Annotated in this window: 95 protein-coding genes and 1 tRNA gene (1 of these 96 cut by a window edge); 28 read left to right on the top strand and 68 right to left on the bottom strand. The window is 71.1% G+C overall.

From position 1 onward, the window contains the following. Positions 1-852, bottom strand: partial view of a lysine--tRNA ligase gene (gene lysS, locus QQX10_RS08335; protein ID WP_301118923.1) — the 5' portion only. Its footprint begins 612 nt before the window's first position; the window shows 852 of its 1464 coding nt (coding positions 1-852); it begins with the start codon at positions 850-852; its stop codon lies beyond the left edge, outside the window. A gap of 314 nt (positions 853-1166) precedes the next feature. After that, on the bottom strand, positions 1167-2081 hold the full coding sequence (nadC, locus tag QQX10_RS08340; protein ID WP_301118717.1) for a carboxylating nicotinate-nucleotide diphosphorylase: 915 nt from the start codon (positions 2079-2081) through the stop codon (positions 1167-1169). Positions 2082-2177: 96 nt separating this feature from the next. On the opposite strand from nadC, the gene QQX10_RS08345 reads away from it, so the two are divergent. Both QQX10_RS08345 and QQX10_RS08350 read left to right on the top strand, forming a co-directional pair. Next, positions 2178-2438, top strand: coding sequence for a metal-sensitive transcriptional regulator (locus QQX10_RS08345; protein WP_301118922.1), 261 nt, complete (start codon positions 2178-2180; stop codon positions 2436-2438). Between the two features lie 115 nt (positions 2439-2553). Continuing rightward, positions 2554-4236 (top strand): FAD-dependent oxidoreductase, encoded by a 1683-nt coding sequence (locus tag QQX10_RS08350; protein WP_301118716.1) that lies wholly within the window; start codon positions 2554-2556, stop codon positions 4234-4236. Between the two features lie 69 nt (positions 4237-4305). Here QQX10_RS08350 and QQX10_RS08355 read toward each other — a convergent pair whose 3' ends face one another. The 14 genes from QQX10_RS08355 to dacB form a co-directional block, all read right to left on the bottom strand. Continuing rightward, a complete protein-coding gene (locus QQX10_RS08355) occupies positions 4306-6000 on the bottom strand; it encodes an L-aspartate oxidase (RefSeq protein WP_301118715.1) in 1695 nt (564 codons plus the stop codon). A 157-nt stretch (positions 6001-6157) separates the two neighbouring features. Beyond that, on the bottom strand, positions 6158-7048 hold the full coding sequence (panC, locus tag QQX10_RS08360; protein WP_301118714.1) for a pantoate--beta-alanine ligase: 891 nt from the start codon (positions 7046-7048) through the stop codon (positions 6158-6160). Beyond that, complete coding sequence (locus QQX10_RS08365) at positions 7048-7956, bottom strand: Rossmann-like and DUF2520 domain-containing protein (protein ID WP_301118713.1); 909 nt, start codon at positions 7954-7956, stop codon at positions 7048-7050. Before QQX10_RS08365 ends, panC begins: the two co-directional genes overlap by 1 nt. Then, positions 7953-9545: a PH domain-containing protein gene (locus QQX10_RS08370; protein WP_301118712.1), complete on the bottom strand. Its 1593-nt coding sequence runs from the start codon at positions 9543-9545 to the stop codon at positions 7953-7955. Before QQX10_RS08370 ends, QQX10_RS08365 begins: the two co-directional genes overlap by 4 nt. Positions 9546-9558: 13 nt before the next feature. Beyond that, positions 9559-10041: a PH domain-containing protein gene (locus QQX10_RS08375; RefSeq protein ID WP_301118711.1), complete on the bottom strand. Its 483-nt coding sequence runs from the start codon at positions 10039-10041 to the stop codon at positions 9559-9561. Between the two features lie 134 nt (positions 10042-10175). After that, a complete protein-coding gene (locus QQX10_RS08380; protein ID WP_301118710.1) occupies positions 10176-10652 on the bottom strand; it encodes a DUF3180 domain-containing protein in 477 nt (158 codons plus the stop codon). A 4-nt stretch (positions 10653-10656) separates the two neighbouring features. Further along, positions 10657-11700, bottom strand: coding sequence for a 2-amino-4-hydroxy-6-hydroxymethyldihydropteridine diphosphokinase (gene folK, locus QQX10_RS08385; RefSeq protein WP_301118709.1), 1044 nt, complete (start codon positions 11698-11700; stop codon positions 10657-10659). Positions 11701-11705: 5 nt separating this feature from the next. Continuing rightward, entirely contained in the window at positions 11706-12524 is an 819-nt protein-coding gene (gene folP, locus QQX10_RS08390) for a dihydropteroate synthase (RefSeq protein WP_301118708.1), read from the bottom strand. Between the two features lie 6 nt (positions 12525-12530). After that, positions 12531-13097 (bottom strand): GTP cyclohydrolase I FolE, encoded by a 567-nt coding sequence (gene folE, locus QQX10_RS08395; RefSeq protein WP_301118707.1) that lies wholly within the window; start codon positions 13095-13097, stop codon positions 12531-12533. Positions 13098-13101: 4 nt separating this feature from the next. Further along, positions 13102-15162: an ATP-dependent zinc metalloprotease FtsH gene (ftsH, locus tag QQX10_RS08400; protein WP_301118706.1), complete on the bottom strand. Its 2061-nt coding sequence runs from the start codon at positions 15160-15162 to the stop codon at positions 13102-13104. A gap of 217 nt (positions 15163-15379) precedes the next feature. After that, complete coding sequence (locus QQX10_RS08405; protein WP_301118705.1) at positions 15380-16213, bottom strand: type IV toxin-antitoxin system AbiEi family antitoxin domain-containing protein; 834 nt, start codon at positions 16211-16213, stop codon at positions 15380-15382. Positions 16214-16521: 308 nt separating this feature from the next. Next, positions 16522-17070 (bottom strand): hypoxanthine phosphoribosyltransferase, encoded by a 549-nt coding sequence (hpt, locus tag QQX10_RS08410; RefSeq protein ID WP_301118921.1) that lies wholly within the window; start codon positions 17068-17070, stop codon positions 16522-16524. 2 nt (positions 17071-17072) lie between these two features. Then, entirely contained in the window at positions 17073-18077 is a 1005-nt protein-coding gene (tilS, locus tag QQX10_RS08415; protein WP_301144537.1) for a tRNA lysidine(34) synthetase TilS, read from the bottom strand. Between the two features lie 7 nt (positions 18078-18084). Beyond that, the gene (gene dacB, locus QQX10_RS08420; protein ID WP_301118703.1) at positions 18085-19530 is read right to left on the bottom strand and encodes a D-alanyl-D-alanine carboxypeptidase/D-alanyl-D-alanine endopeptidase; all 1446 of its coding nucleotides are present in this window, start codon (positions 19528-19530) and stop codon (positions 18085-18087) included. Positions 19531-19609: 79 nt separating this feature from the next. On the opposite strand from dacB, the gene QQX10_RS08425 reads away from it, so the two are divergent. Beyond that, on the top strand, positions 19610-20131 hold the full coding sequence (locus QQX10_RS08425; protein ID WP_301118702.1) for an inorganic diphosphatase: 522 nt from the start codon (positions 19610-19612) through the stop codon (positions 20129-20131). A 223-nt stretch (positions 20132-20354) separates the two neighbouring features. Here QQX10_RS08425 and QQX10_RS08430 read toward each other — a convergent pair whose 3' ends face one another. Further along, the gene (locus tag QQX10_RS08430) at positions 20355-21761 is read right to left on the bottom strand and encodes a C40 family peptidase (RefSeq protein ID WP_301118701.1); all 1407 of its coding nucleotides are present in this window, start codon (positions 21759-21761) and stop codon (positions 20355-20357) included. 235 nt (positions 21762-21996) lie between these two features. Between QQX10_RS08430 and metX (QQX10_RS08435) the strand changes: the two genes are divergently transcribed. Further along, positions 21997-23193 carry a homoserine O-acetyltransferase MetX gene (metX, locus tag QQX10_RS08435; protein ID WP_301118700.1) on the top strand — a complete coding sequence of 399 codons (1197 nt, stop codon included), beginning with the start codon at positions 21997-21999 and terminating at the stop codon, positions 23191-23193. A 336-nt stretch (positions 23194-23529) separates the two neighbouring features. Then, positions 23530-24774 (top strand): glycoside hydrolase family 32 protein, encoded by a 1245-nt coding sequence (locus QQX10_RS08440; protein ID WP_301118699.1) that lies wholly within the window; start codon positions 23530-23532, stop codon positions 24772-24774. Between the two features lie 22 nt (positions 24775-24796). Here the strand turns inward: QQX10_RS08440 and QQX10_RS08445 are convergent, their stop codons facing one another. Then, positions 24797-26080, bottom strand: coding sequence for an S-layer homology domain-containing protein (locus QQX10_RS08445; protein ID WP_301118698.1), 1284 nt, complete (start codon positions 26078-26080; stop codon positions 24797-24799). Positions 26081-26512: 432 nt separating this feature from the next. Here QQX10_RS08445 and QQX10_RS08450 point away from each other — a divergent pair, with 432 nt between their 5' ends. Continuing rightward, complete coding sequence (locus QQX10_RS08450) at positions 26513-27871, top strand: bifunctional o-acetylhomoserine/o-acetylserine sulfhydrylase (RefSeq protein ID WP_301118697.1); 1359 nt, start codon at positions 26513-26515, stop codon at positions 27869-27871. After that, the gene (gene metX, locus QQX10_RS08455) at positions 27868-29070 is read left to right on the top strand and encodes a homoserine O-acetyltransferase MetX (protein WP_301118696.1); all 1203 of its coding nucleotides are present in this window, start codon (positions 27868-27870) and stop codon (positions 29068-29070) included. The genes QQX10_RS08450 and metX (QQX10_RS08455) overlap by 4 nt, the downstream gene beginning before the upstream one ends. On the opposite strand, the gene QQX10_RS08460 is transcribed toward metX (QQX10_RS08455), so the two are convergent. The 8 genes from QQX10_RS08460 to QQX10_RS08495 form a co-directional block, all read right to left on the bottom strand. Next, a complete protein-coding gene (locus QQX10_RS08460) occupies positions 29067-29411 on the bottom strand; it encodes a PqqD family protein (RefSeq protein ID WP_301118695.1) in 345 nt (114 codons plus the stop codon). The two genes, metX (QQX10_RS08455) and QQX10_RS08460, sit on opposite strands and share 4 nt — an antisense overlap. 35 nt (positions 29412-29446) lie before the next feature. Further along, positions 29447-29974, bottom strand: coding sequence for a hypothetical protein (locus tag QQX10_RS08465; protein WP_301118694.1), 528 nt, complete (start codon positions 29972-29974; stop codon positions 29447-29449). 236 nt (positions 29975-30210) lie between these two features. Beyond that, positions 30211-30783: a hypothetical protein gene (locus tag QQX10_RS08470; protein ID WP_301118693.1), complete on the bottom strand. Its 573-nt coding sequence runs from the start codon at positions 30781-30783 to the stop codon at positions 30211-30213. Positions 30784-31242: 459 nt separating this feature from the next. Continuing rightward, positions 31243-31707, bottom strand: coding sequence for a hypothetical protein (locus QQX10_RS08475; RefSeq protein WP_301144539.1), 465 nt, complete (start codon positions 31705-31707; stop codon positions 31243-31245). Positions 31708-31813: 106 nt separating this feature from the next. Next, a complete protein-coding gene (locus QQX10_RS08480) occupies positions 31814-32089 on the bottom strand; it encodes a PqqD family peptide modification chaperone (protein WP_301118691.1) in 276 nt (91 codons plus the stop codon). Then, entirely contained in the window at positions 32086-33489 is a 1404-nt protein-coding gene (locus QQX10_RS08485; protein WP_301118690.1) for an arsenate reductase/protein-tyrosine-phosphatase family protein, read from the bottom strand. Before QQX10_RS08485 ends, QQX10_RS08480 begins: the two co-directional genes overlap by 4 nt. A gap of 1 nt (position 33490) precedes the next feature. Then, positions 33491-34981 (bottom strand): tyrosine-protein kinase domain-containing protein, encoded by a 1491-nt coding sequence (locus tag QQX10_RS08490; RefSeq protein ID WP_301118689.1) that lies wholly within the window; start codon positions 34979-34981, stop codon positions 33491-33493. Positions 34982-35179: 198 nt separating this feature from the next. After that, positions 35180-36109 carry a nucleotidyltransferase family protein gene (locus QQX10_RS08495; RefSeq protein WP_301118688.1) on the bottom strand — a complete coding sequence of 310 codons (930 nt, stop codon included), beginning with the start codon at positions 36107-36109 and terminating at the stop codon, positions 35180-35182. 335 nt (positions 36110-36444) lie between these two features. Between QQX10_RS08495 and QQX10_RS08500 the strand changes: the two genes are divergently transcribed. Together QQX10_RS08500 and QQX10_RS08505 are read left to right on the top strand one after the other, a co-directional pair. Beyond that, entirely contained in the window at positions 36445-37329 is an 885-nt protein-coding gene (locus tag QQX10_RS08500; RefSeq protein ID WP_301118687.1) for a glycosyltransferase family 2 protein, read from the top strand. After that, on the top strand, positions 37317-37811 hold the full coding sequence (locus QQX10_RS08505) for an LbetaH domain-containing protein (protein WP_301118686.1): 495 nt from the start codon (positions 37317-37319) through the stop codon (positions 37809-37811). The genes QQX10_RS08500 and QQX10_RS08505 overlap by 13 nt, the downstream gene beginning before the upstream one ends. 953 nt (positions 37812-38764) lie before the next feature. On the opposite strand, the gene QQX10_RS08510 is transcribed toward QQX10_RS08505, so the two are convergent. From QQX10_RS08510 to QQX10_RS08530, 6 genes are all read right to left on the bottom strand, one after another. Further along, positions 38765-40345, bottom strand: a complete 1581-nt coding sequence (locus QQX10_RS08510) for a hypothetical protein (RefSeq protein WP_301118685.1) — start codon at positions 40343-40345, stop codon at positions 38765-38767. A 30-nt stretch (positions 40346-40375) separates the two neighbouring features. Next, positions 40376-40888: an acyltransferase gene (locus tag QQX10_RS13640; RefSeq protein ID WP_367281267.1), complete on the bottom strand. Its 513-nt coding sequence runs from the start codon at positions 40886-40888 to the stop codon at positions 40376-40378. Continuing rightward, positions 40885-42012 (bottom strand): glycosyltransferase, encoded by a 1128-nt coding sequence (locus QQX10_RS08515; RefSeq protein WP_367281269.1) that lies wholly within the window; start codon positions 42010-42012, stop codon positions 40885-40887. Before QQX10_RS08515 ends, QQX10_RS13640 begins: the two co-directional genes overlap by 4 nt. Positions 42013-42126: 114 nt before the next feature. Then, positions 42127-43095 carry an NAD-dependent epimerase/dehydratase family protein gene (locus tag QQX10_RS08520; RefSeq protein WP_301118684.1) on the bottom strand — a complete coding sequence of 323 codons (969 nt, stop codon included), beginning with the start codon at positions 43093-43095 and terminating at the stop codon, positions 42127-42129. Positions 43096-43199: 104 nt separating this feature from the next. Next, the gene (locus QQX10_RS08525; RefSeq protein WP_301118683.1) at positions 43200-44060 is read right to left on the bottom strand and encodes a glycosyltransferase family 2 protein; all 861 of its coding nucleotides are present in this window, start codon (positions 44058-44060) and stop codon (positions 43200-43202) included. Then, positions 44057-44650 carry an LbetaH domain-containing protein gene (locus tag QQX10_RS08530; protein ID WP_301118682.1) on the bottom strand — a complete coding sequence of 198 codons (594 nt, stop codon included), beginning with the start codon at positions 44648-44650 and terminating at the stop codon, positions 44057-44059. The genes QQX10_RS08525 and QQX10_RS08530 overlap by 4 nt, the downstream gene beginning before the upstream one ends. 59 nt (positions 44651-44709) lie before the next feature. On the opposite strand from QQX10_RS08530, the gene QQX10_RS08535 reads away from it, so the two are divergent. The 3 genes from QQX10_RS08535 to QQX10_RS08545 are packed head-to-tail and all read left to right on the top strand — an operon-like array spanning position 44710 to position 47989. Further along, on the top strand, positions 44710-45936 hold the full coding sequence (locus QQX10_RS08535; RefSeq protein WP_301144540.1) for a glycosyltransferase family 4 protein: 1227 nt from the start codon (positions 44710-44712) through the stop codon (positions 45934-45936). Positions 45937-45980: 44 nt separating this feature from the next. Beyond that, entirely contained in the window at positions 45981-47009 is a 1029-nt protein-coding gene (gmd, locus tag QQX10_RS08540) for a GDP-mannose 4,6-dehydratase (protein ID WP_301118680.1), read from the top strand. Then, positions 47009-47989, top strand: a complete 981-nt coding sequence (locus tag QQX10_RS08545) for a GDP-L-fucose synthase family protein (protein WP_301118679.1) — start codon at positions 47009-47011, stop codon at positions 47987-47989. The genes gmd and QQX10_RS08545 overlap by 1 nt, the downstream gene beginning before the upstream one ends. Positions 47990-48063: 74 nt before the next feature. Here the strand turns inward: QQX10_RS08545 and QQX10_RS08550 are convergent, their stop codons facing one another. From QQX10_RS08550 to QQX10_RS08560, 3 genes are read right to left on the bottom strand one after another with little or no spacing between them, the layout of a single operon-like run. After that, positions 48064-48564, bottom strand: coding sequence for a hypothetical protein (locus tag QQX10_RS08550; protein WP_301118678.1), 501 nt, complete (start codon positions 48562-48564; stop codon positions 48064-48066). 59 nt (positions 48565-48623) lie between these two features. Beyond that, on the bottom strand, positions 48624-50402 hold the full coding sequence (locus QQX10_RS08555) for a DUF4012 domain-containing protein (RefSeq protein WP_301118677.1): 1779 nt from the start codon (positions 50400-50402) through the stop codon (positions 48624-48626). A 25-nt stretch (positions 50403-50427) separates the two neighbouring features. Beyond that, positions 50428-51912 (bottom strand): sugar transferase, encoded by a 1485-nt coding sequence (locus QQX10_RS08560; RefSeq protein WP_301118676.1) that lies wholly within the window; start codon positions 51910-51912, stop codon positions 50428-50430. A gap of 134 nt (positions 51913-52046) precedes the next feature. On the opposite strand from QQX10_RS08560, the gene QQX10_RS08565 reads away from it, so the two are divergent. Continuing rightward, complete coding sequence (locus QQX10_RS08565) at positions 52047-53432, top strand: tyrosine-protein kinase domain-containing protein (RefSeq protein WP_301118675.1); 1386 nt, start codon at positions 52047-52049, stop codon at positions 53430-53432. Positions 53433-53504: 72 nt separating this feature from the next. Continuing rightward, entirely contained in the window at positions 53505-54929 is a 1425-nt protein-coding gene (locus QQX10_RS08570) for an HNH endonuclease (RefSeq protein ID WP_301118674.1), read from the top strand. Between the two features lie 48 nt (positions 54930-54977). Here the strand turns inward: QQX10_RS08570 and QQX10_RS08575 are convergent, their stop codons facing one another. Next, positions 54978-56804, bottom strand: coding sequence for a DUF4012 domain-containing protein (locus tag QQX10_RS08575; protein ID WP_301118673.1), 1827 nt, complete (start codon positions 56802-56804; stop codon positions 54978-54980). A 100-nt stretch (positions 56805-56904) separates the two neighbouring features. On the opposite strand from QQX10_RS08575, the gene QQX10_RS08580 reads away from it, so the two are divergent. Further along, complete coding sequence (locus tag QQX10_RS08580) at positions 56905-57444, top strand: arsenate-mycothiol transferase ArsC (protein WP_301118672.1); 540 nt, start codon at positions 56905-56907, stop codon at positions 57442-57444. Between the two features lie 191 nt (positions 57445-57635). Then, a complete protein-coding gene (locus QQX10_RS08585; protein ID WP_301118671.1) occupies positions 57636-58388 on the top strand; it encodes a WecB/TagA/CpsF family glycosyltransferase in 753 nt (250 codons plus the stop codon). A 75-nt stretch (positions 58389-58463) separates the two neighbouring features. Here QQX10_RS08585 and QQX10_RS08590 read toward each other — a convergent pair whose 3' ends face one another. The 13 genes from QQX10_RS08590 to QQX10_RS08650 all read right to left on the bottom strand — a co-directional run bounded on the left by QQX10_RS08590 (position 58464) and on the right by QQX10_RS08650 (position 75226). Beyond that, the gene (locus QQX10_RS08590; protein WP_301118670.1) at positions 58464-59408 is read right to left on the bottom strand and encodes a UDP-glucuronic acid decarboxylase family protein; all 945 of its coding nucleotides are present in this window, start codon (positions 59406-59408) and stop codon (positions 58464-58466) included. 113 nt (positions 59409-59521) lie between these two features. Then, positions 59522-61318 (bottom strand): tyrosine-protein kinase domain-containing protein, encoded by a 1797-nt coding sequence (locus QQX10_RS08595; RefSeq protein WP_301144541.1) that lies wholly within the window; start codon positions 61316-61318, stop codon positions 59522-59524. A gap of 97 nt (positions 61319-61415) precedes the next feature. Continuing rightward, the gene (locus QQX10_RS08600) at positions 61416-62309 is read right to left on the bottom strand and encodes a glycosyltransferase family 2 protein (RefSeq protein ID WP_301118668.1); all 894 of its coding nucleotides are present in this window, start codon (positions 62307-62309) and stop codon (positions 61416-61418) included. 101 nt (positions 62310-62410) lie between these two features. Continuing rightward, positions 62411-63589 (bottom strand): glycosyltransferase, encoded by a 1179-nt coding sequence (locus tag QQX10_RS08605; RefSeq protein WP_301118667.1) that lies wholly within the window; start codon positions 63587-63589, stop codon positions 62411-62413. Then, the gene (locus tag QQX10_RS08610) at positions 63586-64761 is read right to left on the bottom strand and encodes a glycosyltransferase (RefSeq protein ID WP_301118666.1); all 1176 of its coding nucleotides are present in this window, start codon (positions 64759-64761) and stop codon (positions 63586-63588) included. Before QQX10_RS08610 ends, QQX10_RS08605 begins: the two co-directional genes overlap by 4 nt. Beyond that, on the bottom strand, positions 64758-66341 hold the full coding sequence (locus QQX10_RS08615) for an O-antigen ligase family protein (RefSeq protein ID WP_301118665.1): 1584 nt from the start codon (positions 66339-66341) through the stop codon (positions 64758-64760). The genes QQX10_RS08610 and QQX10_RS08615 overlap by 4 nt, the downstream gene beginning before the upstream one ends. Continuing rightward, the gene (locus QQX10_RS08620) at positions 66338-67585 is read right to left on the bottom strand and encodes an MATE family efflux transporter (RefSeq protein ID WP_301118664.1); all 1248 of its coding nucleotides are present in this window, start codon (positions 67583-67585) and stop codon (positions 66338-66340) included. Before QQX10_RS08620 ends, QQX10_RS08615 begins: the two co-directional genes overlap by 4 nt. Before the next feature lie 211 nt (positions 67586-67796). After that, entirely contained in the window at positions 67797-69257 is a 1461-nt protein-coding gene (locus QQX10_RS08625; protein WP_301118663.1) for a sugar transferase, read from the bottom strand. A gap of 82 nt (positions 69258-69339) precedes the next feature. Further along, positions 69340-69681, bottom strand: a complete 342-nt coding sequence (locus QQX10_RS08630; protein ID WP_301118662.1) for a hypothetical protein — start codon at positions 69679-69681, stop codon at positions 69340-69342. Between the two features lie 225 nt (positions 69682-69906). Further along, complete coding sequence (locus QQX10_RS08635; protein ID WP_301118661.1) at positions 69907-70452, bottom strand: YdcF family protein; 546 nt, start codon at positions 70450-70452, stop codon at positions 69907-69909. 36 nt (positions 70453-70488) lie between these two features. Next, complete coding sequence (locus tag QQX10_RS08640) at positions 70489-71127, bottom strand: SGNH/GDSL hydrolase family protein (RefSeq protein WP_301118919.1); 639 nt, start codon at positions 71125-71127, stop codon at positions 70489-70491. Further along, positions 71124-72245 carry a Gfo/Idh/MocA family protein gene (locus QQX10_RS08645; RefSeq protein WP_301118660.1) on the bottom strand — a complete coding sequence of 374 codons (1122 nt, stop codon included), beginning with the start codon at positions 72243-72245 and terminating at the stop codon, positions 71124-71126. Before QQX10_RS08645 ends, QQX10_RS08640 begins: the two co-directional genes overlap by 4 nt. Before the next feature lie 119 nt (positions 72246-72364). Then, on the bottom strand, positions 72365-75226 hold the full coding sequence (locus tag QQX10_RS08650; protein ID WP_301118659.1) for an FAD-binding and (Fe-S)-binding domain-containing protein: 2862 nt from the start codon (positions 75224-75226) through the stop codon (positions 72365-72367). 116 nt (positions 75227-75342) lie between these two features. Between QQX10_RS08650 and QQX10_RS08655 the strand changes: the two genes are divergently transcribed. Then, positions 75343-75966: a hypothetical protein gene (locus QQX10_RS08655; protein WP_301118658.1), complete on the top strand. Its 624-nt coding sequence runs from the start codon at positions 75343-75345 to the stop codon at positions 75964-75966. Positions 75967-76073: 107 nt separating this feature from the next. Next, complete coding sequence (locus QQX10_RS08660) at positions 76074-76790, top strand: hypothetical protein (RefSeq protein WP_301118657.1); 717 nt, start codon at positions 76074-76076, stop codon at positions 76788-76790. Positions 76791-76845: 55 nt separating this feature from the next. Here QQX10_RS08660 and QQX10_RS08665 read toward each other — a convergent pair whose 3' ends face one another. Together QQX10_RS08665 and QQX10_RS08670 are read right to left on the bottom strand one after the other, a co-directional pair. Further along, positions 76846-77256, bottom strand: coding sequence for an arsenate reductase ArsC (locus QQX10_RS08665; protein ID WP_301118656.1), 411 nt, complete (start codon positions 77254-77256; stop codon positions 76846-76848). A gap of 14 nt (positions 77257-77270) precedes the next feature. Next, a complete protein-coding gene (locus QQX10_RS08670) occupies positions 77271-77960 on the bottom strand; it encodes an arsenate reductase/protein-tyrosine-phosphatase family protein (protein ID WP_301118655.1) in 690 nt (229 codons plus the stop codon). A 275-nt stretch (positions 77961-78235) separates the two neighbouring features. Between QQX10_RS08670 and QQX10_RS08675 the strand changes: the two genes are divergently transcribed. Then, the gene (locus tag QQX10_RS08675; RefSeq protein WP_301118654.1) at positions 78236-79519 is read left to right on the top strand and encodes a hypothetical protein; all 1284 of its coding nucleotides are present in this window, start codon (positions 78236-78238) and stop codon (positions 79517-79519) included. A gap of 81 nt (positions 79520-79600) precedes the next feature. On the opposite strand, the gene QQX10_RS08680 is transcribed toward QQX10_RS08675, so the two are convergent. Then, positions 79601-80374, bottom strand: a complete 774-nt coding sequence (locus QQX10_RS08680; protein WP_301118653.1) for a L,D-transpeptidase — start codon at positions 80372-80374, stop codon at positions 79601-79603. Positions 80375-80532: 158 nt separating this feature from the next. Between QQX10_RS08680 and QQX10_RS08685 the strand changes: the two genes are divergently transcribed. Continuing rightward, positions 80533-82215, top strand: coding sequence for a DUF389 domain-containing protein (locus tag QQX10_RS08685; protein WP_301118652.1), 1683 nt, complete (start codon positions 80533-80535; stop codon positions 82213-82215). 223 nt (positions 82216-82438) lie between these two features. Here the strand turns inward: QQX10_RS08685 and QQX10_RS08690 are convergent, their stop codons facing one another. Further along, a complete protein-coding gene (locus QQX10_RS08690; RefSeq protein ID WP_301118651.1) occupies positions 82439-88564 on the bottom strand; it encodes a prealbumin-like fold domain-containing protein in 6126 nt (2041 codons plus the stop codon). 466 nt (positions 88565-89030) lie between these two features. Here QQX10_RS08690 and QQX10_RS08695 point away from each other — a divergent pair, with 466 nt between their 5' ends. Beyond that, positions 89031-89975: an endonuclease domain-containing protein gene (locus QQX10_RS08695; protein WP_301144542.1), complete on the top strand. Its 945-nt coding sequence runs from the start codon at positions 89031-89033 to the stop codon at positions 89973-89975. Positions 89976-90227: 252 nt separating this feature from the next. Here QQX10_RS08695 and QQX10_RS08700 read toward each other — a convergent pair whose 3' ends face one another. Both QQX10_RS08700 and QQX10_RS08705 read right to left on the bottom strand, forming a co-directional pair. Beyond that, on the bottom strand, positions 90228-91253 hold the full coding sequence (locus QQX10_RS08700; RefSeq protein WP_301118649.1) for a glycoside hydrolase family 43 protein: 1026 nt from the start codon (positions 91251-91253) through the stop codon (positions 90228-90230). 189 nt (positions 91254-91442) lie between these two features. Continuing rightward, a complete protein-coding gene (locus QQX10_RS08705; protein WP_301118648.1) occupies positions 91443-92792 on the bottom strand; it encodes an oligosaccharide MFS transporter in 1350 nt (449 codons plus the stop codon). Positions 92793-92955: 163 nt separating this feature from the next. Between QQX10_RS08705 and QQX10_RS08710 the strand changes: the two genes are divergently transcribed. After that, positions 92956-93600: an AMIN-like domain-containing (lipo)protein gene (locus QQX10_RS08710; protein ID WP_301118647.1), complete on the top strand. Its 645-nt coding sequence runs from the start codon at positions 92956-92958 to the stop codon at positions 93598-93600. Between the two features lie 9 nt (positions 93601-93609). Here QQX10_RS08710 and QQX10_RS08715 read toward each other — a convergent pair whose 3' ends face one another. Then, on the bottom strand, positions 93610-95073 hold the full coding sequence (locus QQX10_RS08715; protein ID WP_301118646.1) for a copper resistance CopC/CopD family protein: 1464 nt from the start codon (positions 95071-95073) through the stop codon (positions 93610-93612). A gap of 126 nt (positions 95074-95199) precedes the next feature. Here QQX10_RS08715 and QQX10_RS08720 point away from each other — a divergent pair, with 126 nt between their 5' ends. Further along, positions 95200-96138: an alpha/beta hydrolase gene (locus tag QQX10_RS08720; RefSeq protein WP_301118645.1), complete on the top strand. Its 939-nt coding sequence runs from the start codon at positions 95200-95202 to the stop codon at positions 96136-96138. Positions 96139-96197: 59 nt separating this feature from the next. After that, positions 96198-97046, top strand: a complete 849-nt coding sequence (locus tag QQX10_RS08725) for an oxygenase MpaB family protein (RefSeq protein ID WP_301118644.1) — start codon at positions 96198-96200, stop codon at positions 97044-97046. 116 nt (positions 97047-97162) lie between these two features. Here the strand turns inward: QQX10_RS08725 and QQX10_RS08730 are convergent, their stop codons facing one another. From QQX10_RS08730 to QQX10_RS08750, 5 genes are read right to left on the bottom strand one after another with little or no spacing between them, the layout of a single operon-like run. Next, a complete protein-coding gene (locus QQX10_RS08730) occupies positions 97163-97870 on the bottom strand; it encodes a substrate-binding domain-containing protein (protein ID WP_301118643.1) in 708 nt (235 codons plus the stop codon). Then, positions 97867-98841 (bottom strand): aldo/keto reductase, encoded by a 975-nt coding sequence (locus tag QQX10_RS08735; RefSeq protein ID WP_301118642.1) that lies wholly within the window; start codon positions 98839-98841, stop codon positions 97867-97869. Before QQX10_RS08735 ends, QQX10_RS08730 begins: the two co-directional genes overlap by 4 nt. Further along, complete coding sequence (locus tag QQX10_RS08740) at positions 98838-99794, bottom strand: Gfo/Idh/MocA family oxidoreductase (RefSeq protein ID WP_301118641.1); 957 nt, start codon at positions 99792-99794, stop codon at positions 98838-98840. The genes QQX10_RS08735 and QQX10_RS08740 overlap by 4 nt, the downstream gene beginning before the upstream one ends. Next, the gene (locus QQX10_RS08745) at positions 99791-101158 is read right to left on the bottom strand and encodes a protocatechuate 4,5-dioxygenase subunit alpha/beta (RefSeq protein WP_301118640.1); all 1368 of its coding nucleotides are present in this window, start codon (positions 101156-101158) and stop codon (positions 99791-99793) included. The genes QQX10_RS08740 and QQX10_RS08745 overlap by 4 nt, the downstream gene beginning before the upstream one ends. Before the next feature lies 1 nt (position 101159). Beyond that, a complete protein-coding gene (locus QQX10_RS08750; protein WP_301118639.1) occupies positions 101160-102113 on the bottom strand; it encodes an amidohydrolase family protein in 954 nt (317 codons plus the stop codon). 225 nt (positions 102114-102338) lie between these two features. Between QQX10_RS08750 and QQX10_RS08755 the strand changes: the two genes are divergently transcribed. Then, positions 102339-103256, top strand: coding sequence for a LysR family transcriptional regulator (locus QQX10_RS08755; protein ID WP_301118638.1), 918 nt, complete (start codon positions 102339-102341; stop codon positions 103254-103256). Here the strand turns inward: QQX10_RS08755 and QQX10_RS08760 are convergent. Further along, positions 103247-103894: a nucleotidyltransferase domain-containing protein gene (locus QQX10_RS08760; RefSeq protein WP_301118637.1), complete on the bottom strand. Its 648-nt coding sequence runs from the start codon at positions 103892-103894 to the stop codon at positions 103247-103249. The two genes, QQX10_RS08755 and QQX10_RS08760, sit on opposite strands and share 10 nt — an antisense overlap. A gap of 40 nt (positions 103895-103934) precedes the next feature. Here QQX10_RS08760 and QQX10_RS08765 point away from each other — a divergent pair, with 40 nt between their 5' ends. Then, positions 103935-104687, top strand: a complete 753-nt coding sequence (locus QQX10_RS08765) for an IclR family transcriptional regulator (RefSeq protein WP_301118636.1) — start codon at positions 103935-103937, stop codon at positions 104685-104687. 88 nt (positions 104688-104775) lie between these two features. Further along, positions 104776-105948 carry a 4-hydroxybenzoate 3-monooxygenase gene (locus tag QQX10_RS08770; protein WP_301118635.1) on the top strand — a complete coding sequence of 391 codons (1173 nt, stop codon included), beginning with the start codon at positions 104776-104778 and terminating at the stop codon, positions 105946-105948. A 25-nt stretch (positions 105949-105973) separates the two neighbouring features. Here the strand turns inward: QQX10_RS08770 and QQX10_RS08775 are convergent, their stop codons facing one another. Continuing rightward, a complete protein-coding gene (locus QQX10_RS08775; protein ID WP_301118634.1) occupies positions 105974-106321 on the bottom strand; it encodes a hypothetical protein in 348 nt (115 codons plus the stop codon). A 149-nt stretch (positions 106322-106470) separates the two neighbouring features. On the opposite strand from QQX10_RS08775, the gene QQX10_RS08780 reads away from it, so the two are divergent. Then, the gene (locus tag QQX10_RS08780; RefSeq protein WP_301118633.1) at positions 106471-106698 is read left to right on the top strand and encodes an RNA-binding S4 domain-containing protein; all 228 of its coding nucleotides are present in this window, start codon (positions 106471-106473) and stop codon (positions 106696-106698) included. A gap of 144 nt (positions 106699-106842) precedes the next feature. Here QQX10_RS08780 and QQX10_RS08785 read toward each other — a convergent pair. The 5 genes from QQX10_RS08785 to QQX10_RS08805 all read right to left on the bottom strand — a co-directional run. Continuing rightward, positions 106843-106918 (bottom strand) — tRNA-Thr (locus tag QQX10_RS08785). Positions 106919-106958: 40 nt separating this feature from the next. Then, positions 106959-108497, bottom strand: coding sequence for an alpha/beta hydrolase (locus tag QQX10_RS08790; protein WP_301118632.1), 1539 nt, complete (start codon positions 108495-108497; stop codon positions 106959-106961). Between the two features lie 9 nt (positions 108498-108506). Next, positions 108507-109655 carry a DNA polymerase III subunit delta' gene (locus tag QQX10_RS08795; protein WP_301144543.1) on the bottom strand — a complete coding sequence of 383 codons (1149 nt, stop codon included), beginning with the start codon at positions 109653-109655 and terminating at the stop codon, positions 108507-108509. Further along, positions 109652-110326, bottom strand: coding sequence for a dTMP kinase (gene tmk / locus QQX10_RS08800; protein ID WP_301118630.1), 675 nt, complete (start codon positions 110324-110326; stop codon positions 109652-109654). The genes QQX10_RS08795 and tmk overlap by 4 nt, the downstream gene beginning before the upstream one ends. 52 nt (positions 110327-110378) lie before the next feature. After that, positions 110379-111861 (bottom strand): hypothetical protein (locus QQX10_RS08805; RefSeq protein WP_301118629.1); only part of this gene is annotated, 1483 nt, incomplete at its 5' end.

Genomic DNA, 111861 nt, shown 5'->3' on the forward strand with positions numbered 1-111861 from the left:
CTGCGCCGCACCCTGGACCAGGTCCTGCGTGAGCCGGCCGATGGTGGAGTAGTCGCCGTACGCCTCGTACGCCTCGAGCATCGAGAACTCGGGCGAGTGCGAGGAGTCCGCGCCCTCGTTGCGGAAGTTGCGGTTGATCTCGAAGACCTTCTCGATGCCGCCGACCGCCGCGCGCTTGAGGAACAGCTCGGGCGCGATGCGCATGTAGAGGTCGATGTCGTAGGCGTTCATGTGGGTGATGAACGGGCGGGCCGCGGCGCCGCCGGGCTGGGTCTGCAGCATCGGCGTCTCGACCTCGATGAAGCCGCGGGAGTGCAGGCTGTCGCGCAGGCTGCGCACCATGGTCGCGCGGTGGCGGACCGTGTCGCGCGCGAGCGGGCGGGCGATCAGGTCGACGTAGCGCTGGCGGACGCGCGACTCCTCGGACAGCTCCTTGTGCAGCACCGGCAGCGGGCGCAGCGCCTTGGAGGCGATGGCCCACTCGGTGGCGAACACCGAGACCTCGCCGCGGCGCGACTTGATCGCGCGGCCCTTGGCGAACAGGTGGTCGCCCAGGTCGACGTCGGCCTTGAAGGCCGCGAGGGAGTCCTCGCCCACCTCGGCGAGGCTCAGCATGATCTGCAGGCGCTCGCCGGTGCCGTCCTGGATGGACGCGAAGCAGAGCTTGCCGGTGTTGCGGATGAACACCACGCGACCGGCGACGCCGACCACGTCCTGGGTCTCCTCGCCGTCCTCGAGACCCGTGTAGGCCGCCTTGACGTCCGCGATCTCGTGGGTGCGGTCGACGGAGACGGGGTACGCCTCGCCGCCGTCCGCGATGATGCGGTCGCGCTTCTCGCGGCGCACGCGCATCTGCTCGGGAACGTCGGACTCGTGGATCTCGGGGGTCTCGCTCACGCGGAGAAGTCTAACGGCGCTCGTACGGGACCGGCCCCTCGCCCCCACCACCCCCGCCGGGACACTCAGTCCTCATTCTGCAGACACAACCTGGCTGCCGGGCCAGTCAGTCCTCTTCGGGCGCCGCGGCCTTCCCGACGCGGCCGAGCGCGCGATGAGGACTCAGCGTCCCGGGAGAGCCAGATCAGCCCAGAAATGAGGACTGAGTGTCCCGACAGGCGGGGTGGGGGCGGCGGCTGAGGTGGGGGGCGGGGCGACGATGCGCGGGGTCAGCCCAGATCGAGACCCAGGTCCACGATCGGGCTCGAGTGGGTCAGCGCCCCGACCGACATGAAGTCCACGCCCGTCGCGGCCACGTCGCGCACGTTCGCGAGGGTCAGGCCCCCGGTCGCCTCGAGCCACACCTTGCCCGTGCCGCCCGGGCCGTTCTCGCCGGCACGCACGGACGCGACCAGCGCCGCCATCCCCGCGGGCGGCATGTTGTCGATCATGAGGAACCGCGCACCGGCCCCGATCGCCTCGGCCGCCTGCGCGGCGGTCTCCACCTCGACCTGGATGGGAACCTCCGGATAGGCGGCCCGGATCCGCGCGATCGCGCCCGCAACCGAGCCCGCCGCCACGATGTGGTTGTCCTTCACCATCGCGCAGTCGTACAGGCCCATGCGCTTGTTGACGCCGCCGCCCATCCGCACCGCGTACTTCTCGAGCTCCCGCAGCCCGGGCGTGGTCTTGCGGGTGTCGAGCACCCGCGCGCCCGTGCCGGACAGCGCGTCGACCCAGCGGCGGGTGTGGGTCGCCACGCCGGAGGCGCGCGACATGATGTTGAGCAGGGTCCGCTCGGCGATCAGCACCACGTGTCCGGGTCCGGACAGCCGGGCGATCACGGCGCCGGCCGCGAGCCGGTCCCCGTCCGCGGCCTCGAGGGCGACCTCGGGTGACGGCAACCCCAAGCGCGAGGCCACCTGGCGCATCGTCTCCCCCACCGCGTCGATACCAGCGAGGACGCAGCCCTCCCGGGCGGCGACCACCCCGGCGACCTGCGCATCGTCCGGGATCGTGGCCTGGGTGGTGACGTCGCGGCCGGGGAACGGTCCGAGGTCCTCGTCGAGAGAGATGCGGACGACTCGGGCCAGCGCCTCGGGGTCGAGCGGCGCGTCCTGCGGGAGCTCCTCGGGATGGGTCATGGGCCCATTGTGGCAACACGTCCTGTGCCACATATACCCGGGAGGGGTATCCTGAGCACAACGTCACGCCGTACGAAGGAGCCCCCGATGGCAGAGATCCACCTCTCCGCAGAGGACATGGACCCCGTGGTGAAGCGCCTGCGCCGCGCGCACGGCCAGCTCGCCGGGGTCATGAAGATGATCGAGGAGGGTCGCGAGTGCGCCGATGTGGTGACGCAGCTCGCCGCCGTCTCGAAGGCCATCGACCGCGCCGGCTTCACCATGATCGCCGCCGGGCTCGAGCAGTGCGTGCGCTCGGACGAGGACGCCGACGACGCCAAGGAGCGCCTGCAGCGGATGTTCATGTCGCTCGCCTGAGCGGCCTGGGCTAGCCTCGGAAGAGTCCCCGTCGGAATGGTCAGGACCTAGGTCGGAATATACCCCCGGGGGTATCTGTTACTGTGGGTCCATACCTTGATGGAAGGACCCTCACATGCGCATCCTCGTGATCGGTGGAGTCGCCGGCGGCATGAGCGCCGCGGCCCGTGCCCGCAGGCTCGATGAGCACGCGGAGATCATCGTCTTCGAGAAGGGGAAGTACGTCTCCTTCGCCAACTGCGGCCTCCCGTACCACGTGGGCGGCGAGATCGAGCAGGACTCCTACCTGCTGCTGCACACCCCCGACTCGCTGAAGGCGGAGCTGGACCTCGACGTCCGCACCGAGCACGAGGTCATCTCGATCGACCGGGACGCGCAGTCCGTGCTGGTCGCCACCCCGGAGGGCACCGAGACCTTCGAGTACGACGCGCTGGTGCTCTCCCCCGGCGCCGACGCGATCGTGCCCCCGATCGAGGGCATGGACCTGCCCGAGGTCACCCACCTGCGCACCGTCGACCAGGCGCGCTCCCTCGCGGTCCGCGCCGCCGACGCCCGCCGCGCCGTGGTCATGGGCGCCGGCTTCATCGGCCTGGAGACCGCCGAGGCGCTGCGGCACCGCGGCCTCGAGGTGACCGTGGTCGAGCTTGCGCCGCAGGTGCTGCCGCCGCTCGCCCCCGAGATGTCCTCCCTGGTGGAGAAGGAGCTGCGCGCCCACGGCGTGGACGTGCGCACCGGCGTGGCCGCCGTTGGCGTGGTGAAGGACCCCGCCCACGAGGGTGTGACCGTGAACCTGGACGACGGCGGCGCGATCGGCGCCGACATCGTCGTGGTGTCGGTCGGCGTGCGCCCGTCGTCCGCCCTCGCGAGCGAGGCCGGCCTCGAGGTCGACGGGCGCGGCGCGATCGTGGTCGACGACCAGCAGCGCACCACCGACCCGCACATCTGGGCCGCCGGCGATGCGATCGCCGTCCGCCACGGCGTCACCGGCCAGGTGGGTCCCGTCCCGCTCGCGGGCCCCGCGAACCGCCAGGGCCGTCGCGCCGCGGACTCGATCATGGGCCGCATCGACAAGGCGCAGCCGGTGCTCGGCACCGCGATCGTCCGCGTGTTCGGCGAGACCGCCGCGATGACCGGCGCCTCCCCGCGCATGCTCGACATGGCGGGCATCGACTACTTCGTGGTCCACACCCACCCGGCGAACCACGCCGGCTACTACCCCGGCTCGCAGGTGCTGCACCTCATGGGCGTCTTCTCGCCCGAGGGCAAGCTCCTGGGTGCGCAGGCCGTGGGCCCGGACGGCGCCGACAAGCGCATCGACGTTCTCGCCACCGCCCTGCGCGCGGGCATGGACGCCGACGACATCGCCGAGCTCGAGCTCGCCTACGCCCCGCCGTTCGGCTCCGCGAAGGACCCGGTCAATATGCTCGGCTTCCTCGCGCAGAACGTGGTCAACGGCACCACCCGCACGTGGTCGGCGAAGGACCTGGAGTGGGCCCGCGACAGCGCGCTGATCCTCGACGTCCGCTCGGAGCGCGAGTACGCCATGGGCCACCTGCCCGAGGCGCTCAACCTTCCGCACACCCACATCCGTGAGTACATCGAGGGCGTCAAGCAGATCGCGGCGGGCCGCCCGGTCCGCGTGCTGTGCGCCTCCGGCGTGCGCTCCTACTACGCGCACCGCGTGCTGGCGCAGCACGGCCTGGACTCCGCGACGCTCGACGGCGGCATGTTCACGCTGGTCGAGTCGGTGCCCGGCCTCGAGCTGGTGCACGGCACGGCGCAGCCGGCGAACGCCTGAGGCGTTCGACCGCACGGCCCCCGCATCGTCCCGCTGAGGGGACGATGCGGGGGTCGCCTGCGTCCGGGACTAGCCGCCGATCTCCAGCGGCGCCCGCATGAACTCCATCCGCCCGTCCGGGTCGAGCCGCGCCGCGAGGCGCACCGCCCACTCGGGATCGGTCTGCGGGTAGTCGGACCGCTGGTGGCCGCCGCGCGACTCCTCGCGCAGCAGCGCCGCCTCGCAGAGCACGGACGCCGTGGCGACGATGTTGGTCGTCTCCCACTCGGCCGTCTGCGGGACCACGGTCGACACGGGGTCCGTGTGGAAGCGCTGCCGGATGCGCGCGAGGCGCGCCACCGCATCGTCCAACCCGTCGCCGTCGCGCATGGGCCCCGCGCCCTCGTGGGCGATGGCCTGCACCCGCGTCCGCATGGTCGCCGGGACCAGCGCGGAGTCGCCGCGGCGCTCCTCGGGCTCGAGCTGGCGCAGGACGCCGTCGGCGATGAGGGACGATGCGTCGCGCGCCGCGCGGCGTCCGAAGACCGTGCCCTCGAGCAGGGAGTTCGAGGCGAGCCGGTTCGCGCCGTGGACGCCCGTGCAGGCCGCCTCGCCGATCGCGTACAGCCCGCGCTGCGTCGAGCGCCCGTGCAGGTCCGCCATGATGCCGCCCGAGTGGAAGTGCTGCGCGGGGGCGACCGGGATGAGGTCGTGCGCCATGTCGATGCCGTGCTCGGCCAGCGAGGCCCAGATGCTGGGGAAGCGCTGCTCGAGGAACGCGGCGTCGAGGTGGCGGCAGTCGAGGAAGACCGAGTCGGACTCCTCCTCGCGCATCACCTCGACGATGGTCCGGCTCACCACGTCGCGGGGTGCCAGCTCCGCCATCTCGTGCCGTCCGACCATGAAGCGCTCGCCCGCGCCGTTGAGCAGGTAGGCGCCCTCGCCGCGGACGGCCTCGGAGATCAGGGGCAGCTGGCCGCGCGCGTTCGCCCCCTGCCACAGCACGGTCGGGTGGAACTGGACGTACTCGACGTCGGCGACCGCGGCCCCGGCACGCAGCCCGACCGCGAGCCCGTCGCCCGTCGCCGACGCGGGGTTGGTCGAGGAGCGGAACACCTGGCCGATCCCGCCCGTCGCGATGATGACCGCCTTCGCGAGCGCCGCGCCGACGCCGTCGCGCTGCCCCTCGCCGATGATGTGCAGGGTCGCGCCGCAGACCGGGCCGGGCCGCCCCTCCGCGTCGGGCGCGCCGGTCAGCAGGTCGACCACCATGGCGTGCTCGATGACCTCGATGCCCGGGTCGTTGCGGATCGCGTCGAGCTGCTCGATGAGCGCGCGCGAGATCTCGGCGCCGGTCGCGTCGCCGCCGGCGTGGGCGATCCGGTCCCGGTGGTGGCCGCCCTCGCGGGTGAGGGTGAGGTCGCCGTCGGGCCCGAGGTCGAACTGCGTGCCGCGGCGGACCAGCTTGCGGACCGAATGCGGCCCCTCCGTCACCAGCACCCGGACGGCCTCCTCGGAGCACAGGCCGGCGCCGGCGACCAGGGTGTCCTCGAGGTGCTCGTCGGGGGTGTCCTCGGGGTCCATCGCGGCCGCGATGCCGCCCTGGGCCCACACCGTGCTGCCGGAGCTCAGGACGCCTTTGGTGACCAGCAGGACGCGGTCGACCTTCTCCCTCAGGTCCAGCACCGTGGTGAGCCCGGCGATGCCGGAGCCGACCACGATCACGTCGGTCTCGATGGTCCAGCCGGGCTGGGGCGCGGCGAGCTGCCGCACGAACGCAGTCATGAGGTCAGGCTACCCGCGGCGGCTCCTCCAGATTGCTGCGCACGGATTCGCCGGCGACACCCCGACCATGAGGGACGATGCGGGGGTCGCCGCCGGCGTGTCGCAATCAGATCCGTGCGGAGCAACGTAGCGAGGAAGGCGGCGGGCCGCCAGGCGCTCAGGCCTCCGCCGGGGCCTCCGGCAGCACCGGCCCGATCCGCGTCACCACGTTGTCGATCAGCCGGGTCGCGCCCACCTGCGCGGCGACGGCCACCACGGCCTCGCCCACGTACCCGGGCTCGAGCTCCGCCGCCGTCACGGGGTCGAGCGCGGCCAGGTAGTCGACCTCGACCTGAGGCACCTCGGACAGCGTGTGCCGGCCCGCGGCGAGCACGGCCTCGAGCGGCCGCCCGGCTCGCGCGGCACCGTCGGCGGCCTGCAGCGCCCGGTGCAGCACCAGGGCGCGGGTGCGCTCGACGGGCGACAGGAACACGTTGCGCGAGGACAGCGCGAGGCCGTCCGCGTCGCGCACGGTCGGGACGGGCACGATCCGGGTGGCGATCGACAGGTCCCTCACCAGCGCGCGCACCGCGATCACCTGCTGCGCGTCCTTCTGCCCGAAGAACGCCAGGTCCGGCTGCGTGAGGTTGAGCAGCTTGGTCACCACGGTGAGCACGCCGTCGAAGTGGCCGGGACGATGCGCGCCCTCGAGCACGTCGCCGATCGCGCCCGCGTGGACGGTCACCACGGGCGGCCCGCCGGGGTAGACCTCGTCGAGGGACGGGGCGAACACCACGTCGACGCCCAGCGGCTCGAGCAGCGCGCAGTCGGCCTCGAGCGTGCGCGGGTAGCGCTCCAGGTCCTCGTCGTCCTCGAACTGGAGGGGGTTGACGAAGATGGTGACGACCACCTCGTCGGCCGCCTCGCGGGCGGCGCGCACCAGCGCGAGGTGGCCCTCGTGAAGCGCGCCCATGGTCATGACGACCGCGCGCGACGCCCGGTCGCCCGAGCGCCGGCTCGGCCGGCTCGCGAGGCCGCGCAGCTCGCGCGCGGTGTGGACGATTCGCATCAGGGCTCTCCCAGGGTGGCGATGAGGTCGGCGTACACGGCGGGCCCGATGCGCCCGCCGCGCAGCGCCAGGTCAGCGGTCGCGCGGGCCATCGCCCGGTACGCGAAGAGGGCTTCTGGCTGGTCCGCGAGCGCCTCGAGGTGCGAGGCCACGGTACCGGCATCACCACGCACCACGGGACCGGTGAGCGAGGCCACGGCGCCGGGGGCGTCCCGGAGCGCGCCGTCGACGGAGGCGTGCGTGAGCGGCGCGAGCACCCGGGACGGGTCCTCGATGCCGATCCTCGCGAGCATCGCGCTCGCCTGCGTCACGGCGGTCACCACGTGGTTCGCGCCGTGGACCAGCGCCGCGTGGTAGACCGGCCGGTCCCACTCCTCGATCACCACGGGCTCGCCGCCCATCTCGACCACGAGGGCCTGGGCGATCGGCAGCATCCCGGGCGGCGCGGTCACGGCGAACACCGCGTCGGTGAGGCGAGCGAGGTCCAGCGATGTGCCGGAGAACGTCATGGCCGGGTGGATCGCGAGCGGGACGATGCTGTGGCCGGCCGCCTCGGTCAGCACGGCGATGCCGTGGCGGCCCGCGGTGTGGACCACGAGCTGGCCGGGGCGCCAAGCCCCCACCTTGGCGAGGCCCGCCGCGACGGGGGCGATCGCATCGTCCGGCACCGTGAGCAGCACCAGCTCGGCGGCCTTGACCGCCTCGTCCGGCGGCACGATCGCGACGCCCGGCAGCATCGCCTCGATGCGCGAGACGGACGCGTCCGAGACGCCGGTCGCGGCGACCACGTCGTGCCCCGCCTGGCGCAGTGCCGCCGCGAGCACGGCGCCGACGCGACCCGCGCCGACCACCGCGATGCGGAGACGCCCCGGACGCCGCGATGCGCCCGTGATGTCGGGTCCGTTCACAGCCCTACCGCCTCCCGCCACTGCTCAGGGGTCTGTCGCCGCCGACCCTCGCGGGCGCGCGCGGCCTGGGCGTCGAGCAGGGCCATCGCATCGTCCACGTCGAGGTGGGCGGCGACGGGCTTGACGGGCCCGGACGTGGAGTGGACGTCGACGTTCGCGAGGCTGAGCCCGCGCAGGAGCGGGCCCTGGCTGAGCCCGAGCGACTGGGTGCGCTCGTGGGGCACGACGTAGAGCTCGCGCTCCCAGCGGCCGCGGCGGATCAGCAGGGCGCGCTCGGTCGCGCGGACGCCGCGGAAGCGCCACTGCAGCGGGTCGACGCGCCGGGCCCGGTCGGGGCTGGTGAGGAAGCCGCCCTCGCCGCCGCGGCCGCTCATCGCGAGGCCCAGGGTGCCGGCGGGGTCGGGGTCGCCCAGGTCGGGCAGGATCAGCCACACCGCGGTCAGCGCCTCCTGTCGGGTCGCGACGGGGTGGAGGATCGAGACGGACTCCTGGTCGTCGCCGTAGCCCGCGACGTTGATGGAGATGCGCCACCAGTCCTTCGCGCGCCAGAACAGCGGCTGGTGCAGGCGGATCGCCTGGACACGGCCCGGCGGGACGGTCTGGCGCCGCGTCTCGGTGAGGCCGTGGCGCAACCGCAGACCGTCGTCGCTCACGCCGGCCGTGAAGTGGAAGCCGCCGTTGATCCGGGTCCAGAAGAAGCCGAGCAGACCGAACAGCGCACCCACCGTGGCGAACAGCGAACCGCCGAGCGCCGCCAGCAGGGTGCCGACGAGGTCGTAGTCGAAGAAGAGCCAGGCGGTGAGGCCCAGGACGAGCACGATCGCCATGAACGCCGCGGGCCCCGACAGGATCGTCGAGAGCACCAGCCGGCCGATCGGCACCGTGTAGACGGGGCGTTCCTCGCTCGCCGCCACCGCCGTGCGTGGAGCCTCGGTGCCCAGCAGGACCGCCTCGGGGTCGTTGAGCGCCTGCGCCCGGCCCGCGAGGTGGGAGGTGAGGTCGCGCAGGCGGGGCGAGCCGTCGGGGGCGGCCCCCGCCTCGTCCGGCGAGCCGTCCTCAGCCGCCGCAACGTCCCGCTCCGCGACGCCGGCCGCGAGGGCGAGGATCTCGTTGCGCAGCGCCTCGGCGTCCCCCAGGCGGAGGTAGCGCAGCTCGACGCCGGACTTGGTGCCGCCCGCGACCTGGACGTTGATCGCGGCGAAGCCGAAGACGCGTGCGAGCAGCGGCTGCACCACGTCGACGGCCTGGAGCCGGTCGAGGCGCGCCTGACGCTGCTGCTGGGTGATGATGCCCTGGCGGAGGTAGACCGCGTCGTCGCCGATCCGGTATTCGGTGCGCCGCCACTGCCAGATGCTCACGAGCATCGTGAGCGCGAAGCCCAGGATGGCCGCGACCAGGATCCAGACGAACGGGAAGCGGTCGGCCAGCGCGAACGCGTCGTCGAAACCGGTGCCGGCGATCAGGTCGGGCAGCCGCTGGTGGATGAAGTAGGCGAGCAGGATGCCGATCACCGCCCAGCCGCCCAGCAGGGGCGACACGGGGTGGACGCGGGTCCACTCGCGCGGGGCGCGGAAGGTCTGCTCGGTCACGTCGCCTGCCCGATCAGAGTCCCGCGAGGCGGGCCTCGCCCTTGGTGGTGAGGCGGTCGCGCAGGCGGGCGGCCTCCTCCGCGGGGACGCCCGAGATCGAGGCGTCGGACGCCGGCGACGCGGTGTGGAGCTGGAGGGTCGCGATGCCGAACGCGCGGTCGATGGGCCCGGCCTTCACGTCGACGAACTGCATGCGGCCGTAGGGCACCACCGTGACCCTGCGGAACATGCGGCCCTTCTTGACCATGAGGTCCTCGCTGCCCTCGGCCCACGCGTGCGCCGTGACCTGGCGGCGGATCACCACGGTGCCCCACGCCCCGAGGGCGAGCGCGACGACCGGGATCGCGAGCAGCGCGGCGAGGCCGCTGGCGAGGGCCGCGACCGCGCCGCCCACCGTGACCAGGCCGATGAAGATCCAGAACGGGATCAGGCGGGCGGGGATGAGGCGCGGGGACACGTAGGTCCACGGAACCTCGGCGTTCTCGTACCAGCTCATGGGGTCAAGTCTGCCAGGGCTCGCGCCCTTGGGTCGCTGAGCTCCCCGCAGGAGTCGACGATGCGCGGGGAAGGGCGGTGAGCTCCCCGTGGCGAGCGTGGGCGGGGACGATGCGGGGCGGGACGATGCGGCGGCTACGCCGGGCTGACGTCCGGGGGCGCGGCGTCGTCCTCGTCGTCGCCGCCGATCTTGCACCAGTGCTCGGCGACCCGGCCGGCGCCCGCCATCGCGATCGCGCCGAGCATGGCGACCAGCGCCGAGATGGCGACCTCGCGGCGCGGCGCATGCCCCCACTCGAGGCCGACCGCGAGCGCGTAGCCGCCGAATCCGCCCGCCATGATCGCGCCGGTGTACGCGACGGCCTGTGCGAGCACCGCCGTGCGAGCGGCGCGCAGCGCGCTCAGGCCCGGGTGAGAGCCCGCGCGGTACTGGCGGACGGTCCAGCCGAGCCACAGGATCATGACCGCCACCGCCGCGCTCACCAGCAGCGACACCCATGACACGGCGGTCGGGGTGTGGCCGCCGTCGATGAGGAAGCGCGAGACCACGAACGCGACCGCGCCCATGATGGCGGCGGTGATCCCCAGCCGGGACGTGCTCAGCGGAGACATCTGCTCAGGCGGGGGCGGGAGGGGCGTCGGCCTGCGCCTCGGGCGCCGGCCACTGCGCGGCGACCATGCTGACGCCCTCGGCGCCCACGGCAGCGGCCAGCTCGCGCACGGTTCCCGCGCCCGGGATCACCAGGTCGGGTGCGAGCGTCGCCCACGGCTGCAGCACGAACGCGCGCTGCGCGGCCCGCGGGTGCGGCACCATCACGTCCTCGGCCTCGATGGTGCGGCCGTCGTACCAGAGGATGTCGACGTCCAGCGTGCGCGGGCCGTTCTCCACCAGCCGCTCGCGGCCGTGCAGCACCTCGACGCCCTGGCAGGCGGCGAGCAGCTCGCGCGGGGCGAGGGCGGTCTGGACCTCGATGACCACGTTGAGGTAGTCGTCCTGCGGCGGACCGCCCACGGGCGCGGTCCGGAACAGGGACGATGCGCGCTGCACCGCGATGCCCGGGATCCGGTGCAGCTCCCAGAGGGCCTCGCGGAAGGCGGCGTCGACGTCGCCCACATTGCCGCCGAGCGCGAGGTACGCGGTGACGGGCTGGGCGGGCTGCTCGTCGGCGGGGTCGTCGATGGGCCGGCGGCCCGTGAGGAGGTCCGCCGAGCGGCCGGCCGACGAGCCGATGCGCTTGTCCGCCCACAGCGCCCCGGACTTGAGGTCGCGGCGGATCTTCACCATGACGTCGCGGAACTCGACGTGCAGCGGGGCCTGCGGCTTGTGGACGGTGACGTCGACGCAGTGCACGCCGTCGAACTCGAGGATCGCGCGGGCGATGTGCTCGGCGACCGTCTCGAGGAGGTCGGCGGAGTCGCCGCCCAGGACGTCCGCGGCGCGGTCGGCGATGTCGGAGTAGTTGACGGTGCGGTCGAGGTCGTCGCGGGAGGCCGCGCCGTGGGTGGACACGTGCGCGACCACGTCGGCGAGGAACAGCTGTCCCGTCTCCTTCTCTGCGGCGTAGACCCCGTGGTGCCCGGTGACCCGGATCCCCTGGACCCAGATCTGGTCCAGCTCGATCCCGTCCTTCACGTACGGCGTGACAGTCGGCGTCGTCATGTCCCTCATCCTTCCCGGCGCGCGGCGTTATTCCAAGCGGACACGACCCGGACCGCGTCGGCGGCGGCGGTCGCGTCGTGGACCCTGACCGCCCAGGCGCCGGCGCGGGCGGCGAGGGCGGTGACGGCGGTGGTGGCGTGCTCGCGGACGGCGGGGTCGGCGGCGTCGACGCCGTCGCGGGCGATCGCTGCGCCCAGGAACCGCTTGCGGCTCGCGCCGATCAGCACGCGGTGACCGCGCGACCAGTCGTCGACGCGGGCGAGCAGGGGCCAGTTCGAGTCGGTCACCTTGCTGAAGCCCAGGCCCGGGTCCAGGACGATGCGCTGCTCGCCGACGCCGGCGGCCACCAGGGCGTCGACGCGGGCGGCGAGCTCGTCGCGGACCTCCGCGACCACGTCGTCGTAGCGGTCGAGCGCGTCCATGTCCGGCGAGTGCGCGCGCCAGTGCATGCAGATGAAGTCGACCTCGAGATCCGCGACGGTGGCCGCCATCGCGGCGTCCGCGAGGCCGCCGGAGACGTCGTTGACGAGGCTGGCGCCCGCCTCGACCGCCGCGCGGGCCGTCGCCGCGTGCATGGTGTCGATGCTGGTGACGATCCCGCGGTCCGCGAGCTCGCGGATCACCGGGATCACGCGGGCGCGCTCCTCCTCCGGCGTCACCGGGGCAGCGCCGGGGCGCGTGGACTCGCCGCCCACGTCGACCAGGTCGGCACCGCCGGCGACCAGGGCGACGCCCTGGGCCACCGCATCGTCCACCCGGGCGAAGCGGCCGCCGTCGCTGAAGCTGTCGGGCGTGACGTTGAGGATGCCCATCACCAGGGTCATCGCGGCCTACCTGCCGAGGATGAGGCTCATCGCCTCGGCGCGGGTGGCGCCGTCGCGCATGACGCCGCGCACGGCGGAGGTGACGGTGCGGGAGCCGGGCTTGCGGATGCCGCGCATCGACATGCACAGGTGCTCGGCCTCGACCACGACGATCACGCCGCGCGCGCCCAGATCGTCGACCAGCGCGTCCGCGACCTGCGTGGTGAGCCGCTCCTGGACCTGCGGGCGCTTGGCGAACACGTCAACCAAGCGAGCCAACTTGCTCAGTCCGGTGATGCGGCCGTCGGCGCCGGGGATGTAGCCCACGTGGGCGACGCCGTGGAAGGGCACCAGGTGGTGCTCGCACATCGAGTACAGCTCGATGTCCTTGACCAGGATCATCTCCTCGTGGCCCAGCTCGAAGACGGCGTTGAGCACGTCGGCGGGGTCCTGGTGGAGGCCGGCGAAGAACTCCTCGTACGCGCGCGCCACGCGGGCGGGGGTGTCCGCCAGCCCGTCGCGGTCGGGGTCCTCCCCCACCGCGCTCAGGATCTCGCGGACGGCGGCCTCGATGCGCGCCTTGTCGACGGCCATCGCGCTACTCGTCCTTGGGCTCGACCAGCGCCGGGGCGGTGTGGGACTCCTCCTCGGCGCCCTCGGCGGGGGCCGGGGCATCGCCCTGCCCCGCATCGTCCCGCGGCTCGACCGAGGCGCTCGGGGGCGTCTCGACCGCGGGGCGTCGGGCGTCCTCGCCCACCGTGTCGATCCAGGTGCCGGAGATCCAGTCCTGACGCGGCGCGATGCGGTCGACGTCCGCGAAGATCGCGGCCAGCTCCTCCTCGCCGAGCGTCTCCTTCTCGAGCAGCTCGACCGCGAGGCGGTCCAGGATGTGCCGGTTGGTCGCGAGCGCCAGCGTCGCCTCGGCCATCGCGTTGTCCATCAGCGCGCGGACCTCCTGGTCCACGGTGGACGCGACGGTCTCGGAGAAGTCGCGGCCATGGCCCATGTCGCGGCCGAGGAACACCTCGCCGGAGCTGCCCGCGAGGCGGACCGAGCCGATCCGCGTCGACATGCCGAACTCGGTGACCATCTGCTTGGCGATCTCGGTCGCCTTCTGGATGTCGTTGGAGGCGCCCGTCGACGGGTCGCCGAACACGAGCTCCTCCGCGATCCGGCCGCCCATCGCGTACGCGAGGTTGTCGAGCAGCTGGTTGCGGGTCTTGGAGTAGCGGTCCTCCTGCGGCATCACCATCGTGTAGCCGAGCGCGCGGCCGCGGGGCAGGATCGTGACCTTGGTGACCGGGTCCGTGTGGCGCATCGCGGCGGCCACCAGGGCGTGGCCGCCCTCGTGGTAGGCGGTGACGCGCTTGTCGTGGTCGTTCATGACGCGGGTGCGCTTCTGCGGGCCGGCGATGACGCGGTCGATCGCCTCGTCCATCTCGTCGGGGCCGATTAGCTGCTTCTCGCGGCGGGCCGTGAGCAGGGCGGCCTCGTTGAGGACGTTCGCGAGGTCGGCGCCGGTGAAGCCGGGGGTCCGGCGCGCGAGTGCGTCGAGGTCGACCTCCGGGGAGATCGGCTTGCCCTTGGCGTGGACCTCGAGGACCTTGACGCGGCCCTTGAGGTCGGGGGCGTCGACGCCGACCTGGCGGTCGAAGCGGCCCGGGCGCAGCAGCGCGGGGTCGAGGATGTCGGGGCGGTTGGTCGCCGCGATCATGATGATGTTGGTGTGGGCGTCGAAGCCGTCCATCTCGACCAGCATCTGGTTGAGGGTCTGCTCGCGCTCGTCGTGGCCGCCGCCCATACCGGCGCCGCGGTGGCGGCCGACGGCGTCGATCTCGTCGACGAAGATGATCGCGGGGCTGTTCTTCTTCGCCTGCTCGAACAGGTCGCGGACACGGCTCGCGCCGACGCCGACGAACATCTCGACGAAGTCGGAGCCGGAGATGCTGAAGAAGGGCACGCCCGCCTCGCCCGCGACGGCGCGCGCGAGCAGGGTCTTGCCGGTGCCGGGCGGGCCGTAGAGCAGCACGCCCTTGGGGATCTTCGCGCCCACGGCCTGGAACTTCGCGGGGTTCTCGAGGAACTCCTCGATCTCCTTGAGCTCCTCGACGGCCTCGTCGACGCCGGCGACGTCGTCGAACTTCACGGTCGGGGTGTCGGGCGTCACCAGCGACGCCTTCGACTTGCCGAAGCTCATGAGGCGGCCGCCGCCCGCGCCGCCCTGCATGCTCGACATGAGGAACCAGAACAGTCCCAGGATGATCAGGATCGGGAGGAAGCTGAGCAGCAGCGTCATCCAGATGCTGGTCTTCGGGACCTCGGAGTCGTAGCCCTGCTCGGGGTCGGCGGCGGTGACCGCGGCGACGATCGTCTCGCCCTGAGGCGCGACGTAGAAGAACTCGACCGTGCCTCCCATCTCGTCCCACGCCTCCGGAGCATCGTCCGGGAAGGTCTCGGGGTCCGCGAGGGTGAGCTGGACGCGCTGATCGCCGTCGACGATCTTGACCTGCTCGACCACGCCGGCCTCGAGCATGGCGAGACCCTCGGAGGTGTCGACACGCTCGGTGCTGGGGCGGAACAGGTACGACACGGCGAAGCCGAGCACGAGCGCCACCAGCACGTAGGACAGGATGAGGCGGAGATTGAGGACGTTCTTCATCGTGGCACCGACTCTACGCGGTGGTTCCGGGCGCAAGTAAAGGTTTCGCTATGGGCGTTCTGCCTGCCGCCCCCTCTCAGATTGCTCCGCACGGATTGGCCGGCGCCACGCCGGGGATTCGAGGCCATACCGGTCCGAACGCCGGCGCGTCGCGATCAGTTCCGTGCGGAGCAACGCGGCGGGCGACGATGCTGAGTGGGACGATGCGCCGCGACGTTCAGCCCGTGGCGCGCCAGATGAGCGCGCGCACGTCCGCGATGATCTCTTCGGGTGTGCGCATGACGTGGCTGTAGGCATACCGAAGGTGCGGGATTCCCAGGGTGGTGAGCGCATTGCTCCGGCGCCGGTCCTCCTCGAACCTCTCGCGGTCCGAGTGATAGGCGAACCCATCGCATTCGACGACGCAGCAGTTCGCGACCACGAAGTCGACCCGTCCCACGCCGGCGATCTCCACCTGTGGCACGAACGGCACCCCCGCGTCGATCATGGCCGCACGGGTGAAGCTCTCCATCGGCGACTCGCTGAGCGGGTCACCGTGACGCCGGAGCCACTCGCGGATCTGGCGGGGGGTCGACGTGAAGTCGAGGACCTCGTCTCGCCGCATCAGCCCGAGGCGAAGGGCCGCGTCCATGGCAGCAAGCTGCCCGTTCCGTCCGATGCACCGCCACGACGCATCGAGCGCGCGCAGCAGTGGGCGACGAGCATCCGCGACGTCCTCCGTGTGGTGGACGCTCGCGAGTTCGAGGTCGCGGATTCCCGGTCGACCCAGGCTCCGGTTGGAGGGCACCTCGATGTGAGGCTTCAGGGCGCCCGGCACCACCGGGAGACCCAAGGTCTCGAGGACGGTCACGCACGCCGGTTGACCCCGGAAGATGGTCGCGACGACATCCGGCCACGGGGTGCTGGCCAGCGCGTAGCACCCGCGATGTGGTCGCACCACCGTGCCCTCAGCGATCGCGAGCGCCATCGCGCTCTGCGGGACACCGGCGTCACGAAGCTCCTTGTAGCGCGCAACGCCCCCGGCGTCGGCGAGCGCACGGAGAGCGTCCATAGCGCGATCGTGTGATCAGCTCCGACCCGTGCGCGTTGCAGCAGCGGCTCACGCGGACACCGGTCGATTCCGCCCACGGCTGGGGACATCGCGAGCGACCCCGCCGCAACCCGCCTCCCCCAGCTTGCTGCGCACGGATTCGTGGTTGACACGCCGGTGAAGCCGAGCCGATCGGGGCCGCGCACCGGCGTTTCACTCCCAGATCCGTGCGGAGCAACTCTGGGGGGGCGGAGCCACAGACGGCCCGACACGCCGCAGACCCGGGACCAGCTCCGTGCGGAGTGTCCAGAGGGGAAGGCGGGGGAAGCTCAGCCCTCGTAGACCTTCGGGTCCAGGATCGCCACGAACGGCAGCGTCCGGTAGTTCTCCGCGTAGTCCAGCCCGTAGCCGACCACGAAGTCGTTGGGGATGTCGAAGCCGATGTACTTGACCGGCACGTCCACCACCGCCGCCTTGGGCTTGCGCAGCAGCGCCGCCACCTCGACAGAGGCCGCGCCGCGGGCCCGCAGGTTGCCCAGCAGCCAGGACAGCGTGACGCCGGAGTCGATGATGTCCTCGACGATCAGCACGTGACGCCCCGTGAGGTCCGCGTCCAGGTCCTTGAGGATCCGCACCACGCCCGACGACTTGGTGCCGGACCCGTAGGAGGAGACGGCCATCCAGTCCATCTGCACCTGCGGCGGCATGCGGCGCGCGAGGTCCGCCATCACCATCACGGCGCCCTTGAGCACGCCCACGAGCAGCAGGTCCTGGCCCTCGTAGTCGCGGCGGATGGCGTCGGCCATCTCGTCGAGCTTGCGGCCGATGTCGTTCTCGCTGACGAGCACCTTCGAGAAGTCGGTCATGTCGTACTGCATGGTCACGGACGTCGCTCCTCTTCGGACGGGTGGCTGATGACCAGCCTGCCATATTCGCGCCGGGCCTCGAAGCCTCCGGGCAGCGAGATCGCACCCTGCCCCTTCCACGCCGTCACCAGCGAGTCGAGCGCCGCGACGTGGGTGGCGGTCAGCGGGCCGGCGCCGCGGTTCTCCGCGAGCATCTTCAGCATGCGGGTGCGGATCGCGTCGGGGAGGGCAGCGAGCATGTCGCAGCGCCACTCGTCGGACCGCACGGTCGACACGGAGGTGCCCATCGCGGAGCGCGCCTGGCGGTCGAGCTCGTCGGCGTCGGCCTGCAGCAGCGCAGCCGAGCGCGCCAGCCCCGACACCACGCCCGGCCCGAGCACCTCGATCATCGCGGGCATCACCTTCGACCGCAGCGCGGAGCGGCGCGGGCCGTCCTCGATCGTGTTGGTCGGGTCGTGCCACGGGTCGAGGCCGAGCGCCTCGCACGCCATCATCGTGTCCTTGCGCCGCACGTTGAGGAAGGGACGGACGATGCGCCCCCGTCGCGCCGGGATCCCCGACAGCGCGCGGGCGCCGGAGCCGCGGGCGAGGGCGAGCAGGACGGTCTCGGCCTGGTCGTCCATGGTGTGCCCGGTGAGCAGCAGCGGCGCGAGCCCGCCCTCGCGGTCGATGCGCGCCTCGAGCGCCGTGTACCGGGCCTCCCGCGCGGCGGCCTCCTGGCCACCCGAGCGTCCCACGATCACCTTCTCGATGTGCACGGTGTGGATGCCGGCGCGGCGCACCTGGTGCGCGGCCCGCTCGGCCACCACCGCGGAGTCGGGCTGCAGCCCGTGATCGACGATGATCGCGCCCACCAGGTAGCCGTGCTTGCGGCCCACGTAGGACGCGGCGGCGGCCAGCGCGAGCGAGTCGGGGCCGCCCGAGCAGGCCACCCAGATCCGGGTGCCGAGCTCGAGGTCGCCGAGGGCGTCGCGCACCGCCACGCGGCACGCGGCGACGGCAGGATGAGGTCCGCTCACGCCCGACTCATCCCTCACAGCCACATTCTGCCAGCGCCGTGAGGAACTCATCGAACGCCGCCTTGGGCCGGGTCTGGCCGTACGGCATCCCGTCCGCGAGGATCGCGACCGCGAGCGGCCGCCCCTCCGCGGTGACGATCACCCCGGCGATCGTGGTGACGCCGGTGAGCGATCCGGTCTTGGCGCGGAAGTACCCCGCGACTGGGGTGTCGACGTACCGCGTCTCGACCGTCCCCTCGAGCCCGGACAGGGGCAGCCAGGACATCAGGTCGTCGAGCGCGGGCACGTCGCGGGCGGCCAGGAGGGACGATGCGAGGGTCGCCGGGGAGATCTGGTTGTGCTCGGAGAAGCCCGCGCCGTCGTGCAGCTCGATCCCCGTGATGTCGACGCCGATGGCCTTCAGCGCGCGTCGGGTCGCGGTCGCGGCACCCTCGGGGTCGCCGGGCAGCCCGGTCTCGATCGCGAGCACCCGCGCGAGGGACTCGGCGACCGTGTTGTCGGACACCGCGAGCAGGTGACGGGCGATCTCCGACAGCGGAGCGGACTCGACGGTGGCGACCTCGACGGCGCCGGAGCCGGCGGCGGCCCGGGTCACCTCGTCGGCGACCGCCACTCCCCGGTCCGCCAGCGCCGCGGCGAGCACCTCGCCCGCGTTGACCGACGGGTCGTCGTAGCGCGCCGTGTACTCGGCGTCCGCGTTGTCCTCGGTGCGGATGCGGGCGATGTCGACGGCGAGGCCGGTCACGGCCGCGGCGTAGCCGCGGTTGCGCGCGTAGTCGGGCCACTCCTCGGGCCAGGCGGGACCCTCGAAGGCGGAGTCGTCGACGGCGACGGCCACGTCGCCGGTCACCCCCGCATCGTCCAGCGCCGCGGCCACCTGGTCGGCGAGATCGGCGATGCCGGCCCACCCGTTCGCCGGGTCCGTGCCCGCCTCGACCTCGGCCCCGCCGTGCCCGTACCCGGCCGCGAGCATCTCGTCGCCCCCGGCGACCAGCGTGAGCGTCGCGGCGCCGGCGTCCCAGAGGACGCGGGTGGTGAGCGTCGCCTCGTCCCCGAGCGCGGAGACCGCGGCGACCACCGTGAGCAGCTTGGTGGTCGAGGCGGGGACCTGCGGGTCGGCGGCGGACAGGTCGGCGTAGACCGTGCCGTCGAGGTAGTCGACCACGGCGACGTTGGTGGAGTCGCCGGTGCGCGCGTCGTCGCGGACCGCCTGGGCGAGCGCCTGCACCACCGCCGCGGAGGGGCGCGGCGCGTCCGGGTCCAGCGCCGTGACGGGCAGCGGGGAGGACGATGCGACGGTCACCGGCGCCGCCGTGATGAACGGCGGCTGGGGCTCCTCGACGGGTGCGAGGGTGAGCCAGCCGGGCACCAGATCGGCCGCATCGGCCCACAGGTAGCCCCCCGCGAGCAGCGCGACGGCACCTGTGACCGCTCCAACCAGCCGAACCCGCACCCACGACCTCCGAACATGCGCCACACTAGACCCAGGACCGAGACCCGGACCTTCGACCTACCCCTAAAAAGGACACCGAATGGAATTCGACGTCACCATCGAGATCCCCAAGGGCTCGCGGAACAAGTATGAGGTGGATCACGAGACCGGCCGCATCCGGCTGGACCGCATGCTCTTCACCTCGACCCGCTACCCGGACGACTACGGCTTCATCGACGGCACGCTCGGTGAGGACGGCGACCCGCTCGACGCGCTGGTGCTGCTCGAGGAGCCGACGTTCCCCGGCTGCCAGATCCGCTGCCGCGCGCTGGGCATGTTCCGCATGCGCGACGAGGCCGGCGGCGACGACAAGGTCCTCTGCGTCCCCGTGGGCGACCAGCGTCAGACCTGGCGCCAGGAGCTGACGGACGTCTCGGACTTCCACCGCCTCGAGGTCCAGCACTTCTTCGAGGTCTACAAGGACCTCGAGCCCGGCAAGTCGGTCGAGGGCGCCCACTGGGTGTCGCGCGAGGAGGCGGAGGACGAGATCCGCGACTCGTTCGAGCGCGCCAAGGGCACCTCGTTCGCGAGCCTCAACCCGCTGATGCCCGCGGAACACTGAGCGCGCCGACTCACCACGAGCGGAAGGCCCGGATCGCATGGAGGCGGTCCGGGTCTTTCTGCGTCTCCCGCCAGCGCCGCAGATTGCTCCGCACGGTTTGACCGGCGCCACGCCGGCGCGACGGGACGATGCAGGAGCTCGCGCCGGCGTGTCGCCCACGGATCCGTGCGGAGCAACGTGAAGGCGGGCGGGCGCGAGGCGCAGGGGCGTGTCGGGGGCAGCCTCAGGGGCGGCCGATGTACGGCATCATGTTCGACGTCATCCACGAGTACAGCGAGCGGATGCCCGCGGGCTTCGAGTAGTTCACGGCCTCCATGACCTGGCCGTCGCCGATGTAGATCGCGACGTGGAAGATCGTCGACGGGTCCGAGGTGTTGGTCGCGTAGAACACCAGGTCGCCGGGACGCAGCTGCGAGTACGGCAGGTGCTTGGTGGCGGCGTACTGGCTGCGCGAGGAGCGCGTGATCCACTGACCCGCCACGGACCACGCCTCCGAGGTGACGCCGGAGCAGTCGTACTGGTCCGGACCCGACATACCCAGGCCGTACGCCTTACCCACCAGGGTGACGGCGTGGTCGGCCGCGATCTGACCCTGCGCGGCGGTCGACTGGGCGGTGCTGGTGCCCGGCACGTTGGTCGTGGGCTTCGGTGCCGGCGTGGTCGCCGTCTCCTCGGGCTCCGGTGCGGTGGTGGTCTGCGCCGGCGCGGGCGTGGTGGTGGTCGGCTGCGGGGCCGCGGTGGTCGCGGCCGGGCTGGAGGTCGTGGGCCGCGGCGTCGAGGTGGTCGCCGCGGGGGCCGAGGTGGTGGAGGGACGGGACGCCTCGTACTCGGCCTCGGCCTCGGCCTGGGCGCGCTCGGCCGCCTCCTGCGCGGCGCGCTGGCGGTCGGCCTCGAGGCCGGCCTGGCGCTGCTGCTCGAGCTCGATGGTGACGCCGCGCAGCTCGGCCAGGCGCGCGACCGCGTCGACGCGGGCCTCCTCGGCGAGCGCGACGGCCTCCTCGGCGTGGGCCTGCGCGTCCTGCGCCTCGGCGAGGGCGGCCTCGGCCTCCTCCGCCGCGGCGACGGCCTCGACGGCGGCCTCCTCGGCGTAGGTGCGCATGGTGGAGGCGACCAGCTCGGCCGCCTTGACGCGCTGGACCAGGATGTCGGACTCCTCGGACGAGCGGGTCATCGCCTCGGAGCGGACCACGGCCTGGTCGACGGTCTCCGCGCCGACCACGGCGCCGAGCTCCGCCAGCCCGCCCGAGCCGCGGTATGCGGCCTGCGCGATCGAGGCGAGCTGGGCGCGGGCCTCGGCGAGCGCGACCTCCGCATCGGCGGCGCGCTGGTTCGCGGCCTCGAGGGTGGTCTGCGCCTGGTCGGAGGCGTCGGCCGCCTGCGAGTAGTTCTCCGCGGCGAGCAGGGCGTTGGCGGTGGCCTTGTCGCGGGCGTCCGCGAGCGCGGCGATCGCGTTGTCGAGCTCGTCGATGCCGGCGGCGAGGTCGTTGGCGGCCGCGCGGGCGGCGTCGATCTCGGCCTGACCGGGGTAGTCCTCCGCGACGGCGTGCTGCGGCGGGCCCGCGATGACCACTCCCGCGGCCACCCCGAACATGGCGAGGAGCGCGAGCACCCTCTTGCCTGCGCCAGTCACTTCAACCACCTTTGTCACATCTGTCACATCAGTCCCAGGTGAATGCTAGACGGACCAGGGGCTATCTGTCACCAGTGTGTTCCCTCCCTCACACCAGCGCGACCGCAGCCGCCCCGCCCCACCCGCTCGGGACACTCACTCCTTCTTTATCGGCAGGAATGTCTCCTACGGGACACTCAGTCCTCCTCGGTTCTCACAACAGCCGGCCCACCGCCGACCCCCTAGGCTTCGGAGCATGGATGACGACGGCATCGAGACCGACGCGCTCGCCGCGGATCAGGGCCCCGGCCCCGGCGCGCCGATCCCCGCGAGCGCCGCCTGGCGCGAGGGCGACCACCCGGGACGCCGCCTCTTCTTCCCGCTCGGCGACCTGGACCTCGAGGCCGACCCGCTCGGCACCCTCCCGGACACCGTCCTTGCATACGAGACCTGGGGCACGCTCAACCAGGCCAAGGACAACGCCGTCTACATCGCGCACGCGCTCACGGGCGACAGCCACGTCTTCGGTCCCGCGGAGCCCGGCCATCACACCGGCGGCTGGTGGAACGCGATGGTCGGCCCGGGAAAGCCGATCGACCCGGCCAAGCACTTCATCGTCTGCGCGAACGTCGTCGGCGGGTGCCAGGGCAGCACCGGCCCCGCGTCGCCGCACCCCGAGGACGGCCGCCCGTGGGGCAGCCGCTTCCCCTACGTGACGATGCGCGACATGGCCCGGGCGGAGATCGCCCTGATGGACTTCCTCGAGATCGACCGGTGGCGGCTGATGACCGGCCCCAGCATGGGCGGCATGCGCGCGCTCGAGTGGGTGTCGATGGTCCCCGAGCGCGTGGGCGCGATCTCCCCGGTGGGCTCGACCGGAGCGACCACCGCGGACCAGATCGCCTGGTCGACCGCCCAGGTCGCGGCCATCCAGGCCGACCCGCGGTACCGCGACGGCGACTACTACGACGCCGCCGACGGCGACGGCCCGCACGTCGGCATGGGCATCGCGCGCATGATCGCGCACACCACGTACCGCAGCGCCGGCGAGCTCAACGAGCGCTTCGACCGCAGCTACCAGGGCGACTCCGACCCGCTGGGCAAGGGCGGCCTGTTCGCGGTGCAGAGCTACCTCGAGCACCACGCGCGCAAGCTCGCGCGCCGCTTCGACGCCAACACCTACATCCGCCTGGCGCAGGCGATCCAGTCGCACGACGTGGGCCGCGGCCGCGGCGGCGTCGAGACCGCGCTCGCGCGGTACACGGGCCCCGCCCTGGTGATCGCGATCGACTCCGACCGCCTGTACCCGATGCAGAACTCGCAGCGCCTCGACGCGGCGCTGTCCGGCTCGGACGGCATCAAGGTGGTCCACTCCCCCGTGGGCCACGACGGCTTCCTGGTCGAGGCCGCGCAGATGATCGCCTTCATGGACGAGTTCGAGCGCTCGCTCTAGGCGCCCGCCACCCCCGGCAAGCCCCCGGGGCACCCCCGGGACATGAAGCGAGGCCGCGGTGTCCCCCCAGACCACCGCGACCTCGCCACTGTTCGCTTCAGGCGACGGGCTCAGCCCGCCGTCACCGCCACTTCATCCAACCCGCGACCGTCATGGTCCCCCCTACGGGCCATCCGGGCCCCCTCAGCGTCCGGGTCGACCGTACCGACCGGCACCCGGGCGCGCATGCCCCCATTTATGGGGGCACCGGCATGATCTGCCAGGGATTGTGCGGCTATGTCGGATATGTCAGCGCGACGATGCGCGCCCCACGCCGGGCCGCGCGAGGATGGACGCATGGACCCGTACCCCCGCCTGCACCCGCGCCCCGCGACGGGCTGGGTCAACGACCCGAACGGCATCGGCTTCTGGGACGGCCGCTGGCACGTGATGATGCAGTGGAACCCGGGCAGCGCCCGCTGGGGGGACATCCACTGGGCGCACCTCAGCTCGCCGGACCTGGTCACCTGGGAGGAGCACCCCGCCGCGCTGACGCCGCGGCCCGGCACCATCGACGCGGGCGGCTGCTGGTCCGGGGTGGCGACGGTGGACGATGCGGGGGTCAGGTGCCTGGTCTACAGCGCGACGCCGCGCGGTCCCGAGGAGGCGGGCGTGGCGATCGCCCGCGACCGCGGCGACGGCACCTACGCGCAGCCGGACGCCATGATCCTGCCGCAGTCCGCTGACCGCCCCTTCGAGCACATCCGCGACCCGTTCCTGTTCCACCACGAGGGCCGCAGGCTCGGGCTCCAGGGCTGCGGCCGCGACGGCCGTGGCGCGGCGCTGCTCTTCGAGGTCGCGGAGTTCGACCGCTGGGAGCCGCTGGGCGTCCTGCTCGCCGCCGCCGATGTGCCGGACCCGCTGCCGAGCCGCGGCCAGATCTGGGAGTGCCCGCAGCTGGTGCGGGTGGGCGAGACCTGGGTGCTGGTGGTGTCGTGGGCGTACCTCGACAACGGGCCGCGCGGAGCGGTCGCGTACGCGGGAGACCTGGTCGCGGACCAGGGCGGCCACCGCTTCGAGCCGCGCACCGGCGTGACGCTCGACCACGGACCGGACTTCTATGCGCCGCAGGCGGCGCAGGTGGGCGCCCGCGCCGTCGTGTTCGGCTGGTCCGACGAGGGCACCGGCCCGGGCGCGCGAACCCCGGAGGAGATCGACGCCTCGGGCTGGGCGGGCACCATGACCCTCCCGCGCGAGGTGGCGCTGGACGATGCGGGCCTCGCCCGCCTGCGCATCGTCCCCGAGGCCCGTGCCCTGGCGGGAGACGCCGTCGGCGCGCCGGCGCCGGAGGGCGGCACGCGCATCGTCGATCCGGCCTGGATGGCGACCGCCACGGGGCCGTGGCGCCTGTCGCTCGCGGGACCCGACGGCGAGCGCGACGTCGCTGCGGGCGACGGGCCCGCCGAGGTCTGGGTCGACGGGTCGATCGTCGAGGCGTTCGGCCCCGACGGGTCGACCACGCTGCGCGCCTACCCCGCCGCGGGCGAGGCGTGGTCCTGGCACGCCACGGGCGCGGCACCGCGGGAGCTCAGGCTCCCGTAGCACCGCGCCCGTGGCGAGCGGCTCAGCTGTCGAGCATCGCGAAGCGGTAGAGGAACGCCGCCATCGCGTCGCGCTTGATCGCGGAGGCCGGCTTGAACTTCTGGCCCGAGGACGTGCTCCAGCCCCGCGTCACGCCGGTCTGCGCGAGCCACGAGATCTCCGTGTAGAACTGGTGCGTCTTCGGGACGTCGACGAACGCGGACTTCGACGGCGCCGTGTAGCCCGACACCCCCGCGAATCGGTAGAGGAACGCGGCCATCGCGTCGCGGCCGATCTCGGACGAGGGGCGGAACTCGGTCCCCTTCGACGTGGTCCAGCCGCGCGTGACCTCGGACTGCGCCAGCCAGGCGATCTCCTTGTAGAAGGGGTGCGTGGTCGGCACGTCGATGAACGGGGACTTCTTCGGCGGCGTGTAGCCCGTCACCCCGGCGAGCCGGTAGAGGAAGGCCGCCATCGCGTCGCGCTTGACGGTCGACAGGGGGCGGTACTCGTAGGTGCCGTCCTTGAGCTTCCAGCCCGTGGTGATGCCTGCGGACGCCAGGAACTCGACCTCCGGGTAGAACTCGCCGTCGTAGGCGTCCCAGAACATGGGGATGCGGTCGAGCGTGAACCACAGGTCGGTCTGGTAGAAGCCGCCGAGGTCCAGCACCACGGCGTGCTCGGGTCGGAACGCGTCGAGGAAGTACTCCGAGGTGTAGGTGGTCTCGTCGCTGTAGACGTCGAGCCAGGTGGCGCTCACCACCACCTCCTCGGGCACCATGGCGGTCATGTACCAGTAGCCGTCCTCGTCGGTGCTCGCGGCGCCGACGATCTCGCCGTCGTAGCCCTCGGCCAGCACGACCGCGCCCTCGGCGTTCCCGCCGTCGGAGAGCGTGACGGTGCCGTAGAGGGTCTCGCCGTAGTCGAGGTCGATGTCGATGCCGGTCACCGCGCCGGCGACCGTCACGGTCTCGGCCTCGTCGGCGTACCAGGTGCCGGGCCAGTACTCGGGGATCAGGTTCGGGATCTCGATGCCGGCCGGGTCCTCGGCGGCCACCGCGACCATGTAGTCGCCACCCGCCGGCAGGTCGATCGTGTACGCCCCGGTCACCGGGTCCACGTCGACGTACTCGACGTCGTCGCCGATCGCGACCACGTACGCCATGCCCAGCCAGCCGGCGGGCGCGCCGTCGGGGACCGAGACGGTCCCCGAGATGGAGTAGGTGACGGCCTGGGCAGGCGCGGCTACCAGGAACGATGCGCCGATCGCCGCGAGCGCGGCGGTGGCGGCGGCGCGGCGGAGCGCGCGCGCAGGTGCAGCGGACATGCTGAGATCCCCCTCAGTGTGGCGCGGCATCCGTGCCGCGCGTGCAGGGGGATCGTACAGCCTGCGGCACCCGGTGCCGGACGCCGCGCGCAAGCGATGCATCAGGGAGCCGGGTTGCGCATCCGCGACATGACGCCGTACAGTCCTCCCCATGTTCCGTCGAATGTGCCGCTGACCGAAGCGCACGTTCGTCGTGCGCCCGTGAGGGCGCCGGCCGCGAACTCTTGATCAGGAGCGGACGCAGGCCAGGAACCCATCACCCACGGGCCACGCTCTCGTGTCGCACCGCGCCCTCCGGGGTCGCGGACGGTCGGCGCGCTTGCACGCCCGACGGTCGGTGACACCACGCCCGGAGGCGCGGATCCGCAGCAGTTCTGGCATCACGCCACCACCTCCATGCGAATCCACACGACCTTCAGGAGCAGAATCACCATGAGCAACGACTGGGCCTTCGAGACCAAGCAGATCCACGCCGGCCAGACCCCCGACGGCGCCACCGGCGCCCGCGCCCTCCCGATCTACCAGACCACGTCCTTCGTCTTCGAGGACACCACGCAGGCCGCGGCCCGCTTCGCGCTGGCGGAGCTCGGCCCGATCTACACGCGCATCGGCAACCCCACCCAGCAGGCCGTCGAGGACCGCGTCGCGGCGCTCGAGGGCGGCGTGGGCGCACTGCTCGTGGCCAGCGGCAGCGCCGCGAACACCCTCGCGATCCAGAACATCGCGGAGGCCGGCGACCACATCGTCTCCTCCCCCTCCCTGTACGGCGGCACCTACAACCTCTTCGAGTACACGCTGCCCAAGTACGGCATCGAGGTGACCTTCGTCGAAAACCCCGACGACCCGCAGAGCTGGCGGGACGCGGTCCGCCCCAACACCAAGGCGTTCTTCGGGGAGTCGATCTCGAACCCGAAGCAGGACCTGCTCGACATCGAGGCCGTCGCGGCCGTGGCCCACGAGGTCGGCGTCCCGCTGATCGTCGACAACACCGTCGCGAGCCCCTACCTGATCAACCCGCTCAAGTGGGGCGCGGACATCGTCACCCACTCGGCCACCAAGTACCTCGGCGGGCACGGCACGGCCATCGGCGGCGTGATCGTGGACGGCGGCTCGTTCGACTTCGGCGCGCACCCCGAGCGCTTCCCGAACTACAACACGCCCGACCCGAGCTACAACGGGCTCGTGTACGCCCGCGACCTGGGCCCGGACGGCATCTTCGGGGTGAACCTCGCCTTCATCCTCAAGGCCCGCGTGCAGCTGCTGCGCGACACCGGCGCCGCGATCAGCCCGTTCAACGCGTTCCTCATCGCGCAGGGCATCGAGACCCTCAGCCTGCGCGTGGAGCGTCACGTCGAGAACGCGAAGCAGGTCGCCGACTTCCTCGAGGGCCACGCCCAGGTGACGTCGGTCGCGTACTCGGGCCTCGCCTCGTCCCGGTGGAACCACCTGCAGCGCAAGTACGCCCCGAAGGGCGGCGGAAGCGTCCTCGCCTTCGAGATCGTGGGCGGCAAGGAGGCGGGCCAGGCGTTCGTCGACGCGCTGCAGCTGCACTCCCTGGTGGCGAACATCGGCGACGTCCGCTCGCTCGCGATCCACCCGGCGACCACCACGCACTCGCAGCTCAATGAGACGCAGCAGGCGTCGACCGGCGTCTCCCCGGGCCTGGTGCGCCTCGCGGTGGGCATCGAGAACATCGACGACATCCTGGGCGACCTCGCGCTCGGCTTCGAGGCCGCGGCGGCCGTCGTGGCACGCCAGGACGATGCCGTGGCAGAGACGGTGCCCGCGTGACCGACCACGTCGACACCGCCTGGGCGCCGGCGGGCGAGGCGAGGGACGGGCACCGCCCGATCCCCGCATCGTCCGCCTGGCGCCCGGGCGACCACCCGGGGCAGCGCAGGTTCGCGCACGTGGGGGTCATCCCGCTGGAGGGCGACCCGCGCGGCGAGCTCGACGTGACGCTCGCGTACGAGACGTGGGGCGAGCTCAACGAGGCGCGCGACAACGCCGTCTACGTGGCGCACGCGTTCACGGGCGACAGCCACGTGGTGGGCGCGGCCGGGCCGGGGCATCTCACCGGTGGCTGGTGGGAGGACCTGGTCGGGCCGGGCAAGGTGATCGACACCGACCGGTACTTCGTGGTGAGCGCGAACGTGGTCGGCGGATGCCAGGGCTCGACCGGGCCGGCGCATCCGCACCCGGAGGACGGGCGGCCGTGGGGCTCGTCGTTCCCGTACGTCACGCTGCACGACCAGGTGGTCGCGGAGGCGCGGCTGGCCGACCTGCTGGGTGTCGACGTCTGGGCGCTGGTCATCGGGCCGTCGATGGGCGGGATGCGCGCGGTCGAGTGGGCGGCGACGTTCCCGGAGCGGGTGCGGGCGATCGGCGCGATCGGCACCACGGCTGCCACCACGGCCGACCAGATCTCCTGGCACGCGGCGCAGGCGGCGGCCATTCGGCTGGACCCGGGTTTCCACGGCGGCGACTACTACGACCGGCCCGACGGCGAGGGCCCGCACCACGGCCTCGGGCTGGCGCGGGTGATCGCGCACACGACCTACAGGAGCGCGCCGGAGCTCAACGAGCGCTTCGGGCGCTCCGTCCAGGACGGGGACCCGCTGCGCCCGGAGGGCTTCTTCGCGGTCGAGAGCTACCTTGATCACCACGCCGACAAGCTCGCGCGCCGCTTCGACGCGAACGCCTACCTGCGGATGCTGCACGCGATCAACACGCACGACGTGGGCCGGGGTCGCGGCGGCGTCGAGGCCGCGCTGTCGCGCTACGAGGGCGAGGCGCTGGTGGTCGCGATCGACTCCGACCGGCTCTTCCCGCTGTCCGATGCGGAGCGGCTCGCGGGCGCGCTGCCGCGCGCGGAGCTGGTGGTGCTGCACAGCGAGATCGGCCACGACGGCTTCCTGGTGCCCGAGTCGGGGCTGAACGATGCGGTGGCGGGGTTGTTGGACAGGGTCGCGGTGGGCGCGGCGGCCTAAGGGGCCGTCTCGCCGCCGTCCGCTGCGGCGCCATCCGCAGCCGCGCCGTCCACAGCAGCGCTGTCCACCACGAGGCGGAGCTCGAGGAGCTGGGCGACGAAGTCGCGCACCTGGGGAGCGATCTCCTCGGCGAGCGCCTCGTATACCTCGGCGAGCTCGTCGACGATCTCCTGCTCCGTGCGCGTGCCGTCGATGCGGATCCAGATCTCGAAGGCGGTCCCCTCGAAGATGTAGGGCACCTGCTGCTCCTCGAGGCGGGGCAGGTTCAGCACCGTCGCCCGGTCCTCGGAGGTGACCTCGGCGAGGCCCTCGTGACGGGCCAGCGGGGACGGCGTGCTCATGGCTTCATCCTGCCCGATCCGGGCGGAGGAACCTGTCAGGCGACGGTGACGCGCTGGACGGTGGGCGCATGGTCGGCCCCGGTGCCGTGCACCGCGGCGGTGAGCACGATCTCGCGCCCGGCGATCCGGGTGCCCGGCTCGATGCCAAGCCGCGCCGTGATGCCGGTGCTGCCGCCGTGGCCGAGGATGCCCGCGAAGGTGAAGGTCGCGCGACCGGCGCCGGCGTCGACTGCGAGGCTCCAGCCCTCCTCGGCGCCGCGGTCGAGCTGGTGCCAGAACGGGTCGGAGTCGAACCAGACGCCGGGCGCGTCGAGCGTGAGGATCGCGCCGCGGATGGGCGAGCCGTCGGCCGACTCGTGCAGGACGCTCGCGCGTAGCAGCAGGGCGGCGGCGCCGTCGCCGGCGGCCTCCATCGCGGCGATGTCGGACAGGTGCAGCTGGCCGATGGGTGCCGAGGCGGCGATGTCCGGCGCGGTGACCGCGGCGGCCACGGGCTCGCGCCACGGGTCGGAGTCGGTCGCCGCCATCCGTCGTGCCTGACCCTGCGTCAGATATGCGTCCATCGGGCGCCTCCCCCAGTCGTCGGGCCAGGCGCCCCCTCAGGCACCGGGCCGTCATCGTGCCTGACGGATGGAAATTACCGCGTCATGGACATGAGATTCCAGCGCGAGTGCTGAACGTCTCACCCGGGAGAATCAGGGGCGATACGGACACATCGGAAGGCGCCGCGCGACGAGGCCCTCTCACATGCAAACGCCCGCGGCGCTCAGAGCATCCGCGGGCGCTTGAAGCGCAGAAACTACTTCTTGAGCTTGACGGGAACAACCTCGTAGCCGGCATTCACGCTCCAGCTCGGTCCCGTGTACGCCTCGATGACGATCTTCTCGATGCTCTCGAAGCGGTTGATGTTGAAGTCGAGCGTGGTGGCGCTGGAACCGGAGAGCACAAGCGGACCGCCGACCGGGTTGAAGACCGCGATGCCCGAACCGCCGACCGTCGTCGGCATGGTCGACGCACCGGCGTTGTAGGTCCAGGTGCTGGTGTCGTTGGAGACACCGAGCGACTCCTTGAACTGCCCGTTGTTGTCCTGCGTGAAGTACACGCTGACGCTGACGATCTGGATGTCATGCGTGCTGTTGTTGTCCTGGCGCTGCAGCGTGAGCTCGATGTGCTGCTGGCTCTCACCCGGGTTCGGCACATAACCGGTGTTGGTCTGGAGCAGGATCGGGTACGCGTTCGGGTCCGACCCGGCGAAGGCCGGGGCAGCCGTGGCGACGAGCACCGCAGGCACCGACCATGCGGCGCCCTGGACGACGCGGCGGCGCGAGATGTGCGAGTGCGCGCGCGAACGCGCGACAGTGTTCTCAGTCAAGGGGGGACTCCTCAGCTTGGGGCTACCCCTCAGCGGGCACCCGGCGCCAGAGTAGCCGCATCGTCCCTGGTTGACGAGCCAAATCGCGCAAGTGTTCCGCTATGTGGCGAGATGTCCGAATCTGCGCGGACGCCCTAACGCCAGGGGCCCAGGCCGCGCACCGAGACCTCCGGGGCGCCGAACGTCGGCTCAGGCGCCGCAGGAGGGAACATTGCGAGTATCGCCACGGTGACCAGAATCATGGCGACGACGATGATCGCCCAGCCGGGCGCCCCCGCGTGGTCCCGAGCGATCCACGGCTTATCGAGCGAATGCTTGCGTCGCGCGTGTCGATATCCCATGAGAGCGCCCCCGTGTCTCGCACTGATACACGTGGCACTCTAACCGGACATTTCGGACATGGGGCAGGGTTTCGCCGAGAATTCACCCGCGCGAAACATGAGGCCGCGCAGGCCCGGTCTATGCGAGGTAGCTACGGCTCTGAGACACCGCGCCGAAGCCGGACTGGCCCGACAGCGACACTGCGGTCGTCGAGCCCTGGAGACCGGAGCCGTTATTCCAGTTGTGGCTGAGGGACAGCGTCACCGTGGAAGCCGACACCCTGCCGCCGAGGTACGTGAAGACGTTCCCCGAGCGCGACCATCCTGCGGGAGTCGTCCCCCAGGTACCGCCCGAGCGGGGCAGATTGAAGGTCAGCGTGAACCCCGTGTCGAGGTAGGAGTCGACAGGCCCGCCGACAGCGACGCTGATCGAGTAGGCGATCGAGGTGCCGTTGTGGGACGCGGACCCACCCAGATTCACGCTCGGCGCATCCCCGGAGGCAGCGAGCGCCGGAGCCGCCGACGCGACAAGGATCGCGGGCGTCGCCCAAGCGGCTCCCTGAATCACGCGCCTACGTGAGACGCCAGTGCTCTGCTCGGTCATGTCGCTCCTCCGTCGGGTGTGCGGCTGCCCCTCAGCTGCCGGCCAGTTGGTCCAAGGGTAGAGACCAATTGACCATGTGACAAGCGTCACAAGTTGAACGGGCGTCCTATCCAGTTATCGACACGACGCCACGATTCTGAAGCGTTGTCAGAACCTCTCTGACCGCAGCGCTCGTATCGGCGCCCTCGGGCGCGCCGAACAACTCTTCTAGGTGTGCGGCGATCGCAGAGACGGTCGCATCCCCCTCGGCGCAGAACAGCACCGCGGCGGTCGCAAGCTCTGACAGCAGCGAGACATCGTTCCCCGAAAGCGCAAGCGCCTGGCCGTCCCGCTCGATCAGGTCGTCCCACGTCGCCGTGACAAGCGCATCATCGGGAATCATCGGCGGCTCCCGGCGAGGAGGACGGGCATGAGGGGAAGGACGGTCTTCACGTCGCGATAGGTGAGCAGGGAGAGCCCGCCGACCGCATCGACCAGATCCGAGAGCGCATGCAGCTGCCCCGGGATCTTGCTGAGGTAGGAGAGCTGCTCGGCGAGCATCGCGATCCCCTCAAGATGCCCGAGCCGGGTCAGCACCGGCGTCGACGGGCCGTTCTCGCGTCGGTCGAGGATCACCAGCCGCGTGAGGCGCAGGGGCGCATCGGGCAGTGGAGCGAGGTCAAGCGAGTCCGCTCCCCACTGCTCCTTCACATGCGTGAGCGCATCGATGACCGAGAGCGGCTTGGCGTACGGCAAGACCGTGAGGTCGGGCGCGACCGCAAGAGTCTCATCGGTCACGTAGCCGTAGTGGGCGCCTAACGTCCGGGACAGCGTGGTCTTGCCGGTCCCGGAGGGCGCCACGAATCCGACCACCGATCCGTCGGGACCGGCGAGGCCAGCGGCGTGCATCATGATCAACTGTCCGACCCGCGCCTCGATCGCCCGCACGGTCACCGCCGATGAGAGGTGGTGGAGCGCAGTGTCGACGTCTTGGTACGCGAGCGCTCCGGTGAGTCGTGCGTCGGCGAGCACGTCGGGATCGGGGTCGACCACGATCGTCAGGTCCGCCTCGGCCTCGCGGTCCTCGACCACGCATCGTCCCCACGCGCGCTTGCCCGCGATGGACAGGGCCTCGTGCGCGGAGCCTCCACAGGTGATCGCCACGGCGACGCCGAAGGCGTCGAGGGTGCACGTGGGCTCTGCCGCCTCCTCACCGTCGGCCTTCGGCTGCGGATGGTGCGGAACCATGGATGCCCAGATCTCGGCGATCCACCGGGTAGCCTCGTCGATCGCATCGCACACGGCGACGATCCGCTCCTCGAACTCCTCCCACGGCGGGAGGTCGAAGTCGTCCGGAACCTCGGAGCTACGGAGCCTCGAGTCGAGCAGGCGCGGGTGGTCGAAGATCGGCGCGGCCACGGCGAGCTCCTCGTAGAGGTGCGCGATCTCGGAGAGGGTGAACGCGCGTCCGCGCGCCCGGGGATAGCGGATGCAGAGCTCTTCACGCTCCCACCACGTCCCGCAGATGAGCATGGTCGCGGCCTCGACCATCGCGGCAGAGACGGATCGCGTGCGGAAGCCGTGGGCATTGCCGCCCAGACGCTCGACCTGCGCGGCCGCGCCCACGTCCATCCGCAGACCATCGTCGGCGTTGAGGCCGGCCGAGGTGACGCGGATGACATCCGCCGGGATGCCGTTGAGGGCGAGGTGCCGTCTCAGCAGCCGCTCCCCGACCGCGGAACGGCCCTGGTTGCCCGCATCGACGATCAAGACGCGGAAGGCCGTCCCCGACTCCCAGGGCATGTCAGCTCTTCGTGCGCTTCTTGGCGCCGGCGTCCTGCGGCGGGACGATGCTGTCCCACCCCTGCGTCGGCAGGCTCGTCCGCGGCTCCTGGGCCTGAGGGGTCGACGCGGTGCTGTCGCGGCGCGGTGCCTTCGGGTCGGAGTACTCGTAGTTGTACGCGTAGGCGTACTTGTCCTTGTGCGCACCCTTGCGTGGCACGGCGTCCAGGATCACGCCGAGCGCGCGCCCATTGACCTTGTCGAGCGCCTGCAGGGCCTTGTCCAAGACATCGATCGTCGTCCGGCCTGCACGCGCAACCACGACCGCGCCATCGGTGCGCGCGGTGAGGATCGCGGCGTCCGTCACCGGGATGAGGGGCGGAGTGTCGACCAGAACGATCGCATCCTCGGGGAAGCTGTACAAGAGGGTCCGCATGGCGCCGGAGCCGAGGAGCTCCGAAGGGTTCGGCGGGATCACGCCGGCAGCCATGACGTAGAGGTTGTCAGTGGGACCGTACGGCTGCAGGACGTCCTCGGCCTTGACTCTTCCCACGAGAACATCGGTCAGACCTGCACCGTCGGGAAGCCCGAGGTTCTTGGCAAGCATCGGTCGGCGGAGATCCGCGTCGATGAGCACGACGTTGGTGCCGGACTCGGCGATCGCCTCGGCGAGCTTGTAGCTCACTGTCGACTTGCCGTCGCCGGGGAGTGAGGAGGTCACGACGATCACCCGCGGGGGGTGGTCCACGTCGAGGAACATCAGGTTGGTGCGGAGGGCTCGGACGGCCTCCTTCATTGCGAAATCGGACGTGGCCCGGACTGGCCCGAGCCGCGCGACGTTGTCGTCGAACGGGAGCGTACCGACCACGGGAAGGTCGAACTCGCGCTCGATGTCCTCTGCCGAGCGAAGGCGGCGGTCGATCGTAGCCCTGATCAGGGCGTAGCCGATTCCCGCAGCCAGACCCACAAGCAGGCCTAGTGCGACGGACATGCGCGTGTTTGGGCTCGACGGCGCGCCTGGTAGGCCCGCGCTATCGAGGGTCCGCAGTTCGACCACCGTCGTGCCGCCCTCGCCACCGGTCTCGATGTTCGCGACTGCCTGGGTCATACCCGCGATCCATGCCTCGGTGAGTGCGCGAGCGTCCTCGGGCGAAGGGCCCGTTGCGCTGACCCGGAGAACGGCTGTGTCGAGCGGGTTCGAAACAGCAACGCGAGCCACAAGCGAGTCGGGTGACGCATCGATCCCGAGCTGCGCGGCAGCGTACTCGCCAACCTGCCGAGACTTGGCGATGTCGAGATAGGACTTGACTCGAGACTTCGCGTAGTTGTCTCCGACCAACGCATCACCCAATGACTCCGAAGAACCCGTGGTGATGATCGCCGAACCGGTCGATGTGTAGACCCGCGGTTGCATGAGCGTCCAACCGAATGCCAGCGCACCGCCGAGTACGGTGCACAGCAGAATCGCCATCCAATGCGCACGAACCACACGTATGTAGTCCTGTAGTTCCATGTCGCCCCTCGCGTTCTTACGTGCGCTTTGAACGGCAATTGTAGGGTGCCGCGGCGCCTGAATCGTCTTGGCGCGCGCTGGCCCAGCCCCAGACGGTAACCGATTCGGCGCCGACCGGACGGTCGCTTGCTACGCGTCGAAGAAGAGGTCTGGCGGGCGACCGAGGTCGGCAGGTCTAGCCCGTCTCGAATTCCTCCCTCAACGGGCCTGCATACGCGCCAAGACCATTGCGCGAATCGCCCTTGGCAGGTCCACCACTCCCCGCACCAAACGGACAAGGCGCAACCAGACCATCGGGCCATGGTTACCACTCGCTTCGGGATGGTCCAACCTGTAGTCATCCCGGCTCGGCCAAAGTGCGCGAGCGAGCAGGGCCGGGCGATCGCGCCAGCGCATCTTCCTGAGTGCCTGCAGGACTTGCGAGGTTCGCGAACCGCCCGACTCAACTCGCTCTCGCCAGTTGTCGAGCAGCGGGTCATGGCTGGGCAGAGTCCCCCAGGGCAATTCGATCCCAGACGCTTCGAAAAACGGTCGAGCTGTATCGACCGCGCCGGTGCGGCGCGCAAGTACGACGATCTCCTCGCGGTCGTGCGGCGATAGGCCTGGCACGACCGTACTGACCAGAAACTCGTACTCAGATACGATTCGAGGGCTCTCCGAAAGCGTGCGCAGGCTGTGGAGCGCCTGCACGAGGACTGACCCGAGAGCGTCAGTAATGTGAACGCTCGTGCCCGCGACTGGCATGGCCTCGCGGCGGTCCCAGAGAGCATTGAATGCCTCATCTTCGGGCGCCAACAGTCCGGGATAGCTGGGATGCACGTCCAGATCGCACGGCCACGAGTCATGAACGAAGTTCGTCGAGTGCGTTACGAGAACGCCCTCGAGCGACGACACCTTGCGCGGATACCACCCGGCCGCTTCCAGGGCCGAGCAAAGCACGGAATAGCCAAGGGGCTCGACAAGCACGTCCACGTCCCCTGACAATCTGGCTGGTCGGATTCCGTGAAAGTTCGCCGCCGCGCCCTTGATCACAAGGACGCGGATCCCTGCGCGGCGCGCGAGGTAGTCCGCGGCCGCCATGGTCAGTGCCTTGGCGGTTTCGAAATCCAATCCCGTGTCGGCAGCCACCTCGAGAATGTACCTCTCGCGGCGCCAGTGGGCGTGACATGACGCCGACACCGTGTCGGGGCCGCTGCTCTAGACCGGTCTACTTGGATTTGGCCTGTCTAGAACGCGTGGTGGTCGCGCGAGCCCGCCGTCCTGACTGGCACAACCCGGTCTCGGTTCCTTAGCGGCACTCGCTGGGGCAGTCCAGCGTCTGCAGTCGCCCTCAGCGCTGAGCCGGCACACCTGCGTGCGCGCCCAAGCGCATGTTCGAACCTCGAGCCCAACGCTTGGTCCCAGCGCCCGAGCCCGCAGCCGCACGCACCGTGCTATCCCGGTAGGGCTCTAGTATTGACGTCGTGCCAAAACTAACCGTCATGATGCCTGCGCTCAACGCCGCTCGCACCATCGAATCGGCAGTCAGATCGACTCTGCGCGCAATGCCCAACGATTCGGAGCTCTTGATCTGGGACGACGGTTCAGTGGACAGCACGGGCGACCGTGTCGAGGCAATTGCTGACAACAGGATTCGGCTGGTGCGTTCCGAGACCTCCGTCGGAGGTGGCGAGGCAAGGCGTCGAATGATTGCCGGCACCGACAGTGACCTGGTTGCGAGCATGGACGCCGACGACTTGTGCATGCCGTGGCGATTCCGTGCGCAGATTCCCGCTCTCCAGGGCGCGGATCTGGTTTTTGGTTCTGTAGTCCGATTCGGAGACTCCATTCGCCAACTCCGGCCCTCGGCGCCATTTGCGTACAACCCCTTCGATGCCTCAGCCGCGCTGCTCTTCCATTCGGCCTTTTCCCATCCGACGGCTTTAATGCGTCGAGCCGCGATTGTCGAAGCCGGAAACTACTCGGATTTGCGCGTTGCGCAAGACTACGAACTGTGGCTGCGACTTGCCGCCCAAGGCGCGAACATCCGCAAGGTCGCACGGCCCGTGGTCGCCTACCGCCAGTCGCAGAGCCAAGTCAGTCGCTCCGAGGGCTACACGGAGCGGGTTCGCAGCCAAGCCCAGCTCGGCATCAGTTACAGCGCTGCCGCAGAGCGGTTCTTTGGCGACACTCCGCGATGGCGCGAGTTTGCGAAGCCAACGACGGAGCGCGAACTCGACGCTGTTGGTCTCGCCAATGATCTCGCGTCCCTTATACCAAAGCTGTCGCTCCAGCTACGGCGCCACTACGGCAAACATCTGTCCCGCGGCCGAACAACTATGTTCGGAGCATCTCCGTGGCCCGTGTAGTCCATGCGGTCCGCCAGATAGGCGTCGATCAAGAGTTCCTCGGCGAAAAGCATCCAAGCGACTTCGTGAAGAGAGGTTGGCTCCGGGCGTATGCGACGAATTCCAGCCTGCGTGCCGCCTTCTGGATGCGACTGAGCGCCGAGACCGGCTTGGTTGGACACGTAGCGCGATCGCACCTGCTGCGGGTGTTCGGCTGCGATGTCAGTGAAGGCGCTGTTATTGAGGGCGCACTGGAACTGCCGCACCCAACCGGTATCGTGATCGGGCGCGGCGTTGTGTTGCGTCACGGCGTGCGCATCTACCAAGGAGTTACTGTCGGTCGTGGGCGAGGCGGCTACCCAACTATTGAGACAGGGGCAACGCTCCTCCCGAACTGCGTTGTTGCCGGAGACGTAGTTGTCGGCTCCAACGCGACGGTGGGCGCACTAGCGTTGTGCAAGAACGATGTGCCGCCGGCGACAGTATTTGCCCCGAACACATAGGCAACCAAACTGTGCAGCAAGTCTGGGCCTTCCTTGAACGCGTCACCCCACGGGGCATCTCCGCGTTGCTGGTGCTGGTCGTGGCTGCCTACACGACTCCACAGAACGTTGGCATCTACAACGCAGTCCTGTTGGCGTACACGGCTTTTCAGGCAGTTACCGAGGCTCCCCTGCGCCAGGTGCTTCCAACTTGGATAACGCGGAAATCACCTGCGCTCGGCCAATACCGATCGGCCGTACCGCCGATCGGTGCCGCGCTCCTCTCAATCGTCGTAGTCTGCCTCTTCCTGGCGACTGAAGAACAGTCGGGGGCCACAGCGCTGCAACTGCTACCGCTCGCACTTGCACCGACAGCGCTCGCCGCGGCCGCTCGACCGGTCGGTGAACTGCAAGTCGGCGGGCAGTGGCGGCTCTTGGCGCTGGGACAGTTTGTTGCCGCAGTTGCTGCGGCGATGATCTCAATACCCCTGTTGATCGTGATGCAGAATCTCGTCCCGCTTGCTTTGCATATCGTGGCCGCGGAGTCGATCTTTGCGCTATGGACGTGGAGAGCCGCGTCGAGAGCGCGCGTTAGCTTGCCACCCGGCGCCGGCGAGGGGTCCTCTGATCATCCCAGCGGATGGCACGAGTATCGGCATATGGCGAATTACTCTGCCCTCGCGTGGGCGCAGGGTCAAGCTGACCGCGTGGTGCTTGGAGCCGCTGCCGGCGTAGCGCGATTGGGGGAATATTCTTTATCGAACGCGTTGTCTCGGGCGCTAGTCGATCCGCTCGCTGCGGCGACGGCCAACGTCCTGCGTGCGCGACTCGCCGTGACCGAGGCGACGAACCCGGAGAGCCAGCAACGCGTGACCAGACGGACCCTTGGACTCGCTCTTGTTCTGGCATCTGCAACCGTCATAGTGGCGGCTGCGGCGAGTAGGATCGCGGCGCCAATCCTCGACGAGTCATGGTCAACTGCGCTCGCTGCCGTACCCGTGTTTGCTCTCGCCGGGTTTCCAGCCGTACTGAACTGGTCCACTCCGGTTCTGTTGCTTTCGAACGGACGCGAGCGGCTTTCGATCCTCGCGCCTATTGCGGGCCTCACTCTTGCGCCCATGGTCGGCGTCGCTGCCATACACAGTCTTGAAACGGGCGCCTGGCTTGCTGTCGCTCGTGAGTTCATCGTCCTCAGCGTGGGCTACGCGTCGCTTGGACGATACGCCCCGTGGCGGATGCTCTCGATGAGCGCTGCTATGACTATGGCGACCGCGGTTGTGATTCTTGTGTTCGGGTGACTTCCGATCGCGACGCACTCGTGGAAGTACCAGGCCAAGGATCCAGGCGCCTACGAGCAGAACTGGAATCAGGTACGCGAAACGCGAGACGGAGCGAGTGTTGTATTGGAGAGAGAGCACAAAGGAGAACAGGTAGAGAATCGCGACCGCCTGCAATAACAGCGGCCGACCGTTTGCCGAAAGCCGCCTGAGCACGACATAGACAGCAAGAGTTGCTCCACACACCAGCGACGCCAGTAGCAGCCATCCAATTGTCGCGATTTCACCAGTGGCGTTGAAAGGTATGAAGTCGTGAACCCTAAGGTCGCGCGAGCGAATCGCCCACTCGGCGTCAGAGCTCGGCGAAATTGACAAGCTCAATGCCAAGTCATTCGTATTGAAGACACCTGTCGAGGCCACGTAAGACGTCAACGGGACCGCGAAAGCGACGTTGCCAGCCAAGGTCCAGAGAGATGAGGAAAGATCGACGCCGCCGCCACCGAGGAGATAGGCAGAGTAGGGAACGAAACCATGACCCCCGCTCAGGTTGCGAAGCGCCACGGCAACTGCAAGAAACACCACCGACGCGCCGCCCAGAATCACTATGACTCTTGGGGTCAGGCGCCTGCCAAGCAAGAGCACGAGCGCAAGCGCAATCAGCGGCAAGAGTGCGAGCTGCCTTGACGACATGGCGTAGAGGCTGGCCAACTGGAGCAGAATCACACAGGCGGCCATCAACCTGATGAATCGTCCAGACGACGCCACCAGGACGAGGACCGCTAGCGCGAACCCGATCGGGATAAGCACACCCGCGAGCGCCGATAGTGCGGGGATCGCGCGAGGTGGGTCATAGTTGCTGCGCGACACGAGGTTTCCCACGCCGTAGACAACATCCGCGGCTACAGACATCGCGAAAGCTGCGAACACAGAAACTGCCGCGATGCGTGGCGAGATTTGCACCGATGTGGCATTGGCAGTCCGCAAGGTCGAACGGCCGAGCACGAGGGAAGCAGCGAGTACAGTCGCGACCGCGGCGAGCGCCGTCGTCGAAAATGACAACGCCGCGCTATCCAGGTTGACGCCGAACCACACTTGCGCAGCCGGACCGCCGATACTTGCCGCGGCCAAACTATCGCCAACAGCGACGACCACAACGCTCAGAGACATACTCGCCAGAGCAGGCAACGCCGCAATTCCCGCGATGCGGTCGCGCCGGAACGCCAGTACGTAGAGGACAACTGTGAAGGACCAAGTCAGCAGCAACAGGACCTCGGTCATAGACACCGCCCAAGCCGTCGGTGACCCCGGCTAAGCATTTGTGACCTGATCTAGCTCACGAACCAGACGCGCTGGGGTTCCAGCTACCAGAGTATTGGGTTGGACATCACGGGTCACGGTGCTGCCAGCGGCGACGACGGCACCGTCTCCGATGCGAACTCCCGGGAGGACCGTAACCCCGGCTCCGAGCCAGGCTCCGTCCCCGATACGTATCGGGGAGTGCGTGCTCGCGCCGGCGCGGCGCGACGGGCCAGCTATGACGTGGGAGTCCGTAACAAGCCGGACGAATGGACCGAGCGACACGTCATCGCCGATGGTGACACCCGGTCGGATGTACGCATCACGATTCACGAAGACTCGGTTGCCGATAGTTACCGCGCCTGAGAACTCCCCGTTCCTGAGGATGGTGACTCGGTCGCCCACCACGAGCCTGCCATCGATGATGCGGACCGAAGAGCCCCTGCGGAAGGATCGCCCTTTGGACACACGACGAACCGATAGTGCCCCACGGACTGCGTTGGCAACTTGCCTGCTAAGGGTCATTTCTCGCGCCCCAACGTCATGGCGTGTTCGTACAAGCGAGTAAGTGAGGTCGCGAGGGCCTCCATCGACCAATTGTTGAGATAGACGGCCCTCGAGCGTTGCCCCAAGATCTCCACGTACTCACGGCTCTGCAGCATGTCCGCCATGCCTGCACGCGTAGCCTCGACCTCCGGTGCTACCACAACGCCGGCGCTAGCACGGTCGATATCCGCCGCTAATCCACAGTCCGTGGTCAAGACGCTCGGCACGCCGAGTCCCGCAGCCTCAATGACGATCATCGGCGCGACCTCGCCTCTGGATGGCAGAACGAGCGCGGTTACGCGCGACAGCAGTGAGGCAACCCTGTCCCGCTCGAGCGGGCCCAGAAGGTCGAAAGAATCCGCACGCCCCGACGCAGCGATGGAGCGCATGACTACTTCGCGCATGCCCTGGTCCGGACCTGCGATGACAAACTTCGTGTCAGGGTAATCTTCGAGCAGTTTGATTGCGGCGGCGACGAACACGTCAGGCTGCTTGCGCTCTTCAAGTCGCCCCACAAACGCGAAGACGGGCTCGCCCGGTATTACACGTGGATGAGCGACGCTAAGGTCTTTTGCAGCGTTCGAGATTCGCGAGATGCGATCCGCGGATACCCCGAACGCAAGCAGGTCCCGCTCCTCACGGTCTGTCAGCGCGAGCCAAAGGTCTACCGCGTCCAGCATCGTGCGCCTGAACATCCAGTCGAAGACGCGCACCGCGAATCCACCACCAGGCGTGAGCATCCCGTGGGGCTGAGCAACAATAGTCACCCCCCTTCGGCGCAGGATTCTCACGCTAGACGTCGTCAAATAGTCGCGACATAGGTGTACGTGAGCAACGTCCGCTTCCGCTGCCGCCTCACGTAGCCGTCGCCTCAAGTTCGCGGTGACTAGACCCCGGAGCCCGGCGCCCGGAAACGGCCTCCGTGCCCTCAGCATGACCTGCCCGCTGGGGCGTCGCGACTCGTCTGTGACACCACCTAACCATGTCCCGACCACGGTGCTTCCTAGTCCGACAAGGCCCAGCGCTGCCTGCTGCGCGAGCGCGACGGACCACACTCCGCCTGAGACGGGCCCGGGACCAGCTAGCCCACCTATGATCAGCACAGACGTGATCTTCTTGTCGGACAACTTTCGAGCCCCCTATCCTGAACCCCGCCGATAGCGAAAAGAAGCAATCGCATGTGCGAACATCAGTATCGCGGCAAGGATTGCCAAGTGTCACAACCGTACGAGTGTGCCTTCCGCGATTCCCTTGGCCGCCCACTGGTAGTGCCTAGACAGCCCCTCTCGAATGTCCACGGTGGGCGCCCACCCTGTGGCCTCCGCTATCGCCGCCGTTGAACCACCTGTCCTGAAGACGTCGCCATCCACGCGGGGTAGATAATCAACATGCAGTTCAGATCCGTGGATCTCCCGGATGTGCCCGAGAACTCCGTTGACCGAGATGCTAGAGCCGCCCGCCACATTGAAAACTGCGCCGGGCGCAACACGCGTTGACTCCGCGACCGCAAGATTGGCACTCACCACATCCTCCACGTAGGTGAAATCGCGGATTTGATTCCCGTCGCCAAAAATCTTGATCGGCGATTCTTCCACAGCGGCCGTCACGAACCTCGTGAATGCCATATCGGGCCTTTGTCTGGGACCGTAGACCGTGAAGTATCGCAGCGATACCGTTGGTACGTCGAAGTTTCTTGCGTAAAGCACGCAGAGGTGCTCCGCCGCCAATTTCGTTACCCCGTACGGGCTGTGCGGTCTTGGCAGATCTGACTCGCGCGTCGGAAAGCGTTCGGCGTCGCCGTAGACCGAGCTTGAGGATGCATAGACGAAACGACGGAGTTTCTTCGCGGAGCGCGCCGCCTCCAGTAGCTTCTGAGTGGCGTTCACGTTGGCTTCTGTGTATGTCGAGAAGTTGTCGCCCCAAGACTTGCGGACCCCGGGTTGGCCGGCCTGGTGGAAGACGACGTCGACGTCCGCGAGCAGCGGCTCGAGTGGAACAGTGTTTAGGTCAAGCTCAAGCAACCGGACTCCAGCTGCGCGCAAGACTGCGGCGTTGTCTTCTTTTCGAGCGCGCGAGTAGTAGTCGGTGAAGGAATCGACGCCATCTACGGACCATCCGTCGGACGCGAGACGCACCGCTAGGTGACTCCCAACAAAACCCGCAGCACCAGTTACAAGCGCTCTCACAACTCTCCAATCCTCACGTTCCCGCCCGCCGCGTTTCTTCCCGACTCGCAGCGAGACTGTTGGTGCGCCTCAAGAGATCCTCGTGAGTACGCACGAAGTTACGCCTATCGCTCATGGTGCGTTTCAATTGCCGCAGGCTGCGCGGCGCGCCGCAGTTCGCGCTCCTTTAGGCCGATCTGCCAGTAGTACGCAGCCAGAGCAAACGCGTAGTCGAAGCCCGCGCGACCGTCGAGGAATCCAAGACGAAGCGCGTACGAGTACACAAAGAAGACCACCGGTTTGAATGGCACCCGCTCGAACACTCGTCCCTGGGAAGATCTTGGAATCTCGTTCTCGCGACCAGAGCGACGGAAGCGGAGCCCTGCCTCCCAGTCTGAATACCGGTTGTGGCGGTCAAACCAAGTCCGGACGGGGTCCGGGTCATCGTGTCGCAAGAGGCCCGCCAACTGCACGACAGGACCCGTACACGAGGGCTGGTAGTGCCCTTCCAGTTCCCCCATCCCCGGGATGTCGATGTCATCCACGGGGTCGAATCGGGCACGCCTGCGGTGCAGTAACACGGTCTTGTACACGCGGTGACCGTGTTTCAGCGCGCGGCCCGAAAAATGGTACTCGAGTCTTAGTTGCGCTGCTGCCGCCGACGGGTCAGATAGCACGAACTCCCGGATGGAATCCTTCAAGCGCTGAGTCGGCGCCTCATCGGCATCAACAAAGAGGATCCACTCATACCGAGTGGCGACGTTCTCGAGCTGCCATTGCTTCTTCTTGGGGTACCGGCCGTTCCACGCAAACGAAACGATTCGAGCGCCGAGGCCGCGAGCAATCTCGACAGTCCGGTCCTCACTGTTCGAGTCGACGACTACGACTTCACCAAAATCGCTCAGCGCTCCTACACAGGCCGCAATCGCGGCCTCCTCGTTCTTGGTCTGGACCAGTACCGTCACGGGGATCTTCGGCTCGTTCAACACGGACCTCCCGCAGGGAAGCGCTTGCCAGCTTCGACTGCCGGGCTACCAGCAACCATGAAGCCGGGCGGGACGCTGGCGGAAACTACCGAGCACGGAGCCACGAGCGCGCCACGCCCGACCGTGACGCCACCCGTGACAACTACTCGCGCGGTCAGCCAAGCCCCGTCTTCAATCTTGACGGGACGCGTGATCAGCGCCATGTCGCGACGATGGGCGTGGCTTCCAGTCGTGATGAACGTCTCCTGAGAGATCACCACGTCGTGCCCGATGGCTACCCGGTCCTGATTGTGGATCCAGACGCCCTCGCCGATCCAGCAGTCGTCGCCGATCTCGAGCTTCCAGGGGAACCGCACACGTGTGCGTGGTCGGAAGATCACGCCGGACCCGATCTGCGCCCCGAACGCCCGGAGGACGGCAACTCGCAGCCGCGAACTGATCTGGAGGGCGTTCGTGACGAACAACCACTCGCACAGGCCCCACAGATAAACGACGGCCGCGTGACGTCCCCAGGTCGCACGCTCGCCCGGTGCGTCCTTGAGCGGGATCACCGGAATGTCCGCATCGCTCTCGGGTGTGCGCTCAGCCACAGAAGCCCCCTCAGGAATCTTTACATCGGTAGAGTAGCCGAGTGAAATCCGGGCTCGATGTGACACTTCTCGCACTGAACTACTCCCCCGAGCCCACCGGCAACGCACCGTACACGACAGCGTTGGCGCGTCGGCTCGTGGACGATGCGAACGTCACCGCAGTCACGGGATTCCCCCATTACCCGCAGTGGTCCAGGTACGAGGAGTACCCGGGGCTGTGGAAGCGCGCGAACGACCACGGTGTCGACCTGCGCCGCGTCGCGCACTGGATCCCGAACCCGCCTCGCGGACTCAAGCGGCTCCTGTCGGAGCTCCACTTCGGGTTCCATCAGATGAACGTCCCGTGGGGCAGGACCGACGCCGCCGTGCTGGTGTCGCCGGCGCTGTTCGCCTCCGCGCTGTGCGCCGTTCGGCTGAGGTTCCCGCGCCGCATCCCGCATGCGGTCTGGGTGCAGGACCTCTACACCCACGGGATGATGGAGACGGGCGAGGGGTCGCGTGCGGCCGTGCGCATCGCCAAGACCGTCGAGCGGTGGCTCCTCAAGGATGCGGACGCCGTGGTCGCAATCCACCCCGCGATGCGTGAACGCATGATCCGCGATCTCGGTGCCGATCCTGAGCGGACCTACGTCATCCGCAATTGGGGCCATGTCGCCCCGTCGGTCTCGCATAAGAACGATGCGCGAGCACGCCTGGGATGGGAGGCCGACGCCCGCATCGTCCTCCACTCAGGGAACATGGGCCGCAAGCAGGGACTGAGCACCGTTGTCGAGGCCGCGCGAATCGCCGATCAGCGTGGCGATGACGTCACCTTCGTCCTGCTGGGTGATGGCGCCGAGCGGGCCGAGCTCGAGGCGCTCGCCGATGGTGTCCCGACCCTGCGGTTCATCGACCCTCTGCCCGACGAGTTGTTCTCAGACGCGCTGGCGGCGGCCGACATCCTGCTGGTCAACGAGCTTCCGGGCGTGAAGGAGATGGCCGCTCCATCGAAGCTCACGTCCTACTTCGCTGCCGACCGGCCCGTGCTCGCGGCCGTCGACCCCGAGGGGATCGTCGCCGGAATCCTCGCCGAGGCCGGCGGTGGGCGCGTGACGGGATCCGGAGATCCGCACGCGCTGCTCGATGGCGCTCTCGACTACCTTGTCCATCCCGATGAGATGGCGGCCGCCGCCGCCGCCGGCTCCGCGTACTGGCGGTCGCACCTGTCCGAGGACGCGGCGATCACTGCCTGGCGTGAGGTTCTCGCCACCGTCACTGAGCGGAAACACCAGCCGACTACCCTCTGATCCTGAGGGCACTCAACGACCACCTGCGAATTGGGGGAACAGCCGTGGCCAAGAAGGCATTCATCACCGGCATCACCGGACAGGACGGCAGCTACCTCGCCGAGTTGCTGCTCGGCAAGGGCTACGAGGTGCACGGGCTCATCCGCCGCGCCTCGACGTTCAACACGTCACGAATCGACCACCTCTACGTCGACCCGCACAACCCGGACGCCAACCTCTTCCTGCACTATGGCGACCTCTCCGACGGAGCACGACTGACTACCTTGCTTGCCGAGATCAAGCCCGACGAGGTCTACAACCTGGCCGCCCAGTCGCACGTGCGCGTGAGCTTCGACGAGCCCGAGCACACCGGCGACACCACGGGCGTGGGTTCGATGCGCATGCTTGAGGCCGTCCGCCTGGCGGGCATCGACACGAGGTTCTACCAGGCGAGCTCGTCGGAGATGTTCGGAGCGACGCCACCGCCGCAGGACGAGGAGACCCCGTTCTACCCCCGCAGCCCGTACGGCGCCGCGAAGGTCTACTCCTACTGGGTGACCAAGAACTACCGCGAGGCCTACGGGATGTTCGCCGTCAACGGCATCCTCTTCAACCACGAGTCACCCCGCCGTGGCGAGACCTTCGTGACACGCAAGATCACGCGCGCCGCCGCCCGCATCAAGGCGGGTCTCCAGTCGGAGCTGTGGCTGGGCAACCTCGACTCGATCCGCGACTGGGGCTACGCCGCCGAGTACGTCGAGGGCATGTGGCGCATGCTGCAGGCCGACGAGCCCGACGACTTCGTGCTCGCTACCGGCGTCGGCATCACCGTCCGCGACTTCCTCGAGGAGACCTTCAGCCACCTGGGCCTCGACTGGGAGGAGCACGTCCGGTTCGACCCACGGTACCTCCGCCCCACCGAGGTCGACGCGCTGATCGGCGACGCGTCCAAGGCCAAGGAGAAGCTCGGCTGGGAGGCCACCGTCGACGGCCGTGCGCTCGCGCGGCTCATGGTGGACGCCGACGTCGAGGCGATCACCCACGAGGGCACCCCGTGGATCGACGCGGTATCGCTGGCGTCCTGGAACCGCTGATGACCGCCGTCGACGGGGTGGACTTCTCTCCCGGCCCGCTCGACCGGGACGCGACCTTCTACGTCGCGGGTCACCGGGGGCTGGTCGGCAGCGCGATTGTGCGCCGATTGGAGGGCGCTGGCTTCACCAACATCGTGGGGCGTAGCTCGGCGGAACTCGACCTCAAGGACCGTGACGCGACGTTCGCCTTCATGCGGGAGGTGCAGCCGCGCTACGTGGTGCTCGCCGCCGCCAAGGTGGGCGGCATCATGGCGAACAGCACCTACCCCGTCGACTTCCTCTCCGACAACATGCGCATCCAGACCAACGTGCTGGATGCCGCGCTCGAGACGGATGTCGACCGACTCCTGTTCCTCGGGTCGAGCTGCATCTACCCCAAGTTCGCACCCCAGCCGATCCCCGAAGACTCGCTGCTGACGGGCCACCTCGAGCCCACGAACGACGCCTACGCGATCGCCAAGATCGCGGGCATCCTGCACGTGCAGGCCGCGCGGCGTCAGTACGGCAGGCCGTGGATCTCGGCGATGCCGACCAACCTCTATGGGCCGAACGACAACTTCTCGCCGAAGGGCTCGCACGTGCTGCCGGCGCTGATCCGCCGCTACGACGAGGCCGCCCAGTCCGGAGCGGGCTCGGTCACCAACTGGGGCACGGGCTCACCCCGCCGAGAGTTCCTCCACAGCGACGACATGGCCGACGCCTGCCTCCACCTCATGGAGAACTACGACGGGCCGTCGCAGGTCAACGTGGGCACCGGTACCGATGTGACCATCAAGGAGATCGCGGAGACCATCGCCGGCGTCGTGGGCTACGAGGGCGAGACCGAGTGGGACACCTCCAAGCCGGACGGGACGCCGCAGAAGCTGCTGGATGTGTCGATGCTCGCCAACCTGGGCTGGACTTCGCAGATCTCCCTTGAGGAGGGTCTGCGGCGCACCGTGGCCTGGTACCACGAGAACGCCGCGCGCCTTCGGGGGTAACTCACAGCGCATACCCACCGCGCAATGCGAAAGCCCCCCGCCGGACGGCGGGGGGCTTTCGCGTGGGTGAAGTCTTACGCGTCCTGCATCTGACGGCGACGCGCCGCGACGAAGACGGTGGCGGCACCGGCGACGAGCAGGGCACCCGCGCCGATCGCGAGGCCGGTGTTCTCGAAGCCGGTCGAGGCGAGACCGTCCGTGTCGGTGGTGCCCGTCGAGGTCGAGACGACGTCGACGGTAGCGGTGCCGACGGTCGAGCCCTCGGAGACCGCGGTCACGCCGAGCACGCCGAGCTCCGAAGGCGCGGTCAGCGAGAAGGTGGCGCTGTCGGTGGTGAACGACGTCGGAGCGATCGTCAGCACGTTCCCGTTCGGGAGGGTCACACGGAGCTCGAGGGTCCCACCGTTCGGACCGGTCACGGTGCACTCGAAGCTCCGGCCGGTCTCCACCTGGGTCACCGAGCAGGTGATGGAGTACTCGGACGCCGGGTAGGTCACCGGAGCCGCCTGAGCCGCAGCAGGGGCGAGCACGATCGCGCCCGCCAGAGCAAGTGCGGCGATGGTCTTACGAATCATTTCAATGCCTCCCAGCGCGCGGCAGCCCCTCAAAGCCACCATTGATTTCCACGTGAATGCTAACAGCCCTCAGCGACTCTATCGGTCGCCGCCTCGTAAACATTAGGTTTCGGACCAGGGGTATCGACGTACACCGGGGGCAGGAGGCCCGCCTGCGAGGCGGCGATCTCGAAGGTGTAGGTCACGCTTTGTCCGGGTTCGAGCACCACCCTGACGGTTCCGACGGTGCGCCCCTCCTGCTGCTCCGGGTTGAGGCCCGCTTGCGCGCCGTCCTCGGTGACCTTGGTCACACCCGTCCCGCCACGCGGGTAGACGAGGAGGTTGGCATGGAATTCGCCCGCCGGGACGTAGACGTCACCACCCGAGATGTACTCCGGCAGATCCGCGACGTCGCCGTCGTAGGTATGGGTCAGCGCCACCGCGATGGTCTGGCCCGCGAGCGATCCATCGGTGCACAGGTGGTTCGTCACGGTGGTCGTGGTGTCGACGTAGTAGCCGATCTTCGAGCCCGAACCGTCGTTCAGGAAGACGCCGAGCGCATCGTCCCTCTCGAGGAAGGCGCCAGCCGCGGGCGTCGTGGCGAGCAGCTCCTGCTCGCCGCCGTCCGCTGACCAGATCATGAACCTGCCCGCCTCGATGGCGCGCTCAACCCCGCCGAGAACGTTGGTCTCGCCCGAGACGATGCGGCCGAACAGCTCGGCGGACGCGCGGGCGAAGAACGCGTCCTGCTCGGCCGGGTCCTCGAACGCGAAGTACGCCTGGTTGAGCATGACGTCCGCGAGGTTGTCGCTGGTGATGGTGAAGCCCGCCAGCTCGGTGGGCGACGCACCCTCGAGCATCCATCCCAGCGCCACGGGGTCGACGCTGAGCACGCCGTCGACGACCTCGTCGAACTCTGCTGCCCAGAAGCGGGTCATCAGCTCGGCCGACCGGGGGTACTCGGGGGTGAAGTTCACGTCGTGGGGGTAGATCTCCATGCGCTCGGAGAAGATGCGCAGCTCGTCGTCCGTCAATCCTCCGACACCGTCGGGCACGACCATCGAGCTCGCGGAGGCGTAGCGACCCTGGGTCATGCGGCCGTCCTCGACCGTGACCTCGATCACCGCACCCGGGATGCCGCCGGTGGTGCGCGGCTCGGCGTTGTTCTGGACCATCACCAGGTAGGTGCGGGGCTCGTCACCACCGAGCATGGTCGGCAGGAGCTCCGCCGCGACGTGGCCGCCCTGGACGATCCCGCCGACGGTCTCGAGCTGCTCCCGGAGCTCCACGAACGGGCCGGCGACGGCGTCGATGGTGCCCGCGATGTCGACGTCCGCGAGCGTCGTCTGCTGCGCATCGAGCGCCTTGGCGGCCTGCGCCAGCGTCTCGCGGTAGGGCTCGAGCGTGTCGGGATCGATGCGGCCATCCTCGAAGGCGGGCGCCTCGAGCGCGTCGAGGCTGCCGAGGCCGGCGAGGGGCGCGAGGGCCTCGCGGGCCACTGCGTCGACCGCCTCCCCAGCGGCCATGAGCGGCACCGCCTGATCCTTCACCCAGGGGAGATGCGCGGCGATCCACCAGTGCGGGCCGCTCGTGGCTCCCGCGAAGGTCTGCGCCGCGGTCTCAAGCTCGACCACCTCGGCGCTCAGCGCCGTCGCGTCGCGGTCCAGCAGAGCGGTCTTGGCCGCCGCAGCGTGCTGCGTGAGCGCATCCTTCGATCCGAGCAGCCGAATGCCATCGACCACGAACGCGGCCGCGATCAGCACCAGCCCGATCCCGAGGACCAGCACCACCCAGAAGGTGAGAGTGCGGCGGGTACCGCGACGCGCATCGTCCACTCGCGCGTGCCGGGGTCTCGCCATGGTCGCTCAGCGTAGCCGGGAGATCTCAGTACGCCCCGCGGCCCGCGAGGACCGCGCCGACGGTGCGCAGGATGATGATGAGGTCGCCCGCGAGCGACCAGTTCTCCGTGTAGTAGAGGTCAAGCCGGACGGACTCGTCCCAGCTGAGGTCGCTGCGTCCGCTCACCTGCCACAGGCCGGTGATGCCGGGCTTGACGAGCTGGCGGCGCGCGGTGCGCTCGTCCCACTGCTCGACCTCCCGGCGCAGAGGGGGGCGGGGCCCCACCAGCGACATGTCGCCCTTGAGGACGTTGAGGAGCTGGGGGATCTCGTCGATGCTGAACCTTCTGAGAACCCGGCCCACCGAGGTGACACGGGGGTCGTCCTTCATCTTGAACAAGACCTCGTTGCCCTCGGCGCGATCCTGCTCACGCAGGGCGATCAGCCGCTCCTCGGCGTCGACGTACATGGAGCGGAACTTCAGCATCGCGAACGGCTCGAGGTTGCGGCCGATGCGCTCCTGGCGGAAGAACACGGGGCCCGGGCTGGTGAGCTTGATCAGCGCGGCGACGATCAGCATGGGGATGGCGCCGAGCAGGAGGAGCGCGCCGGCGGTGACCTTGTCGGCGATCTCCTTCGCGTAGTACTGCCCGCCCTCGAACTTCGGGATATCGACGTGGAGCAGAGGCAGCCCCTCGACGGGCGACATCGACACGCGCGGGCCGGCCACGTCGACCATCGCGGGGGCGACGATCAGCCCGATGCCTGTCCCCTCGAGCGCCCAGCCGAGCTCGCGGGACTCCTTGAGGCTCATCGCATCGGTGCCCGACAGGAGAACGAACTCGGCCCGGCGGTCGATGGCGACCTGCGCCGCATCGTCCAGGCTGCCGAGCAAGGGGACATCCGCCAGATCCTCATCGCGGAACTCATGCCCGGCCGGGAGGCACGCGCCGATCACGTTGTACCCGGCACGGCGGGAGCGGCGGATGCGGCGGATCATCTGGCCGCTGGTGATGGTCGGCCCCACCACGATCACCTGGGCGAGAAGCTCGCCGTTGTCGCGCTGCGCGTGGATAAACTGCCGCCACGCGGCACGGTAGACGAGCAGCGCGAGGGTGCCGAGCGGGATGGCGAACAGCAGGTAGCCGCGGCTCACGTCCCACTGGGTGAGGAAGCCGATCACGGCGACGATGGCGAAGACGCGCCAGCCGGCGAGCACCACGCGCTGGAACTCCTGGGGGCCATGACCGAGGATCATCGGGTCGCGTGAGCGGGTCCAGCCCAGGTTGAGCACCCACAGCACGGCGATGGCGAGTGTGACCTGCCAGTAATGCCGGCCGCCTCCCGCACCCGCGAGCGGTGCGAACGGGTCCCAGCCGAAGCGCGCGGCGTGCGCAAGGATCATCGTCAGCGTCACCACGGCGACGTCGGAGACGAACAGCCGACTCTCGTACTTGCGGGCCCAGCCGCGCGAGCCATACATCCGCTGCGCGGACGCCCTCACGCCCGCGCTGCCCCCCTTGACAGTCATACGGGCCAGGGTAGCCGCGGCTGCGGACATCACTTGTACAGGCGTGAAACTTCTCACTCTGCGCGTGGAAGGATAGGCGGCGGTGCGAGGCTGGTTTCTCTCGCGTACGGCGACGACCTGTTCAGGGGGATGACTTGGAGCTGCACGACTACCTCAGGGTGCTGAGGAAGAACTGGCTGCTCATCGTCCTGCTGACGGCGCTGGGCGCGGGCGCGGGTTTCGCGTACTCGCTCCTCGCGACTCCGGTCTACACCGCGACGGCGAAGGTGTTCGTCTCGACCTCCGGCGCGTCGACCGTGTCGGACCTGGCGACCGGGTCGAACTTCACGCAGCAGCGCGTCAAGACGTATGCCGACCTGCTGACCACCTCCGCGGTGCTGCAGCCGACCATCGACTCACTCGGCATCGAGACGTCCGTCGCGTCGCTGCGCGGGCGCCTCTCGGCCTCGACTCCGCTCAACACGTCGGTGATCAACATCTCCGTGTCCGACTCTGACCCCGTATTCGCGGCGTCTCTCGCCACCGAGGCGTCGAACCAGCTGATCGATGTGGTCGAGGACATCGAGACCACCGACTCGGGTGAGGGGTCGCCGGTCTCGCTCACCCTGGTCCAGGCGGCCGAGGTGCCCGACGTGCCGGTGTCACCCAACAAGACGCTCAACGTGGCGCTGGGCCTGCTGCTCGGGCTCGCGGTCGGCGTGGGCATCGCGCTGCTGCGCGCGACGCTGGACACGCGCATCCGGAACGAGCGCGACCTCGAGCGCGTGGTCGATGCCCCGGTGCTGGGCGGCATCGTCTTCGACCCCAAGGCGAAGTCGCGTCCCCTCATCGTCCACGAGGACGCGAAGTCGCCGCGCGCGGAGTCCTTCCGCACGCTCCGGACGAACCTGCAGTTCCTGGATGCGGAGCGTTCCTCGAGGTCGTTCGTCATCACCTCGTCGATCCCCTCCGAGGGGAAGTCGACCACCGCCGCGAACCTCGCCATCACGCTCGCCGAGGCGGGGGCACGGGTCCTGCTGGTCGGGGCCGACCTGCGCCGGCCCAAGATGGGGTCCTACATGGGCATCGAGGCCGGCACGGGCCTGACGGACGTGCTGATCGGGCGCCTGTCGCTCGACGATGCGATCCAGCGCTGGGGACGCACGGACCTCTACCTGCTCCCCGCCGGTTCGATCCCGCCGAATCCGTCGGAGCTGCTGGGCTCTTCGCTGATGGCGTCGCTCATCACGGACCTGGACGAGCGCTTCGACGTGGTGCTCTACGACGCTCCTCCCCTGCTTCCGGTCACCGATGCCGCCGTGCTCGCGCGCCTGGTCGGCGGCACCGTGCTGATCGTCGCCGCGGGCAAGACCCACGCGCCTCAGCTGGACTCGGCCGTGGCCGCGCTGGAGACCGTCGGGGCGCCGGTGTCGGGACTCGTCTTGACGATGCTGCCCTCGCGCGGGCCCGACGCGTACGGCTACGGTCGCTACGGCTACGTCTATGGCGACGAGGAGCCGGCGAAGGCCGGGAAGAAGTAACTCTCCACCGTTCTCCACCGGCGCATCGTCCGGTTTGTCGGCTTTGTCTGACCCCTCTGGTCTGATGGTTCCATGGAGTTCTCGGACACGGCCTTGTACGCGGCGCTCGCCGCGCTGCATCGCTACGCGGACACCAACCTGCTCGAGCTCGACGAGCCCACCGTGGTCGAGATCCAGGACGCCGCCGCCCTGGTCATGCGCCTCGCCGAGGTCCCCTTCGCCACCACCTCGGCGGTGATCGAGATGAAGCATGCGGCCGCCGCGCGCCGTCGCGGACACCAGAACGCCACGTCCCAGAACGCCAACGCCGCCGGCACGTCGCACGGGCGGGCGCGCGATCTCGCGGAGGCGGGCGGGCTCTTCGGCGGAGAGGACGATGAGGAGGGCCAGTCCGGCGGGACGCCGGACGATGCGGACGGCGGGAACGGCGGGAACGGCGAGAATGGCGGGGGCGACGGCGGCGAGGAGCAGCAGCGGCGCGAGCTCCCGAAGCCCCCCAAGTACCCGCTCGCCGCGGCCTCCTTCGCGGCCGGTCGGATCGGCACCGACAAGGCCGCGCTGCTCGCCCGCACGCTCGACAAGCTCGGCGATCGCGCGTCCGAGTTCGAGGAGGACCTGGTCGAGCGAGCCGAACGGCTCTCCCTCCGCGACCTCAGGCGCGCCTGCGAGTCCCTCCTGGCCCGCCTCGACACCGAGGCCCAGGAGGAGAAGGAACGCCGCCAGCACGCCGAGCGCGCCGCCGTGATCCGCCGCCGCGCCGACGGCATGGTCGAGCTCCGCGCCGTGCTCGACCCCGCCTCGGCCGCGCCCGTGGTCGCGTGGTGCGAGGCGCAGGTCTCCGACGCCTACAAGCGGCGCCGCACGCAGGACCCCGCGCTCCGCGACACCCGCTCGCGCGTGCAGATCCTCGCCGACGCCGTCACCATGCTCTTCACCCACGGGCTCGACTGCGAATCCCCCGGCTCCGGCGCCAAGACCACGGTGGTGGTCCGGCTCTCGCTCGAGGCGCTGCAGAGCGGGCGCGGAACCGCCGACTGCGACCAGCTCGAGACCCCTCTCAGCGCCGCGGCCGCGCGCCGTCTGGCGGTGGATGCCGGATTCCTCCCGATCGTCCTCGGCGGCAAGTCCCAGGTGCTGGATCTGGGCAGCACACGCCGCCTCTTCAGCCACGCGCAACGCGTGGCGCTCCTCGAACGGGACGGCGGGTGCGCCTTCTGCCATGCGCCTCCCCAATGGACGGCCGCGCATCACATCGAGTACTGGGCGCGAGACGGCGGTCGAACGGACCTGCGTAACGGCGCGATGCTCTGCACCGCCTGCCACCATCGCATCCACGACGAAGGCTGGCAGATCCAGGTCCGCGGACCGGGCGCGGCCCGCGGTGGCGGGACCATCTGGTTCATCCCGCCGCCGGACATCGATGCGGCGCGCACACCGCGGCTCGGAGGACGGGCGGCGCTGGAGATCAGGTCAAAGGATGACGAGCAGGCCGCGTAGGGGTGCGCTCGACGGCGCGGGCGGCAGCTACGGTCGCCCGCGGCTGGTTCAGCAGCCCGACGCAGCCGCGGTGAGTCGCTCGACGTCGACCGACCCGGGACCCGGGGTCAACCAGACATCGCCCGGCTCCAAGCCCGCCGCTCGCGGCTCCAGCCGGTACTCCAACACGGCTTGGTCGCCCGGATCGAGCACCACGCGAGCGGTGACCGTCTGGCGGCCGTCGTGGCTGTTGACGGCGACCGAGGCGGGGTCCCCGTCCTGCCACGCCTCCGCGACACGCATGCCCTCGGGCGGGTAGATGATCACGTTGGCGTGGAACTGGCCCGCCGGCACGAATCCGCCCCCGACGCCGACGTAGTCGGGAAGGTCGGCGACGTCGCCGTCGTAGTTGTGGGTCAGCGTCACCTCGACCGACTGGCCGACAAGCGACTCGTCAGAGCACATCAGGTCGGTCACCGCCATGCCGGTGTCGACGTAGTAGCCGATCTTCGAGCCCGAGCCGTCGTTGATGAAGACCCCGAGCGCATCCCGGTCCTCGAGGAAGTCCCCCGAGATCGGGAGGTCCGCGAGCAGCTCCTGCTCCTCCGGATGGACCGACCAGAGGATGAACCGGTGCGCATCGATCGCGCGGCTGACGCCGTCGACCGCGCTGCCCGTGCCCGCCAGCAGCTGTCCGAACAGCGCCCGGGCGGCATCGGCGAAGAACGCGTCCTGCTCCCGCGGCGTCTCGAACGCGTAGTAGGTCCCGTTGAGCAGCGTCTCCGCCAGAGTGTCGCCCGCGAGCGTGATCCCGTCCACCTCGACCGGCGGGGCGTCCCCGAGCATCCACGACAGCGCCACCGGATCGAGCGACAGCACGCCGTCGACCTCCCCGCCGCCGCCACGCGCCCAGAAGGCCGCCGCCAGCTCTGCGGCGCGCGGGAACTCGGGCGTGAAGTTGATGTCCTGGGGGAAGATCGCCATGCGCTCGGTGTAGAGGGTCAGCTCGTCGTCGGTGAGCGGGGCGACCTGATCCGGCACCTCGAGCGAGAACGCCGGGACCACGGCGCCCGTGGAGAGGCGCCCGTCGTCGGCCGTGAGCTCGATGAACGCGCCGGGGATGCCTCCGCTCGCGCGCGGCTCCGCGTTGTTCTGCACGATCACCACATAGGTGCGCGGCTCGTCCGCCCCCAGCATGGCGGGCAGCAGCTCCGCCGTCGCATGCGCCGCGTCGACGGTCGCCGCGAGCTCCCCGACCTGCGCCTCGAGCGCGACGAAGGGCTCCCGGATCAGGTCGACCGTGCCCGCGATCTCGACCGCCGCCAGCGCCTCGACCTGGGCGTCGAGCGCCTCCGCTGCCGTCGCCAGCGCGGGACGGTACGGCTCGAGCAGCAGCGGATCGATGCGACCGTCGGTCACGGTGGGCGTGCTGAGCGCCCCGAGGTCACCCGCCTGCGCGAGAGGCGCGAGCACGTCGTCCGCGATGACCGCGGCCGCCGCACCCGCCGCCACCAGCGGCACGGCCTGATCGCGGACGCCCACCAGGTGGGTGGCGATCCACCAGTGCGGCCCATCGGTGGCGCCCGTGAAGTCGCGTGCCGCCTCCTGCAGCGCGTCAACCTCGGCCTCGAGCGCTTCCGCGTCGCGCGCGGCGAGCGCGTCCTGCGCGGCGCTCGCCCGGGTCTCGAGATCGGCGGCGGCGGTCCGCAGCGTCATCGCGTCGACCGCGAACGCCGCCACCAGGGCCACCAGCGCGACCACGGGGATCGCGAGGATCGCCAGCGTCAACGCGCCAAGCCCGCGCTCCTGGGGCGGCCCGGACCGGTCCGGGCGCACGGAGCCGTCCCCAGACGCTGCATCGTCCGCATCCACGAGGCCTCCCCCAGCCGTGTCCACGCACCAATCTACGTGGGCGACCGCCGAAGCGGGAGGGCCGTCTCGCGCACGCGCTGATAGCGTGACCCCGACGCGGCGGCTCGAGCTCGGAAGGGACACCATGCCCACGGTCCTCACGGTGTGCACCGGCAACATCTGCCGCTCGCCCGCCGCCGAGCTGCTGCTGCAGCGCGAGCTGGGCGACGCGATCACCGTCGCCAGCGCGGGCACCCACGCGCTGGTGGGTCACGGCATCCCCGCGCCGATGCTCACCGAGCTCGCCGCCGACGGGATCGACGGCGCGGCCCACCAGGGCGCGCTCCTGACCGAGGCCGTGATGCGGGACGCCGACGTCATCATCACCATGACGCGGGACCACCGGCGGCTCGCCGTCCAGACCGCGCCGGGCGCGCTCAAGCGCACGTTCACCCTCGCGGAGGTCGCGGCCGCCGCCGGCACCGGTGCCACGCTCACCGGCACCACGGTGGCCGAGCGGCTCGCCTCGCTCCCCGCGGCGATCGCCGCGCATCGTCACATCCTCGCCGACTTCGACCTCAGCGACGTGCCCGACCCCTACCGGCGTTCCCAGGACGCGTATCACGAGTCCTACACGATGATCCGCGGCGCCGCCCGCGAGATCGGCGCCTGGCTGCGCGGCTGAGCCCAGCCGCTCCCGCACCCGGGCCAGCGGCTCCGCCTCATTAGCAGTGTCCGTTTTCTCCCTCTAGTGACTTTCGTCACACTTGTGTAGCCTCTGAAGTGCGCAAAGGCCGCGAAAGCGGACATAGCGCACCACAAGCGCCACCTGGGGGAGGGACCGCCAGGAGCGTGAAGGCTCCTGAGGGGGACAAGATGACCGTGGCTCCGAGCATGACGATCGGCGGCGTGGCGATCGCGCCCGCCAGCCTCGACGAGGCCGTCGACGACGCGCTGCTGCACGCCGAGGCTCACGACGGCACGTGCCTGCGCTTCACCAACACGTGGTGCATCGTGCTCGCGGACCGCGACCCGGAGTACAAGGCCCTGCTCAACGGCAGCGGCGAGAACTTCGCCGACGGCCGCCCGGTCGCCGACGCGGTCCAGCGCCGCCGGGGCGGACGCGACTCGCACGTGCGCGGACCCTCGTTCTTCGAGGAGGTCCTCGACCGCGGTCGCGTGGCGGGCGTGCGCCACTTCTTCTACGGGGCCGACGACGAGACCCTCGCGAAGCTCGCCACCGTGGTCGCGGAGCGGTACCCCGGCGCGATCATCGCGGGGCGCCTCGCTCCCCCGTTCGGCACGGCCGACGAGCTGTGCGCCCCCGAGCTGCTCGCCCGCATCGACGTGGCGTCCCCGGACATCGTGTGGGTGGGTCTGGGCACGCCCAAGCAGGACATCGTCGCCACCTGCGTCGCGAAGAAGCTGGGCGTGACCACGGCGGCCGTGGGCGCGGCGTTCGACTTCGTCGCCGGCACCAAGGCCGTCGCGCCCCTGTGGATGCGCCGCACCAAGCTCGAGTGGCTGTTCCGCTTCGCCTCCGAGCCCAAGCGGCTGTGGCAGCGCTACACCACCGGCATCATCGACTGGGAGCGCATCATGTGGCGGGAGCGCCGCCGACACGCGTAGCGGCATCGCCCGCGCTCCAGACGTACAGCACGCGACGGCCCGCCCGGAGATCCGGGCGGGCCGTCGCATCGCGTCCTACGCCTCGACCAGGCTGCGGAAGTAGTCGATGGTGGGCTTGAGGCCGTCCTCGAGGGGGACGTGGGGCTCCCAGCCGAGCTTCTCGCCTGCGAGGCTGATGTCGGGCTTGCGCTGACGAGGGTCGTCCTGCGGCAGCGGCCGATACTCGATGGTCGACGCCGACCCGGTCAGACGGATCACGGCCTCCGCGAGCTCCTTCATGGTGAACTCCACCGGATTGCCGACGTTCACCGGCCCGGTGAAGCCCGGCTCGGTGCCCATGAGACGGATCATCCCGTCGATCAGGTCGTCGACGTAGCAGAACGACCGCGTCTGGTTCCCGTCGCCATAGATGGTGATGGGCTCACCCCTGAGGGCCTGGACGATGAAGTTCGACACCACCCGGCCGTCGTTCATGTCCATCCGCGGACCGTACGTGTTGAAGATCCGGATCACCTTCACGTCCAGACCGTTCTGACGGTGATAGTCGAAGAACAGGGTCTCTGCGGCCCGCTTGCCCTCGTCGTAGCACGAGCGGATCCCGATCGGGTTGACCTTGCCCCAGTACTCCTCCGTCTGCGGATGGACCTCCGGGTCGCCGTACACCTCCGACGTCGACGCCTGCAGGATCGGGATATGGAGCCGCTTCGCGAGCCCCAGCATGTTGATCGCGCCCAGCACGGACGTCTTGATGGTCTGCACCGGATCCCGCTGATAGTGGATCGGCGACGCCGGACACGCCAGGTTGTAGATCCGATCCACCTCCACGTAGAGCGGGAACGTCACGTCATGACGCATCAGCTCGAACCGCGGATGGTTCAGCACGTGCCGCACATTCGCCCGCGACCCCGTGAAGAAGTTGTCCACGCACAAGACCTCATGACCCGCGTCCAGCAGCCGATCGATCAGATGCGACCCCAGAAAACCCCCACCACCGGTGACAAGTACCCGCTCAGCTTCCATGTGCAGACGCCCCCTCAGCTGTCCCACTGGTCAGATACGGACAATCATGCCATAAGGGGCGAACCGCCGACAGGGGTCGGACCAGCGACGATGCTGGAGGTTCGTCGGCGGTGCTACGCCTCGCTGTTGGCGGGCGCCGGCTGCTCGGAGCGCCGCGAGGCGTCGGTCTCGCGATCGTCGTCGTCCCAGCCGTCCTCGGCCAGCAGCTCGTCGTCGAGGGCGTCGGAGACCGCATCGTCGCCGTCCGCGACCCACTCGTCCTCGGCGTCGATCTCGTCGTCGATGTCGACCTCGTCCGCGAGGGTCGAGCCGACCGGGGCGTCGTCGTCCTCGCGATCGTGCGCCTCGACGGGACCGTCGAGCGGGGCCTCGTCGTCGCCGTCCGCGGTAGCGACCGCCACATCGTCGCCGTCCGCAGCCACCGCCGCATCGTCGCCCTCGGCCGCGCCGGGCTCGTCGAGGTCGGCCTCCTCCACCACCTCGGCGGCAGGCTCGCCGATCCCGGCGAGACGGGCGCGCATGCGGCTCAGCCACGACTCGCCGCCGGACTGCATCTCCTCGGGCTCGGCGTACTCGCGCGCGTACGCGGCCTTGTCGATCCCCTTGAGCGTGACGCCGTTGAGGATCACTCCGAGCGGGTGGCCGTCGACCCGGTCGAGGCTCGCGAGCGCGCGGTCGAGCACGTCGACGGTGGTCCGGCCGGCCCGGGCGACCACGAGGGCGCCGTCGGTGCGCGCGGCGAGCACGGCCGCGTCGGTCACGGGGATCAGCGGTGGCGTGTCGACCAGCACCACCGTGTCCTCCGGGAACGAGTACAGCAGCGTCTTCATGGCGTCCGAGGCGACCAGCTCCGACGGGTTCGGCGGGACCTGCCCCGCCGTCAGGATCGAGAGGTGCCCGGTCGGGCCGTAGTCCTGCAGCACGTCGAGCGGGTCGACGCGACCCACGAGCACGTCGGTGAGCCCTAGGCTGCCCTCGAGCCCGAGGTACTGCGCGAGCCGGGGCCGGCGCAGGTCCGCGTCCACCAGGATCACGTCCTTGCCCAGGGCGGCGAGCACGTCGGCGAGCATGTAGGCCATGGTCGACTTGCCGTCGCCCATCAGCGATGACGTCACCACGATCACCCGCGGCGGCCGGTCGATGTCGATGAACTGGAAGTTGGTGCGCAGCGCGCGCAGCGCCTCCTTCATGACGGGCGTCTCCCCGCCGAAGGTGCTGCCGGACCTGCTCAGCTGCCGCACGAGCGGCACGGTGCCGAGCACCGGCAGGTCGAAGTCGCGCTCGACGTCCTCGCGGCGGCGCAGCCTCCGGTCGAGGGCGCCCCGCACGAACGCGACGCCGACGCCGACGACCAGGCCCGCGAGGATGCCCAGCACCACCGCGCGCTGGATGTCAGGGCTGGACGGGGACGTCGGAAGGCCCGGCTCGTCCAGCACCTCGAGACGCACCACGGACTCCGCGGAGCTCGAGCCGCCGGTCTCGATGTCAGCGACCACCGCCGCGGTGCCGGCGATCCACGCCGAGACCAGGTCGCGCGCCGCCTCCGGCGTCGGACCCGTCGCCGAGAAGCGCAGGGTGGCGCTGTCCGACGGGCTGGAGACGGAGACGCGGCTCGTGAGCGCACCCGCGCTGACGGTGATGCCGAGCTCGTCGGCCGCGTACTCGCCGACCTTCTGGGAGCGGGCGACGTCGAGGTAGCTGCTCACCAACGACTTCGCGTACCGGTCGCCCAGCTCCGCGGTCTCCAGGTCCTCGGCCACGCCGGCGGTCAGCACCGCCGACCCCGACGCGGTGTAGACCTGCGGCTGGGACAGGGCCCACGCGTACGCGAGCGCACCCCCCACGAGTGTCAGCAGCACGATCGTGAGCCAATGCGCGCGAAGCATTCGCGCGTAGTCGACGAGCCCCATGTGTCCCCCTCAGCCACCGATGGCCATTCCTCAGTGTAGGCACCGGCCCCCGGCTCTGAACAGAGTGCCCGCACCGCTGCCTGTGCCCGATGCGCCCTCAGGACATCTGACGTCGGCTGCGGGTCACCACGTACTTGGGCGCGAGGGCGAAGGCCGTCGCCCCGCTCACGGCCGCGTCGACCCACTTGCCACCCGCATAGGCGAAGCCCGCACGGCGGTAGTAGAACTTCGCCTTGTCGAGGCGGATCTCGCCCGAGGTGGCCGGGTTCGCCGCCTTCCACTCGTCCCAGTCGAGCTCGCCGTCGTAGCGCGCCTGCAGGTAGCGGGTGCCCCGCTGCATCTCGAAGAACTTGGCGAAGGTGTTCGCGGCACCGTGCACGCGGTAGAAGCCGAGCGGCTCGGGGTAGGTCACCACGTCGCCCAGGCGCGCGATCTTCGCCACCATGTCGAGATCGTCGATCGGACCGGTGTTGTGGTTGAGCTCGACGTCGAAGGGGCCGGCCTGCTCGAGCACGTCCCGCCGCACGATCATCGACGACGGCGGGAAGGGCATCAGCCGCGCCTCCGCGATCTTAGTGCGCTGGCCATCCGCGATCTCCCCCGCCCGCGCCGCCATCGGACCGCGCGGCCCCAGGTACGTCATCAGGGCTCCCACGAGCACCGCGCCGGTCTCCCGCATCATCTCCAGCTGGAGCTCGAGCTTGTCCGGGACCCACGCATCGTCATGATCGAGGAAGGCGATGATCGACCCGCGGGCGTTCGCGATGCCCGTGTTGCGGGCGGCCGCCACCCCCTGATTCTGCTGCTTGAGGCATCTCACACGCGGGTCCTCGATCGCCTCGACCAGCGCGACGGTCCCGTCCTGCGAGCCGTCGTCGATGACGATCACCTCGAGATCCGTATGCGTCTGGACCAGCACGCTGTCGATCGCCGCGCCCAGGAAGTCCTCCCCGTTGTACACGGGCATGATCACCGATACCAGTTCCCCCATGCGTGCGATGCTACGCATCCGCCCGAGGGAGAACAAGGGCTTTTCGGACATCTCGGACGCGCCGCGGGCGCGACGGGCCCGGGGCGAACCGCCGCCGGATCCTATCCGCGCGGGCCGCAAGCCCCCTGGTAGATCTCCATGAGGCGGCCGGCCAGGGCCGCGGGCGAGTAGTCCCGCTCCCACGCCGACGCCGCCTCGGACGCGAAGGCGGCGGCCTCCTCCGGCGACCACGAGGCGACCGCCTCGACGGCGTCCGCCCACGCGCGCGGCTCGGCGGCGGGCACGACCAGCCGGTCGCGGTGGCTCGCCGGGAGCGTCTCGGGAAGGCCGCCGCGGTCGGAGACCAGGGGCACCGCACCCATCCGCTGCGCCTCGATGCTCACCCGCCCGAACGGCTCGTCCCACTGCGACGGCACCACCACCGTGCGCGCGTCCGCGACCACCTCGGCGAGGCGATCGTGGGCCACCTGGCCGAGCACGCGCACGTGCGGCAGCTCGCGCGCGTCGCGCTCGACCTGGTCCGCGAGGGGACCGGTGCCGACCACCGCGAAGGACCGATGCGGCAGCGCCCGCGCCGCCTCGAGCAGCAGCGGCAGGCCCTTCTCCTGCGACAGCCGTCCCACGTACACCGCGTCGTAGGCGCGATCCCGCCACGGCACGGCGTCGGGCTCGGGCAGGTCGACCGCGTTCGGCACCACGTGGGCCGGCACGTCGGCACCGAGCGCTCCCGCGAGCGAGCCGCGCATGAAGTCGCTCACGAAGAGGTGCGCCGCGGGCGGGTGGCTCCGCATGGCGCGGGCGTCGCGGGACACCTGCACGGTCGCCCCGAGCGACGCCCCGAGGGAGCCCCGGTAGCAGCGGTGGACGATGCCGGGAAGCCGCGTCCTCAGATCGCCGCACCGGGTGCACGGGCCGCCGTCGCGCCGCAGGTCGCCCCCGACGCACGCGAGCCGGTAGTTCCGGAAGGTGCGCACCCACGGGATGCCGCGGGACGCGACCGCCTCGATCGCGCCGGCCCCGAGCTGGGGGAACAGGTTCTCCGCGTGGACGACGTCCGGGCGGAACCGGTCGAGACGGTCCGCCAGGTCGGTGAGGAGCGCGGGATCTCCGAGCACGCTGCGCGCGCGGTCGGCGAGCCCGCCGTCCCGCAGGCCCGCGTTGTCGACGCGGAGCACCTCGACGTCGGCGCCCGCGGCGGACAGCGCGGCGACCTCGGTCTCGACCGAGAAACGCTCGCCGCCGGCCTCCAGGTAGTCGTTGAACGCGACCAGGACCCTCATCGACGCACCGTCTCGCCGCCGTAGGCGCCGCCGATGGTCTCGACCATCCGGTCCACCGTGAACCGCGGCTCGACCGGCGGGTGCAGGTCGATCGCGCGCAGGAGGGCGGCGGCGAGCCGCTCCGCGAGCGTCCCGTCGCCCTCGGGGTCGACCGTGACGGCCGCGGGCCCGGCCATGAACGGCACGCCGCCCAGCGGCAGGCATACCGTGGGCACGCCGAGCTCGGCGGCCTCGGCCGCCGCCCACGGCGCCGAGTCGTGCAGGCTCGGCAGGGCGAGCGCGCCCGACCGGGCCATCAGCGCCAGCGCCTCGGGCCGGCTCAGGCGCCCGTGGAACACGACGGGGCACGCGGCGTCCTGGGCGAGCTCGCGGTGCTCGGGGGTGTCCGTGTCGGGGCCCGCGACGTGGACGGTCACGTCCGCCGGGAGGTGGCGGGCGGCGGCGAGCACCGCCCGCAGCCCCTTCCACGCCACGCCGCGCCCCAGGAAGGCGACCGTGCGGTCCCGCTCGGGGACACGGTAGGCGGCCACCGCATCGTCCAGGACCGCGTTCGACGTGACGTCGACCGTCGCGTACCCGAGGCGGCGCAGCACCCGCTCCGTGTCCGCGTTGAGCGCGAGCGCGCGGTCGACGCGGGCCGCGAGCGGGCCGATGAACAGCCGCCGTGACGCGCTGGTGGCCAGCCGGCGGGCCGTGAGCCCGACCGCGCGCGCACCGGTCACCTCCCGTGCGAGCGCCGCGCTAGGATACGACGCGCCGCCGATCGGCCCGAGCACCCAGCGCTCGCCGGGTCGCTTGCGCAGGAACGTGAGCGGGTTGAGGAACCAGTCGGACGCGTAGGTCGCGTGGTGGAGGACGTCGAACGCACGGTCGCGACGCTCCCGGGCCGTCCATCGCGCGGCGCGCACGCACCACGCGGCGTACTGCACGTGCAGGGGCAGGCGCCGCTCGAGCTCGAAGGGACGCAGCGCGACCACCGCCTCCACCCCGAGACGGGCGCGCAGCTCCTCGTCGGCCGCGGGCGACTCGAGCCCGCGGGTCACGACGGTGGCGGTCGACACCCTCCCGGCGACCTCCGCGAGCGCCGCACCGGCGCCGGGCTCCGAGCCCTGGCGGTCATCGCAGGTGTAGGCGTACACGACGCTGCGGATCCGGCGGTCGTCCCCGGTCATGGCGCCGTCCCTCCTCGACGGGGCCGGCGTGGTGCCGGGGCTGGCGCCGCGACCGGTGCCGGCGTCGGCGCGGCCTCCGTCGGCGCCTCCTCGTCGGGGGCGGCGTGCGGCTCGACGGACGCCGGGCCGATGCGCCACCGCGACAGGCCCTCGGGGCGCAGGCTCCACGTCGCAGGGGGCTCGTCGCCCAGGCCGCTCGGGCCGGGCAGGTGCTCCGGCCTCAGCAGCGCGAGCGAGGCACCCACCACGAACGTCTGGTATCCGAACGGCGACTCGAGGATCACTCCCGCGACCGCGGCGAGGGTGAGGCCCGTCATGAGTCCCAGCCCGAGCGCGACCGGCGCGGACGGCCGACGCGCGTTCCGGATCCCGAGCACGAAGAGGGTCACGAGCACCCCGAGGAGCACCGCGGTCCCGACCACGCCGACATACGCGAGCCAGGTGACGACGAAGCTGTGGGCCGCGCGGACGCTGGGATCTCCCGAGAGATGCGCGATCGCGCCGCTGTCGATGACCGGGCTGCTGCCGAAGCCGCTGCCGAACAGCCAGCGGGTCGTAGTGAGCTGGGCATGCTCAATGAGCAGCCCCCACGCCTCGAGCCGCGCATCCCAGGTGTTGAGGGCCGAGGCGTAGGCGTCGCTGTCGTTCGGGATGAGCCGGTTGAGAGCCGCCGCCCACGTCGGCGGGGACGCCAGGATCGCGGCGATGGACGCGATCAGCGGGACCACACCGATCAGCGCGACCCCGATCGCCAGCGGCGCGTACGGCGAGCCCTTCAGCGGTCGGATCACCGCGACGACGACGACGAGCAGCACCACCGCGGAGATGAGGCCCGCGCGGCTGCCCGCGAGCGCGAGCGCGGTGACGCTGGCGCCGATCATGGCGACCCGGAGCCACGGGCGCGCCCGCCGGTCGAGGGCGAACGCCGCGATCGCCGCGCCGCACAGCAGCATGTCGAAGTCGTTGCGCAGCGAGAAGACGGGGATCCCGACGAAGGGCATCGCGATGGTGGGCAGCACCCCCGCGAGCGCGCCGAGCAGCCACGTGGTGTGGACGGCGAGCGCCCGCCGGACCCAGAGGAAGGCCCGCGGGGCGCCGAGCTTCCTGACCGCCCATGCGCCCGCGGGCACCAGGCCCAGGTAGAGGATCGGGACCAGGTCGCGGATGACCAGCTCCGGCGCGTCGAGCGTGCCGCGGGCGAGGCCCATCACGCAGACCGCCAGCACCGCCACCAGGAGCATGGGCACGTGCGCCCGTGCGCGGCGCTCGCCTCTGCCGCGGCGGATGAGGGACTCGAGCACGGCGGCGGCGATCCCGCCCACCACCAGCAGGTCCGACAGGTACACGAGACCGTTGGCCGGGGAGATGTAGCTGCCCCACCGGCCGAACGCGACCGGGACCAGGAGCCCCAGCACGATGAGCATCGCCGGCCAGTCCGCGCGGGCCGCTCGGGCCGCACCGGACCCGGCACGGGCATCGTCCCCCGCGGGCTCGGTCCACCCGCGCGCCCAGCGGGACTGCGCGCGCTCGCGCAGGCGCGGGGGCAGCTGCCCCGGCGCCGTCGCGGTCCGCTCCATCATCGCTGCGTCGCCCCCCCATCGCGACTCTCCCTGCGTCTGGCCATCATCTCCCCGACCACGCGCATCGCGCCAGCAAGAGCCGCGCCGGCGGGCATCGCGTACACGCCGATCGGCACGGCGAGCGCGAGCACCGTCACGAGGCCGAGGCCCTCCGACAGCGCGGTGAGGGTCACCGCGCGTCCGTAGCGCTTCGCCGCGAGGTTCACGGCGTTGTACGGCTGCGCGACCGCACCCACCGTCGCGGCCGCGCCCCGCGCGACGGCGAGCGGCACCCGGATCGCGCGGTCGGCGAGGGTCGCGATGATCGGGGTGACGACCACGAGGGCCGCGGAGAACGCGAGCCCGCAGGCGAGCACCACCAGGTTCTGTCGCGCGACGTGGCGGTACGCGGCGCGCACCTGGCCGGAGCCGAGCATCCGCACCGCGGTCGGGATGAAGAACGCGGACATCCCCGCGCCCAGCACCAGCACCGGCTGGGAGGCGATGCGTGCCGCCTCCAGCGCGACCACCGCCGAGGATCCCAGCACGCCGGCGATGATCAGGGTTCTCAGGTAGTTCGCTCCGTGCGCGATCAGCGCGGGCGCGCTGGCGACCGCGGACTCGCGCCAGTCGCTCGGCGCGCGCTCGGGCACGCGCGGCACCGACCGGTGAAGCACCATGCCGGTGGTCGCGCTCGCGAGGTTCCCCAGCGCGAGGATCGAGAACGGGAGAGCCGCCAGCACCTCCGGCGCGACGTCGCCCGCCGAGGTCGCGACCTCGGCCGCGACGATCCCCACCAGCACCACGGCGAGGTTCACCGTGGAGACCACCGCCGCATAGCCGTGATGCAGGGACGCGTGCAGCGCGCCGCGCACGTGATCCTGGAACGTGGACACGGCCGTCCATGCCGCCGCCGACCCGCAGATCACGATGAAGACCCCGGTGCTCAGCCCTCCCCGGAGCGGCAGACCCGCGACGAAGGCGCCGACCGCGGCGAGCCCGAGCAGCGGAGCGGCCTGGCGGAGGTCGTTGCGATAGCGGGGCCGGTAGATGTCGCTGAGGCGGTTGACGTGGAGCCGCTGGAGGGTGAACACCGCGAGCTGGGGCACGATCATGAGCACCACCCCGGCCGCGAAGACGAGCGCGTAGAGCGCGAGCTCGCCCTCGCCCAGCACGCGCAGCGCGAGGATGCCCGTGGCGAAGGTCGCGAGGGACGCCTGGCCCGCATCGGCGAGCGACCAGATCGCGCCGTTGACGCGTCTCACCGCGGCCCCGGCAGGTCCGTCGTCCGCGCCCGCGGACGGCGCGCGGGGCGCAGCGGACCGCGGCGACATGGCGAACCCGCCCGTGCGTCGTGCGTCACGAGCCCCCCTCCGCTGCCAGCCCCGGCTCCTCGTCCGGCAGTGCCCTCGCCCCCAAAAGTAGGGCACCCCCGGCGCGTGTCAAGGGTGGGGCACCCGTGGGCGCCGTGAGGCCTCAGTACGCGCCCCGGCCCGCGAGCACGGCCCACGCCGTACGCAGCACGATGATCGCGTCCAACCCCAGCGTCCAGTTCTGGGTGTAGTGCAGGTCCAGCCGCACCGTCTCCTCCCAGCTGAGGTCGGAGCGACCGCTCACCTGCCACAGGCCGGTGATCCCGGGCTTGACCAGCTGCCGTCGCGCCACCTCCTGGTCCCAGAGCTCGGTCTCCCGCGGCAGGGGAGGCCGCGGTCCGACGATCGACATGTCGCCCTTGAGCACGTTGAAGAGCTGGGGGAGCTCGTCCAGCGAGAAGCGCCGCAGCACCCGGCCGACGCGGGTGACCCGCGGGTCCTCCCGCATCTTGAAGTGGACGCCGTTGCCCTCGTTCTCCGCGATGATCGCGGCGAGGCGCTCCTCGGCATCGAGGTACATGGTGCGGAACTTCAGCATCTCGAAGGGCTGATGCGCGAGGCCGACGCGGCTCTGACGGAACAGCACGGGGCCGGGGCTCGACAGCCTGACGGCGGTGGCGATCGCGAGCATCGGCACCGCGAGCACCAGCAGGATCGCGGCGGCGCCCACCCGGTCCGCCACGGCCTTCAGCACCCGCGACGGACCGGTGAACGTCGGAGGGTCGACGTGGATGAGCGGCAGTCCCGCGACCTGGCTGACCGCCACCCGCGGGAGCGCGATGTCGGCCACCGTCGGAGCGACGATGAGCCCGACGCCCGAATCCTCGAGCTCGTACTCGAGGCGACGGGCCTCCTTCAGGGAGACCTCCTCGGTGCCGACGAGCACGATGTACTCCGCTCCCACCTGGTCGGCCGCGGCGGGCGCGTCGGCGATCGCGCCCAGCACCGGGATCTCCGAGAGGTCCGCCGCGAGCGCGGCGTCGCCGGCGCCGTGCACGCACACGCCCGCGACCTCGTAGCTGTGCTCCCGCGCGGTGCGGGCGAGGCGACGGATCATCTGCTCGACGGTGCGCTGCGGGCCCACGATCACCACGCGCTGTCGCAGCCGACCGAGCGCGCGCTGCTCACGGAACCAGGTCCTCCACGCGCGGCGGTACCCGAACAGCACCAGCGTGCCGACGGGCAGGGCGAAGAGGAGGTAGCCGCGGCTGATCTGCCACTGCGTGAGGAAGCCGACGATCGCGACGATCGCGAAGGTGCGCCAGCCGGCGGTGCCGACGCGCTGGTACTCCTCCGGCCCCTGGCCCAGGATGCGCGGGTCGCGCGACCGCGTCCACCCCAGCTGGAGCACCCAGAGGACCGACACCATCAACGTCACCCACCAGTAGGCGGGACCGGAGGGGCCGACCAGCGCGACGAACGGGTCCCAGCCGAAGCGGACGCCGTGCGCCGCGACCATGATGAGGGCGACGACGAAGACGTCGGTGAAGGTGATGCGCCGCTGGATCGCGCGCGCCCAGGACTGCGTGCCCGCTCCCGCGGGCGCGATGTCCAGAAGCGCCATGACGTGTTCCCCTCAGCGTCCAGCGTGAGACCAGGCGGATGAGCACGGCGCCCCGCCATCGCGGGGCGCCGTGCTCATCGACCTAGACCCTGGTGCCCGTCGAGGTGCGGCGGGCCGAGATCACCACCGTCGCCGCGCCCGCGACCAGCAGTGCGCCCGCACCGAGCGCCATCGGCAGGCTGTCGAAGCCGGTCTCCGACAGCGTCGGCACCACCGTGGTGGTGGTCGTCACCTTCTTGGTCTCGACGACGACCTCCTCGGTCTCATCGTCGACGTCGACGACCTCGTCGTCGACCGGATCGTTCGGGATGACGCCGGACTGCGGTGCCGGAGGCGCCGGATAGACAGGAGCCGCGAAGGCCGCTGTCGGCGCTAGGACGATGGCTCCCGCGAGAACCCCGATTGCGATCTTTCGACCCCACATGGTTACTCTCCCCCACTCCACGTCGCACACCCTCCGTTTGTCATGCGATCGCGTTCTCGACTCTAGCCCTCTATGTCCGATTTGTCTCTCTTTTTCTCTATGTGCCGCCCACTGCGCACGAATCCGCCGCTGGCGGCGAGCAAGGGACAAAGGTCCTGAGTCGATGCCGAATCGGGCGGGACGTGCGGGGAGAGCGCTCCCAGTCGCGCCACGCGCATCGGCGGATCAGCACCCGTCCTGCAGCGCCACCTTCGCGAATCCCGCGGTCTGATAGGCGAACTGATAGGCCCAGTACCACGGCGCGAGGGTCTCGCCCGAGTCGACGTAGGCGATGTCGCCGTCCCAGCAGCGCTCCATGATCACGCGGGTGCGGGTGAGGTGGGGCCGGATCGTGATGACCGCGACGGACTCCCATCCATACGACTCGACCAGCTCCCGCATCCACCTGGCCTCGCCGCGGGTGGTGAACGGCTCGGGCTGGGAGCACAACACCTCGAAGCCCCACGCGTCGGGGGCGTCGCACAGCTCGGCCGCCCGCTCCATCGCCTCGCGCTTCTCCGCATCGTCCTCGACGAGCGAGACGACCAGCGTGTCCGCCAGCCCGTCGGCGATCATCTGCTCGGCGAGCTCCATCCGGGTGTCCGTCGGCGGCCCGATGACGTAGACCGCGTCGACGGCGCGGGGCTCGTCGCTCGCCGGGAACGCGTACAGGGGGAGGCACGCGATCAGCGCCAGTGCGGCGACCACCGCACCAGCGATCACGATCCTCATCCCCCGACCCACGCGCGGCACCCTAGCCGACGAGTGTTACGAATCGGAGCGCAGCGCCTCGCCGACCGCCTCGCCCACCTTCCGGGCGGCCGCGACCGTGTAGTGGACGCCGTCGTCGGTCGCGCCGGGCGCCCACGCGGCACCCTCGCGGATCGCCGCGGCCGCGTCGACCCACTCCCAGCCCTGCTCGCCCGCCAGGGCCCGCAGGCTCCGGTTGTAGGCGGTCGTGTCGAGCCCGTAGTCGTCGGCGATCGGCGGGATCGACAGCAGCAGCACGCGCGGCGCGGCCACCACCCCGGCGATGGACACCAGCGCGGAGGCCGTCTCCTCGAACGGCAGCCCCCACGCCAGGTCGTTCGTGCCGAGCGCGAGGATCAGCACGTCCGCCTCGACGGGCGTCACCCGCTCGAGCTGGTGGAGCGACGTCGCGCCCGGGACGGCCGTGCCGCCGGCGAGCAGCGCATCGTCCCCGAGGGCCCAGAACAGGTATGACCCCTCCCCCAGCCCCTCCTGCGTGAACACCGACGAGTCGCCGAAGGACAGCGAGTCGCCCACCACCGCCACGCGCAGGGGGGACGATGCGGCGGACGGGCCGGGCGTGGCGCCTCCGGGATCGGCGGGGGCGCAGGCGACCAGCATCGCCGCGAGCGCGCCCGCGGCCGCCATGGTCCTCATGCCCACGCGAGGTCCCGGACCCGCACGTCGGCGCCCGTCCGCGCGGACTCGATCATCGCGAGCGACAGCGCGTGATCCCACAGCCCCTGCGCGAGCGGGTACGGCTCGGGCGCCTCGCCGCGGACCCACCGGCCCATGTCCTCGAGGATCTGGGCGACGGCGAGGTCGTCCTCCGACATCCGCGAGTCATGCCAGGCGTTGCGGTAGACCACCTCGCCGTCGAACGCGGTGTGCCACAGCGCGTTGCCCTCGAGGTTGAGGTCCACCCCGGTGCGACGATGCTCGAGGTGCCCGGGGACGGGGCCGTCGGCCGTGAGGCGCAGCACCGAGTCGTCGGAGATCTCGCCGCGCTCGCCGCGGATGACGACCCGACGGTGCAGGTACGGGTTCCACCACTGGTTGTCGACGAAGTCGTACAGCCCGGACCGGCCGTCCCCGAAGTCGAGGGTGGCGAGCATGGTCGCGCGCGGCTGCGGCTGGTCGCCGCCGACCCAGCCGTCGGGGGTCAGCGGGTCGACCATGGGCGCGGTGAAGGTGCGGGCGTTGACGGTCGCCTCGGTGACGGCCGCCGGGTCGCCGGAGCCGAGGTACGTCCGGATGAGCGAGACCGCGTGATAGAGGTGCGTGGAGCTGAGCTGCACGTGGTGCGGCGTGCCGATCGCGCCCCGCCGGAGCAGGGCGATGCGGGCGGCGTGGCCGGGCATGCGCGTGTACTGCTCGGCGACCTGGACGATCCCGGCGCCGCCCACGGCGCGCCACAGCGCGGCGAGGCCGGCGGCGTCGGGCGCGGGCGGGGTCTCGGCGAGGACGGGGATCCGCGCGCCGACGATGCTCTCGATCATGCCCGGGCTGACGTCCCACGGCACGGCGACCACCACGAACTCGGGGCGGCGCTCGAGGGCCTCCTCCAGACTGTCGGCGGCCAGGGCGTCATCGAGGTGCGCGGTGAAGGGCGCGGCGTCGCGGCGGGCCTCGACCAGCGCCTCGGCCGCTCGGGCGGCGGTGCGGCCGACGATCGCGACCGGCTCGAGGCGCTCCGGGGCCATGGCGGCGAGCCGCAGCATGAACCGCGTGCGCCAGCCGGTGCCCACGATCGCGAATCGCACGGGTGCGGTCATGGGTTCATCCTCGCAAAGGAGTCCTGATTGTCCCGGGAGGCGCGTATTGCGCGTTTCGGGAGGACTGAGTGTCCCGACGGGCGGTGGGGGGAGCGAGAGCGGGGTGGGTGCGGAGCCGGTCAGGAGGCCGCGCGGCGGCGTTCCATGATGAGCTCCGCCAGGTGGCGGCCCTGGACGTCGGCGAGATCGTCGGCCTGGGTGCGGCAGCTGACGCCGTCGGCGAGGTAGATCGACCCCTCGGGCGCCTCCCGGAGCGCGGGGAGCAGGGAGTTCTCCGCGACCTTCACGCTGGTCTCGTAGTGCCCCTTCTCCGTGCCCCAGTTGCCGGCGAGGCCGCAGCACCCGCTCGTCTCGGTCACGGTCGCGCCGGCGCGGGCCAGCAGCTCCCGGTCCGCGGCGTAGCCCATCACCGAGTACTGGTGGCAGTGAGGCTGGACGACGGCGGTGACGTCGGACAGGTCCGGCATCCGCCAGCCCTCGCGCGGCTTGACGGGCGAGCGCCCGGTCAGCACCTCGGCGAGCGTGTAGGTGCCGCGCGCGACGGCGGCGGCGCGCGGGTCCTCCGGCAGCAGGTCCACCAGGTCGCCGCGCAGCACCGCCATGCAGCTGGGCTCGACCCCCACGATCGGCACGCCGTTGACCGCCCACGGCCCCAGCACCCCGAGCAGGTGCTCAAGGTGGTGCTTGGCGCCGTCGAGCTGGCCCGTCGAGATCCAGGTGACGCCGCAGCAGGCGTCCCCCGCGACCACGACCACGTCGAGGCCGGCGTCCTCGAGCACCTCGACCACCGCGGTCGGGATCTGCGGGTCGATGCCGTCCGTGAAGGAGTCGGCCCACAGCACCACGCGGGTGTTCCTCGGCACGGCGCGGGCCGCGTCGCCGCGGCGTTCCCTCGCGAACTCCGTCGCGCGGAACGGCTTCGCGAACCGCGGCAGCGTGCGGCGCGTGTCCATGCCCGCGATCGACACCGCGATCCGCTGGATCCACGCGGGCCTCAGCACCGCGTTCACCACGGAGGGCACCAGCCCGATCACCTTGAGCCAGCGCGGCAGCCAGCCGATCGAGTAGTGCGTCGCGGGGCGCAGGCGGCCCTTGTACGTGCGGTGCAGCACCTCGGACTTGTAGGCCGCCATGTCGACGCCGCTCGGGCAGTCCGCGGAGCAGGCCTTGCAGCTCAGGCACAGGTCGAGGCTCTCGCGGACCTCGGGGGCCGTCAGCCCGCCGATCAGCGTGCCGTTGATCGCGTCCTGGAGCACACGGGCACGACCACGGGTCACGTCCTTCTCATCCCCCGTCGCCTGATAGCTGGGGCACATGAAGCCCGACCCAGACCCGATCGCGTCCGCGCGGCACTTGCCCACGCCCGTGCAGCGGTGGACGGCCTCGGCCATGTCGCCATGGTCGTGCGGGAACGTGAAGCCCTCGCCCGGGGTGCGCGGCGCGGCGGGGCGCCGCAGGTGCGCGTCGAGCGGATCGGGGTCCACCATCACGCCGGGATTGAGCACGTTCTCGGGGTCGAACAGGTGCTTGACCTGGCGGAACAGGTCGATCGCCTCGCCCGAGTACATCGCGGGCAGCAGCTCCGAGCGGGCGCGCCCGTCCCCGTGCTCGCCCGACAGCGATCCGCCATGGGACGCGACCAGCGCGGCGGCGTCCGTCATGAACGCCCGCAGCGGCTCGCCCGACTCCTGCATCGGGATGCCGAGCCGGACGTGGATGCAGCCGTCGCCGAAGTGCCCGAAGGGCTGCCCGACCACGCCGTGGCGCTCCATGAGCGCGTCGAAGTCCCTGAGGTACGCCCCCAGCCGCTCCGGCGGGACGGCGGCGTCCTCCCAGCCGGGCCACGCCTCGTCGTTGTCCGGGGTGCGGCCCGACAGGCCGGCGCCGTCCGCGCGGATCGCCCACAGGCGGGCGGCCTCCCGCGGGTCGGCCACCTCGCGCCAGGCGGACGTGCCCGCGTCGGCCGCGAGCGCCGCGAGGGCGGCGCGCGCCTCCTCCTCGGTCTCGCCGCCCACCTCGACGAACAGCCAGCCGGCCCCCTCGGGCAGGTCGGGCACCGGCCCGGTCGCGCCCGCGACGCGGGCGACCAGGCGGGCGTCGAGGCCCTCGACGGCCTGCGGCCGGTGGGGAAGGATCCCGACCACCGCATCGGCCGCCGCCGGCATGTCCGCGTAGCCGAAGGCCGCGGTGAGGCGCGCGGGCGGCACGTCCACCAGCCGCACCGTCGCCTCGAGGATGGTGGCGAGCGTGCCCTCGGAGCCCACCAGGAAGCGCGCGAGGTCGCCGCCGAGCTCCGGCAGCAGGTGCTCGAGCGAGTAGCCGCTGACCTGACGCGAGAAGCGGCCGAACTCCTGCCGGATCAGCGCGAGGTTCGCCGCCACCAGCTCCTCGAGCCCGGGCACGGCGCCCACGCCGCGCGCACCCGCCGTGAAGCGGCGGCCGATCCCGTCGACCGCCTCGAGCGAGACCACGTTGTCCGCCGTGCGCCCGAACGCGACCGCATGCGGCCCGCAGGCGTTGTTGCCGATCATCCCGCCGAGCGTCGCGCGGGTCGAGGTCGACGGGTCGGGACCGAAGCGGAGACCCGCGCCGGCGACCCGCTTCTGCAGGTCCGACAGGATCACGCCGGGCTGGACGCGCGCGGTCTTGGCCTCGAGGTCGACGTCGAGGATCCGGTTCATGTGGCGGCTGAGGTCGAGCACCACGCCCGGGCCGATCGCGTTGCCCGCCACCGACGTGCCTCCGCCGCGCATGGTCGTGGCGACCCCGGCGGCGCGGGCGGTCTCGAGCGCGGCGAGCAGGTCGTCGGCGTCCCGCGGGTACGCGACCACGGCGGGGACGATGCGGTAGTTGGAGGCGTCCGTCGAGTACTCGGCGCGCCGGCGCGGGGAGGCGTCGACCTCCCCGTCGATGGCGCGATCCAGCGCGGCCGCGAGCTCGGTGGAGGCGGTGGAGGGGGCCGTCGTCGTCACGCGCGTCATTCTTCCACCCCCGGCCCGGCCGGCCGCCAGGGACGGAGGGCCCGGGGCGCCTCCGGTTGCAGGTCGTGCTCGGCAGTCGCACATTAGTAGGGGTTGAGGGAGGAAGGGGGGCCTCCATGGTCTCGCGTGCCCCGATGATCGTCGGCCTCACCGGCGCGGTCCTGCTCCTGGGAGGCGGCGCCGTCGCCGCCGTCCTGCCGGAACCGCGCAGCCCGGGCGACCTCGACAGCATCAACGTCAACGCGTCGTGCGGCTCCGACATGCACCTCGACATCGGCTGGGGCTGGGAGCCCGCGGCGGACATCCCGATCATCGTGACGGTCACCACGTCCGAGGGCGAGGTGATCCAGCTGGTCGACGACGACCTGAGCGACCTGCGCGGCTTCCATCCCGTGATCCCCGCGGACCAGCTGCCGGACACCAGCTACTCGTACACGGTGGACTTCAGCTACGGGGACATCGTGGTGACGGACGCCTTCACCGGTGAGGTGCGATGCGGCTCCGAGCCCATCCCGTCCGGCACCCCGACCACGGAGCCGACCGACCCGCCCCCGCCGCCCGAGCCCGACCCGGTGCCGCCGGACCCGGAGCCGATCACCCCCGAGGTCGAGCCGGTGACGCCGGAGACCACCGATCCCGACCCGGACGAGACCACGGACCCGGAGGTGGGCGTCGAGGACGAGACCACGGAGGCGCCGGCCGCCGACGCCGTGGTCTCCGACGCGGGCTACACGGGCTGATCGCCGCCGATTCGTGACAAACCATCACAAAGGAGGACAATGGGAGTGCTGGGGTAGTTGAGGACTGGCTGAGGCCCCCGCATCGTCCCCCGGCACAGGAGTGCATCATGAATGCGCGAGGCCTGGCGATGGCGCTGGGCACCTTCGCCCTGCTGCTGGCGGCCGGAACCGCGGCGCAGGCCGGGGACAACAACCCCGGGAACGACCCGCACATGGAGACCTACAAGGTCACCATCTGCCACGCGACGGCGTCGGAGACCAACCCCTACACCGTCAACCACGTGTCCTGGAACGCCGTCGACAACGGCCTCAACATCAAGTGGAACGGACACGGAGACCACACCGGGGACATCATCCCGCCCTTCGGCGGCGAGAACGGCTTCCCCGGCCTCAACTACGACGAGGCGGGCCAGGCGATCCTCGCGAACGGCTGCGTGGTACCGGCGGATGAGCCGGAGCCCGTGGTCGAGACCGGATCGGTCATGATCTGCCACGCGACCTCGGACACGAGCGATCCGTTCGTGTCCGACCAGGTCGGGTGGACCTCGACGGACGGCGTGGTCGACATCGCCTGGAACGGGCATGACGACCATCCGGCCGACATCATCCCGCCGTTCCTGTCCTACGCCGGACAGAACTACGGGACGCTCGGCCAGGCGATCTGGGACAACGACTGCGTGGTCCCCACGCAGGAGCCTGATCCCCAGACCACCGAGGTCCCCGACGACGAGGACGAGCCGGAGGTCGATGTCCTGTCGGACACCGCCACCCCGGAGGCCCCCGTCGCCACCCCGGTCCTGTCGGACGCCGGCTACACCGGCTGATCCGTCGACCGGACAGCACGACCGGCCCTGCTGCAGCAGGACCGGTCGTCGCGTGTCAGTCGGCGGGCACCACCGACGGGCCGGGCTCGACCCCGAGGCTCACCATCAGCTCGCGGACGCGGGCGTCGATCTGGTCGCGCTGGTCCTCCGAGGGGCCGGGCTCGATCGCCCAGTCCTCGTAGCGCTTGCCGGGGATGTAGGGGCAGGTGTCGCCGCAGCCCATGGTGATGATGACGTCGGCCTCCTGCAGGCGGGAGTCCGTCCACCGCTTGGGGTGCTCGTGGCTGATGTCGATGCCGACGGCGGCCATCGCCTCGACCGCACCGGAGCTGAGCGCCGGGCCCGGCTCGGAGCCGGCGGACCAGGCGACCGCGCGGTCGCCCGCGTAGTGGCTGAACAGGCCGAGCGCCATCTGGGACTTGCCGCCGTTCTTGACGCAGAGGAACAGGACGTGGGGCGTGGGCATGGAGGTCTCCTTCTTCAGGGGGTCGTGAGCGCGTCCGCCAGGCGGCGCACGCGCGGGGTCAGCTGATCGACGATGCGCGCGAAGGCCTCCGCGGTCCCGTCGGGCCGCGGGATGGACCAGTGGGCGGCGCCCGCGCCGGACTCGTGGGCGCGGTCGCAGACGGTGATGACCAGGTCGCCGGCGGCGCGGACCTGGTCGAGCGGCGCGGGAGTGTCGGCGAGCGGCGTCAGGCCGTGGCGGGCCAGCTCGGCGACCGCCCCGGGGTGCAGCGACGCCGCGGGGTCGACGCCGGCCGAGGCCGCGGGGACGCCCGCGGCGGCGGCCAGCGCCGCCGCCAGCGGGGAGCGAGCCGCGTTGCCGGTGCACACGAACAGCACGCGGGAGGGACGATGCGCGGGCGCGTCGGGCGCGGCGCGACCGGCGGGCTGCGAGACGCCGGGGGCGCCCGGGGTGGCGATCGCCGCGGCGACCAGCGGCGACCAGCGCAGCGAGAGGTACGCGCGGCGGCCGTCGCCGTCGGAGCGGCGCCGGTCCACCAGCCCCGCATCCTCGAGCACGCGCAGGTGATGCGCGAGGAGGTTCGACGGCAGGTCGACCGCGCGGCCGAGCTCGGCGGGCGACAGGTCCCCGGCGGCCAGCACGTCGACCAACGCGAGCCGGTGCGCGTCGGCGAGCGCGGCGAGCTGGGCCAGTCGGTCGGTCACGACCCCACCCTAGCCCATCTTGCTCAACGGCGACTGAGGTATCAGCGTCGCACGAGCCCCAGGCATCGTCCGCGACCGCGGACTCCTTGAGCCGATAACGCAGTCCCTTTTGTCACATCCTTCACATCCGTACATATAAACCTCATGAGGCAACACCCCCCTGCGAGGGTCGTTGACCCTGGTATCCGGCCCGAATCACGATGTGAGCAACCGGGGGATCGGGATTACGTGGGCTGGCTGAGGAGCCCCGCCCTCCCCTGGCTGGGAGAGGGATCATGAAGCTGAGGAACTTCGCCATCGCCGCAGGCGTGGCTGCGCTGACGCTGACGGGCATCGCGCCCGCAGGCGCCAACGAGAACAACACCAACAACCCCGACAACTGGGTCGGCGCGGCCGCCGCGGCCGCCGGCGTCGACCCCGAGATGATCAGCTGCTACAACGACAGCTTCGGCTCGATCGTCGAGGGCGGCACCGCCGTCGAGCTCGACCCGTACACCGGCGACGGCTCGGGTTACGCGCTGCTGGTCGTCAAGGGCGGCGCCGTCGACTACGGCTGGGGCGACGGCAACGCCGAGCCTGTCGAGTACCCGGTCGCCGGGACCCCCTACTTCACGCCGCTCAACGGCGGCGGCCAGCAGGCGGGCGTCTCGCACTGGATCGTCTGCGTCGACGACACCGTGCCGACCCCGCCGGTCGACGAGCCCCCGACGCCGCCGATCCCGCCCCAGCCCGACGACAAGATCGTCTACGGCGAGTACGCCGAGGGCGAGTGGGTCTGCGGCGACACCACCGTGACGCTCACCCGCGGCTTCACCGTGACGCCCTACGTCTGGAACGGCGAGGAGTGGGTGCTGGACACCGCGAACGCGACCTCGGGCGTCGAGGCGAAGCTGCGCGACCTGACCGAGGAGGAGCTCGCCTCCTGCGTGGAGGAGCCTCCGACGCCTCCGACTCCGCCTACCCCGCCGACTCCGCCGACGCCTCCGACTCCGCCGACGCCCCCGGCCCCGCCGGCCCCGCCGGTCGACCCGAGCATCGAGGACGCCGAGGTCATCCCGATGTGCGGCGCCGAGGGTCCGTACCTCGCCTACACCGTCACGGTCAACGACCCCGCCGGCACGCTCGGCGACACCGCGACCCTGACCTTCCACCACCCGACCGACGCGGCGCAGGACTGGTCGATCGAGGTCGGGCTCGGATCAGGCACGGTCATCTGGCCGGGCGTCGAGTGGAACACCGACGGAACCGTCGCGACGTGGCCGGGCTGGTACTGGGACGTCGACGCCGAGGAGTGGGTGGAGGACGCCTCCGCCAACTACGGCTGGACCACCGCGCCGGACACCGAGGTCTCCGTGACCGTGGACCCGCTGTCGCAGACCCTCACCGTCACCTACCCGGGCGGCGTGGTCGGATGCGACTTCACGCCCACCATCGTGGTGGTCGACGACATCGTCGCCGAGACCCCCACCACGTCCACCGAGGCGCCGACCACCACGGTGGCGCCGACCAAGGCTGCTGCGGCCACCCCGGTGAAGTCCGCAGCCACATACGCCGGCTGATCCCCCCGGCGACGCGGCCCGGCAGGTCTCACGACCTGCCGGGCCGTGCTTTGCTCGCTGCGAGGACGATGCGCCCCGACGCTACTCCGAGATCGTGACCGGGGTGCCGAGCGGCAGGCCCACCGTGGTGACCAGCGCGGTGATCGCGTCGTTGGGCAGGCGGATGCACCCGTGGGAGACGGCGCGGCCGATCGACGTCGGGTCGTCGGTGCCGTGGATGCCGATCACGGCGTCGCCGCCGGCGAAGGAGTCCAGCACGGGCGAGTAGCCCGACAGCCCGTACGCGTACGGCCCGTAGAGCCCGTCGGGGTCGGGCGGCTGCAGCAGCTCGCGGATGAAGTAGACGCCGCCGGGCGTGGGCATCTCGTCGCGGCCGAGCCCGATCGACGACTCGAAGATGACGTCGTCGCCGTCCGTGACGGTCAGCGTGAAGTCCGACAGCACCACCTCGACCTGGAGCGTGGTCGAGGTGAGCGTGACGTCCGACTCGGGCACCCAGCCCGTGGTGCCGTTGGGACGCACGGGCAGGTAGAGCTCGACCCAGCCGGCCTGGCGTTCCTTGACAAGGAACACCAGCGGGGTCTGATCCGGGACGGTGAGGACGTCGGCGGCCTCGACCGTCTGCTGCTCGGCTCCATCGGGCGCGGTGAACACCGTGAGCGACTGCCCCGACGCCTGGGCGATGAGCGACCCCTCGACCTCCGCGGGCTCGCTGGGAAGGTCCGAGGCGCTGATCGCGGGCTGCGCGGACGTGCTGGATCCGCCCGTCGCGGTGCCCGCCGGCTCGCTCGTGCCGGTGCAGCCGGCCATCACCAACGCGCCCAGGCTCACGGCCGCGAGGACTCTCACGCGCATCGTCCCTCCCTCCAGGTCGGAGGCCAGCCTACGTCGGAGACCTCGCGACGGACCAGGGCCGACGCGACACCTCGCCCCATCGCCGCACGCGCGCCGTCCGGACCTACGCTGGGTCCTAGACGGCAGGATCATCGCTGGCGGCAGAGGGGGACAGGATCATGAGCGGCGACACCAGCCCGGAGCGGAGGCCCCGCTACACGCCTCGGACCGGCAAGCAGGCGATGCGCAGCATGCGAGGCGACGCCGCGTCGATGTGGCGTGGTGTCGCGAACCCGATCTCGCTCCGCGGGCTGGTGGCCGCGGGCGCCGGCACCCTGGTGCTGATGCTGCCCGGCGTCAGCACCGCGATCGTCCAGATCATCGTCGTGGCCGTGCTGGGCGTCTCCGGCATCCTCGACGTGATCTACGCGCTGGTCGGCAAGCGGTGGATCGGCAAGCGACGCAACCGCGTGATCGCGTTCCTGCGCGGCCTCATCACCGTCCTGTTCGTCGCGATCCTGGTGCTCTTCATGTGGATCGACACCGACGGCGGCACGGTGAGCCTTCAGGTGGTGGTCTCGCTGACCGGGCTGTACGTGGCCATCCGCGGACTCTTCCTGCTGGTGTCGTCGATCTTCCGCCGCGGGCAGGAGGGTCAGGGGCCCCGGATCGTCGGCGGCGTGATCGCGCTCGCCGGAGGCGGGATCGCCTTCTGGTCGCCCGAGACCCTCACGGACGCGATCATCGTCGGCGGCGCGACCCTCGCGATCGTCGTCGGGCTGATCCTGGTCGCATGGGGCCTGCGCCGCAGCTCGTCCCACGAGGCGGGTCTCGACCCCCGTACGGCGACGTTGCCCGAGGTGCTCTGGGACTGGATCCGGGGCATGGACATCGGCGTCGGCGAGCGCGAGGACCTGGCGGACAGCCTCTACTTCGACGAGCCGGGACGCTACGCGAAGCTCGGCGCGTGGTGGGTGATGCTGGTCCTGTCCGTCGCGATCGCCACCTTCGCCGTCCTGTCGGACTCGACCGCCGTGGTGATCGGCGCGATGCTCGTGGCCCCGCTGATGCAGCCGATCGTGGGGCTCGCCGGCGCGCTCGTCAACGGCTGGCCCCACCGCGCGCTGCAGGCCGGGCTGATGGTGACGCTCGGGGTGCTCGTGTCGATCGCGCTGTCCTACGGCCTCGCCGCGTGGGCCCCCGTGGCGGTCTCGTTCGACACCAACACGCAGATCACGTCGCGGGTGAACCCCAACGTGATCGACATGTGCATCGCGATCGCGGCCGGCGCGGCGGGCGCGTTCGCGACCGTCAACAAGCGGGTGTCCTCGTCGATCGCGGGCGTCGCGATCGCGGTCGCGCTGGTGCCGCCGCTCGCGGTGGTCGGCATCTGCCTCGGCGGCGGGCGCTTCGTCGATGCGGGCGGAGCGTTCCTGCTGTTCCTCACCAACTTCGCCGCGATCGTGCTGTCCGCGGCGCTGGTGTTCGTGCTCACGGGCTTCGCCGAGCATCGTCGCCTCCAGGACAACCCGATGCGGGTGATCGGCGTGCTCGGCCCGTTCGTGGCCCTCGCGGTGGTGCTGCTGGCCCCGCTCGTGCTGTCCTCGCAGGGCCTGCTGACCCAGGCGACCGCCGAGCGCGTGGCGCAGCGCACGGTCGACCAGTGGCTGGGCGAGGACCCCGACTTCGTGGTCGAGGGCATCTCGATCGAGAGCGGCACCGTCATCGTCGCGTTGCGCGGCAGCGGGGACACCCCGCCGCCGGAGGACCTCAAAGCCGCCCTCGACGAGGAGCTGACACCGGCGCGCGCGCTCCGGCTCACGGTCACACCGGTCGAGGTGACGGAGATCCCGGCGCGCTGAGGCCGCCGGGCCTCCTCCCTCCCGCCTTCCCGTCCTCCCCTGGACAGTCCGCACGGAATCCGCGCCGACACGCCGGCGGCTGGGGCCGATCGGGTCCGGGACCACGGCGTGTCGCGCCCAACTCCGTGCGTACTGTCCGGAGGCGGGGCGGGGCGGCCGCGGAGGGACCACGGGCCCGGCGGGTGAGGACCGCCGAGCCCGTGGACCTTCGCCTCCGCGAGTCTCAGCTCTCGCGTCGGCGGCGCACCGTCAGCAGCGCCAGCCCGGCCACCAGCAGGAGCGCAGCGGCTCCCAGGGTGCCGCGGACGTCCGCGCCGGTGACGGACAGGGCAGGCGGCTCGGTCGGCTCGACCACGATCACCGGGATCACGGTGTTGACCGCGTCGCAGGTGACCATCCCGCCCAGCGGGGCCACGAACGTCACCGACGTGGCCACGTCGTCGAGGTCCTCGACCCCGGTGCAGGTGAGCTCCTGGGTGTAGAGCTCGTCGACCGGCTCGGAGACCGTGTAGGTCGCCCCCGGGATCAGGTCCCAGGTCGCGGTGTCGGAGCTCGAGTTGCCCGCACCCGTGAGGGTCACCGTCGCCGGGCCCACGTCGGAGGTCAGGGTGAACTCGAACGCCCAGTCGCCGTCGTCGGGCATGCCCGCCACGGTCTTGGTGAGCGCCAGCTGCGCCGCGAGGCCCGCGTTGGTGGCCGTGCAGTCCACCTGCTGGTCGAAGCCCGCGACGAAGGTGACGGAGGACGCCACGTCGTCGAGGTCCTGAACCCCCTCGCACATCAGGGTGGCGGCGTAGCCGTCGACCTCCGCCTCGGCCACGGTGTAGGTCTCGCCCGGCACCAGGCCGGTCCAGCCCACGGGCTCCGCGGTCACGTTGCCGACGCCCTCGACCAGCTGCGAGTCGACATCACCGACGGCCGGCGCGATGGAGAACAGGAAGCTCCACGGCAGGTCCTCGGCGACCCCGGTCACGGTCTTGGTGATGGAGACGCTCGACGGCAGCGCGGTGTTGACCGCGTCGCAGACGATGCTCTGGTCGAAGCCGGCGACGAAGGTCACCGACGTGTCGACGTCGTCCAGGTCCTCCACACCCTCGCACATCAGCGACTGCGTGTAGCCGGCGTCCACCGCCTCGGCGAGCACGTACTCCACGCCGGGGACCAGGTCGGTCCACAGCAGCGGCGCCGCGGTGCCGTCACCGGTGCCGGAGGCGACCTGCTCGCCACCGCCGCCCGCCGCCGGCGTCAGCGTGAAGGCGAAGGACCAGTCGTAGCCGTCGGCCACGCCCTCCACCGTCTTGGTGACGCTGAGGTCGGACGGGAGCCCCGCGTTCGACGCCACGCAGGTGATGTCGAGGTCGAAGCCCGCGATGAAGGTCACCACCGTGGGATCGGGGTCGGTGTCCTCGACTCCGGTGCAGACCAGCATCCCGTCGTAGTCGGGGTACAGGCCCTCCATCACGGTGTACTCCGTACCGGGCACCAGGTCCTCCCAGACCAGCGGCGCGGACACCATGTCACCGGTGCCGGTCGCCGTCTGCAGGCCGCCGTCGCCCACCTCCGGGGTGAGGGTGAAGTCGAACGCCCACGCGAGCGTGTCGGCGACACCGGTCACCTCCTTGGTCAGGGTCAGGCTGGAGGGCAGCGCGTCGTTGGTGGCGTCGCAGATGATGTCCTGGTCGAAGCCGGCGACGAACGTGACCGTGGTGTCGGACTGGTCGAGGTCCTCGACGCCCATGCACATCAGCATCTGGTCGTAGCCGGTGACCAGCTCCTCGGCGATCACGTAGGTCTCGCCGGGGACCAGGTCCTCCCACGTCAGGACGTCGGAGCCGGGTCCGGTGCCGGTGGCGTGCTGGACGCCGCCCCCGGTCGCCTCGGGCGACAGCAGGAACCCGAAGTCCCACTGGTGGTCGGGACCCACGTTCGTGACCGTCTTGGTGACCGTCAGGCTGGAGGGCAGCGCGTCGTTGGTGGCGTCGCAGGCGATGTCCTGGTCGAAGCCGGCGACGAACGTGACCGTGGTGTCGGACTGGTCGAGGTCCTCGACGCCCGTGCACATCAGCATCTGGTCGTAGCCGGTGACCAGCTCCTCGGCGATCACGTAGGTCTCGCCGGGGATCAGGTCCTCCCACGTCAGGACGTCGGAGCCGGGTCCGGTGCCGGTGGCGTGCTGCTCACCGCCGCCGGTCGCCTCGGGCGACAGCAGGAACCCGAAGTCCCAGGCGTAGTCGTCGGCGACGCCGCTGACGGTCTTGGTCACGGTGAGCTCCGAGCTCCTGGCCGTGTTGGTCGCGGTGCAGGTGATGTTCTGGTTGACCCCGTGCCGCCACGTGACCGTGGTCGGGTTGTCGTCGAGGTCGGCCGGCACATCGCACACCAGCGTCTGGTCGTAGCCGGGGAGGATCTCCTCGGCGAGCGTGTACTCCTCGCCGGGGATCAGGTCCTCCCACGTCAGGACGTCGGAGCCGGGTCCGGTGCCGGTGGCGTGCTGGACGCCGCCGCCGGTCGCCTCGGGCGACAGGATGAACCCGAAGTCCCAGGCGTAGTCATCGGCCACGCCCTCGACCACCTTGGTCACGGTGACCGAGGTGGGCACCGCATCGTTCACCGCCCGGCAGACGATGCTCTGGTCGAAGCCGGCCATGAACGTCACCGAGGACTCGGACAGGTCGAGGTCGGTGACGCCGTCGCAGACCAGCCGCTGGAGGAAGCCTCCGAGCGCGACCTCCTCGAGCCTGTAGACCTCGCCCGGGATCAGCCCCTCGATCGCGCGAGGCTGGATGAGGGTGCTGCCGGTGCCGCCGAGCACGAACTGCTCGGAGCTGCGGCTCGACGGACCCGTGGGAGCGAAGGTGAACGCGAACGCCCACTCGTAGTCGTCGGCGACGCCGGTGACCTCCTTGGAGAGGGTCGCCCGCGAGATCTTCGCCTTGTTCAGGGCGTCGCAGGTGAGGTGCTGGTCGAAGCCGGCGACGAACGTGACCGTGGTGTCGGACTGGTCGAGGTCCTCGACGCCCGTGCACTGCAGGGTCTGGGTGTAGTTCGTGTCGACCACCTCGGCGAGCACGTAGGTCATGCCCGGGGTGAGCCCTGTCCAGGTGAGCACGTCGGACGTGCTGCCGGTGCCGAGCGCGACCTGCGCGGACGGCAGCCCCCCGATCGGCGTGAGCAGGAATCCGAACTGCCAGCTGTAGTCCTCAGCCACGCCGACCACCGTCTTGGTGACCGTGATGTCGGTCGGCTTCGCCGTGTTGTCCGCGGTGCAGACGATGTGCTGGTCGAAGCCGGCGACGAACGTCACCGAGTGGTCGAACGGGTCGAGGTCCTCGACGCCGGTGCACTGGAGATCCTGGACGTAGCCGCCCACGACCGCCTCGGACACGATGTACGTGGTGCCGGGCACCAGGCCCGTCCACTCGAGCACGTCGGAACCGTCACCGGTCCCGAGCGCGAGCTGCGCGTCAGGCGCCCCGCCGAGCGGCGTCAGGGTGAACCCGAACTGCCAGGGGAGATCGCTCGCGACCCCGTCGACCGTCTTGGTGAGCGTGAGGTCCGACGGCTTGGCGGTGTTGACCGCCGAGCAGACGATGCTCTGGTCGAAGCCGGCGATGAAGGACACCACCGTCGGGCTCGGGTCGAGGTCGACCACCCCGGTGCAGCGGAGCGTCTGGGTGTAGTCGCCGTCGGCCGCCTCGGTCAGCGTGTAGAGCGTGCCGGGGACCAGGTCCGACCACACGAGCGGCGCGGAGACCATGTCGCCGGTGCCGGTCGCGGTCTGCATGCCGCCGCCGGTGGCGTCCGGGCTGAGCGTGAAGTCGAAGCCCCACGCCAGCGCATCGTCCACGCCCGAGACGGTCTTGGTGAGCGTCAACGTGGACGCCTCCGCCGCGTTGGTCGCGGCGCAGGTGACGTGCTGGTCGAGGCTCGCGACGAAGGTGACCGACGCGTTGGTCGGGTCCTGGTCGAGGTCCTCCGCCACGGTGCACGAGAGCGCCTGGGTGTAGTCCCCGTCGACCTCCTCCGCGATCGTGTAGGTCTCGCCCGGGACCAGGTCGGTCCAGGTGAGCACGTCGGAGCCGTCGCCGACCCCGGCAGCCTTCTGGAGGCCGCCGCCGGTCGCCGGGGGCGTGAGCGTGAAGTCGAACTCCCACGCGTAGCTGCCCGCCACGCCCGTGACCGTCTTGGTCAGCTCGACGTCCGCCGGCTTGGCCGCGTTGACCACGTGGCAGTCGATGACCGCGCCGGGAGCCGGGTCGATCTGATACCCGGGGGTGTCGCCGTCGGCGTCGGGCAGCTCCGTCTGCGCCTGGTCGTAGCACTTCATGGTCGCGTCGTAGCCGGTCGCGCCGGACTCGCTCAGCGTGTACTCGGTGCCGGGCTGGAGGTCCATCCAGCTCGCCACGCTCGGCGAGGTCTGGTTGCCCGTGCCGGCGAGCGTCTGGGTGCCCGCCGGGACCGCGTCGGGGCTCAGGGTGAATCCGAAGGACCACGGGTAGTCGTCGGCGACGCCCGTGACCTCCTTGGTCAGGCTGAGCCGCGCGAGCTTGGTGTTGTGCACGGTGCAGGTGACGGTCTCGCCCGCGTTCACGGTGATGTCCGCCGGGTCGTCCTCGCCCTGGTCGCACATGATGCTGTCGAGCCGCCAGCCGTCGGGGACGTCCTCGCCCACCGAGTAGCCGGAGCCGGCGTCGACGAGCGCGCTCAGGGTGTTGCCCGAGACCGTCCCGCCGGTCGCGGTGGTGGTGATCGTGCCCGCGGCCGTGCCGGTGATGTCGAAGTCGCCAGCGCCGCCGTCGGAGGCCTTCTGGACGATCAGCTTCCCCTGCTGCTCGTTCGTGAAGGTGCAGGTGATCAGGTCGCCATTCTGGGCGGTCACGGTCACCTTCTGGTTCGCGAGGTCGACGGTGCCGACCTCCTGGCCGTCGGCCTCGCAGTAGATGCTGTCGAGGCCCCACGGGAGCGCGCTCGCCGGGAGCGTGCCCTCGCTGATGACCACGGGCTCGCCCGCCGTCGCGGCGAAGGTCTGGGACTCGCCGAGCTTCAGGCCGAAGTCCGTCTGGCCGTAGCTGAAGTCGAAGTCGGTGCCCGTGTCGCCGTCACCGGCCTTCTTCACGACGATGCCCGTGAAGACGTTGTGGATGGTGCACGAGCTGGTGCCGCCCAGGAGCGACGACGGCACGTCGAAGACGTTCCCTGTGGGGGCGCCGTCCTCGTAGAGCGTGACGTCGACCCACGGTCGACCTGCCGCGAAGATGTCCTGATACGTGCACATCACGGTGTCGAGGCTCCACCCCGGCGGGAGGCTGTCGGTGAGCTCCCAGGCGGTGTAGTCGGTGCCGTTGATGACGCGGTTCCACGAGTCCTGCTCGCCCACGGCCAGGTCGCCGACGATGACGGCCTCGCCATCCCGCACCGTGCCGCCGCCCGTGCGTTCGATCCGATAGTCGAACTGCTGTCCGGGGGCGTCGGTGGTGGCGGTCTTGTCGATCTCGACGGTGCCGCAGTTGGAGATGTCGATCGGCGGCACGTATGCCAGGTCCTTGAGCGCACTGTTCGGGTCGTAGCCCGAGGCGGTGGCCGCCTGTCCGCCCACGCTGACGGTGCGGCACTGGTCGCTCGGCAGGATGCGCAGCAGGCTGAGGTTCATCGCGACCTCGCCCGCGGTCTGGGTGGCCGTCACCTCGACGGCTCCCGCCAGGATGCTGCGCAGCACCCAGGTGCCGCCCACGCGCTGGTACAGGTCGGCGTTGGAGGCCTTCGAGGGATTGAACTCGAACAGCATCAGGTAGTCGCCGTCGGGGTCGCTGGTCGGCGGCAGACCGTCACCGTCGTCGAAGTACAGCGCGCCGATCATCGAACCGGGATCCGCGTTGCAGCGCTTGTAGATCGCGTAGACGATGTCGTTGACGTCGCCGCCGACGTCGACCTTCTCAGCCGCGATCGCGACGTAGGCCAGGTCGCTCTTGGACGGCGTCACCTGCGAGAAGGTGGAGCCCCAGATGGGGCCGTGCTCGAGCTTGACGCCGCTGTCGCCGGCGTCATCGTTGACATCCGCGCACAGGTCCGGGTCCTCGCTCATCGCATACACGCCGGTGGTCGGCAGGCCGCCTGGCGTGGTGCCCGCGCCGTACAGCGCGTCGAAGTCGTTCGGGCCGGCGGTGTCGGCGTCGATCACGAAGGCCGTCTGCGGCGTGAAGGCCGCGGACGTCGCGACCGCGGGCGCCGCCACCCCTCCCGCGAGCGTGGTCGCGAGCAGCGCCGTGATCGAGACCCCCGCGATGACCGGCCGCGACGTTCGCCGTCGAGCGTGCCGTCCGCGGGTTCCCTCAAACCTGCCTGTGGACATGAAGCCGCGCATGATACCCCTCCCTCACTGGGGTCGCGCAGGTCACTCCCTTGTGACCTACATCACATTCGACGCTACGCCCGCGATGTGACATACGCCACATTGAGCCGTTCGGGACGTATGTTATGTCCGTTTTGTTGCGCTTTTCGGGGATGAATGTGGCCGATTCGTGATGTAGAAGGCCTCAAGTCGGGGCGTTTCCGGCCGAAGCGCCGACCGGCTCGGGCCCATGTCGCCGCCGGCCAGAACGGCCGTCGATGCGACAACGCATCCGGGCGTGTCGCGCATCGTCCCGGCCCTGCGCCGTGCCCCAGAAGCCCTGTGAGTGCACGGCGCGACGCCTAGGGCGCTCGGCGTCGCACGGTGCACTCGCAGGACCGACAACGGCGGCTGTGGACAGCCGGCGCTCGTCCACAGATCTCCGAGCGGCGGCTCCGCGCTCCCGATGCTCTGTTGCGCTGGAGAGATGCGCGCGATCCCGGGGGTGCCCATGCCCAGCGGCCTCCTGGCCGACCACCTCGACTCCCATCCCCATGCGTGGTCGCGCGCCGAGCTGCTCCACGCCTGGTCGACCCGGCGACTCACCCGCGCCATCGCCGACGGAGCCGTGACCCGGCTGCTGCCGAGCGTCTACTGCGGTTCCCGCCACGCAGCTGATCCGGTGGTTCGAGGCGAGGCCCTCAACCTGTGGCACCCCGCGGGCCTGGTCACCGGCGAGCTGGCGCTGCATCTGTGCGCGCGCCAACTTCCCGCGCCGGACCGGGCCGCCCTGATCGTGCCGCGTGGACAGCACCTGCGATCCCCGAGCTGGGTGCGGCTGCTGCAGGTGGGGACGCCACGGGTGAGCACCAGCTTCTCCATGGTGAACTGCGCGGTCCCCGAGCGCACGCTGCTCGATGCCTGGCGTCTCGCCGCACCGGAGCGCCGGGCAAGCATCGCGTGGGAGGCCCTGTGGGCGCGCGCCTGCAGCTGGCGCCAGCTCCGGCGGGAGGTCGAGCGCGCTCCGCGGGTGCCGGGACGCGTCGAGCTCGAGCGGATGCTCGGCTGGTTCGCCGCCGGCGCCACCACCCCGCTCGAGGTCCGCGCACGGTACGAGACCTTCGCGGATCAGCGCTTCCGAGAGTTCGAGTGGCAGGTTCCGCTGGCGTTGAGATCGCGGCGCGCCACCGTCGACATGCTGCACCGGCGCGCGGCGGTCGTGGTCGAGCTCGACGGCGACCGCTATCACTCGACGCGCCAGGCGCGCGATGCGGATCGCGAGCGCCAGACGGACCTGGTCGCCGCAGGGTTCGCTGTGCTCCGCTTCGGCTGGCGCGATGTGGTCGATCGGCCCGCGTGGTGCCGGGACCGGGTGCTCACGACCGTATCCGCGCGCCTCGCGGGTCCTGCGAGTGCACGACGCGACGCCTAGGGCGTCCAACGTCGCGCGGTGCACTCACAGCTGGCGGCCCGCCGCGTACGACGCTCGTCCGGCTGGCCGCGATGGCCGCGTAGTCGACCCGGTTCACCCGCCACAGCACCGCGACCACGCCGACGTAGGCGACGAAGACGATCAGGCCGGCCACGACCGGTGCGTCCGCAAGCATGCGTCCTCCGAATCCCCTGGCACGGGCGGCGACCCGCGCCGGATCCCGCCAATCCTGCCAGGGCGGGGGCCCGGCGGCTAGGCCGTCAGCTGCGGCATGCCCTCCGGGGGGAGCACCTCGGTCGACGTGGGAGCGGGGCGGGTCAACGGCACCGGCGTCCCCCACACGGGCTCGCCGTCGACGAAGGGCAGCACCTGCGCGCACGCCTGACGGTTGGGCTCCCACAGGGGGTCGCCCACGATCTCGGTGTAGGTGCGGGCGTGATAGACCAGCACGGTCTCGCCGTCCTCGTTCTCCGTGAACGAGTTGTGGCCGGGCCCGTAGATGCCGACGGCGGGATCGGAGGTGAACACCGGCTCCGGCGACTTGGTCCAGGCCGCCGGGTCGAGCGGATCCGCGTCCGCGTCGGCCGTCAGCAGGCCCATCGCGTACTCGATGCCCGTGCCGGACGCCGAGTAGCTGAGGTACAGCCTGCCGTCCCGCTGCAGCACGGACGGCCCCTCGTTGACCCAGAACACGCGGGTCTCCCAGTCGTACTCCGGCTTGGTCAGCATGACCGCCGGCGTGGCCAGCGTCCACGGGTTCGCCATGCGCGCGATGTACAGGTTCGAGTTGCCGCGGATCGCGAGATCCTGCTGCGCCCACACCAGGTACTGGACGCCGTCCTTCACGAAGCTGGTGGCGTCCAGCGCGAACGTCTCCCAGCCGGTGTCGACCTGGCCGCGCTCGACCCAGGTGCCCGTGATGGGGTCGGCGTCGGTGCACTCGAGGACGTAGACGCGGTGGTTGAAGGTCTCGGCGGTGCCGGGCTCGTCCGCCGACGGCGCGCCCGTGGGCGACGCCGCGTAGTAGACGTACCAGGCGCCGTTCACCCGGTGGATCTCGGGCGCCCAGATCAGCTGCGACTGCGGACCCGAGTCGTGCTTCACCCAGATGGTGTGCTCCTCGGCCGCCTGCAGGTCCTCGAGGCGCGAGGCGCGACGCAGGACGATGCGGTCGTACCGCGGGTGCGAGCCGGTGAAGTAGTACTGGTCACCGTCGCGGAGCACGCACGGGTCGGCGCGCTGCAGCACGATGGGGTTCGGGATGAGGTCCTCGGACACGGATGGCTCCTTCGACAGGCGGTCGCCGCATCGTCGCTGGTACGGCGGGCCTCGGGGGCATCCGCACGGATGCGGACGTCCCCCGGGGCCTGAGACTGGTCACGAGTTTACAACGATGGAAAGCGCGTGTCGAACCGGTGCGCCACCATGCGTGCGCGGAGTCGAGCCGGCACGCGCTCGCCCCGCCGCTCAGGTGCGCGCGGTGGCGAGCTCCTCGCCCGCCGGTGCACCCGCATCGTCCGCACCGCCGCGGCCGCGCGGCCGGTCGTTGCGCATGAGCAGGCTCGCGACCACCGTCACCGCCACGATCGCGACGGACATCACCAGGTAGGCGTTCGAGAAGCCGATGGACTCGTAGGCCACGCCGATCGGCAGCGAGAAGACGGCGACACCCAGCGACTTCGCGACCCCGAAGCCGAGCATGTACGCGGTGGCCGAGATGCGGACGTCGAACGTGCGGGTGATGTACTTCATCACGGAGACCAGCATCAGCGGCATCTCGATCGCGGCGAGCAGGCGCCACGCGATCAGCGCCTCCGTCGTGGTGACCAGCGCCGAGCCCAGCACGCGGACCACCAGGATCGCGGCGAAGAGCTGCAGACCGCGCTTGGCGCCGATCCGGTTGACGAACCAGGGCGCGACCAGCATCACTGCGGCCTCCGCGAAGATCTGGATGGTGACCACGTAGGAGAACAGGGAGACCGGGTCGCCGTGGTCGACGTGGGCGGCGAAGTAGATGGAGAACTGCTGATCGAACACGTCGTAGAGCGCCGCGGTCCCGAACATCAGCACGACGAAGCCGAGGAAGCTGCGATCCTTGACCAGGCCCAGCACCGCCGCGCGGCTCACCTTGACGGAGGAGTGCTCACCCTCGGCCGCGCTCTGCTCCGCCTGCCGCGGCACCCGCGCGACGAACAGGAGCGCGCCGAGCACGAGCGCGCAGAAGGATGCCGCCCACCAGATGCTGTCGGGGTTCACGTTCGCCCACAGCCAGCCCGCGACCAGGGTGATGGTGCCGCCCGCGAGCGAGCCGAAGAGGCGGGCATGCCCGTACTCGAAGTCGTTGGCGCGCGAGGCGCGCTCGTTGAACGCCTCCACCACGCTCACGCCGGCCAGCAGCACCAGCGCCATGAACATGCCGGACACGACCGCCGCGCCCACCGGGCTCCATGCCAGCAGCGGCGTGAACACGAAGGCGAAGAACGGCCCCACCATCGCGCCGCACAGCACCACGAACGCGAACAGGTGCTTGCGCAGCCCGAGCCGGTCCTGCAGGTAGCCGTAGAGCGGCTGGAGGCACAGCGCAGTGATCGCCATCACGGTGTTGATCAGCCCGATGTTGCCCTCGCCGAGGCCCCTCTGGTCGAACCACAGCCCGTGGAAGGAGAAGAAGATCTGCCAGATGGCGAAGTAGAAGAAGTACAGACCGCCGTAGTTCCAGAACACGCCCCGCCTCAGCGACCCCCTCAGGCCCCGGTCGGACGATGCGGGGGTCGCGCCGGGCGACGGCGACGTGGCGGGCGTGGGCGCAGCGGACATGGGCGACTCCTTCGTGCGAGGGTCGGGCCCACCTTTGCACCCGTCAAACAGTGATCTCTTCACTGTAAACGCTCCCAGCGGTGCCGCATTCCATCGCGGGTCGGGCCCGGGGGCTGGCCCCCTCTGACAGCCCGAGGTTCGCGCACCGGCGTAGCCTGAAGGTGTGAGCAGGAGCCGGCGATGGCTGGCCGCGATCGCGCTGACCGCGACCCTCCTCGCCGGGTGCTCGCAGGGCGACGTGCCGGAGCCGTCACCGAGCGCGACCAGCCAGATGCCCTCCGCGACGGCGACGCCGAGCCCCGCGCCGACCCCGACGCCCACACCCTCGCCCACCCCGACGTGCGAAGCCTTCGGCACGGAGGAGGCGACCGCATCGTCCGACGACTGGGGCGCGCACCTGAGCCCCGTGATCTGGGGCTCGACCATGCGCCTGGGGACCCACGATTGCTACGACCGCTGGGTGCTCGAGTTCGCGGGGGCCACGGCCGCGCCGGGGTGGTCCGTCACGCCCTACGAGGCGAGCACCTTCACGCTCGACCCCTCCGGGGAGGAGCTCACGCCCGCGCTCGCCGGCGCGGCGTCGCTCGACGTCGCGTTCGGCGCATGGGTCGACGGCACCCCGCTGGGCGAGGACGCGTACACAGGTCCCATGACCCTCGCGGGCGGCGGGGCGATCCTCGAGGCGCGGATCCTGGGCGGATTCGAGGGCATCAGTCACGTCGGGATCGGGCTCGACCAGGCGCGGCCCTACCGGGTGACGTGGCTCGAGGACCCGGTCCGTTTGGTCGTGGACGTCTTCACGGGCTGAGAGAGCCCGTCACATGTGGACGGTGGAGGCGACCAGCACCGCGGTGGCGATCACGACCGCCGCGAACAGCCACGCCTCGGCGACGGCGGCGCGACGCAGGTGCGTCGCATCGTCCTCCCCGCCGGCCTCCGCAGAGGCCGCCGCGGAGGTCGCCGCGGCGCGGTTCAGCCGCGGCACCACGGAGAAGTGCGTGTAGGCGCCGATCGCGCCGACCACGAGCACCACCGCGACCTTCACCAGCAGGACGATGCCCCAGGTCGTGGCCCACAGATCGGAGAGCTCGTCCACGATCGCCCAGGTGAGCGCGACGCCGGCGGCGCCCACCACCACGAACGCGCCCGCGGCGACCACCCCGAAGCGCGAGCCCATGCGGGCCGCGTCGAGCGGCCGGCCCTCCCGGCGGCGGCGCAGCAGCACGCTCGCCAGGGTCACGACCCCGCCGACCCAGATCGCGGCCGCCGCGAGGTGCGCCACGTCGGCGGTCAGCACGAGCCAGCGCGGCTCGGCGGTGTTGCTGTGCCCGCCGAGGACGTGGCCCGCGCCCGCGAGCAGCACGCCGATCACGGCGAGCCACGACCCGCGGGCGCTGCGCCACGCGCCCAGCAGCATGAGCAGCGCGCCCGCCGCCTGCAGGCCCAGCACCCAGGCGACGGACCCGGTGGTCGCCGTGTCGAGCGCCTCGAGGGTGAGGCCATCGGCAAGCGAGCCGCCGTCGAGCAGCTCGGAGCGGCCGACGAGCCGCAGCGCGAGACCGCCCAGGAGGAGCGCGCCGCACCAGCGCACGCCGGCGATGACGCGCGGCTCGTCGATCCGGTCGGTGCCGCGCAGCGCGATCGCGGCGAAGGCGAGCGCGCCCGCGCCGACCAGCAGCGCCCATAGGGCGATCGCGCTGCCCGCGCGCGCCAGGATCTCGGCGAAGGTGTCGCCCCCGACACCGCCCGCGTCCTCCTCGTGATCCTCCGGCATCGGGGACATCGACGCCGAGGGCGAGGGCGAGGCGCTCGCGGTGGGCGTCGGGGCGGCGGACGCGCTGGCGGACGGCGTGGCCGAGGGCGACGGCTCGGTTCCGACCACGGCGAAGGCGAAGATCCCGTCGAGGGGGTGACCGTCCTGCGCCGCGACAGTCCACTCGACCGTGTAGTCGCCGTCGTCGAGCGCCGCGACCGGCGTCGCGACCATCTCGAGGCCGTCATCCGACTGCGTGACCTCGACGCCGACGGGGCCGTCGGGTCCGGTCACCACCACCGCGTCGCCCAGCGGCGTCACCGGCAGGGAGTACGTCAGGACGATGCGCTCGACCGGCTCCGTGAGGGTCGAGCCGTCCGCGGGGTCGGAGGCGTCGAGCTGGGTGTGCGCCTGCGCGGGCGCCGCGGCCAGGAGCGCGAGCAGCGCCGCGAGCGCCACCGCGAGGGCGGCCGGCAGGGCGCGGCGACCGGCGCCGGTGCGCGTGGGGACGCTCGTGGGGACGGACATGGCAGTCGAGCGTAGGCGGGACGCGCGCGAGGCGCCAGGGTTGACCCCTCCCGTATGCTCCGTGGCACGGCACCGGACATCGAGGTCCGGATCCGCCGCCGTCCCTCGACGCGGAGAGGCGCTCCCATGGAGATCACCGACGTTCACCCGGACCTGCACGAGCCCCTGAGGCGGCTCCCACCGCTCGACCTCAGCACGCGGTGGGCGCGATGGCTCGGCCGCGTGGGACCGCGCCTGCAGCGCACCAAGCCCGTCGCCGGCGTCGCCGTGCGCTGGGTGCGGTCCGGCCGCCTACGCCTGCGGGTCTACTCCCCCGCGACCCCACCCGCCGCACCCGCGCCGGCCCTGCTGTGGATCCACGGCGGCGGCCTGGTGATCGGCTCGGCCGTGCAGGACGACGGCCTCTGCGCCCGCACCGCGAAGCGACTCGGCACGGTGGTGGTCTCCGTCGAGTACCGGCTCGCGCCCGAGCACCCGTTCCCCGCCGCGCTGGACGATGCGACCGCGGCGTGGGAGTGGCTCCACGCGCATGCCCGCGAGCTCGGGATCGATCCGGGTCGTGTCGCGATCGGCGGGGAGAGCGCGGGAGGCGGGATCGCGGCGGCGCTGGCGCAGTCGCTCCGGGACTCCGGCGGGGTGCAGCCGGTCGCGCAGTGGCTGTTCGCCCCGATGCTCGACGACCGCACCGCCGCGGACACGTCCCTGGACGCCGTCGACCACGTGGTCTGGAGCAACGTGAGCAACCGGGTCGGATGGAGCGCCTACCTGGGCGCCGCACCCGGGGCGGCATCCGTCCCGCCGTACGCGGTGCCCGCGCGCCGGGAGGACCTCGGCGGCCTGCCGCCCGCCTGGCTCTACGCCGGCGACATCGAGCTGTTCCACGACGAGGTCGCGGACTACGCCCGCCGGTTGGACGATGCGGGCGTCCCCGTGACGTTCGAGGTGGTCGAGGGTGCGGCGCACGGCTTCGAGAACTGGGCCGCGTCGACCCCGCTGTCGAAGGCGCTGGTCGGCGGCGCGTGGGCGTGGCTGGCGGCGCGGCTAGGGGTGCAGCCGCTCGCCTGAGCCGGCCGCGCTCGCGACCATAAGTGAATCGCGATTCACTTCTGTGCTACCGTGCCCGCATGACGACCCTCAAGGCCGAGCGTCGACACGAGCTCGACGGCATCGACACCGCCGCGCTCCGCGAGGGCGCAAACTGGTTCATCCAGCTCGCCGGCACGGCGAACGTGATCTGGCAGCTGTCCTACCCGCCGGTCGGCCACGGCGTGGTCGAGTCGACCAGCCCCGGCGCGCTGTTCCACGACCCGCGACGGCGGATGAGGACCACCATCGGGTACATCGCGGTGACGATGCTGGGCAGGGCCGACGAGCGCGCCGCCTACCGGGCCGCGACCAACCGGTCGCACGCGCCGGTGACGTCGCCGCCCGGGACGCGGGTTCCCTACCGCGCCTTCGACCCGGCGCTCCAGCAGTGGGTGGCGGCATGCCTCTACCGGGGGGCCGAGCACGCCTACGAGCGCGTGCACGGGCCTCTCGCCGGGCCGTTCCGGGAGGAGTTCTACCGGCAGGGCAGGGTGTTCGGCACCACCCTGCAGATGCCCGCCGAGGCGTGGCCCGCGACCCGCGACGACTTCGAGGCGTGGTGGAGCGAGCACCTCACCCGCCTCGAGATGGACGATCGCACCCGCGCCTACCTGTGGCGCGTGCTGCGCCTCGAGTACCTCGGCCGCGACCTGCCCGCGCCGCTGATCCGCTGGCGCATCCGGATGACCGGCGGCTACCTCGGCCCGCAGTTCCGGGAGCTGATGCGGATGACCTGGACCGACGACGACCAGCGCCGCTTCGAACGCTTCAACCGCCGCATGGCCGCCGTGCAGCGCGCGCTGCCGCGGGCCCTCCGCGAGGCGCCGCTGACGCGGCCGCTTCGCGACGTGCGCAAGCGGCTCGCGGCGGGGCGACCGCTGTTCTGAGGCGCACGGTCCGCTGGCCGGACATGAGCGCGCGATCCGCACCTCGATCCGGCACTCATGTCCGGCGACGACCGAGGCGCGCGAAGGGCGCGGGCTGGCGAGCGGGGCGAGGCGGTTCAGGCGCGCGCGGGCACCGCGAAGCTGTGCCGGACCTTGATCGCGTCGACCGCGTCGGACGCGAGCAGCGCGAGGACGGCGCGCGCGCCGTCCGGGTCGGTCGCGGCGGTCGCGACGGCTCCCGCGAACACCGTGGTGATCGCGCAGTCGTCCGGCAGCGTGCCCAGGATCCGGATCCCCGGCTGACCCGCGAGCTCGCTCAGCTGCTGACACCCCAGGTCCACGTCGCCGGCCGCGAGCGACGCGGCGACGGGGATGCCGGGCCTCGCCTGCACCAGGCGACCGCCGAGCTCGTCCGCGAGGCCCCACCGCTCGATCATCGCGACCAGCGCCGTCCCGCTCGGCCCGGTCGAGTAGCCGATGCGCGGCGCGGCGAGCAGCGTCTCCCGCATGGCCGCGGCGTCCGGGAAGGCGGGTCCGTCCGGAGCGACGGCGGCATCGACTCCCGGCGCGGGCACGGCGACCGCGACCTCCGAGACCACCAGCGGGGTCAGCGTGGCCGCGTCGACGTGACCGGCGTCGGCGAGCCGGCCCAGCGCGCCGTCGGCGAGGAAGACCAGGTCGAACGGCTCACCCTCGGCCACCCGGCGCGCCGCGTCCACGCCGCCGACCGACTCGACCTCGACCTCAGGGAGCCCCGCGTCCGCGGCAGCCGCGACCAGGTCCGCGAGCACGTGGCGGGTCGCCATCGAGGAGATCGCCCTCATGCGGCGTCCTCGAAGGACTCGGCGTCCACCTCGGCGGACTGCGCGGCGTTGTAGCGACCGCCCGACACCGTGGCGGTGTCGATGAGCGCGCCCGCGCGCTCCAGGAGAGCGGAATCGATACTCAGCGAGACGACTGACTCGTTCTCGAGCGCGTGCGCGAGGCTCGTCGTGCCCGGGATCGCCGTGACGTGCGGCCCGCGCGACAGGACCCACGCGAGCGCGAGCTGCGCGGGCGTGCACCCGGCCTCGACGGCGAGCGCCCTCCAGGCCGGCAGCAGCGCCGCGTTGGCGGGCCAGTGGTCCGACTGGAAGCGCGGCATGCCCCGCCGGATGTCCTTCGGGGCGAGCGCCTCCGGGTCCTCGACCGCGCCCGCGAGGAAGCCGCGGGCCACAGGCGAGAACGCGACCAGCGCGACGCCGGCCTCCCGGGTCGCCTCGAGGATCCCGAGCTCGGGGTTGCGGCTCCACAGCGAGTACTCGTTCTGCACGGCGGCGATGGGCCCGACCGCGAGCGCCTCGTGCAGCCGCGCGACGGACACCTCGGACAGCCCGATCGCGCCGATCTTGCCGGCGGCCACGGCGTCGGCCAGAGCGCCGACGCTCTCCCCGATCGGCACGGACTTGTCCCACCGGTGCAGGTAGTAGAGGTCGATGCGTTCGACGCCGAGCCGCCCGAGCGACGCGTCGACCTGCGCCCTCAGGGTCTCGGGGCGCCCGTCGATGGTCTTGACCCCGTCGACCATCGCCATGCCGCCCTTGGAGGCCACCAGCGCATCGTCCCGCCGCCCCCGCAGCGCACGCCCCACGAGCTCCTCGTTGCGCCCGCCGCCATAGAGCGTGGCGGTGTCGAGGTGCCGCACGCCGGCGTCGAGGGCGGCGCGCAGCATGCGCTCCCCATCCTCGGGCGAGGGTGCCACGCCGTAGGCGTGGCTGAGCTCCATGCAGCCCAGGCCGATGCGAGGCAGGATCACGCGAGCTGCTCCTCGAGCGCGCCCAGCACGCGGTAGCAGTCGATCACCTGGCGCAGCGAGGAGTTGGGCTCGCGGCCCTCGCGGATCGCCGCGACGAACTCCCGGTCCTGCAGCTCGATGCCGTTCATGCTGACCGCGACGTTCGACACGTCGATGGGCTCCTCGCGGCCGTCGACCAGGTCGTCGTAGCGCGCGATGTAGGTGCCGGTGTCGCCGATGTAGCGGAAGAAGGTGCCGAACGGACCGTCGTTGTTGAAGGACAGCGACAGCGTGCAGATCGCCCCGGACTCCGCCCTGAGCTGGATCGACATGTCCATCGCGATGCCCAGCTCCGGGTGGATCGGGCCCTGGATCGCGTTCGCCTGGACGATGCGTCCGGCCTGGTAGGCGAACAGGTCCACGGTGTGCGCGGCGTGGTGCCACAGGAGGTGGTCGGTCCAGGACCGCGGCTCGCCCTTGGCGTTGGTGTTGGTGCGGCGGAAGAAGTAGGTCTGCACGTCCATCTGCTGGATGCCGAACTCCCCGGCCGCGATCCGCTGGTGCACCCACTGATGTGAGGGGTTGAAGCGGCGGGTGTGCCCGACCATCGCCACCAGCGACGAGGCCTCGGCCGCCGCGAGGGTGGCCTCGGCGTCGGCGAGCGAGTCCGCGAGCGGGATCTCGACCTGGACGTGCTTGCCTGCCGCGAGCGCCGCCTGCGTCTGGGACGCGTGCAGCCCGGTCGGGGTGGCGAGGATCACCGCGTCGACGTCGTCGCGCTCGAGCACCGCCTCGTAGCCCACCACCGCGGCCGGGACGCCGTACCTGTCCGCGACCGCCTGGGTCGGCTCCGGCCTGGTGCCGGACACCACCGTGACCACCGCATCGTCGATGCTCGCGAGCCCGTCGAGATGCTTCATCCCGAAGGCGCCGGCGGCGCCGACGACGGCGACGCGGACCTTGTCGCTGCTCACGCGTGCACCACCTCCGGCTTCGCGTCCGAGGCTACCTGGGACTCGGCCTCCTCGGCCGCGGCCGTGCGGCCCACGGGGTTGCTGATCACGAGGTGGCCGACCGCGGTGTTGGAGGCGGGCACGTGGTAGAAGCGGTGGTCGACGGTCGGAGCCTCGCCCTCGAACTGGTCGTCCATGGCGCCGCGGGCGATGAGCCAGTCGACCAGCTCGATGCCCTCGGAGCCCGCCTCGTCGACGTACTCCATGTGGGGCCACTCGGTCAGGCCCTTCGGGTCGGCGATGAGGTGGTCGAGGAAGGCGTTGTCCCACTCCTCGTTGATGAGGCCCGCGCGCGGGCCCTGGAGCTGGTGGCTCATGCCGCCGGTGCCCCAGATCTGCACGTTGAGGGGCTCGCCGTCCCACTTGTCGAGGGCGCGGCGGATCGCCTTGCCCAGCTCGTAGCAGCGGCGGCCCGATGGGACGGGGTACTGCACCACGTTGACGGGCAGCGGGATGATCTTGCACGGCCACTCGTCGACGTCGCCGAACACGAGCGAGAGCGGCACGGTGAGGCCGTGGTCCACCACCATCTCGTTGACCAGCGTGAGGTCGAAGTCGTCCTGGATCACCGACTGGGCGATGTGCGCGGCGAGCTCCGGGTGGCCGTACACGTCCGGGACGGGGCGCGGACCGTAGCCCTCGTCCGCGACCGGGTAGTGCGCGCCGGTGCCGAGCACGAAGGTCGGGATGAGGCTCGAGTCGAAGGCCGTGGCGTGGTCGTTGTAGACCAGGATGATGACGTCCGGCGTGTTCTCCTTGGCCCACTTGCGGGTCCACTCGTAGCCGGCGAACACCTTCTTCCAGTACGGCTCCTCGGTCTTGCCGAGGTCCATCGCGGCGCCGATCGCCGGCACGTGCGACGTGAACAGCGCGGAGGTGTACGCGGCCGGGGCGTCCTTCCGCATGGTCGTGGCCTTCTCGGTCGACGGCGGCGTCCACCCGTCGAGGTCCTTGAGCCGCACGCCCTCGGGACGGCGGCCGCCCTCGATCATCATGTCGCGGTAGGCGGCCTCGCTCATGCCGGTCATGGACCCGGCCATCTGCTGGAAGCTCAGGCCGTGCGTGGCGCCGATCTTGGACAGGAAGTAGATGTTGCCGCCCTCGGCCATCATGGCGTTGAGGTCCAGGTCGAGCACGGCCTGGCGCTGCGCGGGCGACAGCGGCCACTCGTCGAGGTACGCCGCGCGGTCCGCGAGGTAGCGCTCGCGGTTCTCGGGCTTCATCAGCGACATCGAGAACTGGTTGAGGTGGTAGCCCTTCCGGGCCATCTCGGCGTCGAAGATGATCGTGCCCGGGATCTTCTTGTAGGGCTTGTCGAGAGCCATGTCATTCTCCTTCGGGCCAGTACAGGCGGTGCGGGTTGTCGACCAGCAGCTGGCGCTGCCGCTCGGGCGTGGTGGCGATATGGGGGATGTGGTCGACCAGCAGCCCGTCGTCGGGCATGTGGTCCTTGAGGTTGGGGTGGGGCCAGTCGGTGCCCCACAGCACGCGGTCGGGGAAGAGCTCGACCACGCGTCGGGCGAACGGCACCACGTCGGTGTAGGCGTCCCGCTCACCGTCGAGGGCGCGCGGACCGGTGACGGACAGCCGCTCGGGGCAGGTCACCTTGGTCCACACGTTCGGGTTCTCGCGCATGAAGCGCAGGAACAGGCCGAACTCGGGACCGTCCACGTCCTTGGTCACGTCGGGCCGGCCCATGTGATCGACCACCAGATCCGTCGGGATGGCGGAGAAGAAGTCGTAGAGCTCCGGCAGGTCCTCTGCCTCGAAGTAGATGACCACGTGCCAGCCGAGCGGCGCGATCTTCGCGACGATCTCCTCGAGGGAGTCGGTGGGCACGCGGTCCACGAGGCGCTTGACGAAGTTGAAGCGCACGCCGCGCACCCCGGCCGCGTGCAGCTCGGCGAGCTGCTCCGCGGTGACGTCGCGGCGCACGGTGGCGACGCCGCGGGCGCGGCCCTCGCTGCGTCGCAGCGCGTCCACCAGGGCGCTGTTGTCCGCACCGTGGCAGGTCGCCTGGACGATCACGTTGCGGTCGAAGCCCAGGTGGTCACGCAGCGCGAACAGCTGCGCGGCGGAGGCGTCGCAGGGCGTGTACTTCCGCTCGGGCGCGTAGGGGAACTCCCCTCCCGGGCCGAACACGTGGCAGTGCGCGTCCACGGCGCCGGCGGGCAGACGGAAGGCCGGCGTCGCGGGGCCGTCGTACCAGTCCAGCCAGCCGGGGGTCTTGTCGAACCCACCGGTGGTGACGCCGTGGGTCGCGGTGCCGCTGGAGGTCATCGGCCCGGCACCGACGGTTGGGGGAGGGCGACGATGCTGGAGCTGCAGGAGCAGCCCTGGCACGCGCCGCAGGGGCTCGAGGCGGCCGGGTCGTCACGACCGGAGGTGTCGATGATCACGAGTGGCGTCCTTGTCACTGGCGGGTCCTGCTCCTCCGACAGTAGGCCCGCCGCGGACTGTGGTCCAATAGATTCGACTGCGACGCCGCATAGATGGGTTCGATACATGTCCGTGGCCGATCTGAACCAGCTCCGCACCTTCGTGGTGCTCTACGAGACCCGCAGCCTCACCGGCGCCGCCGACCGGCTCTTCGTGACCCAGCCGACCGTGAGCTACACGCTCGCGCGGCTGCGCAAGCGGTTCGGCGACGACCTGTTCCGCCGCGAGGGCCACGTGATGGTCCCGACGCCGCGCGCGACCCAGCTGTTCGGCCCGCTCCACGAGGCGCTGGCCCAGATCGACGCGACCGTGACCGACAGCGCCGCCTTCGACCCCGAGGGCTTCGACGGCGAACTGGTGCTCGGGCTCACCTCGATCGGCGAGCAGACCTTCCTCCCGCCCGTCATGTCATCCCTGCGGGCCAAGGGCGCGTCGCCGCGGCTGGTCGTGAAGCGCCTCGACGCCGAGGTGGCCGAGGAGGAGCTCGTGCGGGGCGCGCTCGACGTCGCCCTGACCGTCTCGGTGATGGACACCTCCCGCCTGTGGCGCACGCCCGTGCGCGGCGTCGAGTACGTCGCGCTCACGTCCCGCGAGCACCCCCTCCCGGCCACGGGTCCGGACATGTTCGACGGGCGCCGGTTCATCCGCGTGTCCGCCCGCGGCGGTCACGTGTTCCCGACGCAAGCGCTGGTCGAGCACGGCCTGGTCCCCCAGGTCGCCCTGACCGTCGAGGAGCACTCGACCGTGCCCGCGGTGCTGGTCGCGACCGACCTGGTCGCCCTGCTGCCCCGGCACGTCGCGGACGTGTTCTGCGGCTGGTTCCCCGACCTGCAGCTCGCGGACCTGCCGTGGCCGGGCACGAGCTCCCCCGTCGCGCTCTACTCCCGGCGCGAGATGAACCTCTCCCCCGCCCAGCGCTGGTTCCGCCGCCTCGTGCTGCACGCCGTCTCCAGCGGCGAGTTCACCGACGACGCTCAGCGCTGAGGACGGTTCCAGCTCGCCCGCGCCGGGAACATCGGGCTGCGCACCGGGATGGTCCAGGACGAATGCGGGTGGATCCGCAGCAGCGCCTTCTCCCACCACGCCCGCGCCTCCTCGGACAGGTGCGGCATCACGGCGTCCTTGTCCACGTCGTCCTCCGGGCGGACGCTGAAGCACTTCCACAGCAGCTGGACCTCGGGGGCGCCCGTCGGGATTCCGTCGACGTCCAGCACCGCACGCTCCCACGGCAGCTGCAGGCGCGCGTCCCGGCGGTAGAGCCACGCGCGCGGCGCCCCGTCCTCGACGTTGACGCGCAGCACCCAGGCACCCGCATCGTCATCCCGGACCAGCACGGGCTGCACGTCCGCGTCCTCGGGGACCTCCGCGTAGGGCACCAGGGCATCGTCCACCGTCGCCCAGGCGGTGAACGATGCGGGCAGCGCCGCGACAAGCGCCGGCAGGTCGGCGGGGACGGTGCTGACGTCGATGTTCTCGCGCTCGCGGATGGGGGCGCCCAGCCAGCGGTCGAGCGCGACGCCCCCGGACAGCCACCAGCGCGCATCCGTGGAGGCGAGCAGGTCGGAGACCGCCTCGGGGGTGAGCGGCGCCCACGGCGTGGCGGGCGGCGTCGTCGGCGACATGGTCCGAGGCTACCGCCGCTCGCTGTGGGATCCTGCCGCCGTGGCGAACTCCCCGTCGGGCGACTCGGTGACGGACCGCATCGTGCGGATCCTGGAGACGTTCACGCCCACCCGGACCGTCCAGACGGCCTCCGACATCGGCCGTCGCGCCGGGCTGCCGCCGTCGACGGCGCACCGCGTGGTCGGGGACCTGGTGGACGCGGGGCTGCTCGACCGCGACCCGGAGGGGCGGGTCCGCGTCGGGCTGCGGCTGTGGGAGCTCGCGACGCGCTCCTCGCACGCGCTGCGGGTGCGGCAGGCGGCGCTGCCGGCGATGGAGAGGGTCCAGGCGCGGGTGCGCGAGCACACCCAGCTCGCGATCCTCGAGCAGGACGAGGCGCTGTTCCTCGAGCGGCTCAGCCACCCCCAGGCGGGCGCCAACATCACCCGGATCGCGGGGCGGCTGCCGCTGCACGCGGCCTCCTCGGGGCTGGTGCTGCTGGCGTTCGGCGGCCCGGAGCTGCAGGAGCGGATCCTCGCGGGACCCCTGCGGCGCGTCAGCCCGTCGACGCCCACCGATCCGGGCGCCCTCCGGCGCACGCTGGCGGAGGTGCGCCGGCTCGGGCACGCGATCGCGCCGGGCTACATCGAGGAGGTCTCGACAGGCGTGGCGGTGCCGGTCCGCGACCGCGCGGGCCGGGCGATCGCGGCGCTGTCGGTGGTGCTCCCCCGCGAGGCGCCGACCGCGCCGGCGGTCGAGGAGCTGCGCCGGGCCGCCCGCGACGTCGAGACCGCGCTCGCCGCACCCGCCTGAGCATCCCAGTTCCCGTTCAATGGGAAAACTGCGCCGGGGCATCGTCCCGCGCCGCACACTGGCGTCGCATCGTGTCAAAGGAGACATCATGACCGCACCAGTTCGCACCCAGGTCGCCATCGTGGGCGCCGGCCCCGCCGGGCTGATCCTGTCGCACCTGCTCGCCGCCGCGGGGATCGACTCGGTGATCCTCGACCAGCGCTCGCGCGAGGAGATCGAGTCGACCATCCGGGCCGGGATCCTCGAGCAGGGCACCGTGGACCTGCTCGCCACCATCCCGGGATCGCGCGTCCACACCGTGGGCCAGCGGCACGACGGCATCGAGCTGCGCTTCTCCGGCGAGGGCCACCGGATCGACTTCCCCGGCCTCACGGGACGGTCCGTGTGGCTGTACCCGCAGCACGAGGCGCTCAAGGACCTGCTCGCCGCGCGCCTCGCCGCGGGGCAGGACCTGCGGTTCGGCGTGACGGCGACCGCGGTCGCCGATGCCGACAGCCTCCGACCGCGCGTGCAGGCGGTGGACGATGCGGGGGTCGCCTTCGAGGTCGAGGCCGACTTCGTGGTGGGCGCCGACGGGTCGCACTCGGTGGTCCGCAAGGCGCTCAGCGGGTCGCACGGCGGGTACTTCCGCGAGTACCCGTTCGCATGGTTCGGCATCCTGTGCGAGGCCCCGCCGAGCGCGGAGGAGCTCATCTACTCCAACTCGCCCGCGGGGTTCGCGCTCATCAGCCAGCGGTCGGAGACCGTGCAGCGCATGTACTTCCAGTGCTCGCCCGAGGCGGATGCGAGCGCGATGAGCGAGGCGCAGATCTGGGACACCCTGCAGGAGCGGGTGCCCGGCACCTCGCTGGTCGAGGGGCCGATCTTCCAGCGCGACGTGCTGCGCTTCCGCTCCTTCGTTGCGCGGGACCTGCGGCGCGGGCGGGTCGCGATCGTCGGCGACGCGGCCCACACCGTGCCGCCCACCGGCGCGAAGGGGATGAACCTCGCGGTCGCGGACGTGCTGCTGCTGGCGCGCGCGCTCGAGGCGCTGCTGCTGCGCGGCGACGCGGGGCCGCTCGACGGCTTCGCCGAGGCCGCGAGCGATCGCATCTGGAAGGCGCAGCACTTCTCCTGGTGGATGACCTCGATGCTGCACCTCGCGCCGGAGGCCTCGGAGTTCGACCGGCAGCGGCAGCTCGGCGAGCTGCGCTCGGTGGTCGGGTCGGAGGCCGGACGGACCTACCTGGCCGAGGCGTACACGGGCTGGCCGTTCGCCTGAGCGGGCGGGGGCGCCAGGGCGCGCGTCAGCGCTCGGCGAGCTCGCGTGCGCGGGAGGCCGCCACCTGGGCGACCGCCGCATCGTGATCGTCGACCATCGCGGCGACCGTCGCGGCGGGCGTCGCCGGGTTGCGGGCGACCAGGAGACGCACCGAGCGCGCGGTGTCCGTCGCGAGGAGCTCGAGCATCGACGCCTGGGTGCTCGGATCGGCGGCGAGCATCCGCCGCTCGACCGGCTGGATGCTCGCGACCTGCGTGGTCTGGACGTCGTGCGCGGCGTCCCGGAGGGCCTGCTCGCGGTGCGCGGGGCAGGCGACCGCGGACGCGAGAGTGTGATGCCCTCGCTTGGGTGCGGTGCAGCGCAGGTCGTCCACGGGTCAAGGATAGGCAAAGATCGGTTGTGGCACCCGGGGCACGCCGAGCTCGTCGCGCGCTGCGAGTGCACCGCGCGACGCACACGACCCCCACCGTCGCGTCGTGCACTCGTGGGAGGCACCACCGCGCGGCGGGCTAGCATGCGGCCATGGCGACCTCTTCACCGATCGACGACGTCCCCACCCATGGCGGCGGCATCCGCCTGGGCCAGTTCCTCCAGCTCGCCGGGCTCGTCGACTCCGGCGGGGAGGCGAAGGAGGCGATCCGCGAGGGCGAGGTGCTCGTCAACGGCGAGGTCGACCTGCGACGCGGGCGGCAGCTCCAGGTGGGCGACATCGTCAGCCTCGGCGGACGCCGGGCGCGCGTTACCGGCTGAGCCGTCGACCGCATCGTCCCGCCTCCCGTGAGGAGATGAGGGTATGGATCGGGCCGGAACCGTACCCCCATGTCCTCACAGGAAGCACGATGCGCGGTCCGGGAACGCGAGAAGCCCCGGTCCTCGCGGTCCGGGGCTTCCAGATGGAGCCGCCTAAGGGAATCGAACCCTTGACCTATTCATTACGAGTGAATCGCTCTGCCGACTGAGCTAAGGCGGCGTGCACCCTCAAGAGAGGCACGGGTAGACATGATAGCGCCTCAGCAGGTGGTTCCCGAAACCGGCATCTCCCCGTCCACCAGGTAGCCGTCGACCGCGTCGATGATGCACTGGTTCGAGCGGCCGTAGGCGGTGTGGCCCTCGCCGTCGTAGGTCAGCAACGTGGCGTCGCCCAGGCGCTCGGTGAGCGACTCGGCCCACGAGTACGGTGTCGCCGGGTCGTTGGTGGTGCCCACCACGAGGATGGGCGCCGCATCCGCGGTGGCCTCGAGCGACGTGACAGGCTCCTTCGCCTCCCACGGCCAGCCGTCGCAGCCGAGGGATCCCGCGAACCACCAGCCGAAGGTGGGCGATGCCTGCGAGATCTGCGCCGTGAAGTCGGCGAGGGAGTCGACGGTGGTCGGCTCGCTCACGGGCCCGTCGAGGCAGCCGATCGCCGTGAACGACCACATCGAGTTCGACAGGTACTCCCCGCTGGACGAGTCCTTGTCGAGGTAGAAGTTCGCGAGCTGGAAGAAGATGTCCGCGGTCCCCCGGTCCGCCACCTCCTGCAGCGCGGCTGAGAGGTACGGCCACGAGCCCTCGTCGTACAGGGTCACCACGATGCCGTACACGAGCTCGTTGCCGTTCACCCGGTCGCCGTCGGAGTTCTGGTACCCGGTGTCGCGCGCATGAAGCGCGATCTCCTTGACCTGGGCCTTCGCCTGCTCGACGGTGCCGGTCAGCGGGCAGTCGTCCGCGCTGGCGAGGCACCACTCGGCGAAGTTGCCGAGCGATCGCTCGAATCCCTCGGCCTGCTCGATCGCGACCTGCTCGCCGTCGAGCAGGAAGTCGACCGCACCGTCGAGGACCATCCGGCCGACGTTCTCCGGGTACAGCGCCGCGTAGGTGGCGCCCAGCTGGGTGCCGTAGGAGAAGCCCAGGTAGTACAGCTCGTCGTCGCCGAGCAGCGCGCGGATCACGTCCATGTCCCGGGCGGCCGATGTGGTGTCCACGTTCTCGATCAGCGGCCCGGACAGCTCGCGGCAGCCGGCCGCGAAGTCGACCGTCGCCTGACGGGCGTCCTCGATCGCGCCCTCGGTCTCCAGCACCAGGTCCGTCAGGTAGTAGGTGTCGATCACGTCGGCGTCCCCGCACTGCAGCGGCGAGGACTGGCCGACGCCGCGCGGGTCGAAGCCGATCACGTCGTACGCGGCGAGCAGGTCCTCCCCCGCGGAGCTCACGAAGTACTCCGTGAGGTCCAGCCCCGATCCGCCCGGGCCGCCGGGGTTGATCAGCAGCGAGCCGATGCGGTTCGCGGGGTCGGTGGCGGCCGAGCGGTTGATCGCGAGATCCGTCGTGGGCCCCGTCGGGTCCGTCCAGTCCACCGGCACCTGGATGGTCGCGCATTCGAGGACTCCGCAGGCGCTCCAGTCGACCGTCTGGTCGTAGACGTCGAGGCCGGACGATGCGGTGGTCGAGGGGATCGACGTCGGCACCGAGTCGTCGCTCGGGGTGATCTGGGCTCGCTCGGGGACGCAGGCCGCGAGCAGCAGCGCTGTCAGGGCGGCCGCGACCGCGGCGGTCAGGGGGCGAGGCATGCGCTCACCCTAACCGCGGGGGCGCAGGTCCAACATCATCGCCTCGAGCGCCAGCAGCGGCGCGACGTTGCCGGCGAGGCGCTCGCGCGCGGTGCCGAGCGCGTCGAGGCAGCGCATGGTGTCCGCCAGCGCCGTCCGGGCGGCGAGGTCGCGGATGCGGCCGTCGTGCGCGGTGTTGACCAGCGTCACGGTCGCGCCCGTCTGGGCGACGGCCACGTCACGGTAGAGCGACATGAGGTCGGTGATCGCGCGGTCGAGCACGTCGCGCTTGTGACGCGTGGCGCGCCGCTTCTGGTCCTCCTCGAGCTGGCGCAGCTGGGCCCGCAGCGCCGGGGCGACGCGCGCGCCCTCCTCGACGCCCAGGGTCTGCATGAGCGCCACCTTCTCGGCGGCGTCGCGCTCCTCGGTCGCGGCCTTGGCATCGGCGTCCGCGACCTCGACCAGGTCCGCCGCCGCGAGGATCGCGTCGCCCACGCCGCGGATCTCGGTCGCCAGGGCCAGCACCTGAGCGCGGCGGGCGCGCGCCTCGGGATCGCGCGCGAGGCGACGCGCGACGCCGATGTGGCTCTGCGCGGCCCGGGCGCACTCGAGCGCGAGGTCGGGCGCGATCCCGTCACGGGTCTCGAGGAGTCGCGCGACGTCCTCGGGATCGGGGGTGCGCAGGGGGACGATACGGCAGCGGGACCGGATGGTCACGGCGACGTCCTGCGGGCTGGGCGCGCACAGCAGCCACACCGTGCGTGGCGGCGGCTCCTCGATCGACTTCAGCAGCACGTTCGAGGTGCGCTCCGCCATGCGGTCCGCGTCCTCGACGATGATCACGCGCCAGCGGCCCTGGCTCGGCGTCGACTGGGCGAGCGTGATGAGCTCGCGGACCTCGGAGATGGCGATGGTCACCTTCTCCGTCGCCACCACCTTGACGTCGGCGTGCGTCCCCGCGAGGGCCGTGGTGCACTCGCGGCACTCGCCGCAGCCGCCGCGCTCGCACTGCAGCGCGGCGGCGAACGCGCGGGCGGCATTCGAGCGCCCGGAGCCGGGCGGGCCCGTGATGAGCCAGGCGTGGGTCATCGCGGACGGGTCGTCGATCGCGGCGCGCAGCGGACCCACCGCGTGCGCCTGCCCGACGGTCTCCGCCCAGACCCCCGCGAGCGTGGTCACGGCGTGCCCCACGGCTCGACGGGGAGCTCCTCCGGCTGCGCCTCCCGCTCGGCTCGCGCGGCCATCGCGTCCATCACGGCGACGGCGACATCACCGGCCACCGACTCGACCGGTCGGCCCGCGTCGACCACGGCGTACCGGCCCGGGTCCCGCGAGGCGAGCGTGAGGAAGGTCTGGCGCATGGTCGCCGCCTTCTCGATGGTCTCCCGCTCGACCCGGTCGAGGTCGCGCGCCATCCGGCTCGGGTCGGGCTCCATGTCGAGCACGATCGTGAGGTCGGGGAGCAGCCCCTCGGTCGCCCACAGCGAGATCTCCTCGACCATGTCCCCGAGCCCGCGGGCGCCGCCCTGGTAGACGATCGACGAGTCGAGGTAGCGGTCCTGAAGCACCACCTGGCCGTCCTCGAGCGCGGGGCGCACCTTGGTGGCGATGTGGTGCGCGCGGTCGGCGGCGTACAGCAGCGCCTCGGCGCGGGGCGCCACGTGGTCGCCGTGCATGATGGCCTGGCGCAGCTCGACCCCGAGGTCGGTGCCGCCGGGCTCGCGCGTGGTCAGCACCCGGTGGCCGCCGCCGGCGGGTCCGCTCAGGTGCGCGGCGAGGGCCTCGATCTGCGTGGTCTTGCCCACGCCGTCGGCACCCTCGAACACCACCCAGAACCCCGCGTACGCCATGGGGACGAATCTACCGGGACCCGGGGACACCCGGCTGTCAGGGGGGCGGCGCTCAGGGGATGATCGGCGAAGCGCGGTCCGGCGGCACCACGAGCTCCTCCTTGCGGAGCGGATCATCCGGCGCGATCACGAACTCCGGCATCAGGAACCATCCGTCAGGGGGCTCCGCGAGCCCGAGCTCATCGACCGTCGCCACCTCCCCCCGGGAGCCGGGAAGGAACAGGAGGTCGGCGACATAGACCGCGGAGTAGTCGCCCGGTTCCTGCGGCCACTCCGAGGGCACCGCGCAGCCGGCGTCGTACTGGAACACCTTCGCGACCGTCCCTGCGTCCGGCCCCTCGCCGATCCCGACGGAGCCGTCGCCCTCGAACACCGCCACGAGCGCGCCGTCGTCGTCGTAGATGAGCAGCGTGCTCCGGTACTGGTGGAAGACCCACGGGTGATCGGCCCGCTCCCCCGTCCAGCTGACCAGCGGGGCCACCAGCTCGATCGCATCGTCACGATTCGCGGAGTTGTCGAAGAGCACGGGGCCGAGGCGTGTCTCGAAGCTGCTGGAGTCGAACGGCGTCGGCATCACGCGGATCGAGTCGAGCGTCGGCGCCGCGTCCGCGCGCACGCACGCCGCCGTGCCGTTGACCTGCGCAGCGGACGTCAGGGCCGGTGACGCGTAGCCTCCTCCGGCCTCCGTCAGCGGCACGCCCTCCTGGGCCACCTGCTGGATCAGCGCGCCCTGCTCCCTGCGGGCCGCATCGTCCGTTCCGAGCGTGATCTCCTCCGGCCGGTCCGCGAAGGCGACCACCGCATCGTCCCCCCAGCCCGGGTTCACATAGGTCGCGACCACGGTGCCAGGGTCGCCCTCCCAGACCTGCACCACCGTCAGCACCGTGTGCTCGCCCGCGAACGCCTCGCCGCAGGCGTAGGCGTCGAAGCCGCCCTCGAGGGCCCGCAGCTGCTCGACCACGGGCAGGAGGTCACCGCGCACCGTGACGCCGTCGTGGATCATCACGGGCGTGCCGTCGTCGCCGAGGACCGCGCCCGCGGTGGAGACGCCCCAGGTCTCGGGCGGTCCGTCCTCGCCCCACGCGACCGTGGTGGCGAACACCAGGGCAGCGTCGGGATCGGCCGTGACGGACCCGTCGACGGGAAGCCGCACCTCCACGTCCGCGCCCGACGCGTCGACGTACCTCTCGAACAGCGCCACCTCGACGTCGGGGTGGGCGTCGCGGTCGGCGTCCTCGGCGATGGTCACGCCCTGCTCGGGCAGCTCGACGGGCTCCACGCCGCACTGGAACAGGTCCGCGGCCTCCGGATTGACGATGCGGTCGATCGAGGGCACGTCGTCGCGATGCACCGGACCTGCCGGATCCGGCGCAGGACGCAGCAGCTCGACCGCGACCGTGCCCGCCAACGCGAGCACCGCGACCGACGCCGCCGCCGACGCCAACGTCCGACGTGTCCGGCGACGATGCGCCCGCGCCACCAGACCCTCGGCGACACCCTCGGCACGCAGGTGCGCGCCCACCGCGACCCCGCCG

Source organism: Demequina lignilytica (assembly GCF_030418305.1).
GTDB classification, from domain to species: Bacteria; Actinomycetota; Actinomycetes; order Actinomycetales; family Demequinaceae; genus Demequina; species Demequina lignilytica.

What these genes read in the sequence shown, in the direction of transcription:
- QQX10_RS08645 (WP_301118660.1), bottom strand. Translation starts at nt 72,245, where the DNA reads ATGACCGCACCCGTGCGATTCGCGATCGTGGGCACCGGCTGGCGCACG.
- QQX10_RS08705 (WP_301118648.1), bottom strand. Translation starts at nt 92,792, where the DNA reads ATGTCCGCTGCGCCCACGCCCGCCACGTCGCCGTCGCCCGGCGCGACC.
- QQX10_RS08695 (WP_301144542.1), top strand. Translation starts at nt 89,031, where the DNA reads ATGCGCGCGATCCCGGGGGTGCCCATGCCCAGCGGCCTCCTGGCCGAC.
- QQX10_RS08440 (WP_301118699.1), top strand. Translation starts at nt 23,530, where the DNA reads ATGGACCCGTACCCCCGCCTGCACCCGCGCCCCGCGACGGGCTGGGTC.
- QQX10_RS08425 (WP_301118702.1), top strand. Translation starts at nt 19,610, where the DNA reads ATGGAATTCGACGTCACCATCGAGATCCCCAAGGGCTCGCGGAACAAG.
- ftsH (WP_301118706.1), bottom strand. Translation starts at nt 15,162, where the DNA reads ATGAAGAACGTCCTCAATCTCCGCCTCATCCTGTCCTACGTGCTGGTG.
- QQX10_RS08745 (WP_301118640.1), bottom strand. Translation starts at nt 101,158, where the DNA reads ATGGCTCTCGACAAGCCCTACAAGAAGATCCCGGGCACGATCATCTTC.
- QQX10_RS08375 (WP_301118711.1), bottom strand. Translation starts at nt 10,041, where the DNA reads ATGAGCTGGTACGAGAACGCCGAGGTTCCGTGGACCTACGTGTCCCCG.
- QQX10_RS08725 (WP_301118644.1), top strand. Translation starts at nt 96,198, where the DNA reads ATGACGACCCTCAAGGCCGAGCGTCGACACGAGCTCGACGGCATCGAC.
- QQX10_RS08605 (WP_301118667.1), bottom strand. Translation starts at nt 63,589, where the DNA reads ATGAGGGTCCTGGTCGCGTTCAACGACTACCTGGAGGCCGGCGGCGAG.
- QQX10_RS08490 (WP_301118689.1), bottom strand. Translation starts at nt 34,981, where the DNA reads ATGGAACTACAGGACTACATACGTGTGGTTCGTGCGCATTGGATGGCG.
- QQX10_RS08715 (WP_301118646.1), bottom strand. Translation starts at nt 95,073, where the DNA reads ATGTCCGTCCCCACGAGCGTCCCCACGCGCACCGGCGCCGGTCGCCGC.
- QQX10_RS08460 (WP_301118695.1), bottom strand. Translation starts at nt 29,411, where the DNA reads ATGAGCACGCCGTCCCCGCTGGCCCGTCACGAGGGCCTCGCCGAGGTC.
- QQX10_RS08550 (WP_301118678.1), bottom strand. Translation starts at nt 48,564, where the DNA reads ATGATTCGTAAGACCATCGCCGCACTTGCTCTGGCGGGCGCGATCGTG.
- QQX10_RS08615 (WP_301118665.1), bottom strand. Translation starts at nt 66,341, where the DNA reads ATGATGGAGCGGACCGCGACGGCGCCGGGGCAGCTGCCCCCGCGCCTG.
- panC (WP_301118714.1), bottom strand. Translation starts at nt 7,048, where the DNA reads ATGCGAATCGTCCACACCGCGCGCGAGCTGCGCGGCCTCGCGAGCCGG.
- QQX10_RS08780 (WP_301118633.1), top strand. Translation starts at nt 106,471, where the DNA reads ATGGCGACCTCTTCACCGATCGACGACGTCCCCACCCATGGCGGCGGC.
- QQX10_RS08790 (WP_301118632.1), bottom strand. Translation starts at nt 108,497, where the DNA reads ATGCCTCGCCCCCTGACCGCCGCGGTCGCGGCCGCCCTGACAGCGCTG.
- QQX10_RS08355 (WP_301118715.1), bottom strand. Translation starts at nt 6,000, where the DNA reads ATGACTGCGTTCGTGCGGCAGCTCGCCGCGCCCCAGCCCGGCTGGACC.
- QQX10_RS08445 (WP_301118698.1), bottom strand. Translation starts at nt 26,080, where the DNA reads ATGTCCGCTGCACCTGCGCGCGCGCTCCGCCGCGCCGCCGCCACCGCC.
- QQX10_RS08585 (WP_301118671.1), top strand. Translation starts at nt 57,636, where the DNA reads ATGACCGTGGCTCCGAGCATGACGATCGGCGGCGTGGCGATCGCGCCC.
- QQX10_RS08545 (WP_301118679.1), top strand. Translation starts at nt 47,009, where the DNA reads ATGACCGCCGTCGACGGGGTGGACTTCTCTCCCGGCCCGCTCGACCGG.
- QQX10_RS08655 (WP_301118658.1), top strand. Translation starts at nt 75,343, where the DNA reads ATGGTCTCGCGTGCCCCGATGATCGTCGGCCTCACCGGCGCGGTCCTG.
- QQX10_RS08465 (WP_301118694.1), bottom strand. Translation starts at nt 29,974, where the DNA reads ATGGACGCATATCTGACGCAGGGTCAGGCACGACGGATGGCGGCGACC.
- QQX10_RS08770 (WP_301118635.1), top strand. Translation starts at nt 104,776, where the DNA reads ATGACCGCACCAGTTCGCACCCAGGTCGCCATCGTGGGCGCCGGCCCC.
- metX (WP_301118700.1), top strand. Translation starts at nt 21,997, where the DNA reads ATGGATGACGACGGCATCGAGACCGACGCGCTCGCCGCGGATCAGGGC.
- QQX10_RS08690 (WP_301118651.1), bottom strand. Translation starts at nt 88,564, where the DNA reads ATGTCCACAGGCAGGTTTGAGGGAACCCGCGGACGGCACGCTCGACGG.
- QQX10_RS08580 (WP_301118672.1), top strand. Translation starts at nt 56,905, where the DNA reads ATGCCCACGGTCCTCACGGTGTGCACCGGCAACATCTGCCGCTCGCCC.
- QQX10_RS08600 (WP_301118668.1), bottom strand. Translation starts at nt 62,309, where the DNA reads ATGGGGGAACTGGTATCGGTGATCATGCCCGTGTACAACGGGGAGGAC.
- QQX10_RS08350 (WP_301118716.1), top strand. Translation starts at nt 2,554, where the DNA reads ATGCGCATCCTCGTGATCGGTGGAGTCGCCGGCGGCATGAGCGCCGCG.
- QQX10_RS08730 (WP_301118643.1), bottom strand. Translation starts at nt 97,870, where the DNA reads ATGAGGGCGATCTCCTCGATGGCGACCCGCCACGTGCTCGCGGACCTG.
- folK (WP_301118709.1), bottom strand. Translation starts at nt 11,700, where the DNA reads ATGACGACGCCGACTGTCACGCCGTACGTGAAGGACGGGATCGAGCTG.
- folP (WP_301118708.1), bottom strand. Translation starts at nt 12,524, where the DNA reads ATGACCCTGGTGATGGGCATCCTCAACGTCACGCCCGACAGCTTCAGC.
- QQX10_RS08405 (WP_301118705.1), bottom strand. Translation starts at nt 16,213, where the DNA reads ATGGACGCTCTCCGTGCGCTCGCCGACGCCGGGGGCGTTGCGCGCTAC.
- QQX10_RS08590 (WP_301118670.1), bottom strand. Translation starts at nt 59,408, where the DNA reads ATGGAAGCTGAGCGGGTACTTGTCACCGGTGGTGGGGGTTTTCTGGGG.
- QQX10_RS08650 (WP_301118659.1), bottom strand. Translation starts at nt 75,226, where the DNA reads ATGACGCGCGTGACGACGACGGCCCCCTCCACCGCCTCCACCGAGCTC.
- QQX10_RS08610 (WP_301118666.1), bottom strand. Translation starts at nt 64,761, where the DNA reads ATGACCGGGGACGACCGCCGGATCCGCAGCGTCGTGTACGCCTACACC.
- folE (WP_301118707.1), bottom strand. Translation starts at nt 13,097, where the DNA reads ATGGCCGTCGACAAGGCGCGCATCGAGGCCGCCGTCCGCGAGATCCTG.
- QQX10_RS08380 (WP_301118710.1), bottom strand. Translation starts at nt 10,652, where the DNA reads ATGTCTCCGCTGAGCACGTCCCGGCTGGGGATCACCGCCGCCATCATG.
- QQX10_RS08760 (WP_301118637.1), bottom strand. Translation starts at nt 103,894, where the DNA reads ATGTCGCCGACGACGCCGCCCGCCACGCCGTGGGCGCCGCTCACCCCC.
- QQX10_RS13640 (WP_367281267.1), bottom strand. Translation starts at nt 40,888, where the DNA reads ATGACCCTTAGCAGGCAAGTTGCCAACGCAGTCCGTGGGGCACTATCG.
- QQX10_RS08685 (WP_301118652.1), top strand. Translation starts at nt 80,533, where the DNA reads ATGAGCGGCGACACCAGCCCGGAGCGGAGGCCCCGCTACACGCCTCGG.
- QQX10_RS08720 (WP_301118645.1), top strand. Translation starts at nt 95,200, where the DNA reads ATGGAGATCACCGACGTTCACCCGGACCTGCACGAGCCCCTGAGGCGG.
- QQX10_RS08475 (WP_301144539.1), bottom strand. Translation starts at nt 31,707, where the DNA reads ATGACCGAGCAGAGCACTGGCGTCTCACGTAGGCGCGTGATTCAGGGA.
- QQX10_RS08630 (WP_301118662.1), bottom strand. Translation starts at nt 69,681, where the DNA reads ATGTGGGGTCGAAAGATCGCAATCGGGGTTCTCGCGGGAGCCATCGTC.
- hpt (WP_301118921.1), bottom strand. Translation starts at nt 17,070, where the DNA reads ATGCAGTACGACATGACCGACTTCTCGAAGGTGCTCGTCAGCGAGAAC.
- QQX10_RS08560 (WP_301118676.1), bottom strand. Translation starts at nt 51,912, where the DNA reads ATGACTGTCAAGGGGGGCAGCGCGGGCGTGAGGGCGTCCGCGCAGCGG.
- QQX10_RS08625 (WP_301118663.1), bottom strand. Translation starts at nt 69,257, where the DNA reads ATGGCGCTTCTGGACATCGCGCCCGCGGGAGCGGGCACGCAGTCCTGG.
- QQX10_RS08480 (WP_301118691.1), bottom strand. Translation starts at nt 32,089, where the DNA reads ATGATTCCCGATGATGCGCTTGTCACGGCGACGTGGGACGACCTGATC.
- QQX10_RS08485 (WP_301118690.1), bottom strand. Translation starts at nt 33,489, where the DNA reads ATGCCCTGGGAGTCGGGGACGGCCTTCCGCGTCTTGATCGTCGATGCG.
- QQX10_RS08680 (WP_301118653.1), bottom strand. Translation starts at nt 80,374, where the DNA reads ATGCGCGTGAGAGTCCTCGCGGCCGTGAGCCTGGGCGCGTTGGTGATG.
- QQX10_RS08675 (WP_301118654.1), top strand. Translation starts at nt 78,236, where the DNA reads ATGAAGCTGAGGAACTTCGCCATCGCCGCAGGCGTGGCTGCGCTGACG.
- QQX10_RS08555 (WP_301118677.1), bottom strand. Translation starts at nt 50,402, where the DNA reads ATGGCGAGACCCCGGCACGCGCGAGTGGACGATGCGCGTCGCGGTACC.
- QQX10_RS08510 (WP_301118685.1), bottom strand. Translation starts at nt 40,345, where the DNA reads ATGACCGAGGTCCTGTTGCTGCTGACTTGGTCCTTCACAGTTGTCCTC.
- QQX10_RS08635 (WP_301118661.1), bottom strand. Translation starts at nt 70,452, where the DNA reads ATGAGGATCGTGATCGCTGGTGCGGTGGTCGCCGCACTGGCGCTGATC.
- QQX10_RS08750 (WP_301118639.1), bottom strand. Translation starts at nt 102,113, where the DNA reads ATGACCTCCAGCGGCACCGCGACCCACGGCGTCACCACCGGTGGGTTC.
- QQX10_RS08640 (WP_301118919.1), bottom strand. Translation starts at nt 71,127, where the DNA reads ATGAGGACCATGGCGGCCGCGGGCGCGCTCGCGGCGATGCTGGTCGCC.
- QQX10_RS08660 (WP_301118657.1), top strand. Translation starts at nt 76,074, where the DNA reads ATGAATGCGCGAGGCCTGGCGATGGCGCTGGGCACCTTCGCCCTGCTG.
- QQX10_RS08755 (WP_301118638.1), top strand. Translation starts at nt 102,339, where the DNA reads ATGTCCGTGGCCGATCTGAACCAGCTCCGCACCTTCGTGGTGCTCTAC.
- nadC (WP_301118717.1), bottom strand. Translation starts at nt 2,081, where the DNA reads ATGACCCATCCCGAGGAGCTCCCGCAGGACGCGCCGCTCGACCCCGAG.
- QQX10_RS08570 (WP_301118674.1), top strand. Translation starts at nt 53,505, where the DNA reads ATGGAGTTCTCGGACACGGCCTTGTACGCGGCGCTCGCCGCGCTGCAT.
- tmk (WP_301118630.1), bottom strand. Translation starts at nt 110,326, where the DNA reads ATGGCGTACGCGGGGTTCTGGGTGGTGTTCGAGGGTGCCGACGGCGTG.
- QQX10_RS08595 (WP_301144541.1), bottom strand. Translation starts at nt 61,318, where the DNA reads ATGGGGCTCGTCGACTACGCGCGAATGCTTCGCGCGCATTGGCTCACG.
- QQX10_RS08450 (WP_301118697.1), top strand. Translation starts at nt 26,513, where the DNA reads ATGAGCAACGACTGGGCCTTCGAGACCAAGCAGATCCACGCCGGCCAG.
- QQX10_RS08665 (WP_301118656.1), bottom strand. Translation starts at nt 77,256, where the DNA reads ATGCCCACGCCCCACGTCCTGTTCCTCTGCGTCAAGAACGGCGGCAAG.